The sequence below is a fragment of the Pseudomonas syringae KCTC 12500 genome (genome assembly GCF_000507185.2).
GTDB lineage: Bacteria > Pseudomonadota > Gammaproteobacteria > Pseudomonadales > Pseudomonadaceae > Aquipseudomonas > Aquipseudomonas syringae.
In genome coordinates this window covers 3,738,187-3,852,511 of sequence record NZ_AYTM02000002.1, presented here as the reverse complement: position 1 = coordinate 3,852,511, position 114,325 = coordinate 3,738,187, and the positions used below count along the sequence as shown (strand labels likewise).

Below are 114,325 nucleotides of genomic sequence, written 5' to 3'. Positions count from 1 at the left end.
GGCCGGGCGTTAGCCTGATGGTCTGTTCGACGCTGGCCTCATTGGCCATCCGCCTGTGGACACTGCACGCTTCTACCAAAGCCAGCGGCGGAACACCCTGGTCAATGCCCAAGCCCGGGCCGGCCGCCGGTTTTGCGCTGGCGATCCTGCTGGTCGTCAGCCTGCAGGCGCTGTTGTTCGGTATCAACCTGTGGATGGCCCTACTGACCATTCCTCTGGCGATCTGCCTGGCAGCCGTGGCGGCGCGCGTGGTCGGTGCCACGGGTATTCCGCCCATCGGCGCAATCGGGCAGTTATCGCAACTGAGCTTCGGCATCGTCGCGCCGGGTCAGGTGCCGATCAACCTGATGAGCGCCAACACGGCCGGCGGTTCAGCCGGGCAATGCACCGATTTGATGAACGACTTCAAGGTAGGCCGGGCGATTGGCGCCACGCCGCGCAAACAGTTGATTGCCCAGACCCTGGGGATTTTCGTCGGCAGTATCGTCGGGGTCCTGGCCTATATGGCGCTGATCCCGGACCCGCAATCGATGCTGCTCACCGAAGAGTGGCCAGCCCCGGCAGTGGCGACCTGGAAAGCGGTGGCGCAGACGCTGACGCACGGTCTGGACTCGCTGTCGGCGAGCATCCGCTGGGCAATTTTCATCGGTGGTCTGGCCGGTTTGCTGCTGGGCATCCTCGACAGCACACTGCCCGCGCACCGCGCCCGGTACCTGCCCAGCGCCGCAGCACTGGGCCTGGCCTTCGTACTACCCGCCTCGGTGTCGTTGATGATGGCGCTCGGTGCAGTGCTCACCTGGCTGGTGAACTGTCGCTGGCCATCGCTTACCGAACGCTTCGCCATCACCGCAGCGGCTGGCCTGATTGCCGGCGAGAGCATTACCGGCGTCGGTGCGTCGTTGTGGCAGATGGTTCAGAACGGCGGGTAGTTGCATGCATGGCGCGACAGGCAAACTGCTATGATTCGCACCTGTGCAAGCGAGTTGAAGAACATGAATCGTCGCAAGAAAATCCAGCAGTTGCTCAAGGCCCATGCCAAAAAGGCCAGCGCCAAACTGGCCCCGCAGAGCAAGGAAAAATACATCAGCAAGGCCGACCGCGTGAAGCTGGCGGCCGAAGCGGATCAGGACTCCAACAGCCCGTCTGAAGGCTGACCCACCACGTAAGCGCCATCGTGCGACGCAGAGCGTCGGGAACTGCATTCCCACGGGAGCGTAGGGAACGATCAGCCCGAATATCAGGCACGGCGGTTACTTGGCGAAAGAATATTCCCCGCCCTGCTCCAAAGCCTTGCGGTACGCAGGTCTGCCCTGCAGTCTTTCAACCCACGCGGTCACGTTCGGGTACGGCTGCAGCATTGCCTGGGCCTTGGCGAACTCGCCGATGAAGCTCATCTGAATGTCCGCACCACTTAGCTCGTCGCCAAGCAGATACGGAGTCAGCCCCAAGGCCTCGTTCAGATAGCCCAGGTAGTTGGCCAGTTCCGACTGGATACGCGGATGCAGTGGCGCACCTGCGTCACCCAGACGCCCAACGTACAGGTTGAGCATCAGCGGCAGAATCGCCGAGCCTTCCGCGAAGTGCAGCCATTGCACGTATTCGTCGTAGGTTGCGCTGGCAGGGTCCGGCTGCAGACGACCGTCGCCATGGCGGCGAATCAGGTAGTCGACAATGGCACCGGACTCGATGACCACATGCGGGCCATCTTCGATGACAGGTGATTTGCCCAGCGGATGCACCGCCTTGAGCTCGGGTGGCGCAAGGTTGGTTTTCGGGTCGCGTTGATAACGTTTGATTTCGTAGGGCAGGTCGAGCTCTTCGAGCAGCCACAGAATACGCTGCGAACGTGAGTTGTTCAGGTGATGGACAGTGATCATGTCGGGCTCCGCCGGGTGAGAGTGTCTAAAAAAGACTGCGCTACCACCCCGGAGTGCCCTGAAATGATTTTACTTCGATGAACGTACTGGAATCGTTCAGGTAGCTCTATCACTCGAAACGCTCGCCGCTTCGCCACGAAGCTCGCGCTCCACTGCCGCTTTATCAATGATCGACCAGACGCCGACGATCTTGCCGTCGCCAAAGGTGTAGAACACGTTTTCGCTGAAGGCAATGCGCTCGCCAAGCGCCTCCAGCCCGAGAAAACGGCCTTGCGGAGAGCAGTTGAAGAGCAGACGGGCGGCAACCTGTGGTGCTTCGACCACCAGCAGGTCGATATTGAAACGCAGGTCGGGGATGATCCTGACGTCATTTTCCAGCATCGCCCGGTAACCGGCCAGACTGATCCGCTCGCCGTTGTAGTGCACGCCGTCGTCGACGAAATTGCCCAAGTCCTGCCAGCGACGATCATTGAGGCAGGCGATGTAGGCACGGTACTGCTCAGCCAGGTTCATATGGCGCCCTCCTTTTCAAACGATACCGACGCAGCCTCGTTGAAAAGGCTGCACACAATTGCGGCCTTACTGTAGCGCTTATGAGCGGCGCAGAGAGTGAGTAATGACAGCAGCGTATGTGCCAGATAAAAACGGCTTGTAAATCAATGAAAAGCATCTTTTACCAGTCAAAAAAACTGAATTTCATTGACAGCAAAAGGGGAAAACAGGGGCGTTATGACAAGCAAAAGTTAATCGTTTCAGCAGTCTCACGCTCAAGGCTTTCGCCAGGAAAACAATCCTGAGCGGGTTTGTAGGGAACTAGCACGGCCGACACCGCCCTAAGCGTGACATCCACGTACTGGCGCAACGCTGGTTTCAAGCCAAGGACTTCAGATTCATGTCTTCTAGTAGCACCTCAGCAGCGGCGGGTCAGCAAGGCCGGCAACGCGCTGCATCGAATCGACTCATCTTTATCTCTGTGCTTGTGGCGACCATGGGCGCGCTGGCGTTCGGGTATGACACTGGCATCATCGCCGGTGCCCTGCCGTTCATGACCCTGCCCGCCGATCAGGGAGGCCTGGGTCTGGATGCGTACAGCGAAGGGATGGTCACCGCGTCACTGATTGTCGGCGCCGCGTTCGGCTCGCTTGCCAGCGGCTATATCTCCGACCGCTTCGGACGCCGCCTCACATTACGCCTGCTGTCAGTGCTGTTTATCGCCGGCGCACTGGGCACCGCCATTGCGCCGTCGATTCCGTTCATGATTGCAGCGCGCTTCGTGCTGGGTATCGCAGTGGGCGGCGGCTCTGCCACAGTGCCGGTGTTCATCGCCGAGATCGCAGGCCCGTCACGGCGTGCGCGGCTGGTCAGCCGTAACGAATTGATGATCGTCAGCGGCCAGTTACTCGCCTATGTGCTGAGTGCGGTCATGGCGGCCTTGCTGCATACACCGGGGATCTGGCGTTACATGCTGGCCGTCGCCATGGTGCCAGGCGTGTTGCTGCTGGTTGGTACGTTCTTCGTACCTGCGTCGCCGCGCTGGCTGGCCTCCAAAGGGCGTTTCGACGAAGCGCAGGATGTGCTGGAGCAACTGCGCCCCAGCACACAGGACGCGCAGCGTGAAATCGACGAGATGAAAGCGCAGGACGAAGAAGCTCGCCATCGTCCCAAAGCAAGAGAATTGCTGCGTCAGCGCTGGGTCATCAAGTTGTTGCTGATCGGTGTAGGTCTGGGCTTTACCGCGCAGTTCACCGGGGTGAACGCGTTCATGTACTATACGCCGATCATTCTCAAGAACACCGGGATGGGCACCAACGCTGCGCTGACCGCGACGATCGGCAACGGCGTGGTGTCAGTCATCGCAACCTTGCTGGGCATCTGGGCCATCGGCCGCTACGGGCGTCGGCATTTGCTGATGACCGGCCTGGTCATCGTCATTCTGATGCAGGCAGCGCTCGGTTGCGTGTTGCAGTTCATGCCGCAGAACATGACCCAGAGCTACACCGCCCTCGCCTGCATTCTGGTGTTTCTGCTGTTCATGCAGATGTGCATCTCGCCGGTCTACTGGCTGCTGATGTCAGAACTGTTCCCCATGCAGGTGCGCGGCTTGCTGACCGGCACAGCGGTATCGATGCAGTGGTTGTTCAACGCATCGGTAGCGTTCACATTCCCGATTGCAGTCGATACCATCGGCAACCCGACGTTCTTCATCTTCGCCGCCATCAACATTGGCTCGTTGATTTTCGTGTTCCTGTGCCTGCCGGAAACCAAGGGCAAGTCGCTGGAGCAGATCGAAAAGCATTTGAAGAAGGAGCTGTAGCGGCGACCGGATGAGGTCGTCAACGGCCTCATCCACCCTCCAGGCAGATCAGCGCACCAGCATCGAAGCTGCCGCCGCTACCATGATTGCCGCCGCACCGCGAAACAGTTTTCTTTGCGCACTCTCACTCGACAGCAAATGTCGAATGCGCAAGGCGGCAAATATGAACACGGCCCCGACCGCCAGCAGTACCAGCACCGTCAGTGGCACCAGAACCAGCCCCCACGTCTGCAAAGAGACCGTTTCAAGATTGATGACCAACGGCAAAAGCGCCAGATAAAAGGCAATGGTCTTGGGGTTGCCCAAGGTGATGGTCAGTCCGGACGCGGCCGCGGACAGCAACTCTTTTTTCTTCGCTGATTTTCCGATTTCGATGGCTTGATGATCTGCGAACCAGAACTGCCAGGCCAGATAGCACAGATAAATCGCCGCCCCCCATCGCACTACCTGAAACAACGCATTGAAGTGTTCGGCAATCATGGCAAGACCAAATACTGCAAATGAAAGATAGGTCAGGTCACCGAGGATCAGCCCGGACAGCAGGCAGAAGCCTGACACCGCCCCGCCGCTGACGCTTCGCGCTACCAGCGCGGCCATACCGGGGCCAGGGATGGCGGCGGCGATGCCCAGCGCTGCCGAATAGGTAAGAACCTGAGTCAGATCAAGCATGTTGCACTCCTTGAGACTTGACGCTGATTGGAGAGCTTGCCTGAGATCCAGCAGGCAAACCCCTGTGTCGAAAAATATTACGTGTTTCAACGCGGAAAGAATTATCTGTTCTTACTGGCTGGACGGCTAAAACCGGTATAAATTTCCTGCAACATGAGGAGTAACGGTATTTATGACCCATCCGACATTAAGCCCGATAGATGTAAGGATCCTCACGGCTCTGCAGCAGGACGGCCGTATCACCAATCAGACCCTGGCCGATCAGATCGGCATGTCTGCCTCGCCCTGCTGGCGACGGGTCAAGCAGCTTGAAGAACATCGCTATATACAGGGTTACCGAGCCGTTCTGGACCGCCGCAAGATAGGGCTTGGCGTCATGGTGTTCATTCGTATCAGCATCGACAGTCATAGTGAGGCCGAGGCCAGAAAATTCGAGAAGGAAGTCATGCAGCTGGAAGATGTCGTGGCGTGCTACAGCATCGGTGGCGATGCGGACTTTCTGCTTCAGGTCGTAGCGCCCGACCTGGATTCCTTTGCTGACTTCGCCATGACCGTGGTCAGACGATTACCCGGCATCAAGGAAATGCAGAGCATGTTCGTCCTCAAGGAAATAAAACCGTTCGTCTCGTTCCCGGTAAAGCAGCCCGCATAGCATAAATGCGTGCATTGGCATCAATGACTGCACGCCCATCATTTCAAATAAAGGAATAGCAATGTCTGCACAGGAGCCAGCCACCGTGATCTTCACCAGCGCCATCCCGATCCTGCGGATCTTCGATGAACGCAAAGCGCGTGAGTTTTACATCGACTTTCTCGGTTTCAGCATCGAGTTCGAGCACCGCTTCGAAGCGGATCTGCCGTTGTATCTGGGCATCAGCCGTAACGGGTTGAACCTGCACCTCTCCGAGCATCACGGTGACGCCTGTCCAGGTGCGGCGGTGTTCATCCCGACGCAGAACATCGAGCAATTGCGCGATGAGCTGATCGGCAAGCAGTACGGCTATGCTCGCCCGGACATCGTCCAGCAAGGTTGGGGGAAAACCCTGGAAGTCTGCGACCCGTTCGGTAACCGGCTCAGGTTCTGCGAGAGCTGAGAAACCTGCATTGATGTCAGCCGTGCGGCGGTACATTCGCCCTGCGGCTGACACGACCCATCTTTGTGCACACAGACACGTTCAAGCGCAAACATGACGCATGACTGCTGAATAACACCCTGCCAATTGCCGGTAACCTCCCTGTAAATCGCCCTCGGACCAAGCTTGGCCCGTAACGTGCAAACCCGTCAGTTCATCTTGTATACATGAATGAACACCACCATGACTGCACTCGATATCCCTGAACTTCAGTCGGCGCTCCGCTCGGGCGACACCACGCTGACGACACTGGTGCACACCCTGACCGCACACATCGATGCGGATGACCGGGCAGAGGTCTGGATTCATCGCGTCCCGCTGGCACAGCTTGTCGAGCGGGCAAAGGCGCTGGAGAGTATCGCCGAACAACTGGGCGATGCGCTGTATGACCGGTTGCCGCTGTTCGGCGTGCCCTTTGCGGTCAAGGACAATTTCGACGTGGCGCACATGCCGACCACGGCTGCTTGCCCGGCGTTCGCCTACGTGCCCGAGGACAGTGCTCACGTTGTGCAACTGCTGCTCGACAGCGGCGCGATCCTGATGGGCAAGACCAATCTCGATCAATTCGCTACTGGCCTGGTGGGCGTCCGTTCGCCCTACGGCGCGGTGCGCAATGCGCATGATCCGGCCTACGTCAGCGGCGGTTCGAGTTCTGGCTCGGCAGTGGCGGTAGCGCGTGGCTACGTCAGTTTTGCACTGGGCACGGACACCGCAGGTTCAGGCCGCGTGCCGGCCGGCTTCAACGGCATCGTCGGGCTCAAGCCCAGCCTTGGCCTGTTCAGCAGCCGCGGAGTCGTGCCTGCCTGCCGCACGCTGGACTGCCCATCCATCTTTGCCAAGGATGTCATGCAAGCCTGGCAGGTCGCGCAGGTCATTGCAGCTTACGACCCGCTGGATGCGTCCAGTGTGGCCGTGCAGGCATTGCCGGTGCAGCGCAGGGTTCGGCGTGTCGCCGTCGCGCGGCACTGCGAGTTCTTCGGCGATGAGCAGGCAAAGGCGGCTTACCTCAAAACCCTTAAAGCCCTGCAGAACGACCCGTTGGTGACGGTCAGCACCATCGAGTTCGACGTGTTCGCCGAGGCAGCTGCCCTGCTGTATCAAGGCCCGTGGGTGGCGGAACGCCGCGCTGCGATCGGCGAATTCTTCGCCAGCAACGCGGCCGATATTCATCCTGTGGTACGCGGCATTGTGCAGAGCGCGGATTCATTCGACGCCGTGGACACGTTCAACGCCCGCTATCGCCTGGCAGAGCTGACCCGCGCTGCGCAGCAGTTGCTGACCGACATCGATGTGCTGGTGGTGCCGACCGCGCCGTGCATGCCGACCATCGAAGCGGTGCTCGGCAACCCGGTCGCGCTTAACTCACAGCTCGGCTATTACACCAACTTCGTCAACCTGATGAACATGTGCGCCATCGCCATCCCGACAGATCGTCGCGCGGACGGATTGCCTGCGGGCATCACGCTGATTGGCCCGGCCGGTGCCGATCAGCGCCTGGCAGAGATCGCCGCCGCCTGGCAGCCGCTGTTCGGCCAGGCTGACCAGCGTGACGCCGTGGCGATGGCCCCCCTGCCCTATAACAGCCCGACCGTGCAGGTTGCGGTGGTCGGTGCCCACCTCGTTGGCCAGCCACTCAACTGGCAATTGCTCGAAGGCGGCGCGCGTCTGCTGCGCAGCACAACCACCAGCGCGGATTACCGCCTGTATGCGCTGGCAGAAACGACGCCGCCGAAGCCGGGACTGGTGCGCGTCGCTGAACAGGGCGCGAGCATCGAGATAGAAGTCTGGGAAATGCCGCTGAGCCAGTTCGGCGCTTTCGTCGCGGCCATTCCCGCGCCACTGGGCATCGGCTCCCTGCAATTGGCCGACGGCCAGTGGGTCAAGGGTTTCATCTGTGAACCTGGCGGCCTTGAAGGCGCGCTGGACATCACCGGCTACAAAGGCTGGCGCGCCTACCGCGCCGCGCACACATCTTCCATCGCTCAATGACCCGAGGTAGCACACATGTCGAATGTTGATCGTCGCAGTTTCATCAAGTTGGCGGGCATTATCGGCCTGAGCGCAGCGCTGCCTTTCGGTCGCGCCTATTCAGCCGATGCGCCGCTGGTAGTGGGTTTCATCTACGTCGGCGCTCGCGACGACTTTGGTTACAACCAGGCCCACGCTCAGGCAGCGGCCATCATCAAGACGCTGCCCAACGTCAAAGTGATCGAGGAAGAAAACGTTCCGGAAACCGTGGCCGTACAGAAGACCATGGAAGCCATGATCCGTCAGGACGGCGCCACGTTGATTTTCCCGACCTCGTTCGGCTATTTCGAACCGCACGTGGTCAAGGTCGCCAAAAAGTACCCCGACGTCCGTTTCGCGCACTGCGGCGGTCTCTGGCAGAAAGGTCGCGACCCGATGAACGCGGGGAGCTTTTTCGGTTACATCGACGAAGCGCAATACCTCAACGGCGTGATCGCCGGGCACATGAGCAAGAGCAAAAAGCTCGGTTTCGTCGCCGCAAAACCTGTGCCGCAAGTGCTGCGCAACCTGAACGCGTTCGCCATGGGTGCCCGCTCGGTCGACCCGAGCATCGTCACCACAGTAATCTTCACCGGTGACTGGTCGCTGCCGGTCAAGGAAGCAGAAGCTGCCAACGGCCTGATCGACCAGGGTTGTGACGTGCTGACCTGCCATGTCGACGGGCCCAAGGTGATCGTCGAGACGGCTGAAAAACGCGGCGTGATGACCTGTGGCTACCACGCCAGCCAGGCTGCGCTGGCGCCCAAGGGCTACCTGACCGGTGCCGAATGGAACTGGGAGACGCCTTATCGTGCTCACGTCGCAGCAGCCCAGAGCGGCGCGCCGATGATCAACTTCCTGCGCGGCGGGCTCAAGGAAGGCTTCGTGAAAACGTCTGCCTACGGGCCTGCGGTCACGGCCGACGCCAGGCAGAAAGCCGATGCCATCAAGGCGCAGATGATGGCCGGTCAGTTCGTGATTTTCAAAGGCCCGCTCAAGGACAACAAGGGCAACGTGGTGATTGCCGATGGTGTTGCCCAAGGCCAGACCGACATTGCTCTGGAGAGCATGAATTACCTGGTCGAAGGCGTGCTTGGCCAGCTCTGAGGAACGTTCATGAGTTCATCGATAAGTCTGCGCCGCCTGGCCAGCGCTTTGTTGCCGGGGCTGCCTACGGTGCTGGCGGTGTTTTCCTCGTGCGTGCTGTTCGGGCTGTTTCTGGCGGTTCAGGGCAAGCCTGCCTGGCAGGCGCTGCAGCTGGTCGGCGAAGGCGCGTTCGGCTCGTGGTTCGCGCTGGAAAACACCTTGCAACGCGCCGCGCCGCTGATGCTGACCGCGCTGTGCGTCGCCCTGCCCGCACGGGCCGGGCTGATCATCATCGGCGGTGAAGGCGCGCTGGTACTGGGCGGGCTGGCTGCCGCAGTGACACCCTTGTGGCTCAGCCATCTGCCAGCCGCTTTGATGCTCGCCTGCATGGCCGTCGCGGCAATGACCGTGGGCGCCCTGTGGATCGGCCTGAGTGGCTGGATGCGCCAGCGGCGCGGGGTCAATGAAACGATCAGCAGCCTGCTGCTTTCGTACATCGCCCTGGCACTGTTCCGGCAGTTGGTGGAAGGCCCCCTGCGCGACCCGGCAAGCCTGAACAAGCCTTCGACGCCGCCGCTGGACGATGCCTATATGATCGGCACGATCAGCGACAGTTTCGAGGTGCACTGGGGCCTGGTGGCGGGCGTCGTCGCCTGTCTGCTGGCGTATGTACTGGTGCGCCACAGCGTCAAGGGTTTTGCCCTCGCCGTGGTCGGCGGCAACATGCGTACTGCGCTGATGATCGGCTTGCCCGTGGACCGGCTGATCATGCTCAGTTGCCTGCTGGGCGGTGCGGCGGCGGGTCTGGCCGGCATGTTCGAGGTCACCGCAGTGCAAGGCAGCGCCAACGCCGCGCTGATCGCAGGCTATGGCACCAGCGGCATCCTCGTGGCCTTCGCCGCTCGCCATCATCCGCTGGCAATTATCGTCTGCGCCATCCTGCTCGGCGGGCTGGAAGCCAGTGGCGGACTGCTGCAGCGACGGCTCGGTCTGCCGGACGCCACCACGCTGATTCTTGAAGGTCTGCTGTTCACCAATCTGCTGCTCTGGGAAGCCCTGGGTGGGCGTATCGCCGCCTGGAAGATCAGGCTGACGGCGGCGCCTGCGCCGCTCGACAAGGGAGCACTGCAACATGGCTGATATCGACCTGACTACCTTTCTGCTCGCCCTGCTGGCCGGTGCCATCCGCGTCGGCACACCTTTTCTGTTCGTCAGCCTGGGCGAATGCCTGACCGAAAAGAGTGGCCGGATCAACTTGGGGCTGGAGGGCATTCTGGTGGCTGGCGCCATGTCCGGATATGCCGTCGCATGCCTCAGCGGCTCGGCGTGGCTGGGCGTCGGTGCGGCTGCCGGGGTCGGCGTTCTGCTGGGCCTGCTGCATGGGTTGGCGTGCTCGTTGCCACGGGTTAACGACATCGCGTTCGGCATCGCACTGATCCTGCTCGGCACCGGCCTGGCGTTCTTTCTCGGCAAAGCCTTTATCCAGCCACAGGCGCCCATGCTGCCTTCACTGGCGCTGGGCGCCTGGAGCAGCGAAGAACGCGTGCGCTCGGCATTGAACATCAATGTGCTGTTCTTCGTCGGTGCAGCACTGGCGTTCGTTCTGCACTGGGGGCTGCGCACCACGCGCTGGGGGCTGATGCTGCGTCTGGTCGGCGACCATGCCGAAACCGCTCAGGCGCTGGGCTATCGACCGCTCAAGGTACGCATTGTGGCCACTGCGGTCGGCGGCGGGCTGGCCGGTATCGGCGGCGCCTACCTGTCGCTCTACTACCCCGGCAGCTGGAACGAAGGACTGTCCAGCGGTCAGGGGCTGATGGCCGTGGCGCTGGTGATCTTTGCCCGTTGGCGCCCGTTGGCGTGTCTGTGGGCGTCGTTGCTGTTCGGCGCCGCCGGAGCCATCGGCCCGGCCCTGCAAGCGGTCGGTATCAGCAGCGGCTATTACCTGTTTGCCGCAGCACCTTATGCGCTGACGCTGGTGGTGATGTACGCCACCTGTCGCCGTGGTCGCACGTTGAACGGCGCGCCTGGCGAACTCAGCCTGACGCGATGAACTGATCTTTTCGAGGAGGCATTGCATGGCCAGTGGTCTTGGTGGTTTGAACAAGTCGCCCAATGGCGTGGTGATCGGCCTGGCGCAACTGGCGCTGCCCGATCCGCATACGCGCGAGGCGTTGTGGGCGCAGACACAGAAAGTGGTCGGCATGGTTGCCAAGGCGCGACGCAGCAACCCGGGCATGGACCTGATCGTATTTCCCGAATACTCGTTGCACGGCCTGTCGATGAGCACGGCACCAGAGATCATGTGCAGCCTCGACGGCCCGGAAGTGATCGCGCTGCGCGAGGCGTGCAAGGCGCACCGGATATGGGGCTGCTTCTCGATCATGGAAGCCAACCCGCACGGCAACCCCTTCAACAGTGGCCTGATCGTCGATGACCTTGGAGAGATCCGCCTGTACTACCGCAAACTGCACCCGTGGGTGCCGGCCGAACCGTGGGAGCCGGGCGATCTGGGTATTCCGGTCTGCGACGGACCGCGCGGCAGCAAGCTGGCGCTGATCATCTGCCACGACGGCATGTTCCCGGAAATGGCCCGCGAGTGCGCCTACAAGGGCGCCGACATCATGCTGCGCACTGCGGGTTACACCGCACCGATCCGCCACTCGTGGAAGATCACCAATCAGAGCAACGCCTTCACCAACCTGATGCAGACCGCAAGCGTCTGCATGTGCGGCTCCGACGGCACGTTCGACTCCATGGGCGAAGCGATGTTTGTCGACTTCGACGGCACGATCATGGCTGAAGGGGGTGGCCGGGCCGACGAAATCGTCTGCTGCGAACTGCGCCCCGATCTGGTCCGCGAAGCCCGTGTGCACTGGGGCGTGGAGAACAACATCTATCAATTCGGGCATCGCGGCTATGTGGCGGTCAAGGGCGGCGCACGCGACTGTCCTTACACCTACATGCACGATCTGAGCGCAGGCCAGTACCGTCTACCGTGGGAAGACGACGTCGTGCATACCGATGGCAGCTCGTGTGGTTTTGCAGCCCCGGAGCGCGACTTCAACCCCACCCCCAGCAGTTGGAAGGAGTAACGCCATGAGCGAACGTCATATTGCATCGGCGCCCTACCCTTGGCCCTGGAACGGGCAATTACATGCGCACAACACGGCCTTGATCGTGATCGACATGCAGACCGATTTCTGCGGCGTCGGCGGCTACGTGGACAGCATGGGTTACGACCTGGCACTAACCCGAGCGCCCATCGAGCCGATCAAGGCGCTGCTCGCCGCGATGCGCCCGCTGGGCTTCACCATCATCCACACCCGCGAAGGCCATCGCCCGGACCTCAGTGACTTGCCCGCCAACAAACGCTGGCGCTCGCAGCGCATCGGCGCGGGAATCGGCGACCCAGGTCCGTGCGGCAAGATTCTGGTACGGGGCGAGCCGGGCTGGGAAATCATCGACGAGCTGGCACCGCTGCCCGGCGAAATCGTGCTCGACAAGCCCGGCAAAGGCTCCTTCTGCGCCACCGATCTGGAACTGATCCTGCGCACCCGCGGCATCGACAATCTGATCCTGACCGGCATCACCACCGATGTCTGCGTGCACACCACCCTGCGCGAAGCCAATGACCGTGGCTTCGAGTGCCTGCTGCTGGAAGACTGCTGCGGGGCGACCGACCCTGGCAACCATGCGGCGGCCCTGAGCATGGTCAAAATGCAGGGTGGCGTGTTCGGCGCCGTCGGCCATTCCTCGATGCTTCGCGACCTGTTGGGAGCATGAACATGCGCGCCCCGAGCCTTGAGACGATTGGTGCCAGCAAGCATTTCGGTGCGTTTCGCGCACTCGACGAGGTGTCCTTCAAGGTCCGCGCCGGCACCGTTCACGCCCTGCTCGGCGAGAACGGCGCCGGCAAGAGCACACTGGTCAAAGGCATCATCGGCTACAGCCCGCTGCAGTCGGGCAGCATTCTGATCAACAACCGCGAACACGAGATTCGCACCCCGCGCGACTCTCATCAGTTGCAGATCGGCATGGTGTATCAGCACTTCACCGTCGCGCCAGGCCTGAGCGTGGCGGAAAACCTGGTGCTGTCGCGCGGCGATCTGCCTTGGCGTATCGACTGGGCCAGCGAGCACCAGCGCCTGGAAGCGTTCATGGCAAAAATGCCTTTTCGGCTGGACATCCATCGGCCGGTCAGCAGCCTGGCGGCCGGCGAAAAGCAGAAACTGGAAATCCTCAAACAGCTGTATCTGGAGCGTCGACTGGTCATTCTCGACGAACCCACTTCGGTGCTCACGCCGCAGGAAGCCGACGAAGTACTGGGGCTGATGCAGGCGATGGCACACCGTGGCGAACTGACCGTCCTGATGATCACCCACAAGTTTCGCGAAGTCAGCACCTACGCCGATGACGTCACTGTGTTGCGCAAGGGTCGCTGGGTGGGCAGCGCGGCAGTGGCTGACACCACCACGCAACAGATGGCGGCGTGGATGATGGGCGAGGCACAGGTACGCGGGGTGAGCACCGAGCGCCCGGCGATGGCGCCCCGCCCGCCGCAGTTGCAGGTGGCAGGCTTGGATGTGCCTGGCGACAAAGGCACGCTGGCGGTGAAAAACCTGTCTCTGGCCGTTTACCCGGGTGAGATCGTCGGGGTTGCAGGTATCTCCGGCAACGGTCAGCGCGAACTGACCGAAGCGCTGCTCGGCCAGCGCGCCTTCAGCGCCGGGCAGATAGCGGTCGACGGCCAGCCTTACCACGCGCGGCGTGAACAGATGCAGCGCCTGCGCGTGTTCAGCCTGCCCGAAGAACCCCTGCGCAACGCCTGCATCGGTACATTCAGCGTGGCTGACAACCTGGCCCTGCGCAATTTCGACCAGCCGCCGCTCTGCCGCCAAGGCTGGCGCCTGGATCGTCGCGCAGCAGGTGTCCAGGCACGCAGCCTGATTGAGCAATTTCAGGTATCGCCCAACGACCCGAACCGGCCGATCGGCACCTTGTCCGGAGGCAACGTACAGCGCGCTGTATTGGCCCGTGAACTGACCCACGACGTCGCGGTGCTGATCGTCGCCAACCCGGTATTCGGTCTGGACTTCGCCAGTGTCGCGCTCATTCACCAGCGCCTGATCGACGCTCGCAACAGCGGCACAGCGGTCCTGCTGCTCAGTGAAGACCTTGACGAACTGCTGAGCCTGGCAGACCGTATCGTGGTCATTCACGACGGCGAGCTGGTGTTTGAAACCAGCGCAGCGGACGCCGACCGTACCGAGCTGGGCCGACACATGGCCGGGGCCGAGCATCTCGCGGGGGAACCGGCATGATCAAGGTCAATGCGCGGCCTGACCGCTTCGCCTTCGATACATCCCGTACCGCTGTAGTGATCATTGACATGCAGCGCGATTTCCTCGAACCCGGCGGCTTTGGTGCCGCGCTGGGCAACGATGTCGCACCGTTGCAAGCCATCGTACCGTCCGTGCAACGCCTGCTGACGCTGGCCCGCAATGAGGGGATGGCAGTGATCCATACCCGCGAATCACATCGTCCGGACCTTGCCGATTGCCCGCAAGCCAAACGTGACCATGGCTCGCCGGGCCTGCGCATCGGCGATCCCGGTCCGATGGGACGCATCCTGATTCGAGGCGAACCTGGCAATCAGATTATCGACACCCTGGCGCCGCGCGCTGGCGAGTGGGTCATCGACAAACCCGGCAAAGGCATGTTCTTCGCCACCGACCTGCAACAACGGCTGAGCGAAGCGGGAATCACGCATTTGATCTTTGCCGGCGTCACCACCGAAGTCTGCGTGCAGACCAGCATGCGCGAAGCCAACGACCGGGGTTATCGCTGCCTGCTGATCGAGGACGCAACCGAAAGCTACTTTCCCGCGTTCAAACAGGCCACGCTGGAGATGATCACCGCACAGGGCGGGATTGTCGGCCGAGTTACCTCATTGACGGACCTGGAGCAGGCGCTGCTGACAAGGAGCACACTTTGATGGACATCAACCTCCCCCACGTGGTCGCTGAAGTGACCCACGCCTTTCACGACTACGAACGCGCCCTGCTGGCCAATGAGCTGAGCACGCTGGATGCGTATTTCTGGAATTCCGAACAGACCGTCCGCTACGGCGTCGCGGAGAACCTGCTGGGCGCGGACACGATCGCTCGCTATCGACGCCAGTGTCAGCCGGTCGGACCGGGACGCACGCTGCTGCGTACCGTGGTGAGCACCTTCGGTGAAGACTTCGCCACGGTCAGTACCGAGTTTCATGATGGCGTCACTCAGCGCCTTGGTCGGCAGATGCAGACCTGGGCGCGACTGGCGGGCGGCTGGAAAGTCGTTGCCGCACATGTCAGCATTGACCTGAGCAGCCTGGAGCCACGCCCTTGAATTCCCCGAACACCACCAACGCGCTGGCTGAAGACGTCTATCGGCGGCTCAAGCAGGAGATTTTCGACTTCTACCTGCTGCCCTACGATCGCTTCACCGAAACCCAACTGGCCGACCGTTATCAGGTCTCGCGAACACCAGTGCGTGACGCGCTCTACCGCCTGCAGCGCGAAGGCTATCTGGATGTCGAGTTCCGGCGTGGCTGGTCAGTCAAGCCTCTGGACTTCAACCAGATCGACCAGCTCTACGATCTGCGCATCGTGCTGGAGTGCGCAGCGGTCGAGCGCATCTGTGCATCGGCCGAAGTGCATCCGGAACTCACTGTTCTGCGCCAACACTGGTTGATCGATCGCGATAGCTGGCAGATAGACATGCAAGTAGTCGCCGACCTCGATGAACAGTTCCATACCCAACTGGTGGCCGCTTCAGGCAACCTGGAAATGGCCCGCATCCACCAGGAAGTGACCGAGCGCATCCGCATCGTGCGCCGCCTGGACTTCTTCAAAAGCGCGCGTATCGAACATACCTACCTCGAACACGCCGCGATCCTCAATGCCCTTCAGGCGCGTAAACGTGACGAAGCATTATTGCTGCTTCGCTCCCATGTAGAGATCAGCAAACTGGAAGTACGCAAACTGACGATTTCCATGCTCAGTGATGCGCGGCGGCGGTATGAGGCGTGAGCATATGTGCGCTTTGCGATCGGTAGCCAAGCGCTCGTACTCAGATAAAAACACTTCTAAGGTTGCGGATCGATAAGCCGTTCAAGCTCTTCAATAGAGACTTTGCACCACTCCGGGACTTCGTCAACTTTGTATTCGACAATCGAAGCATCTGTGATTTCTGCTTCGAGCTCTGCCGTATCTCCGGAGTTATCAAACAAGTAGGCTCGGCTCGTCGCCTGGATGGCCTCCGGCAGCAACGCCAGGCATCTGTGATAACGAGTATGCACCTTCTCCGGAGTGACATTATGCCCGCCCTCGCCAACACGAATCGCGATCCGGTTGATATTGATACTCGGGTTTTCGGTAGCGACAAAATATAAATAGGTCCGGTATCCCATTGCCTTGGCTTTTTTGATGAACTCCACTTTGGAACGATCTGACATGACCGTCTCAAACGTGAAGCTGGCGGACTGATCAAGCAATTGATGCCTGATGAAGTCAGCAACCACCGAGGCGTGGTAGGACGTGAAGGTGATGCCTTCAATCAATAGCGATTGGGCGGTGATGACGAAATGCTCAGCCTGGCAAGCCAACTGCTCTCTTTCGATGAGGGGGTGGGACGAAAAAAACGTCCGGAAAGCCTGCTGGTCAGCGTCAATCGAAAAGGGAGAAAGATCCAGAAACCCGTTGTCACCCACTTCACGCTCAAGGTCGTCAGCATTGACGTAAATATAAATCAGGTCAGGATCAAGTATGCGTTTGATGGTGCTTTTGCCTGAACCGTTTGGGCCGGCAAAGACACGTAGCCTAGGTACGGGCACTGGTAGCGGACCCTGGGCCGATCCTGAAAGAGCCGGTGGTTACTTTGCGTCTCGGCTTCGAGGCACAAACGACTTTCTCCGTGCCGTCCGCACATTCGGCGACGATAAATCCTCCTTTGGACAGCAACACTGTCTGCCCGGACGATTTTGCCTTCTCATAAGCCATTCTGGTTGCTATGGACGCTTTAGCCGGGATCTGGGCTTCCAGCTCCTGAATAGCTTCTTCAGACAGTATGTTTTCTGGAGATCTGGGCATGAATCCTCCTTATCGGCATATTCAATATGAACCTCAACGACCAGATCATAGCCCTAAAAAGGTTTCCTCGACACCTGCCGATGCTCGTCTGTGTTACCAGTCGTGAGGACCATGAATCTGACAGACCATCGCATGGGTGGACTTGCACGTACGTATAAAAACCGTAAACCAGAACACACTGAAACAAGGCGTATCGATCAGTCTACCCAGGCATCTACCGTCCCATGCAACCTTTTCAAACCAGCCCTGTCCTAGCCATTAGTACGTAATGGCACTTAACCATCATCTCGTATTCGATGTATTGACACATGACTCCCTACTGCATTCGCCGGTGAATGACCGTCTGGCTCGTTATGCAATGGGTCAGTCGTCGCCTCGACCAAACATCGTGAGCAACTTCAAGTCTGTACGTAGTCGCAGCTGAAAACTGCTAAGTCAACCAGGCCATGTCTGCGCGCAGCTGGAAGAGGTCCACAGGACGGATCCGCCGCTTATGCGCTGCCAAACATGATCCGGGCCACACATGCGCACCACTCAGGAATAGTGATCGATGAACCCACAGGGCTATGAGCACGACCACGTCATACCGACGAATATTGAAGATGTTGCCAAGGTATTGCAGGCCGCTGCTCACTCCGCCTCGTGCACCGCCGGTTTGCTGATGGTATCCAGCGCAACAGGCTGGGAGCAATTGGTCAGCTCCGGTCAAAGCCTGCCCAAAGCGGATGAGGCATGGTTGAGGATGATCTCGTCGTATGGCGACGTGGTGCTGGTCGGTCAGGACAGCCCGGCGAATACGATGGAAACCAACAGCTCGGGGTCTACGCTGATCTACGTTGCTGTCCGTGGCTTCAGGCATGAATTGCTCGGCGCAATGCTGTTGCGCAACAGCGATGACGCAATGGTGCTGAGCGCTGCGCAACGCTATGCGCTGCAGGCCCAGGCGGCTCATATTCGTACTTACCTGCAACCGGGACGTGATCCCGAAGCCAATAACCCGCTGGTCACCTCGTTCGAACGCCTGCGCTTGCTTGAGTCGGTGGTCATCAACGCCAATGACGCGATTCTTATCACCGAAGCGGAACCCATCGATCTGCCAGGCCCGCGTATCGTCTATTGCAACCCTGCGTTTCTGGCGATCACCGGCTTCACTGAAGAGGAAGTCATAGGTCGCACGCCCCGCATCCTGCAGTGCGAGGAAACCAGTCGGGCAACACTGGACGTCATTCGTGAGGCACTCAGTCACTGGCGGGCGGTTGAGGTCGAACTGCTCAACACCCGCAAGGATGGCAGCAAGTTCTGGGTCGAGTTGAGCATTGTGCCGGTGGCCAACGAAAAAGGCTGGTTCACCCACTGGGTGTCCGTGCAGCGCGATATCACCGAGCGCAAGGAGTCTCAGCAACTGGCTCAGCGAGCCCGTCTGGAGTGGGAGGAAAAGCTTGCGCTACAGAGCCGGCTGGAGGAGCGCGAACGCATTTCCGAAGAGCTGACCTATATCGCTTTTCACGATGAGCTGACCTCACTGTTCAACCGCGCTTACCTGATGAACGAGTTGACCACGGCCTTTGAAATCCGCGACCCCCGCTACGAACGGGCAACGGTACTCTTTCTGGACCTGGACGGCTTCAAGGTAGTCAACGACAGCATGGGGCACCTGGCCGGTGACAAGTTGCTCAAGGCGGTCGCGAATCGATTGCAGACCTGCGTTCGCTCTAATGACGTTTTAGCGCGAATCGGCGGCGACGAATTTGCGATCCTGCTGATGGGCAAGGATCAGCCGGAGACTGCCGTAAAGATGGCTGAACGTATCGTCAGTCAATTGCACACGGCAATACAGATCGAAAACCAGGACATTTTCATCTCGTGCAGCATCGGTATCGTCACCGCAGGTGACAGCCATACCAAACCCGAAGAGTTGCTGCGTGACGCCGACGTTGCCATGTACTCCGCAAAAAAACAGGGCAGAGGGCGCTGGAGCATCTTCAACACCTCGATGCGCGAAGCGGCGATCGACACGCTGGTGATTCAGAACGCGCTGCGCCAGGCACTTGAAGACAAGGATTTCCTGGTCTTTTATCAGCCGATCTACAGCGGCACCTGTGAGCATCTGGTCGGGGTCGAGGCGCTGGTCAGGTGGAACCATGCCACCATGGGCATCATTTCCCCCGATGCCTTTATCCCGATTGCCGAAGACCTCGGGATCATTCATGAGCTGGGGGCCTGGGTCATGCATCAGGCCTGTAGCGAAGTGCAGGCCTGGCGCAAGGAGTTCTCTCACCTGGACCTGAGGCTCAACGTCAATGTGTCCGGGAAAGAGCTGAGCCACCCTGGATTCGTCGATCAGGTGACACGGATCATCGCCACCACCGGCCTGCCCGCGGGCCAGCTTCAGATCGAGGTCACCGAATCAGTGTTTCTCTATCAGCCTGACGCGATCGCCGAGGTTCTCCGGCAGATCAGGCAGCTTGGCGTGAGAGTGGCGCTGGATGATTTCGGCACGGGTTACAGCTCGCTCGGCTACATTGACCGTTACCCGATCGATGCCGTGAAGATCGATCGGTCCTTCGTGTCCCGAATGATGACGTATGAGCGCAGCAAAGCCATTGTCAGCAGCATCCTGTCGCTGGGCCGAGCGCTGAATCTGGATATCACGGCGGAAGGCGTGGAGACAGCGGAACAATACAACCTGCTGCGCAAAATGGGCTGCCCTTACTTTCAGGGCTATCTGCTAAACAGGCCGATGCGCTCAGAGGCACTGCTGCACATCATCAAGTCCGCTGCCGAGTGCACGGCCTGATCTACCCCGAGGTTGATGGGCCGGAATGACTCCCGTCCATTCCGCAGCCTGAGCGTGAGCATGCTGTCTTGTAATGTGTCTCTACCTGTAAAATCTTGCCAATGACCTGGTAACTGATCCAGGAAGCTCTGCGCAGCGTACTGAATACCGTCGTGATGGGCGTCATGCACCCGTATATTCATGGCGGTATAGTGCCTGTGCAACCAGTGCTCGGTGCCTGCGGTCCAACTTACTGCATCCATTGTCCAACCGGCATTGCGTCACACATTATCTGATCAGAGCCGCGATCAATTAACGGATCACTCGACAGGAAATCAGATGACCTCATCCAGCCAGCGTCTTGCCTTGCTTGAAGCCGTTGTTGAACAGTCATTCAATGCCGTATTGATCACCGACGCCAATCTGGCCAATGGCGGCCCCTTCATCGTGTACGTCAATCCGGCCTTCTGCTCCATGACCGGCTACACGGCAGAGGCATTGATCGGTGCCTCACCACGGATCCTGCAAGGCCCGGACACCGATCCTCAAGTGATCGAGCGGATGCGCGAATGCCTGAGCGAAAGTCTTTTTTTCGAAGGGTCGACGGTCAATTACCGCGCGGACGGAAGTCCTTACATCGTCGAGTGGAAAATTTCTCCCGTGCGCGACGATGCAGGTACGGTGTGCAACTTTGTCTCTGTGCAGCAGAACATCAGCCCGCGCATCCGCGCCGAGCGTGAGCAACACCTGCTGGCGCAGGCACTGAACGCTGCGCTTGATCCGATTATCATCACCGACTGCAATTCCACCATCGTGTTTGCCAATGAAGCCTTTCAGCAGATCACTGGCTACAGCAGCAGCGAAATCCTCGGCGAAAACCCGCGGATGCTGAGCTCTGGAAAACACGATGAGGCGTTCTATGCGCAATTCAAGGAAGCGCTGAAGAGTGGCGCCCCGCTTCGCACGACCTTCATCAACAAGCGCAAGGACGGCTCGCTGTTCTATGCGGAACACAGCATTTCGCCGCTCTGTAACCTTGAAGGCGTAGTCACCCACTATGTCAGCATCAGCCAGGATGTGACCACACGCCTGGGCCGCGAACAAAAGTTGCTGGAGATTGCTCACAGCGATCCGCTGACCGGGCTGGATAACCGTCGCTCAGCCGAGCATACGCTTGAGCGACAGATACCTGCGGTAAGTATGTCGGGCAAGCCGTTCAGCCTGATCATCTGCGATATCGATCATTTCAAGGCGGTCAATGACCGGTACGGCCATCCTGCCGGGGACAGCGTAATCACTAGCGTTGCGGCCATCCTCAAACAACGTATCCGCCTGTTGGACGTCGCCGCCCGATGGGGAGGAGAAGAGTTTCTGATCCTGGTGCCCGACAGCTCGTTGAAACAGGCGGCCGAACTCGCGGAGCGCATTCGCAAAAGCGTTGAAAGCCTGGTGATTCCGGAAACCGGATCGGTGACCATTTCTCTGGGCGTTGCAGAACTCAGCGCCGGGGAAACGGCCGCCAGCCTCATTCAGCGTGCAGACAAGGCGCTTTATCAGGCCAAGCGCCTGGGCCGCAACCGGGTGGAATGCGCTTAGACCAAGACTCGGTTTTACTCATTGCCCGCCTCGTTTGCCTGCGCATTGAACCCGGGCCTGTCATTTCGACAGGCCCGGACGTCGTGTCAGAGCTTCGGCAGTTGTCCGATACGCCCCATCATCTCAGTGACGATCTGCAGATCCAGCAAGAACTGGCCGGTGGTCTTGAACTCGTTGTCCGTATGACCGGTGTATTTGACTTCGGGTCTCGCCAGGCCGAACTGCACCCCGTTGGGCAATGAATGGACCGACGTAGCGCCAGCCGACGTGCCAAAGGTGTGTTCCATACCGAGATTTTCACTGGCCACAGCGAGCAGCGCCTTGACCCACTCACCCTCGGGGTTGCGGTACATCGGCTCGGCGATGGAATAGTCGAACACTGGCCTGATAGCGGTTTTCGTACTCCAGGCGGCGAGCTTTTCGGCGATTTCGGATTTGAGCTCCTGCGGGGACTTGCCTTTCGGCACACGCAGATTGACCGCTAGTTTGAATGCCTTTTCATCCATTGCGACGTACGTCAAGGATGCTGTGAGAGGCCCCATGAAGTCGTCGGAGAACCCCACGCCCAACTTGCTTCCCAGGTAATCGAGTCCCCAGTTGTCGGAGGCATAGCGAGCAGCATCGGTGATCTGGTTGTGTTTAAGCGCAACCTTGCCCTGCAGACTGTTAATGAAGTCCAGCATCCTCGCGACCGGGTTGACGCCGGACTGGGGTGCCGATGAGTGCGCGGACACGCCGGTCACAGTCAGCTTGACGTCCTTGCCGTCGACCCTGGCATCGACCTCGAAGTCACCGCCATTGCTTTTCACGTACTCGGCACTGACCTGTTGCAAGCTTGCAGCCAGCTCGGCAGGTTTGTCAGTCAGCAGAGTGGCGACCGACTTCGACGGAATCTGATTGGTGGCCATGCCCCCGGTCATTGAAACAATCTCGGCCCCCTCGCCTTCAGCCTCGCGTCGGGCAAAGCTGGCCATGACCGTGCCGTAACCTTTTTCGGCAATCACGACCGGGTAACCGCCATCCAGCGCCAGGTTGTAGGCGGGCGTCGGGTTACGCTCAAAATAGTAAGGGATTGCGTCGCCGGCCGTTTCTTCCGTGGTATCGATCAGCAACTTGAAGTTTCTGGCCAGCGGCAGCTTTTCTTCCTTGATGACTTTCATGGCATAGAGCGCAACCACAATACCGTTCTTGTCGTCCTCGGTGCCGCGTCCATACATGCGATCACCGATCAGCGTCACCTTGAACGGGTCCAGACGAGTGCCGTCAGGCAAGACCCAGTTGTCCAGCGTGACCGGTACAACATCGGCATGCACATGAATGCCAACTACTTCATCACCCGCGCCATCGAGCGAGACTTCATACACACGGTTATCGACGTTGCGAAACTTCAGATTGAAGCGCTCGGCCAGGCGCTTGATCGTGTCGGCGATCTTTATGAACGCCGGGTTTTCATGCTGGGCAACGCCGTCGACACGAACCGTGGGAATAGCCACTAGCTCACGCAGGGTTTCAGTGGCCGCGCTGCCGTACTTCATGCGGGTATACAAACCGAGCAAGCGATGAATGTCGTTTTGTTGCGCTGCGGAAAGTTGCTTGTTGTCGAGAAAGGCACTGATGGCCGAGCCAAAATCGGCAGTTTTAACCACATCAGCACTGGCAAGATTGTTCAGAAACTGCTTGAAATCCTTTACCGATGCATCATTGAATGTCTTGAGGATAACGGCGCTCTGTTGTGCAGTGACAGTGGCGTTTGCCAGACTGGTGAACGACGAGAGACTGGCGAGTATCAAGGTGGAAGCAGCCAGTTTTTTGAGTGACAGGTTCATGGTTGAAGGCATTCCTTGGCAGGCAAAGCGCGAATTTTTCTGATCGTTTGATCAGGAAGCATTTCAACTTACACCAAGAGCAATGATGCGAGAATCCCCTTTTAAAACGAAGCGATGCAGTGGAGTGCTCATATGATCAAGCTGCTGATGCGCCTGAAAGCGCGCTTCGACCGAAAGTCCAAGGGGCAGTAGCCTGGCGGTGCTGCAAGATGCCTTCAACCACAACCCGAGTTTGATCATCAGTAATCTGGGCACCTGTAAGCCACTTCATCATGTCAGCACTTCCTTCTTAACGAACTGCAGATACATGAGCAAGATAAAGGCCAACCACCCGATCAAACACAGTGAATTCTTCCCCCGCCGAACACTCCGAACAGTAACGAGCGAACGCCGCAGATCAGTCGCTCTCCACTCGAGGACATCTGAATGACCACCGCATTCAAAGTTGGCGACGCCGTACACTGGAACTCCGAGGCAGGCCAGGTGCATGGCAAAGTCACCAAAGTACATGTGCAGGACGTGGAGTTCATGGGCAAACATCGGCCCGCTTCAAAGGACAATCCGCAGTACGAAGTGAAAAGCGACAAGACCGGTCATTCGGCGATGCATCATGGGGATGCGCTCAAGCACGCGTGATTGCTCTGCGCCGCGTCGTGGAGAGAACGGTGTAGCGCCCTTCTTACTCACGCGAGAAAGCTGTAACCATTGGCGTGCCTGGTGCCTGCATCCGAAACGGATGCAGGCACGCGGCATCAGATCACGCCGCAGGCAGCACGATCACCGCCACCGCCCAGAGGTGCGGGGTGGTCGGAATGGTTGTCGCCGCCGGCGTGAACCATCAGCGCGTGGCCTTTGACTTCCGAGAGTTTCTTCAGGCGTGGGGCAAGCACCGGATAACTCGCGGTGCCGTCAGCAGCCACGTACAGCGCAGGCAGATCGCCTAGATGGCCATCGGCGTAAGGCCCCAGATGCTTGCCGGTCTTGGCCGGGTCGAAGTGACCGCCAGCCGCGAGGGCTGCAACCTTCTTGCCGTCCTTGGTACCCGCTTCGCAACTGCCGTTTTCATGCACATGAAAACCGTGGATGCCTGCAGGCAGCTCTTTCAGATTCGGAGTGAACAGCAAACCGTATTGCGTTTCGCTCACCGTAACGCTGCCGATAGGTTTGGGCGCGCCATCAGCGCTGACCAGATTGATCGGAACGTCCAGCGATGCAGCCTGAACACCGAAAGAGAAAACGCCAAGCAGACCTAGCAAAAGATGAGGTTTCATAATTTCAATGCGTCCCTGATCTGATAATCGAATTGAACGTGGCACCAGGCAGCGCGGAGGCTGCACAGCACGAACGTCTTTCATGCCACAGAGGATGTGACCACAGACCTGCGAACTTGATGCAAGGAAATGAACGGGGGTCGCCGGGGAAAGTAATGCAAAACATCACGACTGGCCCGCCGACACCAAGGTCGGCAGGCCAGCGCTGTTCAACGGTGCTCAGTTAACAGCACAGTGGTGCGGATCAGATATCCAGGCAGATCTTGCCGAAATGCTGATTGGTTTCCTGATAACGGAACGCTTCGACGATGTCGGTCATCGGGAAGGAACGGTCCATGACCGGACGCATGCCGTTGGCATCAATGGCGCGGATCATGTCCTGTTGCTGGGTGCGACTGCCGACCAGCACGCCCTGCATGCGCAGTTGTTTGACCAGCGCCGGGACGAACTCCAGTTGACCGGCAACACCGCTCAGGATGCCGATGACCGAGATGTGGCCAGCGACCCGTGCCGCATTCATGGAGTGCTGCAGGGTCGATGGACCGCCCACATCGATGATGTGATCCACACCACGGCCGCCGGTCAGCTTGCGGGCAGTCTCGCCCCAGTTGCTGTCCTTGCGGTAGTTGATCAGGTGGTCGGCGCCCATGGCTTGCAGACGCTCCAGTTTTTCATCACTCGACGACGTGGCGATAACGGTCGCACCGACCATCTTGGCGAACTGCAACGCAAAAATCGATACACCGCCAGTGCCCTGCACCAGGACGGTATCGCCGGCTTTCAACGCGTCATCAACCATCAGCGCACGCCACGCGGTCAGGCCAGCGGTGGTCAGCGTGGACGCTTCGGCATGGCTGTAGCCCTTTGGCGCAAGGGTGAACGAGGTGGCACGGGCAGTGACCTGCTCGCGGGCATAACCGTCGACGCCATCACCCGGCACCGTGACAAAACCTTCAACCAGTGGCTCGCCGCTGATCCATTCCGGGAAGAACGTGCTGACCACGGAGTCGCCAACCGCGAACTCGCTGACGCCCTCGCCTACTGCGGTGACGACGCCTGCACCATCGGCCATGGGAATGCGTTTTTCCGTCGGTGCCCACATGCCGGTGACGACCGCGAAGTCGTGATAGTTGAGCGAGTTGGCGTGCAGACGCACAGTGATCTCACCGGCTTTAGGTGCAAGCACTTCGCTTTCGCCAACGCTGACCTGATCGTAGCCGCCGCCAGCCTGCACGTAGATGGTTTTATTGCTCATGGTCAATCTCCTATCAATTCAACATTACGCAAAATGACGAAATGTGTAAATAACGCTCAAAGCCTAGAGTTCTTTCTTGAGCCTGTCGGCAAACCGGTCGATGGCCTGCTCATCACGGCGAAAATAGGTCCACTTGCCAATCCTCGTTGCCTGAACCAGCCCGGCACGTTGCAGGATGGCCAGATGAGCAGACGCGGTAGAAGCCGACAGGTTGGCCTTGGCCTGAATGTGCGACACACACACGCCTATCGCCGGATCACCGTGGTCCTGGGGAGGGAAATGGGCTTGCGGGTTTTTCAGCCACTCCATGATCAACATGCGAGTGTCATTGCCGACCGCTTTGATTTGCTCAAGAATCATGGGGCACAACATTACGCTTTTTTACGAAATGTTCAACCCCTGATTTAACCTCCTCCGGCCAACGGCATGTTTTGATTACAGCTTCACATCGACCTGACAAATGAAGCAATCTGTCGACTCCAATAAAATCGACCGCACCGCTGAGAGCATTCAGACTCATGATGAATCTTAAATACAGCGCCCTGACCGCTCTGCTGCTGGGTATCACAGGCATGGCTCAGGCTCAGGACTACACCTCGCATCTGGACAAGGTGCTGCAAACTGGCCAGTTGGCTGTCTGCACCACTGGCGACTACAAGCCCTATACCCTGCTGCGCGAAGACAGTGAGTACGAAGGCATTGATATCACCATGGCCCGTTCACTGGCCAAGAGCCTGGGGGTGAATGTGCAGTGGGTGCCCACGACGTGGAAAAACCTGATGCCTGACATGGTCGCCGGTAAATGCGACATCGGTATGGGCGGCATCTCGGTGAGTCTGGAACGCCAGAAAAAAGCGTTTTTCAGCAACACGCTGGACGTCGATGGCAAAATCCCGCTGGTGCGCTGCGCCGATCAGGCCCTGTATCAGACTGTCGAGCAGATCAACCAGCCCTCTGTGCGTTTGATCGAACCCGCCGGTGGCACCAATGAAGCCTTCGCTCGCGCTCATCTGCCAAAGGCGTCCCTGGCATTTCACGACAACAAGACCATCTTCCAGGAGCTGCTGGACAAGAAAGCTGACGTGATGATCACCGATGCTTCCGAAGCGCTCTACCAGCAGAAACGCATGCCCGGCCTGTGTGCGGTCAATCCGACCCGGTACATGCAATACGGCGAAAAGGCCTACCTGTTGCCACGCGATGATGTGACCTGGAAAGGCTACGTGGACCAATGGCTGCACCTGAGCAAGGCCACCGGCGAGTATCAGCAGGCGCTGGGAGAATGGCTGGCAGTGCCCGCCGAGTGAGTGTGAAGCGGTCTTGCCGGGCACTGCCTTCGACGTCCTGCTGTGCAATGGTTGCAAGGCGTGTCCGGGTGAAATAGCGTGTTACGGCAACTCTCACTGGAAGGCAGCCAAACGAGCATGAAGCCCAGCAAACCCATCACCCGTGCGTACTGTGTCGAACTGCAGCAGGAGCTGTCGATCGCCGCTGCCCGACGCGAATACTTCTCTCAGGAGCCGCCACGCGCACGCTTCGAGTTTCTCTGCTCGACCGAGGCGTGCAGGACAATGGGGGCGAAGGTTACCGGGGTTCGCTATGACGTGAAGCCACAGGACAACCCGACCTTCGTCGCCGCGCACTTTCGCGCCAACCCGCATTACGACCATCACTCGGGCTGCGAATGGGTGGATGAGCGCGCAGAAGCAGAGGAAGAACCGAACGTTCCGGTCGAAGAAACCGATGTACAGACACGCCTGCGCAAGGCCAAACGCAAGCTGGACGACTACATCGATATCTTCGACCCGGTCATCAAGGCGCCGACCAAAGACGCGTCCGGCCCGGAAAAACCCGATGCTGGCGCCCAGCGCCCTGCTGCAACGCTTCCAGTCACAGAACCAGCCAAGCCACCAACTGCTCGCTACAGCGAAACGCGCACCAATAACCTCGAGCGGCTGGTAGACAGCTATCGGCAGGCCAAGGCCGAGCTGTCACTGGAAGACTTCAAGCTGCTGAAGCTGAAAATTCCGGGCCAGGGCGAGGTTTCGTTGCGCTCGTATTTTCGCCATATCAAATACGCGCAATCAGGCGATAACGGCCGGGTGCTGTTCGGAGGCGGTCTGGTCGAGCAGCGGTACGGGTTGGGTTTCAAGTTCAGGTTCTTCGACCGTCTGGACGGCAAACTGGTGACGCTCTACGTATCGCCCGCGCAGATGCAGGCCTATCGCTCCAGCCGCTACATCAGTGAGCTGCTGAGCCATGCGGATGACGTGAAGTTTTTCACGGTGTATGCGCTGGGAACGGTCACACAGAGCCCGTCAGGCAAAAGCTATGGCCTGGAGGTCGACGACTTGCGGCATCTGGCGATCGTGCTGGGGCCGGCGAAGGAGCCGCTTGAGGAAGGGAAAACACCTGAAGCCTGAGCATTGGGTCGAGGATCGTTCCAGCGTTCGACGCTGGAACGATCCGGGTCAGCTCATCAGACCTTGACGATCCAGCCGGCTGGCGCCTCGATGTCACCGGACTGAACGCCGGTCAGTTCCTTGTACAGGCGCTGAGTGACAGGACCGACTTCGGTCTGGCTGTAGAACACGTGCAGGTTGTCCTTGTAGGAAATCCCGCCGATCGGAGTAATGACCGCAGCCGTACCGCATGCGCCCGCTTCCTTGAACTCGCCGAGCTGGTCGATGAACACATCACCCTCTTCGACCGTCAGGCCCAGACGGGATTTCGCCAGTTCGATCAACGACAGGCGGGTGATCCCCGGCAGCACCGATGGCGACTTGGGCGTCAGGAACACATCGTCCTTGGTGATGGCAAAGAAGTTGGCCGAACCCACTTCCTCGATCTTGGAGTGGGTCTGCGGATCGAGATAGATGCAATCTGCAAAGCTGTGCTTCTTGGCTTCAGAACCGGGCATCAGGCTGGCAGCATAGTTACCGCCGACCTTGGCCGCGCCTGTCCCGTTGGGCGCAGCGCGGTCGTAGCCGGAGATGACGAAATTGTTCGGCTTCAGGCCACCTTTGAAATAGGCGCCCACCGGAATGCAGAAAATCGAGAAGATGAACTCAGGCGCCGTGCGCACGCCGATGTTGTCACCCACACCGATGACGAACGGGCGCAGGTACAACGCGCCGCCGGAACCGTAAGGCGGAATGAAACGTTCGTTGGCCTTGACCACCTGTTTGCAGGCTTCAATGAATACATCGGTCGGGACGTGGGGCATCAACAGGCGGGAGCAGCTGCGCTGCATGCGCTGGGCGTTCTGATCGGGACGGAACAGATTGATCGAGCCATCCTTGCAGCGGTAAGCCTTGAGGCCCTCGAAGCACTGCTGGCCATAATGCAGCGCGGTCGACCCTTCGCTGATATGCAGCGTGTTGTCCTCGGTCAGCGAGCCCTGATCCCAGGCACCGTCGCGCCAATGAGAAAGGTAGCGCTTGTCGGTCTTGATGTAATCAAAACCCAGAGTGTCCCAGTTGATGCTTTCTTGACTCATAACGCCCTCTATCATTTTAGCGACTGCCTGGTCGAGTCAGGCCAATGCCTTATTCTGCCAGATCATTCGGGCCATGAGGCTCGAAATAAATGCAAACCGACATGGCATTTCTGAAGCAGGCTTGCGGGCAGGAGCCTCATGCGTCCAGAGCTCACCCGACCGGGAGCGGAGGCGCTACCTGGCGCTCGCGGATATAGTCGATAAACGTGTCCATATCCGAGCTGCACAACGTTCGTGCAACGGACTTGACCTCTTCGACAGGCCAGTCCCACCAGGCCGCCTGGAGCAGCAGCTGGCGAATGTCTTCGTCGAATCGCCAACGGATGAATTTGCAGGGGTTGCCTCCCACCACCGAATAGGGAGCCACGTCCCGAACGACCATCGCACCTGCCGCGACAATGGCGCCATGGCCGATGGTGACACCCGACACAATGGTTGCATTGGCGCAAATCCAGCAGTCGCTGCCGATCACCACATCGCCCTTGCTCGGCGCGTAATCCTGAATATCCGCGACTTGCGCGACCATCGCCGGGAACGGGTACGTTGTAATCCAGTCCGTGCGATGCTCGCCGCCCAGTAGAATTTTCACACCCTCGGCAATGGAGGTATAAGCACCGACCCTGAACACCGAATCGTCACCAAAGTCGACAATATCCGGAATGCCATAAGTCCCCACGCCAACGACCGCACGCGGGTATTTCAATCTGATTTTTTCGGCGTGCCTGTCCAGCTTGTCCATCTTGCGCAACTGCTTGCGTATTTTTCTATTTTTCAACAGCTCGATAAATTTCATATCTTCAATCACATTTTTTTGGACAGTCAGGCAGCACTTACCGATAGCTCAGGAGTAAACGCTTGCAGCGCCGCAAGGTCGTTCTGTTGATCTGCCTCCATGGGATGGAAAACAAAAGCCCCCAGGCATATCGCTTGTCCGCGACCGCGGCATATTTCAAGGCTTTGTTGATGGCCTGAGTACGACCGCTCTGGTATTCGCGATGATCCCGATAGGGCTCGATGCTTTTCAGGTCAGCCTCAAGCAACACCTTGTACTTGCGCGAAAGGTTGTTCGGGTGACGTCGATAGCGCGTGACGATCTCGGGGAGCACATGAATTTCATAGCCCAGATGAGCGATTTTCAGTGTTGCCTGAAAATCTTGCACCCTTATCTGCGGGTCATAGCCGTTCGCATCCTTAATGGCCTTCATGCGGTACAGAGCGACCGGCGCGCCAACGACCACCGCTCCGCGCAATATGTCATCGAACGTCAGCCGCTCGATGTGATCGCGGGACTGACGTTTGATTTCCTTGCCGTCGCCATCCATGTAGCTGACCAGTGCGCCGACACAGCCTACCGCGGGATGATTGTCCAGATACTCGGCACGAATCCGCACCGATGAGGGAAGCATGATGTCATCCAGATCCGGCGTAGAGAGGTACACGCCTTTGGCGTAACGCAGACCATGGTTGAGGGCAGCACTGACGCCCTGATTGGCCTGGCGATAGAGCTGGAAAGGATAGCGTTGCTGCAGGGACTCCAGCATCGCAATGCTGTTGTCGGTCGAGCCATCGTCAACGACGATGACCTCGAAATTCTCGTAGTCCTGAGCAAAAATACTCTGAATCGCGACCTCGAGAAATCGCTCGGCGTTGTAGCAAGGGGCAACGATGGAAACCAAAGGGCTGGGCGTGGGGTTCTGACTTTCTGAAGACATCATGGGTAGCAGCCATAATCATGATCAGCCCTGACGGGCTCGGAAACCGAATATCTGTAACAGGTCGCTTGAAAACGGCACATCATGCGGCAAGCGCTCCTGATTTTCCATGAAAGGTCAAAAACGTCCTGTGAACAGGCATTTATAGCCGCGGAAAAACTGCCGACATGCCCTGTCTTTCATTCAGTGTAGATCGGCACTCAAAAAAAACCCCGTTCTTCGCAGAACGGGGTTTTCATGTTGCGCATCAAGTGGAATCAGAAAGCGTAAGTCACCAGCAATTCTTTTGTCACCTGAAAGTCGACCGACATCATCACGCTCAAGGCAGTGATGGTGAAAATCGAAAACACGAACAGCTTGCGAGCCCAGACAGTATCGTCAACGGCCTTGTAGCCCTTCCAGGCCATGTACAGCCAGTACATACCCATACCCGCTGCAACAGCCAGGTAGTTGAGGCCCGCATAGCCACCCACGGTCAACATCAGGGTCGCTACGAGGAACGCCAGGATGTAGAGCATGATGTGGCGCTTGGTAACCAGAATGCCGCGCTTGACCGGCAGAACCGGAATCTTCGCAGCACGGTAATCATTGAAGCGGAAGATGGCGATCGCATACGAATGCGGCATCTGCCACAGGCTGAACATCACCAGTAGCGTGAGTGCCGCAAAGTCGAAGCTGTTGCTCACTGCGCAGTAGCCAATCACCGGCGGCATGGCCCCCGAGAGACTGCCCACCAGCGTGCCGTGAACGGATCTGCGTTTCAGGTACAGGCTGTAAAGGCCGACGTAGATCACGAACCCGATCACTGCAAACAGTGCGGCCAACGGATTGGCCTCGGTGTACAGCAGGCCAACGCCTGCAATACCGAGCAGGGTTGCGTAGAGCAGCGCCAGTTTCAGAGAAACCAGGCCCTGCACCAGAACCCGGTTACGGGTTCTTTCCATTCGCTGATCGATATCGCGATCGATGCAGTTATTGAACACACAACCGGACGCAACGACCAGGGAAGTACCGATGACCGCCGCAAGGAACACGCCGAAATCGATATTTCCCTTGGAAGCCAGAAAAAAGCCACCTGCCACCGAAAGCACGTTACCGAAAATGATCCCCGGCTTGGTGATTTGGATAAAGTGCTTCAGTGACATCTGGTATTCCTCAATGCGCCATCATTTCGCGGTGGACGCTGAAGATGATCCACAGCGACAAGCCGACCAGCAGGACAATAACCATCGTGGTAAAGGCGAAGGCCATCACGTTGTTACGCTGCACGCTTGTGAAGTCCAGATGCAGGAAGTAATGCAGGTGCACCAGAATCTGGATGATCGCGAAGACCAGAACGATTGCGATCGTCATGTCCTTCGGCAGCGAAGGTGACATCACCAGGGCAAACGGAATGGCGGTCAGGATGATCGACAGTACGAAACCGATGATGTACGACTTCACTGAGCCGTGACTATTGTCTTCAGCGGAGTGATGCGAATTTGACATTACAAAGCTCCCATCAGATAGACAACGGTGAACACGCCGATCCAGACAACGTCCAGGAAGTGCCAGAACAGGCTCAGGCAGCTCAGGCGCGTCTTGTTGGTGTTGGTCAGGCCCTTTTTCTGGACCTGGAACATCATGATCGCCATCCAGATCAGGCCGCTGGTCACGTGCACGCCGTGCAGACCTACCAGCGCGAAGAACGCTGACAGGAAGCCGCTGCGGCTAGGACCGAAGCCCTCTTCGATCAGGTGATGGAACTCATAGACTTCCATACCGATAAACGCAGCACCACACAGGAAGGTCAGTGCCAGCCAGCCCAGTACCTGGCTTTTATTGCCCTTGTACAGTGCCAGCATGGCGAAGCCGTAAGTGATACTACTGACCAACAGGAACGCGGTTTCCACAGCCACGAATGGCAGCAGGAAGATGTCCTGGCCCGACGGGCCGCCCGCGACGCTGTTGACCATCACGGCGTACACCGCGAAGAACGAGGCGAACAACACGCAGTCGGTCATCAGGTACAGCCAGAAGCCGTAGACCGTCATGCCACCGCTGTCGTGGTGATCGTCATGCCCATGATCATAGTCGTGACCGTGATCGTGGGCTCCGGAGTTGATTGCAATATTTGACATTGTTTAAACCTGTTCCAGCGAGGACTTGACAGGAGTGTATGCACCGTTGGCCGCCAGGACCTTGTGATGCTCACCTTCAATACGCGCTACATCTTCAGCAGGCACCATGTAGCCCTGGTCGTCACGCATGGCGTGAGCAACGAAGACGGCAATGGTCGCAACCAGGCTTGCGCCTACCAGCCACCAGATGTGCCAGATGAATGCAAAGCCGAAGACCGTCAGCAACATACCCATGTACAGGCCGGTCGCCGTGTTGTTAGGCATGTGGATCGCCGAGTAGCGGGCAGGAACCTTGTAAGCGGTACCGGCACGTTTCGCATCGGTGAACGGGTCGACGTCGTCAGCTTTTGGCAGCTCGGCAAAGTTGTAGAACGGTGGAGGCGATGAAGTGGACCATTCCAGGGTGTGGCCATTCCATGGGTCACCGGTCAGATCGCGGTTGTTGTCGCGGTCACGGATACTCACGAACAGCTGGATCAGCTGCGAAGCGATACCCATGGCGATCAGCACGGCGCCGAACAGCGCGACGTCCAGGTAGATGTTCCACTCTGGCATGTCAGTAGCGTTCAGACGACGGGTCATGCCCAGGAAGCCCAGCGCGTAAAGCGGCATGAAGGCGACGAAGAAGCCGACGATCCAGAACCAGAACGCTGCCTTGCCCCACTTCTCGTTCAGGGTGAAACCGAACGCTTTAGGGAACCAGAACGCGAAGCCGGCGATGTAACCGAATACCGCACCGCCAATGATGACGTTGTGGAAGTGAGCGATTACGAACAGGCTGTTGTGCAGCACGAAGTCAGCACCTGGGATCGCCAACAGAACGCCGGTCATGCCGCCGATCGAGAAGGTGACCATGAAGCCCAGGGTCCAGAGCACCGGCGCAGTGAAGCGCAGACGGCCCTGATACATGGTGAACAGCCAGTTGAATAGCTTCACACCCGTCGGGATCGCGATCAGCATCGTCGCCAGGCCGAAGAAGGCGTTGACGTTGGCACCCGCACCCATGGTGAAGAAGTGGTGCAGCCAGACCATGAAGCCCAGGATACAGATCGCACCGGAGGCGAAGATCATCGACTTGTGGCCGAACAGACGCTTGCCGGAGAACGTTGAGATGACTTCCGAGAACACGCCGAATGCCGGCAGGATCAGGATGTACACCTCAGGGTGGCCCCACGCCCAGAACAGGTTCACGTACATCATGGGGTTACCGCCCATTTCGTTCGTGAAAATGTGGAAGTCCAGGTAGCGGTCAAGGGTCAGGAACGCCAGGGTAGCGGTCAGGATCGGGAACGAAGCCACGATCAGGATGTTTGCCCAGGTGCAGGTCCAGGTGAAGATCGGCATGTCCATCAGTTTCATGCCAGGCGTACGCATTTTCAGAACGGTCACGAGGAAGTTGACCCCCGTCAGCGTCGTACCTAACCCGGATAACTGTAGCGCCCAGATGTAGTAGTCAACCCCGACACCAGGACTGTATTGCAGTCCGGAGAGAGGCGGATACGCAACCCAGCCGGTCTTGGCGAATTCACCGACACCCAGAGACAGGTTGATGAGCAGCATGCCTGCTACCAGCAACCAGAAGCTCAGGGAGTTCAGGAACGGGAACGCCACGTCGCGAGCGCCGATCTGCAGAGGCAGAACGATGTTCATCAGGCCCGTGAAGAACGGCATCGCCATGAAGATGATCATGATCACACCGTGAGCGGTGAAGATCTGGTCATAGTGCTCAGGCGGAAGGAACCCTTCAGCACCGTTCTGGGCCATCGCCAGTTGGGTACGCATCATGATCGCGTCGGCAAAACCGCGCAGCAGCATGACCATGGCAACGACGATGTACATCACGCCGATTTTCTTGTGGTCGACAGAGGTCAGCCACTCAGACCACAAGTACGTCCACTTGCGGAAATAGGTGATCAACCCGACAACCGCAATGCCGCCGAGCGCGATCATGGCAAGTGTCACCATGACTATGGGCTCGTGGAACGGCACCGCTTCCAGACTTAATTTGCCAAACATCGTTTACTCCTCTGCCCCAGCAGCTGAATTTTTGCCTTTTTCCGCACCAGCCTCACCGGCTACTTCCTTCTCACCAGCAACAACCTTCTTGCCTGGATTCATACCTTCATACTTGTCGATGACGATCTGGAACAGGTTCGGGGTGACCGAGGAAAAGAGTTCGACAGGGTTGCGTTCGCTCGGCTTGATCAACTCGGCGTATTCGGCCGTGCCAAGCTTTTTGGGCGAGCTCTTGACTTCGCTGACCCAGCTGTCGAAATCAGCCTGGCTGGTAGCGATGGCCTTGAACTTCATGCCGGTAAAGCCTGCGCCACTGTAGTTGGCCGAAATACCGTTGAATTCGTGATTCTCGTTGGCGATCAAATGCAGCTTGGTGTGCATGCCCGCCATCGCGTAGATCTGACCACCCAGACCCGGGATGAAGAACGAGTTCATCACGCTGTCCGAAGTGACCTGGAAATTGATCGGCGTCTTGGCCGGGAACACGATCTTGTTGACCGTAGCGATGCCATAGTCCGGATAAACGAATACCCATTTCCAGTCAACCGAGATCGCCTGGATGGTGACCGGCTTGACGTCCGAATCAAGCGGACGGTAAGGGTCCAGCGAGTGCGTCGAGACGTAAGTGATGTACCCCAGAAAGACCAGCAGCAACATGGGTACGCCCCAGACTGCGATTTCGATCTTGGTGGAGTGAGACCAGTCCGGCGTGTACTTGGCGGCCTTGTTCGATGCGCGATACTTCCAGGCGAAGATCAGGGTCATCAGGATGACCGGGATCACGACAATCAGCATCAGCAGCGTTGCGATTATGATCAGGTTCCGCTGCTCGATACCCACCTGCCCTTTTGGATCGAGCAGAGGTACGCCATCGCATCCACTGAGCAAAAGCATACAGAAAAGGGCCAAGAAGCCAAAAAACCTGGGGTACCTTTTTTTACTCATTTCACGACCTCTAAAAGCAGCTTGCGCGGTGCAGTTGGGTTTCGACCGCCAACACTTCGCCCTGCCAGTGCCGGCTAATTTTTTTGAATTGAACAAGGGCCGCCAGTACGCACAGCGGCGTATCGACAAGTCCGGGTTTAGCTATGGATTCTTGTTTTTTGAGTTGCTGGAACTGCCCAAAACTTCGGGCAGACGCTTTCGACGCGGCCATTATACGCCCTCAGAGGCAAGCGTTGCGCTGCCTGTTCAGAGTGCACAGGGGACGCTCCAAGCCTCAAAATGCTGATCGTTCGGCCAAGCTGAACGACAACTGACGGGGATTGTAGATACGTAAATTTTTAATGACTATGCCTAATTTTGTAACAGTTATTCTCTATATGCGTAACAATCGCTCTTCAAACGCATCATTACACGCGAAAAAAGCCCCGCATTCACGGGGCATTTTTGCGAAAGCCCCTGTAGTTAGTAAGGGTTGCGGCGGTTACGGATGATGCACGCCGGTACCAGAACTGCAGTCAGGACAAACGCTGTCAGCGCCCATTGCGCGAGTGACAATCCGAGAACCGGCGGATATGGCGTCGTGCAGAAACCGCTGACCTGAAACCCGGTAGGGAACAGTGTAGCCAATGGCAGGCCGTCGACAATCGGCTGCAGCACATCGATGCCGCAGCTGTCGGACGGATGGGCGAGGATCCAGACGTGCCGGCCGGCAGCAGCAATGCCGCCAAGGGCGCTGAGGGTGACCAGGGTTTCAAACACCGTAACGCTGCGGCGTCCGGGCATGGCGGCGCCGATGAACGCAAAAATGGCGATGAACAACAGTGCGTAACGCTGCAGGATGCACAGCGGGCACGGCGCTTCGCCCAGGGCGATCTGCATGTACAGGGCGCCGCCGATCAGGGCCAGGCAGATAATGCCCAGCAAAACCAGAAAGCGCTTTTCGCGTCTCAGGTACAACGTGTTGTCGCTCATTCACATACCTTACTGAACTGATGAAAGGGTTGGCCTGCGCCGTGCAGGGTGCGCAGCCTCAACGGTGGGGACGGCCTGACTGGGCCGAGGCGTGCGCGATGATCATCTGTCTGATTCGGCAACTCAAGCATTGGCCAGCCATACGGACGCATTTGCCGGCCAGGTGGTCTGCATGGCAGCAGATCCACGACCGCCAGGACGTTTTTTGCAGGGGCCGGATGCAAAGCCCTTCTATATATAGAAGGGTGCGTCAGTTTGTCGCAGCTCTTCTTCTATATATAGCTGCGGTATTTTGTCGCAGGGCGCCTTTCTGGCAAAGCACTATGGCGTGGGAACCCGCTACGCAGGTTGTCGGAATACAGAGCGCGACAATCTGCAGCCCTCCCCAGGTTTGACGCAACCGAAGCCAGACTGCCACCATCGGCACGTGGGCAGTCCGCTTGTCGGGCGCGCCACGGTGCAGTGCAACGACTTCCAATGGCAAGCGAACGGTACGCTCGGCTGTCGGTTAAAAATCCTCAAGCCAGCGCGCCTCAGGTCGATAACCTGTCATAGAAAGTTGTTTGCCGCTACCAGGCGACGAAACACCTACAGCCAGAAGGTTCATATGTCCAAGAACGTCCGAGCAGATTCACTTTCGCTGCTCCTCTTCACGTTGCGCAGCGGCAAGCTGATGGCGATCAACCTGCTCAAGGTCAGCGAGATCATTCCCTGCCCGCCTCTGACCCATCTTCCCGAATCGCACCCACACGTCAAAGGCATCGCGACGTTACGTGGTTCGTCGCTGTCGGTTATCGATCTGAGTCGTGCGATCGGCGAGCGGCCGCTGGCCGATCCCGACGGTGGCTGCCTGATCGTCACGGATGTCAGCCGCTCGAAACAGGGCCTGCACGTTCAGGCCGTGAGCAAGATTGTGCATTGCCTGACCACCGATATCCGTCCGCCACCCTACGGGTCGAGCAGCAAGTCGTTCATCACCGGGGTCACCCAGGTCGATGGCGTGCTGGTGCAGGTACTGGACATCGAGAAAGTTATCCACGGTATCGCCCCTGCGCAGATCGTCGTGCAGTCCACAGAGCTGGCCAAAGAGGATGCGGAACTGCTGAGCAAGGCGCGGATTCTGGTCGTCGATGACAGTCAGGTTGCGCTGCAGCAATCGATCATCACCTTGCGCAATCTCGGTCTCGAATGCCACACGGCGCGCAGTGCCAAAGAGGCCATCGATGTTCTGCTCGATCTGCAGGGTACTGCGCGGCAGATCAACGTGGTGGTGTCCGATATCGAGATGTCAGAGATGGACGGCTACGCCCTGACCCGCACACTTCGGGATACCCCGGACTTCAGTGACCTGTACATCCTGCTGCACACCTCGCTCGACAGCGCGATGAACAGCGAGAAGTCGCAGATCGCCGGGGCCAATGCCGTGCTGACCAAGTTCTCGTCACCCGAGTTGACCAAATGCCTGATCGAGGCCGCACGTACGGTGGTCGCCCAAGGGCTCTGATCCCTGAGCGCACAGCGACACAACGTCCGAACATGACCGATGCATCCGCCGCGCATTACTGGCTGATGCGTCGGGATCTTGCAGTGCCAGTGCACATCCCGGCCTGGCCGCCTGGCATCCAGCCACATCCCCTTACGCTTGAGCGAGCCGCAGAGGTTCACCGCCTGCTGACCCTGGGGTATGGCAGCGCGGCAGGCTGCGTAGCGGATTATCCAGACTGGCTGGCTGCATTCGAACACGATCCCGAATGCGATCCGTCGTTGTGCTTTCTGGCCATGCGTAACGAAACGGTAGTCGGTGTGATCGTGTGCTGGACCAGCGCATTCATCAGGGACCTGGTGGTGCACCCTGATGTGCGACACAGCGGGATCGGCCACGCCCTGCTCAATCATTTGTTCACCCATCTGCGTACGCGTAATGAAGCATCGGTCGACCTTCACGTCATGGAAAACAACCTGGCGGCACGGCGGCTTTATGAAAAATCCGCAATGGTCTATCTCAAGCGTTTCGACATCCCTGCAGCCTGAACCCGCGACCGACCCCGCCAACGTCTGGCGCGCAACTTGCTTCCCGAGAGACACCAAGCGAGTGAGTGACCAATTGTTGTCGCTTGCCGCCTACCTGTTGGACGGGTCATCGAGATAATGGACACCAAGTTTTCCTGCGTAGGGTGTGGCGGCTGCTGCACCGACCATCACGTACCGCTGACGCTCGACGAAGCCGCGCAGTGGGCGGCCGATGGCGGCAACGTCATCGTGCTGACCGAGGCATTTCTGAGCAATGGCTACGGGGTTTCCGAGACGCAGCTGACCCATGCCAGCCGTCGCTCAGCCGAGGTCAGCACTGGCAGCACCACAGCCTTTGTGGCGATCACCTTCGCGGCCTACAACGTGGGGCGCTGCCGGAATCTTGACGAGAAGAACCTGTGTCGCATCTACGAGCGCCGGCCACTGGTGTGCCGAATCTATCCGATGGAGATCAACCCGCACATCCCGTTACGCCCGGAGAACAAAGGCTGCCCGCCGGAGTCCTGGGAGCAGGGTCCTGACCTTATCGTCAACGACAGGCTGGTTGATACGCAACTGATAGACCTGATCGAACAGTCGCGTCAGGCCGACCGGGATGAGATAGAGACCAAACAGCTGATTTGCCAGAAGCTCGGCATTCGTACCACCGCCCTCAAGGGCAATGGTTTCGTCGCTTACCTGCCTGACATGGGCGCGTTTGCCGCTGCCATCGAAGAGGTCGCAAATCCTGCGCAGGATGAGCGGACCCAAGGTTCGAAGTGGGCGTTTCACGTCGCCGGCCAGCACGTTCTGGACACCCTGCAACAGGAAGGTGCCGAGGTGACTGACCGGCAGCCGGTTTCCTACCTGTTCATCCCCTTGCAGGCGGCCTGAGCAGGATCATTCAGGCGATCAGCGCTTGCCCATCGACCTGCGGGTGCCAGCCGGCGCGACGCCCGGGGTCTTGTGGTGGCCGTGCTTGTTGTTTTTCTGATGCCACGCCGGCTCCTTTTTGGCCTGGGCAAACTCCGAAGGCTTGAACGGAAAGCTGAAAGGCGCAATGACAGCCTTGTTTTCAGTGTCTGCGACGGAGTCGGCTGCGGCGTCTTGAACAGGAGGTTGTTCAGGCGTGGTCATGGTGTCACCAGAAAGTCGAATTGGCCGGGCAGATGCCCGCGGCCGCGCAGCATACATCAATCGCCGCACAACCGCCCGAGCCTCCTGTCGCCGTCATTTGTAGAACAGATCGACCATCACCTCGGCATTAAACGGTCCGGGCCGTGGCGTGCTGGTATTCCACAGCAGTTCGGCATTGAAGTCCGCCCTGGCCGTGTTGGTTTCGCCGAGCAATTCCGCCAGATGGAATGGCTCGTTGTAACGTAGCGGCTGACCGTTGACTGCACTGGTAATGCGTATCCCCAATGAATCATTACCGACGGGGATCAGCAGCTCGCCAGACAGATTGCCTGTCACCGGCCTGAAACGTGCATCGATGCTGAACGGCGAATCACAGCTGCGGCTGGTCAGCAGGGAGAATGTCTGGGTGGCAGTCACTTTGCCAATGGCCACCTGGTGTATCGCAACGTCGCCAAATTCCACGGTTTCCGGGAGCACTTGCAGATCGGCATCGCAGGCCACGAACCTCAGTCCCCGCAGGTTATTGATTACATAACTGAGGCTGCGCCCTGACAGCAGACTCGGGTCTGTCGCGCCGCCCAGCTGAAAAAACCGGTAATCGAGCAAATCACTGGCCACGCCGGAGGACGGTGTAGCGCCGAACTTCTGGATAAATACCGAAAACGCCAGGCTAAAGCGCACTTTCGGGCAGTTTTCGAGCGTGCTCTCACCCTCGCGACACACCGGCACGTAGCTACCGGTACCGACCCGACCACTGCCTTGCAGGTGATCGATGCCCTGCAACGTCATTCCGGCACGAATCCCCTGACCGATCGAACGATTGTCCGGATTCAGGTAGATAAAAACTTCCTCCGCTTCGGACTGCCAGCCCTCTCTGGCGCACTCGACCTGAACAGTCAGAGGTTCGGAACGCCATACCACTTCCCCGTCAGGCATCGACTCCGGGATTGCCACCGTACTGCTCAGATCATCGTGAATTTCGGTTTCGCCCGTCCGTTGAGTGGTACAAACCACTGCGAAGGTGGAAGCCGGCTGCATTAACAGCAACACGGCAAGGGATCGCAGCCAGCCTCTGGCAGAGAGATGTTTCATATCAGCATTCGTCCTGAATGGAATTGTTTTTCGGCAGTCTGGCGGTAGTGGCCGTCTGCCCGGTGAGCTGTGCGCAATGAGTCCGTCGGCCGCCGTAGTCGGTCAGCGCCTGGTATGAAAAACGATGCGTGGCAGAGGGCTCGACACTCGCCGGTACAACCATCGAAATCTGGGCGCCCGGCGCCAACAGCAGATGATCGCCGAGCTGCACCCCGTCGATATGCAGCGCTTGCAGAGCGGCGTGGTAGGGCGTCGGGTTACTGACCGTCAGCACCAAGGCGTGCGACGGGTCATGAGTCAGTGTCCACAGCAGCCGCGCGGGGGTGTCGGCCGGATCACCGTCAAGGCCGGGGGGCCGGTAGAACACGTTGATGCGTTGGCGCACGGCGATGTTCAACTGCCCCGCACCGTCCTGGCGTCGGGGTATCTCAAGCACGTAAAGATGCAGCAGCGACTCGTATTTCTGCGGCATGCCTATGCCCTGATACAGCACGCGCAAGGCCTGCCTGCCGCCTGCCGCCTACCGGCAGGCGTGAAAGCGGTGGCGTGACCACGAATGGCAGCGCCTTGCGAAGCTCACCCGGGGTGTCGGCATCGTCCGCGGCGTCGCTGAGCCAGGCCTGTACAAGTGCCTCGGACTTGCCGCGATTGCGCACCTCGAGCGTGACTTCGCGATACTGCCCGTCGAAAATCAGCCGCGTTCCACTCAGCGAAACAGCACCCTGCGCCGCCAGGCCGCTCGTCAACAGCACAGCCGTCAACAGCGCCTTGCATGCGCCAGCGAAGATGCTCATCGGCATACCACCCTGATCCGCTCGTAGGCTCGCGACGGGTCTCTGGGCGGTAGCGAGAATGTTGCCTGACAGCGCTGATCGGACCAGCGCACCCACAGGCTGCCGGCATCCTGCTCGCTGAGCACCAGCGCCTGGCTGCCTGGATCGACCACTGCCAGCGCCCTGCCCTGCTCATCTTCGACACTGGCGCCCAGCGGCACCTTGCTGCCATCGGTGCGGACCAGTTCGAACTGGACCCGGCGGCCCACATTGGCCTTGAAGCGCACCACCGGTATCGCGCCCCTGCGCGGCACGATCTGGGTGATGGCATTCTCCAGATCGACATCAGCGCCCAGCTGCCGGGTATCCAGGCTGACCCAGTTGGTGCGGTAGGCCTGCGCATAAGGCAGAACCGCATAGCCGTTGCCGGCGGTCTCGACGTTACTGAACGATTTCAAGCGGGCGCCACCGACATCCGGCACCTGAACCAGCGCAAAGGTTTCTCCCAAGGCCTGCCCAAGGTTCACGCCTCCGGCATGCGCCACCAGCGAACCCGCGGCGGACAGGCTGAATGCATCGTAGTCCTCGCCCTGGCTATAACCGGCCTCGAAACGGCCGAATGCCGTGCTGGTGCTGACCTTGCCGGCACCGAAACTGCCGGAGGTGCTGTCACGTCCAGCCTGTACCGAATAGAACGTGTCGCGGTCGCCCAGCACCTGGCCATTGAGGCCGGCCTGCGCGTTGTACTCGCCACGGCTGTCGCGTACCGCGTTGAAAGACAATCGCGACGAGCCGGGGCTGGGTCCGAGCGGCAGGGTCACGCTCAGAGCAATACGATTGTCGGTGCTCGGGTCACCGCTTCGACCGAAATCCTCGTTGCGTTCCATGGACAGGCTGTAATTGAGCGAATGCCAGGCGGCGTTATAGGACAGGTAAAGTTGCCGGGTCTTGCCGGGCAGGTTCCAGTAGCGCTGCTCGGACGCCGTCAGGCTCAGCGACGCCGACTGGCCGGGCACTATCTGAGTGATACTGAGTTCCAGCCGATCCCGCGCCAGCCCGGAGGACAACACTCGCCGCTGCGCGCCGCTGTCGCTGACGTGCTGGTTCAGGGTCCGGTATTGCTCGGTCGAATAACGATAACCGGCCACTGCCAGCGTGGTGTCGGTGACGTCCAGCGTATTGGCATAACGCACCCGCAGGCTCTGCCCACTGCGCGCCTGCCGATCCACCTTGCTGACCGAGCGGGTGAGGTCCATCGACACCGCGCCCAGCCCGGTGTTGACCCCGGTGCCTATATTCGCGGCCTGATAATCCTCGGCCAGTTGTGCCCCGGCGAACCCGGTAATCCGTTCGGAAAGACCATAGATCAGAGCTGCGCTGGCAAACGCCGGAGAAGCCTGCTGATCGTCGTTGTTGTCGACCTGCCCGCCGGCCAGGCTGTAGCGCAACGAGCCTGCGGGAACCATGATCGGCAGCGACGCATAGGCCTGGGTGAAGGTTCGTACGCGCCCGTCGGCTTCGATGACAGACACCGACAAGTCGCCATTGGAGCCACTGGGATAGATATCGGCAATCTCGAAAGGCCCGGGCGACACACTGCCGCTGTAGAGCAGAAAACCGTTCTGGCGAACTTCCACGGTGGCATTGGTTTCGGCAATCCCGCGGATGACCGGGGCATAGGCGCGCTCACTGTCAGATAGCATGCCATCGTCAGAGGCCAGGGCCGCGCCCCTGAAGCGGACACTGTCGAAGACCTGCGAATCGGTAAACGTCTCGCCCAGCGTGAACTGGCTTTTCAGGGTAGTGATGTCGCGCTGCGCGAACGTACGATTACTGCGATAACGCCATGGCCTGTCACTGCCGCCCACCAGAGAGGACTCGTTGCGCAAACGCCAGGCGCCGACGTTCAGGCCGTTTCGCAGCCCTACGTAGTACTGATCCGTTTCCAGGCCCTTGTTACGCCGCCGACTGCCATTGAAGTTGTAATTGATAAAGCCTGCGGTCTCGCCCTGATCCCAAAGCTCCGGAGCCACATAACCACGGGTACCGCGCGACATCACCGCTTGCGGCACACTGATCGTCAGTCGCAACGCGCCGGGCTGATAGTCGACGCGAGCAAATTCGACACGCGCAGGCAGGTCGAAACAGGCCTGGGCAGATACCTCACCTGACGGCAGACGACTCAAGTCCAGACCAAAGCTCTGTAGCATCTCGAGCGACAGGCAGGGCTCGATCAGGCCCGACAGAGGATTTTTCAAAAAGCGGATGTCCCGCCTGCCGCTCAGCTTGCGATTGACGTAGATATCAACCCGGTAAGTACCGGGCAGCACGCTATTGGAGCGCAGAAACTCCTGAAGGTCAGCCGGCTGATCGCTTCCCTGGATAAAAGCCGTATTGAATCTGGCTGGCCCGTCGCTACCCGACGAGGCGGCTGACGCGTTGAGTACAGACATCAACGTCAATCCGAAACCGATACCCAGCGCACAGCGTCGGGGGTGAGGGAGCGCGCACTGGGCAATGGCTCCCTTGTTAACTTCTTTGCGCCATTCCATAGCGGTCTTCACTCTACTTCGGCTGTCGCGCGCGCCGCGCAATCCTTTTACACAGACGCAGGTCTGCCGGGCTGCTTGTCACTGAGGCCCGACGGTTTGAATAGTGAACGCTGACAGTGGATAAGCCAGCTTATCGGGGCGACGCCTTGTCGGCGTTAACCGGTTGTTTATGGATAAGGGTTGCCTGATAAGGCACTTGTCCGCCGTAGTCATTGAGACTGACGAAACTCAACAGCAACGGTGCACTTGCCGGGGTGTGCTGTAACGGGATATTCAGACGCTGATGCGGCGCCAGCATCTGACTGTCCAGATGGGCAAGTTCAGTGTCGTGTTGGCGTATGGAAATCCGGAGCATGGAGACATGGTAGGGGCCGGGATTTTCGACCTGTACACCGGTGTCATCGATCCACTGCCAGTTCAGTCTTTCCGGAGCCTGCTGTGGATCACCCTGCAAACCATCAGGCCGGAAGAAGACTTTTATGCGCTGACGTACCGCGATCTGCAGCGTGTTTTCTGCTGCGGTCTGGGGTATTTCCTGAACATTGAGCCACAACACCGACTCACGATCGGTGGGCATGTCGGTACCGGAATGAATGATCCGCAATAGTTGCCTGCCACCCCCGGCCATACGCGTAAGTGCGGGTGTGACAATGAACGGCAAGTTCGGCAGATTTTCGTGAGTGCTGGCCGCCGACACAGGAGATTCAAGCCAGGACTGCAGGAGAATCTCTCCCCCGCCACTGTTGTGAACACCCAGACTGACCTCTTTATCAGTGCCCTGGTAAATGACTCGCGTCGTATTCAATACGATGCCCGCCTGAGCAGTGGATGCGCAGAACAACAACGCGGCGAGCATCGTGTAGCGGAAAAAATCGGGAAACATGCTGACGTTCACCTTGAATTCGGTAAAGGACAGAGCGAGCGCTGCCCGCCCTGTCCGACACGATTACTCGTAATCCATCACGAACGGCAGGAAGCCGTCGGCATTACCAGGATTGGTGGGCGTGCCGTTAAGCACATACACCGCGCCAAAATTGATTTCAGCGGTGGCACCGTTGGCGCCATCCTTGATCAGCGTGGTGTCGACGGTTTCGTCACCACTCAGATCCATCAGCACACTGGACGCATTGAGCAGGCCGATACCGACGCCATCTGCCGCACCGGTGGTGCGCAGGAGTTTCGCGTCGTTGTTGTCCAGGCCACTGCCGTTACGGGCAATAAGGCGCATCTTCACCATGTTGTATTGGTCTGCACCTGCACTGCAGTTGACCAGCAACTGGATGGGGGCAGCCGTCTCGAATCGGCTTTCGCTCGATACACCGATATCGGAGAAGGACACGTTGCCCAGGTCGATATTGATTTCGCCAGGGTTGGTCCCCGCACTGACACCCGTGCCCGGCCCCACATCGCAGGAGATATTGGTCAGTGTTCCGTTGAAGACCATTGTGCCGTTGTTCGCCGCACTGGCGGTACCTGCCATGCCAACGCCCATTACGCCCAGAACTGCCAATGTAAGAGAAAGCTTTTTCATGCTAACGACCTTCCTTGTGTTATTTCGTGTGTGCCCGCTATCGGACGGTGAGCACTATAGAGCCAGGTCTATTTCAGTGCTGTCAGCTCGGTAACTTTCACCCCGCAGACAACACAACACGACACGCAGGACAGGTCTGTAGGAATAATTATAAGGTGTGCCGGGCACGCTGATAAAAACCCTTTTCCACACAGAAGCGCGTCGTAACTCAGGTACAGACTACCGACGACTTCACTGTGGCCGAGGTTATTTATCGTTCACACTTTGCGGGCACTGGACTGCCACTTTAGAACGTGACAGTCCGGACGAAAAAACACGACAGACAGCTAGTTACTGATAGCTCAACGTGACCACAGCAGCGCGCGCCTGCAGGGCTTCTCCGTCGATTACCACGGCGGCAGGCAACACCTGATACTGCGTCACGAAGGGCATTGCCTGTTCACCACAGACATTACGTTCGGTGCTCACATGAATAGTGACCCCGGGTGCAACTTCCAGCGTTCTCGACTGAACACCGGGCGCCGTCATCTCTGTACTGGAAACCTTGCAACTGCTGTTGACGATACTGCCACGCAACGTTATTGCACCGTCCTTAGCCCATGACACAGCGGGAGCAGTCAGCCACAGCGCCGACAGGATTACGACCCACAAGCGTTTATCAAGGGTCCGTAACTTCCACATCACTTTTCCGTTCATTTTCTGACTGCTCATGGCGTACTCCATTCACTGACTCATACGATAATTTAAGTTGATGAGAGAATGACCTGCCAGAAACCCACTTAGGAAAATGTAGGAAAACTCCTAGGACTTTATAAACATCTGGACAACTATCTCTTCAACATAGGTATCGTCCAATACCGACTTTTCTTGACTGCACGCCACACCCGCTGGAGGCTTTCTGACAAACCTGACAGCTGAAAGTCATTTTGTTGACCGGGTTTGCAGGCTATAAGGAAGCTGTAAAAAACATTACTTCCGTACCGACACTTGGCGTTTTCTTCATATGCGCAGAAAGACCCTGACCGTCACCGCCGTCGTCCTGGTGATCGCCTGTGCGGCAATTGCCGGCTGGAAACTGACCCGCCCGGCCACACTCCCCAAACATGCCGCTGCCGCTGTGCCCGTCAAAGTGATCACGGTCAGTCTTGAGGACGTGCCGCGTTTCGTCACAGGGATCGGTTCGGTGCTGTCGCTGCAAAGCGTCGTGATCCGCCCTCAGGTGGATGGGGTGCTGACGCGCGTGCTGGTCAAGGAGGGTCAGCAGGTCAAGGCCGGGGACCTGCTGGCAACGCTGGATGACCGCTCTATCCGGGCTGCACTGGAACAGGCGCGTGCCCAGTTGGCGCAGAGCAAGGCTCAGTTGGACGTGGCGCAACTGGACCTCAAGCGCTATCGCCAGCTCACCCAGGAAAATGGCATCTCGCGACAGACATTCGATCAGCAACAGGCATTGGTCAGGCAGCTCGAAGCCACGGCGAAAGGCAACGAAGCGAGCATCAACGCCTCACAGGTGCAGTTGTCCTACACCCAGATTCGCTCGCCGGTGACGGGACGGGTCGGTATTCGCAATGTCGATGAAGGCAACTTCCTGCGCGTCAGCGATGCTGCCGGGCTGTTTTCAGTGACCCAGATAGACCCGATTGCCGTGGAGTTTTCCCTGCCACAGCAGATGTTGCCGACCCTGCAGGGGCTGATTGCCGAGCGCAACGCTGCGACCGTCAGGGCGTATCAGGGCGACGGCGCGACCAACGGACTGCTTTTGGGTGAAGGTACGCTTTCATTGATCGACAATCAGGTGTCGGCAGGCACCGGTACGATCCGCGCCAAGGCTCAGTTCAAAAACCCCGGCGAGCAACTCTGGCCAGGGCAACTGGTGACCGTGAAGATCCAGACCGGTATCGAACTCAACTCGCTGAAAGTGCCGCCACAAGTAGTGCAGCGCGGTGTTGACCTGCACTTCGTCTATCGGCTCACTGCCGACAACAAGGTGGAAGTCGTACCCGTCAAAGTGCTCTATCAGGACAGCGAACAGACACTGATCAGCGGACCACGTGCTGGCGATGTACTGGTCAGCGACGGCCAGTCGCGGCTACGCCCGGGAGCAACGGTCGAGGTGATCACTGCGCCTGCTGCGGATGTCGCCAGCGCGCAAGCGGAGCCTGCACGATGAACGGCCGGGGCTCGGTGTCGGCGTGGTGCATCGACCACCCGGTGGCCACCTTGTTGTTGACCTTTGCATTGGTCCTACTGGGGGTCATTGCCTTTCCGCGGCTGCCGATCGCGCCGTTGCCGGAAGCGGAATTCCCGACCATCCAGGTCACAGCGCAGCTGCCCGGCGCCAGCCCCGAGACCATGGCGTCTTCGGTTGCCACGCCACTGGAAGTGCAGTTCAGCGCGATACCGGGCATGACCCAGATGACCTCCAGCAGCGCACTGGGCTCCACCAACCTGACACTGCAATTCACGCTCAACAAAAGCATCGACACTGCGGCGCAGGAAGTCCAGGCCGCCATCAATACCGCAGCCGGACGCTTGCCGGCCGATCTGCCCAACCTGCCGACGTGGCGCAAGGTCAACCCGGCCGACAGCCCGGTGCTGATTCTCAGCGTGAGCTCCAGCCTGATCCCCGGCACCGAGCTGAGCGACGTCACCGAAACCATTCTGGCGCGCCAGCTCAGCCAGATCGAAGGGGTGGGCCAGGTCTTCATCACCGGTCAGCAGCGTCCGGCGATTCGTGTCCAGGCCGCTCCCGAGAAACTGGCTGCGCTGGGGCTGACTCTGGCGGACATTCGCCAGGCGGTGCAACAGACCAGCCTGAACCTGGCCAAGGGTGCCCTGTACGGCAAGGACAGTATTTCAACCCTGTCTTCCAACGACCAGTTGTTCAAGCCGCAGGACTACGCGCAACTGATCGTTTCCTACAAGAACGGCGCGCCCGTCCAGCTCAAGGATGTGGCTCGGGTGGTCGCGGGCTCGGAAAACGCCTACGTCAAAGCGTGGTCCGGCGATCAGCAAGGCGTCAACATCGCCATCTTCCGCCAGCCGGGCGCCAACATTGTCGACACCGTGGACCGTATCCAGGGTGAACTGCCACGCCTGCAGGAAATGCTCCCGGCCAGCGTCGATGTCTCGGTACTCAACGACCGTACGCGTACCATCCGTGCCTCGCTGCATGAGGTGGAACTGACCCTGATGATCGCGGTGCTGCTGGTGGTGGCGGTCATGGCGCTGTTCCTGCGCCAACTGTCAGCCACCCTGATCGTCAGTGCGGTACTCGGGGTCTCGCTGATTGCCAGCTTTGCGATGATGTACCTGTTCGGCTTCAGCCTGAACAACCTGACACTGGTGGCCATCGTGGTCGCGGTCGGTTTCGTGGTGGATGACGCCATCGTGGTAGTCGAGAACATCCACCGTCATCTCGAAGCCGGCCAGGGCATGCGCGAAGCCGCGATAAAGGGCTCCGGGGAAATCGGCTTTACCGTGGTGTCGATCAGCTTCTCGTTAGTGGCGGCGTTCATTCCACTGTTGTTCATGGGCGGCGTGGTCGGGCGACTGTTCAAGGAATTCGCACTGACCGCAACCGCGACCATTCTTATTTCGGTGGTCGTCTCCCTGACCCTCGCGCCCACCCTGGCCGCCTTGTTCATGCGCGCGCCCACCCATCACCCGCATCAGAAACCGGGATTCGGTGAACGCCTGCTCGCCTCCTACGAGCGTGGCTTGCGCAAGGCCCTGGCCCATCAGCGGCTGATGCTTGGCGTGTTCGGCCTGACCCTGGCGCTGGCAGTGGTCGGTTACATCCTCATACCCAAAGGCTTCTTCCCGGTCCAGGACACCGCTTTTGCACTCGGGACCACCGAGGCCGCTGCCGACATCTCCTACCCGGACATGGTGGAAAAACACCTGGAGCTGGCAAAGATCGTCGGCGCGGACCCTGCCGTGCTGGCGTTCTCGCATTCGGTCGGTGTTTCGGGCAGCAACCAGACCATCGCCAACGGCCGCTTCTGGATCTCGCTCAAACCACGCGCCGAACGCGATGTGTCGGTCAGCGAGTTCATCGACCGCCTGCGCCCCAAACTGGCCAAAGTCCCGGGCATCGTTCTGTATCTGCGCGCCGGGCAGGATATCAACCTCAGTTCCGGGCCGAGCCGCAGTCAGTACCAGTACGTGCTCAAGAGCAACGACGGCGAACTACTCAACACCTGGACACAACGGCTGACTGAAAAGCTGCGCAGCAACCCGGCGTTTCGTGACATGTCCAACGACTTGCAACTGGGCGGCAGCGTCACGCACATCGACATCGACCGCAGTGCTGCCGCGCGCTTCGGCCTGACCACGGCCGATGTCGACCAGGCGCTGTACGACGCGTTCGGCCAGCGGCAGATCAGCGAGTATCAGACGGAGGTCAACCAGTACAAGGTAATCCTTGAACTGGACGCCCAGCAGCGCGGCAAGGCCGAAAGCCTGGCGTACTTCTACCTGCGCTCACCGCTGACCAGCGAAATGGTGCCGCTGTCGGCGCTGGCCAAAGTCAGTGCGCCGCGCATGGGACCGTTATCGATCAGCCATGACGGGATGTTCCCGGCAGCGAACCTGTCATTCAACCTGGCTCCCGGGGTCGCGTTGGGTGATGCTGTGCGCATGCTCGATCAGGCCAAGAACGAAATCGGCATGCCCGCCTCGATCATCGGCAGCTTCCAGGGCGCAGCACAGGCGTTCCAGAGTTCGCTGGCCAACCAGCCCTGGCTGATCCTTGCGGCGCTGGTGGCGGTGTACATCATTCTGGGTGTGCTCTATGAAAGCTTCGTGCACCCGCTGACCATCATCTCCACCCTGCCCTCGGCAGGTATCGGCGCACTTTTGCTGCTGTGGATGATGGGGCAGGACTTCTCGATCATGGCTTTGATCGGCGTGGTATTGCTGATCGGTATCGTCAAAAAGAACGGTATTCTGCTGGTGGACTTTGCCCTGCAGGCCCAGCGCGAGCAGGGCCTCACGCCCCACGAAGCCATTTATGAGGCCTGCATCACCCGCTTCCGACCGATTATCATGACCACCCTCGCCGCGCTGCTCGGCGCGCTGCCGCTGATGCTCGGTTTCGGCGTCGGTTCCGAGTTGCGTCAGCCGCTGGGCATTGCCGTGGTCGGCGGCCTGCTGGTGAGCCAGATGCTCACGTTGTTCACGACGCCGGTCATTTATCTGCAACTGGAGCGGTTGTTTCATCGACGTCACCCGGCGCCCGACGCACCGGCGCTGGCCCTGCACAAGTGAGAGTCGCCCGATGCGCGTGCTGATTATCGAAGACGAAGAGAAAACCGCCGATTACCTGCGTCGGGGCCTGACCGAACAGGGCTATGCCGTGGACGTGGCGCGAGACGGGATCGAAGGCCTGCACCTGGCGCTGGAGAATGACCATGCGATTGTCATTCTCGACGTGATGCTCCCAGGCCTGGATGGTTTTGGTGTGTTGCGTGCGTTGCGTGCGCGCAAACAGACACCCGTGATCATGCTGACCGCGCGCGAGCAGGTCGACGACCGCATTCGCGGCCTGCGCGAAGGCGCGGATGATTACCTGGGCAAACCGTTTTCCTTTCTGGAACTGGTCGCCCGCCTGCAGGCCCTGACCCGGCGCAGCGGTGGCCACGAACCGGTGCAGATCACCATCGCCGACCTGTGGATAGACCTGATCAGCCGCAAGGCGACCCGCGCCGGCCTGCGCCTGGACCTGACCGCCAAGGAGTTTTCGCTGCTCAGCGTGCTGGCCCGGCGTCAGGGCGACATTCTCTCCAAGACATCCATCGCCGAGATGGTCTGGGACATCAACTTCGACAGCGATACCAATGTGGTCGAAGTCGCGATCAAGCGCTTGCGGGCCAAGCTCGACGGTCCTTACGAACACAAGCTGCTGCACACCATTCGCGGCATGGGCTATGTGCTGGAGAACCGCAGTGCGGGTTGATTCAATTGCCCTGCGCCTGAGCGGGCTGTTCGCGCTGGTGGCGCTGGTGGTCTTTCTGCTGATCGGCTGGGCCTTGTACCTTCAGGTCGACAAGAGCCTCGACCTGCTGCCCCGCGCGGAAGTGGATGCGCGCTACAGCGTGCTGGAATCGGCGGTCAATCGTTTCGGCAACCCGGAGCACTGGGGCAAGATCAAGACCAAGCTCACCTTGCTCAGTGAAGAGGATAAACGCCTGCGCTTCTGGGTGGTGAGTGACAATCCGCTCTACGAGTTCGGCAACCCTGGCGCTGACATTCGTCGTTTTGCGCAGGGGCCGCTGGGCATGCACGACCTGAAACTGGCGGATCACCCGTTTTCGTTTAAAGTGCTGGTCAGCGAGTTTCCCGCCAAGGAACAGCGTCCGGCACTGCGCTTTCTGACCGCCATCGACACCGAGACGTTCTGGCACACGCAGCACTCGCTGCTGGTCGCCTTGATCAGCCTCGCCACGCTGGGCATTCTGCTCGCGTCGGCGCTGGGCTACTGGGTCGCGCGAATTGGCCTGCGACCGCTGACCAGCCTCTCGCAGGAAGTCCAGAAGCTCGCCCCGCCGCGGCTGTCTGGACGCTTGCAACTATCGCCGCTGCCACCGGAGCTCGAACAATTCGTCGCCTCGTTCAACTCCACGCTGGAACGCGTCGAGCAAGCCTACTCAAGGCTGGAATCGTTCAATGCCGACGTGGCGCACGAGCTCCGCTCGCCGCTGACCAACCTGATCGGTCAGACCCAGGTAGCGCTAACCCGTGGCCGCTCTGCCGAGCATTATTTCGAGGTGCTGCAGTCGAACCTCGAAGAGCTGGAGCGCCTGCGCTCGATCATCAACGACATGCTGTTTCTGGCGAGCGCCGATCAGGGCACCAAGGTCAAGGCACAGACCTGCACCTCACTGGCTGAAGAAGTCGCTACGACGCTGGATTACCTGGACTTCATTCTGGAAGACGCGCACGTGCAAGTCCGCGTCAACGGTGACGCCAGCGCGCCGATTGAAAAGCCCCACTTGCGCCGCGCGCTGATCAATCTGTTGCATAACGCCGTTCAGCACACTCGCGCTGGCGAAGTCATTGAAGTCAACATCGAATCCCGCGATGCCCATGTCACTGTCAGCGTGACCAATCCGGGCGTACAAATCGCCCAGGAACATTTACCCAGACTGTTCGAGCGCTTTTATCGGGTGGATGCCTCACGCAGTAACAGCGGCGCCAATCACGGCCTGGGGCTGGCCATCGTCAAGGCGATTGCCTTGATGCACGGCGGCACCGTGTTCGTGAACAGCGCCAAGGGCGCCAATACCTTCGGCATCCAGTTGCCCCGCTGACACCGAAAATACTGACTACACTGACCATTTTCACGGCCCTCAGTGTGCGTCTGTTCGCAGCGTTTTAAATACACTTGCTTTATTCACATTCCATTCATATGAGGCTATAAGGAGCGTGTTATACACGCGCCAATAAGTTCCCCAAATAAATGATAATTTTATTAACCGATTATCAAGAATCATTCGTCTGCAGGTAGAACAACCGATGATGGTGTTTGCGTTTTCTCGGCGAGCCCGGCTCAGATGGACCCGTCCGGAGCTGATATTGATTTTTGGCAGCTCGGTTTCAATGCTCGCCATTCTGGCGATCGTGGCGTCTCTACTGGCCCAGGAGCGCGACGACGCAGCACAGACAGCAGCACGCGCAGCGTCCAATATCGTGCGTTTGATCGATGCCGACGTCATGCGTAACGCAGAACTTTACGACTCTTCACTGCAAGGCATGATCAGCGCGTGGCAGCGTCCGGACCTTCAGCAACTGTCACCTGAACTGCGCCAACTTGTTCTGTTCGATCGCGCCACTGCCGCCTCTTACAAGGGCGATCTGGTATTGCTCGATAACCGCGGCGAACTATTGGCTGATTCTTTGTCTGTCACCCCTCGACACGACAACTTTTCTGACCGTGCCTATTTCAAGGACCATGCCGTAGATCGCTCTTTGACGCTACACGTCAGTGCACCGTACAAGACTCGCTGGGGCTACAAGGACTGGTGTATCAGTTTCAGCCGCCGCCTATCAGGGCCCAACGGCGAGTTCATGGGGATCGTGAGCGCAGAGATGCGTCTGGTGTATTTCAAGCACCTGTTCATGAGCCAGAATCTGGGCATTGACAGCAGCATCAACCTGATCAATACCTCAGGCATTTTGGTCGTTCGCTACCCGGAAATGGAAGGCCAGGAACTGATCGGCAAAGATTACAGCCACAGCCCCAACTTTCAGCGGATTCTTCAGGAAGGCGATGGCAGCTTTGCCGCGATGTCGACGCAGTTGAACGCTCGCCGGCTGTATACCTTCTCCAGAGTCGGCAACCTGCCGCTGATCGTCGTCATCGGGCAGTCAGAGGATGAGGTGTATGCCGTCTGGCGGCGCAACGCCTGGCTGGTCGGCTCGGCCACCAGCGTCTTGTGTCTGGGCATTCTGTGGCTGACCTGGCTGCTGTGTCGCGAACTGAGAAGACGCCACCGTGCCGAAGATGCACTGGCCAGCCTGGCCGCGACAGATGGTCTGACCGGGCTCGATAACCGCCGTCAGCTTGACGAAGCCATGGAAATTGAGTGGGCGCGAGCGCAACGCTCTGGCAAACAGCTGTCATTGCTGATGATCGACGTAGACCATTTCAAGGCATTCAATGAGCGTCATGGCCATCAGGGCGGGGACGAGGCGCTGCGTCTGATTGCGCAGACCATCTCATATTGCATCCGCCGTCCAGGCGACCGGATTGCACGCTATGGCGGCGAAGAGTTCGTGGTGGTACTGCCGGAAACAGACTTGCCGGGCGCCATGTTGATCGCGGAAAAAATCCGCAAGGCCGCAGAGTCACTGCCTCTGTTCAGGAATGCCGAGCATCCCATCACTGTGAGCATCGGGGTCGCTTCGGAGGTCGTTCGCCAAGGCGACAAACTGGAGGCATTTTTCGGGGTGGCCGACAAGGCGCTGTATCAGGCCAAGGACAATGGGCGTAACCGGGTCGAGTACCGCAGTTCGGTTGCCCGAAAGGTGATGGATCAAGTTTGAGGGGCTGCCTTCAGGCATAAAAAAACGCCAGACTGGCTGGCGTTTTTTCAGTTACCGCTGAGGCATCGAATTACGATGCGGCGCGGGCTGCATCACGCAGTGCTTTAACTTTGTCGTGGTTGGCCAGAACGCCAGCCTGCTGCTTTTCAATCAAAGCAATCACGTTAGGGGAAACGTTCTTGGCACGAGCTTTTTCCAGCGCTTCGCGATAAGCCTTCTTGGCAACGTCTTCACCTTTCTCGACTTCTTCCAGTACAGCCTTGTCGTCGTCGGAAGTAACCATCGACTTCAGGTTGACCCATGCGCGGTGCAGTGCGCCAGATACGCTGGAAGAATCTTCAGGCTTGCCACCCAGTGCGGTTACTTCAGCTTGCAGTTCACGGACGGCTGCAGCCACTTCAGTAGAGCGGTTTGCAAGGAACGATTTTACCTGAGCGCTTTTTGCGTGTTCTGCGCTGGTACGGAAACCTTCTTCACCGTCTTTGCTGGTTTCGATCAGGTCATTCAGGATAGAGATCGTTTCTTCGTTGATATCATTCATTTGATAATTTCCTAATGGCAGGTTGATACGAAAGTGTTCGATGTATAGGTAATTGCAGACACCGTGCCAGTTTTTGATATGAAAATAATTGTTTAAAATCAACACCTTACGAAATTTTCACAATTTACCGTTCGTGACTTCTGCATGATCGGCCGTTTGGCCTGCATGCAGAATGCACGTATCGTACGGGCTGAGAGAGAAACGCAGGCTTATCGCGAATGAATCCGGAAAAACTCAAGTTGCTCGTGACACAGGAAATGCCGTTCGGCAAATACAAGGGCCGGCTGATCGCTGATTTACCGGGGCATTATCTGAACTGGTTTGCCCGGGAAGGCTTTCCCAAAGGAGAGCTGGGCGGTCTGTTGGCGCTGATGCAGGAAATCGATCACAACGGCCTTGGCGCGCTATTGGACCCGTTGCGCACACGTCCGCGTCAGTCGTTCAAGGACAAGGGGTAAACGAAGAGACGGTCCGGAGAGAAAAAAAAGGTGCTCCGGACCAGGGAGCACCGAAAAGCCATACAACCAACAACAACTTCCTTGTCGGAATCAGCCGCAATGGGCTGACGCCGAAATCCTGAAAATCAGTCAAACAGCGCCATTGCCTGCGCAGTCGCTTCCTGAATACGGCCCCAGTCACCATTCTTGACCCAGGCGTTATCGATCATCCAGGTGCCGCCTACGCACATAACGTTGGGCAGGGCCATGTAGCTCTTGAGGTTCTGCTCGTTGACGCCACCCGTTGGGCAGAAACGCACCTCATTGAACGGCCCGCCCAGGGCTTTGATCGCCGCCACACCACCACTGATCTCAGCCGGAAACAGCTTGAAGCGGCGATAGCCCATGGCGTAACCGATCATGATTTCCGAAGCGCTGCTGACGCCCGGCAACAGCGGCAAAGGGCTGTCGACCGCAGCTTGCAGCAGGTCTTGCGTGCTGCCAGGGGTGACGATGAACTGCGAACCGGCCGCCTCAGCGTCAGCCAGCATCTTGCGGTCCAGGATGGTTCCCGCGCCTACACACAACTCGGGGCGCTGTTCACGCAGGATACGAATGGCGCTCAGGCCGAACGCCGAGCGCAGGGTCACTTCCAGCGCAGTCATACCGCCAGCGGCCAGTGCATCGGCCAGCGGCAGTACGTCCTGGTCACGGGCGATGGTGATCACCGGCAGAATCTTCGCCTTGGCGCAGAGTTCGTCGATCTGGGCAATCTTGTTCGCCATGCTGGTCAGCGGCTGATTATTTTCATTCTGTGTCATGGCGACGGTTCCTTTGTTTGTGGGGCTTATCGGGGCTTATGGGCACCAGTAAATCTCGAGAGACGGGTTGAGAAAGGCACGTACCGGCATTTCGGCGAGGTCATCGCCTGCCAGCGCGGTGCGCAACGTGTCGAGTTTGGCCTGACCGGACACCGACAAAATCGGCGAACGTGCCGACGCCAGCAGGCGACGGGTCAGGGTCAGGCGCTGGTGCGGCACGCTCGGTGCGAGCATGGGCAGGCAGCGGCGCTCACCTTGCAGGTCAAGGGCTTCGTTCAGATTCGGGCTGTTGGGGAACAGCGACGCGGTATGCCCGTCGTCGCCCATGCCCAGAATCAGTACATCGATGGGTGGCAGCTCGGCCAGTGCCTGATCGGCAGCCTGCGCGGCTTCCTCGACACTGCTCGCCACGCTGTACAGGCCGAGAAACTTCGCCTTCGCCACAGGCCCCTGCAACAAGTGGCGGTGCAACAGGCCGGCATTGCTGTCGGCGTGTTCAGTCGGCACGAAGCGCTCGTCCGCCAGACTGATGACGACTTTCGACCACTCCAGCGGCTGTGCCGCCAGACGCTGGAAGAAGGCCACCGGGCTGCGTCCACCGGACACCACCAGCGTCGCCAGACCGTTCTTGCTGATTGCCTGCTTGAGGCGTTCGGCGACAGTTTCAGCCAGTGCATCGGCCAGTTGCTGCGCTGTGTCGAAATCGTGTGCTACCAGCCCTGCTGGCAGCTTGAGGTCACATGTCGCCATACCAGGATCTCCCGTCGCGAGTAATCAGGGCAATGGAGCTCATCGGCCCCCAGGTTCCGGCCGGGTAAGGCTTGGGCGCATCGCCCGCCTTCTTCCAGCCAGCGATCAACTGATCACACCATTGCCAGGCGTACTCGATCTCATCTTTGCGGACAAACAGGTTCTGATTGCCACGCATGACTTCCAGCAACAACCGCTCATAAGCGTCGGGGACACGAGCACTGCGGTAGGTGTCGGAAAAATTCAGTTGCAAGGGACCGCTGCGCAGCTGCATGCCCTTGTCCAGGCCCTGATCCTTGGTCATCACCTGCAAGGAAATGCCTTCGTCAGGCTGCAGGCGGATGATCAGGCGGTTGCTGATCTGCAAACGCTGTTCAGGCGCGAAGATGTAGTGCGGCGGCTCTTTGAAATGGATCACGATCTGCGACAGCTTCTGCGGCATGCGTTTGCCGGTGCGCAGATAGAACGGCGTACCCGACCAGCGCCAGTTGCGGATGTCGGCGCGCAACGCGACGAAGGTTTCGGTATCGCTCTGGGTATTGGAGTTTTCTTCCTCCAGATAGCCAGGCACCGCCTTGCCTTCACTGTAGCCGGAGGTGTACTGGCCGCGCACCACCTGGGTCGCCAGACGCTCCGGGGTAAACGGGGCCAGTGCCTTGAGCACCTTGACCTTCTCGTCACGGATACTGTCGGCAGACAGGTCGCTTGGCGGGTCCATGGCAATCAGGCAGAGCAGCTGCAGCAGGTGGTTCTGAATCATGTCACGCAGCTGGCCGGCCTGATCGAAGTAGCCCCAACGGCCCTCGATGCCGACCTTCTCGGCCACCGTGATCTCTACGTGCGAAATATGGTTCTGGTTCCACTGGGTTTCGAACAGGCTGTTGGCAAAGCGCAGAGCGATGAGGTTCTGTACCGTGTCCTTGCCCAGATAGTGGTCGATGCGATAAACGCGGTTTTCCGGGAAAAACTGCGCGACGGCGTCATTGACCCGGCGCGAAGAGGCCAGGTCGTGGCCGATGGGTTTTTCCAGTACGGCACGCGTGCGCTCGGCGAGGTTGACCGACGCGAGGTTCTCGCAGATGGCACCGTAGACCGAGGCCGGTGTGGCGAAATAGGCGATCAGGGTTTCGGCAGTGCCGACCCGCTCGGCAAGTGCGACGTAATCCTCGGCCTTGAGGAAGTCGACATGCAGGTAGCTGAGGCGCGCCAGAAAGCGGCCCAGGTTGTCCGGCTCCAGTTCCGTTTCGGGAATGAAGCGGCGCATGGATTTTTCGATGTACGCCAGATGCGACTCTTCGTCGCCCGGTTCACGCGCCAGGGCAAGAATTTTTGTGTCTTCATGCAGCAGTCCAGCGCGATCAAGCTGATAAAGAGCCGGGAACAGCTTGCGTACCGCCAGGTCCCCCAGGGCACCAAACAGGGCAAATGTGCACGGTTCAACCGTAATCAAGGGCATAATGTTGGTTCTTTTATCAAGTTAGGCTACAAATACCTTTTTTAAAGGCGTTACTCAAGGCCATATGTAGTAATAACCACAACATTCTGCCTAAAAGCATATTCCAGTGGTGATCAACACAGGCCCTCAGTACGATAGGCCACCTTTGCTACAGGCTAAAGGGCTAATAAAAGCTCAAGGCAAAACCGTTGGTAAATCAGCCCCGACAAGGACTTTGAATGGACCGCGTAAGAAACCTCCTGGAGCAAATCCAGGGCCGACTCGACGAGCTGAACAAGGCCGAACGTAAAGTGGCCGAGGTCATCCTGCTCAACCCGCAGATGGCAACGCGGCTGAGCATTGCAGCGCTTGCCCAGGCCGCCAAGGTCAGCGAGCCGACGGTCAATCGCTTCTGCCGTTCGTTCAGTGTCAGCGGCTATCCGGAATTGAAGCTGCAACTGGCCCAGAGCCTGGCCAGCGGCGCAGCCTATGTCAGCCGTGCGGTGGAAGCGGATGATAATCCTGAGGCCTATACCCAGAAGATTTTCGGCAGTGCCATCGCGTCACTGGACAGCGCGTGCCAGCAATTGGACCCGGCCTTGATCAGCAAGTCTGTGGACATGCTCATTCAGGCGCGGCAGATCCATTTTTTCGGGCTGGGCGCCTCTGCGCCGGTGGCTCTGGATGCGCAGCATAAATTCTTCCGCTTCAATCTGGCGGTGACGGCGCATGCCGATGTGCTGATGCAGCGGATGATTGCGTCGGTGGCGCATACCGGCGAGTTGTTTGTGATCATTTCGTATACGGGGCGTACCCGTGAGTTGGTGGAGGTGGCGCGTATCGCGCGGGCCAACGGCGCGTCGGTGCTGGGGCTGACGGCAGCCGGTTCGCCGCTGGCTCAGGCCAGTACGGTGAGTCTGAACATTCCTCTGCCGGAAGATACGGATATTTATATGCCGATGACGTCGCGGATCATTCAGTTGACGGTGCTCGATGTGTTGGCCACGGGTATGACGTTGCGCCGCGGCGTCGATTTTCAGCCGCATTTGCGCAAGATCAAGGAAAGTCTGAATGACAGCCGTTATCCGATCGAGGATCAGGGCTGACTGGGTGTGATCGGGAGAATGCGTTTGTACTTAAGATGACTATCGTGCCGACGCTCCGCGTCGGCATGCAGTTCGTGACGCTCTGCGTCACACAGAGGTTCTGTGGAGTCAGTGATTTCTCTATCTGACTCAGGTCACCTTTGCGCCCTTACGGCGCCTTACTTTGAGGGACCAAAGTAAGCAAAGTCCTCGCTCCGTTTCCGGCCCGACTTCGTCGGGTACCTTCGCCCTGCCACTGATCCGGGGGTCGCCGCAACGGGCCCTCCATGGCCCGGTGCGGCTAGCCTGGCGTCCTGCCAGGCTACCCCCGGATCAGCGTCAGGACTCAGCCGTCACTTACGTCGCACTCTGCGTTGTCTGTGCCATCGTAGTTTGACTATCGTGCCGACGCTCTGCGTCATCTGCAACTCACCCTGCCAGGCTGGCTTGCAGTTTGAGCTGCACCTGTTCTCCGGGCCGCAGGCTGAAGGTGTCGCCGGAGCCTGAGGCGGCTTCGACGCGGACGAAGCCTGTGGTTTCGCTGCCGCATACGCCGAGCAGCGGTCTGCTGCCGGGGTGCCAGACGACGGTGTTGGGGCTGTCGCCGGTGTCGATGTTGAGCCTGCGCTGCCAGATCGGGTCCTGGAGCTGTACGGCACCGGCGTGTTCGAATACGCGCTGGCAGGCGCCTGCCACGCGCAGTTCGCCTTGTTGCTGACACGCCTGTCGGCTGAGTTCGTCGTAACCCTGTGCGCCGTCGAGCCCCTCCAGTGCGACTTCAGCCACATCGCCGATCCGCCAATACGCGTGCAGCGCATGGCTGAAGTGACACGGCTCGCTGTCCTCGTGACACGTGCTCAGACGCAGTTCCATGCCCTGCCCCAGTTCGGCATGCAGATCGACCTGCCAGTCCCACAGTTGCAAGCGCCAGTGCAGGCTCACGCCTTCTTCGCACTCACTGCTGTCGATCAGCTTCCAGTCCAGCAAACGTCCCCAGCCGTGCGCCGGCCAGCCGCTCTCGCCGGGATGTCGGCCATACCATGGCCAGCAGACCGGCACGCCTCCACGAATGGCGCCCACCTGTGGCCACTGCGCGGCACACCATAGCCAGGGTTTCTGGCCTTGAGGCTGGAAATGCAGCAATTGCGCGCCTTGGCGACTGAATACGGCCTGACATTGCGGATGGTCGATAACCAATACATCGCGCAGCTGATGGCGCTCCCACTCAAAAGTAGGTCTGGCACGTCGGGATCGGAAGAAGCGTTGCAATGGATGTTCAGGCAGTTGCGCGTCGTGAGTGGTCATCGCCAATCGCGTCCCTGAAAAATAAAAGGATCAAGCCATAAAAAAACGGGCAGCCAGGCTGCCCGCAAAGCACACACGACCCTTGATCGCGTTACGCGTCAGTCAATACTCAGAACTTAGACTGGATCTTGATGCCCGCTACCAGCGCGTCATCAACCTGATCTACGCCACCAGGATGCTTGATGTACTGCAGGTTGGGGCGCACGGTCAGCCAGTTGGTGACGTGGAAGCCATAGTAGATTTCAGAGTTGTACTCAGTGCTCTGGACCGGCAGGAAGCCAGGGTTGTCGTAATCGTTGATACCGCTGATCTGGTTGGCCAGACGCACGCGATCCTGCACATCGTCATTGACGTGGATACGGGCGAAACCGATACCGATGTCATCTTTCGGACGCGAGTTGAACGGACCTTTGTACGTGAAACCGATCTGCTGGTAGTTGTCGACGAAGTTGGTCGCTTTGTCATGCACGGTGGCGTTGGCAAAGATGTTAAGACCGCGTGACGCGTCTCCATCGTGAGTGGTCAGCTGTTGCTGAGCAACGACCCACCAGCCATGCTTGCTGTCATGCGACTTGAACGCAGCACCCGTGGCTGCTTGCGGCTGACCGTTGACGTCTTTATAGACATCATCGGCATTAGGCGTGCTCTTGTAGTAACCAATACGATACTCGCCGGGCAACGAGTTGATGGTGGGCGTCCAGACCAGTTCGACCGGCAGGATCATGCCTTTGGTGCCGCTACCGCTGAGTTTGAAGCCGTTACCGGTTTCCAGGTTGGACGGGTTCTGCTCGTAGACACCGACCTGCGCGTACACTTCCGGAGTGATGTTGTACTTGACGCGAAGAGCGGTCTGGCTGACTGGCCAGTTATACCAGGTGTTCACATAGTTACCGACCTGCGAGCCACAGAACGACAGGTTCTGGAAGTCACAAGGAAAACTGTTGAAATCCTCACCCGGCCCGAAGCGACCAAACTTGACGTCCAGCGCGCCATCGAAATACTTTTGCTTGACCCACAATTGGGTCAGACGCCAGGTCTGGCCACGCCCCCAGACTTCTTGCGAGGAACTGAGCGTACCAGCACGAGGATCGCCGATCCGGTCATTGGAGATGTTGCGCCCACTACGTTCGGTGATCGCCAACTTGAACTCCGCGTCCTGCCAGCCAAACGCCTTCTGCAAATCGACTTTCATGCCCAGCGCGAACTGGTCGCTGTAACGACCGGTGGTGTCGTCGTTGTAGCCGCCCTTGAGGTTGCTGGCCATCTCGGAAACGTATTCCAGCGAGAAGTCGTAACCCTTGTCCAGCAACTCGGTGCGCTTGCCACCCCAGTCACCCGTCATCCAGGGTGAATCTGCGGCAAATGGCTCGGCGGCGTGAACGCTGCCTGCCAGACCCATCGCACCCAACGCCGACAGCTTGCATACCAACTGGAGCCGGGAAAGCGATTTACCTTTGTTGATCTTCTTCATCCCATCAATCCTCGTTTTATTGTTATTAGCTTTGGTAGACGTGTTGCTTCATTCACTGCCCTGTGTTCGCTGGTCGACCGTGCGTTTTGGCAGCCAACGGCCAGCCAGCGATGCTCGTTGCTGAATCAATTTATCACTTGCGGTTCGACCGGTGACACATTGTTTTCCCGTTCGGCCGCCTGCCGCGCTCCCAGCACCCCGAGACGCTCACCGCTCTGGGCATCGAAAATCAGCACCCTGGCAGGGTCGAACTGCAAGGTAAGGCTCTCGCCCACCTGCGGTGCGACATCCGGGGCAAGGCGACAGCAGACCTTGCTCTGGTTGAGCGTGACGAACACCAGCGTATCCGGACCGGTCGGCTCGGTCACCTGGACCTCCGCGCGAATGGTCGGCAGCCCGGTCGATTCAGCGCCGGCCAGCATAATCTGTTCAGGGCGAATACCGAGAATGATTTCTCGATCTTCAAGGCCTGCATCGGACACGCCCACCGGCAGTTCGCAACGTGCCAGACCGCTGTCAAGCGCAGCGATCAACTGGCCATCCTTGCGTTGCAGGCGCAGCGGGATGAAATTCATCGGCGGTGAACCGATGAAACTGGCGACGAACAGGTTGGCCGGATCGGTGTAGATCTGCTTGGGCGTACCGAACTGCTGGACGATACCGTCCTTCATCACCGCCACCTTGTCACCCAGCGTCATGGCCTCGATCTGATCGTGGGTCACATAAACGGTGGTGGTTTTGAGGCGCTGATGCATCAGCTTCATTTCGGTACGCATCTCGACGCGCAGCTTGGCGTCGAGGTTGGACAGCGGCTCATCGAACAGATAGATCTTCGGCCGACGTGCCAGGGCACGGCCCATCGCGACACGCTGTTGCTGACCACCGGACATCTGCCCCGGCTTGCGATTGAGCAGGTGCTCGATCTGCAACAGCTTGGCAACGCGAGCCACTTCAGCGTCGATGTCGGCTTGCGGCATCTTGCGGATCTTCAACCCGAAGGCGATGTTTTCACGCACGCTCATGGTCGGATACAGGGCGTAGGACTGAAAGACCATCGCAATGTCACGGTCCTTGGGGCTGGTGCCGCTTACGTCCTGGCCGTCGATCAGAATCTCCCCGCCACTGATGCTTTCCAGACCGGCAATGCAGTTCATCAGGGTGGACTTACCGCAGCCCGATGGACCGACCAGGATCAGGAACTCGCCATCCTTGATCGACAGATCGATGTTCTTGAGTGTGTCCGGCAGGTTGCTGCCGTAGGTCTTGTTGACGTTGCGTAATTCGAGAGTCGCCATGATTACCCCTTGACCGCGCCGGCCGTGAGCCCACGCAGGAAATACTTGCCAGCCAGTACGTAGACCAGCAGTGTCGGCAGGCCGGCAATCATCGCCGCCGCCATGTCAACGTTGTATTCCTTGGCACCTGTGCTGGTGTTGACCAGATTGTTCAGAGCCACAGTGATCGGCTGAGAATCGCCGCTGGAGAACACAACGCCGAACAGGAAATCGTTCCAGATCTGGGTGAACTGCCAGATCAGGCAGACCATCACGATGGGCGTGGACATCGGCAGAATGATGCGCCCGAAGATGGTGAAGAAACCGGCACCGTCCAGTCGTGCAGCCTTGACCAGCGCGTCGGGAATGCTCACGTAGTAGTTACGGAAGAATAGCGTGGTAAATGCCAGCCCGTAGACCACATGAACAAACACCAGCCCGGTGGTCGTGTTGGCGAGGCCCATCTTGCCCAGAGTGAAGGATGCCGGCAGCAGAACGGTCTGAAACGGCAGAAAGCAACCGAACAGCAACAGACCGAAGAACAGCTGCGAGCCCTTGAAGCGCCACATCGACAGCACGTAGCCATTGAGCGCGCCGATTGCGGTGGAGATGAGCACCGCAGGCACAGTGATTTTTATCGAGTTCCAGAAATAACCATCGACCAGGTCCCAGGCTTTTATCCAGCCGATTGCGGTCACTACGCTCGGCCAGCTCAACAGGTTGCCGGTGCCGATGTCGTCGGGGGTCTTGAAGCTGGTAAACAGCATCACCACCAGCGGCACCAGATAAATCAGACAGGCCAGCATCAGCACGGCGTAAATCAGAACACGACTGAAGCTGATGCCCGGTTTGCCAACATGACTAGTCATGGCGTTTGGTCCTCAGCTCGGAATACAGATACGGCACCAGAATCGCCAGGATCGCGCCGAGCATCAGAATCGCACTGGCAGAACCCATGCCCATCTGGCCGCGGCTAAAGGTGAACGAATACATGAACATTGCGGGCAGGTCGGATGAGTAACCGGGGCCACCGGCGGTCATCGCGGCTACCAGGTCGAAACTCTTGATCGCAATGTGCGCGAGAATCATCACGGCACTGAAGAACACCGGACGCAGGCTTGGCAGCACGACGCGCCAGTAGATCATCGGCAGACTCGCGCCATCCATCTGGGCCGCGCGAATGATCGACTGATCGACGCCACGCAGACCTGCCAGAAACAACGCCATGACGAAGCCGGAGGACTGCCAGACCGCCGCGATAACCAGGCAGTACACAACGCGGTCCTGGTCAATCAGCCAGTCGAAACGGAAACCTTCCCAGCCCCAGTCACGCAACATCTTGTCCAGGCCCAGGCCTGGGTTGAGCAACCACTTCCAGGCAGTACCGGTGACGATCATCGACAGCGCCATCGGGTACAGGTAGATAGTACGAATCATGCCCTCGCGACGAATCCGCTGGTCCAGCAGGACGGCCAGCAGGACCCCGATCACCAGACTGATTGCAATGAACATCCCGCCAAAGACCGCAAGATTCTTGCTTGCCACCCACCAGCGATCGTTGTCCATGAGACGCGCGTATTGCGCCAGACCGACCCATTTATAGGAAGGCAGGAACGTCGAGTTGGTGAACGACAGTGCGAATGTCCAGAGGATATAGCCATAGAAACCCACCAGCACGATGAACATGCTGGGGGCCAGCACCAGTTTTGGTAGCCAGCGTTGCAGCGCATCCATTGGCGAGGCTTTGCTGTTCGCAGCGACAGAGCTCATCGGGAGTATCCCATGCGGTGTATCGAATCCAGGCCGCAGCCGCAGGTGAAATCAACCAGGGATTTCAACACTGCGGACGACGGTTAAAGGCGGTTCAGAACGAATTACTTGGCAGACTTGATCGCAGCGCCCAGCTTTTTGGCTGTTTCGGCCGGATCAGCTTTCGGGTCATTGATGTAGTTGGTCACCACATCGAAGAACGCGCCCTGCACTGCCAGCGTCGTTGCCATGTTGTGCGCCATGCTTGGCTGCAGACCACCGGTCTTCGAATCAGCCAGGAAGTCCTTCGCAGCGGTTTGTGCACACGAGTCAAAACCGTATTTGCTCATGTCGGACAGCATGTCTTCACGAACCGGGATCGAACCCTTGTTGATGCTGAAGACCTTCTGGAAGTCCTCGCCCATGGCGACCTTGGCCAGATCCTGCTGTGCGGCAGTCGTGCCCTTGTCTTTCTGCTTGAAGACGGCCAGCGAGTCGATGTTGTAGGTAAACGCCTTTTCGGTGCCCGGGAAGGCTACGCACTGGTAATCCTTGCCAGCGACCTTTTTGGCTGCGGTCCATTCACTCTTGGCCCAGTCACCCATGATCTGCATGCCGGCCTTGCCATTGATGACCTTGCCAGCTTCCAGGTTCCAGTCCTGGCCCTTGCCGTCGGCATCCATGTAGGTCGCGACTTTCTTGAGTTCGGTGAGCGACTTGATCATTTCTGGGCCGGTCAACGCGCCGTTGTCCAGATCGACCAGAGCTTTCTTGTAGCCGTCAGCCCCCATCACCGAGAGCACGACAGCTTCAAAGACCGTACTGTCCTGCCAAGGCTGACCACCGTGGGCGAGCGGGATGAAGCCGGCTTTTTTCAGCTTGTCGCCTGCCGCGTAAAACTCTTCGAGCGTTGTAGGCGCCTTGTCGATACCGGCTTTCTTGAAGACTTCAGGGTTGATCCACAGCCAGTTGACGCGGTGAATGTTCACCGGTACTGCTACGTAATCACCGTCGTACTTCACGGTGTCGGAGACTTTCTTGTCCAGCAGGGAGTCCCACTTCTCGGACTTGGCGACCTCTTTCAGCGCATCGGTATCGAGCAGGCCGGTAGAGGCCCATTCCTGAATATCCGGGCCTTTGATCTGGGCCACACCGGGAGGATTTCCGGCAACCGCACGGCTCTTGAGCACGGTCATGGCCGTGGAGCCGCCGCCGCCTGCAACGGCGCCGTCCTTCCAGGTAAAGCCGTCCTTTTCAACCTGAGCTTTCAGAACATCGACTGCAGCCTTTTCGCCACCCGACGTCCACCAGTGCACGACTTCTACGGTGCCTTTGGAGTCAGCGGCGTTAGCGCTCAGAGGGAACAACGAAGCGAGAGAGATGACAACAGCGAGACGTGACATGGAATTCATCGAATTGACCTTTCTTGTTGTTATGCATGAGCAAGTCTGGTGCTTGCGCTTCGTGGGAGTCTAACCAAGCCTGACGCGGCAACAGTAACGAAGGGACGCGCGATTGTCACAGGATGGTGACAATTGAAATCCCTGCGCAATCTCTAGCCAAAAGCCACTGCCCAGCGCGTCATTCCGCCGTTCTCGGCAAGTACAAGGTTACCCGCAGCCCCCCGTCACGCAGGTTCTGCAGGCTGACTTCGCCGCCATGACTGTGGGCAATGTTGCGAGCTATCCCAAGGCCGAGGCCATAGCCCTGCTGTTGATTGCCTGCCAAGCGGAAATGCGGTTCGAACACGTGCTCGAGACGCTGCTCGGGAACGCCAGGGCCTTCGTCATCGACATGCAGCACGAACGCATGAGCATCGTCCTCGACCTTCAGGTGCGCGCGGTGACCGTATTTGAGTGCGTTATCGATCAGGTTGCCGATGCAGCGCTTGAGCGCCAGCGGTTTGCCTGAATAGGCAGCGTGCGCCTCCCCCTGCTGCGTAACCCGCCCATTGCCATCAGCAAGCAGCCAAGGTTCAACCAGACATTCCAGCAGCGCGTTGAGGTCCACGGGCTCGATATTTTCATGAATATCAGTGTCCTTGACGCACTGCAGCGCGCCTTTGACCAACAACTCCAGCTCGTCCAGATCACGACTGAATTTGCGTTGCAGTTGCTCATCCTCGAGCAGTTCGACCCGCAAGCGCAAACGGGTGATGGGCGTACGTAAATCATGGGAAATGGCACTGAACAACTGCCCCCGCTCGGTCAGGTAGCGACTGATCCGCGTGCGCATGGCATTGAACGCCCGGCTGACCTCGATGACTTCGCTGCCGCCGCCCTCGACCACAGGCTCGACATCCGCCCCCAGCGACATGTCTCGCGCGGCCCGCGCCAGACGCTTGAGCGGGCGGCTCTGCCAGTGCACCAGCAACCCGATGAACAACAGCAGAAATGCGCTAGTCAGGACAATGAACGACACCTGCTGCAGAGGCAGTTCCTGCTCCTCCAGCGAGGTGTAGGGTTCGGGCAGCAGCGAGGCGATGTAGAACCACTCGCCAGGCGCCATTTCGATTTGCGTGACCAGCACCGGCGGGTTCACCGGCTCGAGTGTCAGCGCGTAATGCGCCCACGAACGCGGCAGCTCATCGAGTTTGAGGCCGCTGTTGAAAATCCTCAGTTCCTCGGGCCGCGCGAACCATACGGTGATGTCCGGCCCACTACCCAGACGCTGGCGCAGCACCTCGCCCACCACGTCCAGCACCGCCTGCTTGCGAGGGGTGGGCTGCATGATCTGCATATCCAGCGGGTGATCGTTGAGTGACACCACGAACCGTGTGCCGCCCATACTGCGCAACTGGTCGAGCACCATGGGCCGGTAGGCCAGCGGCAATGAGCGAAAGTAGCTGACACTGGCCGCCATCGAGTACGCCAGGCTGCGCGCACTGGTCACCAGGCCTTCCATCTGCGTGGCACGCAGCTGTGACAGCCAGATCACGCTGGACAGCGCCTGAGCCAGCGAAACCGCCAGCAAGGTCAGCAGCAACATGCGCCCCAGCAACGAGCGCGGCAGCGGCAGGCCGGTTCTCTTCGCGCCTGCCCCTGTCGGTTTAATAGCCGTTGCCCGCTTGCGAGTTGACGTTTGCGGCCAGCAGGTAACCACTGCCGCGAATGGTACGGATCAGCCGCGGTGACTTGCCGGTGTCGCGCAGACGCTGGCGCAGGCGGCTGACCGCCATGTCGACGATTCGCTCCAGCGGCATCAGCTCACGCCCACGCGTGGCGTTGCCAATGGTGTCACGGTCGAGGATCTGCTGCGGGTTGTCGAGAAACAGTTTGAGCAGTGCGAAGTCGGCGCCGGACAGAATCACCTCTTCGCCGTCACTGTGAAACAACCGGTGACTGACCATGTCCAGTCGCCACTCATCAAACAGGATCACGTCGCCACCCGGACGCTCCTGACCGAACTGGGCACGCCGCAACAGCGCCTTGATGCGGGCCTGAAGCTCACGCGGGCTGAATGGCTTGCCGAGGTAATCATCGGCCCCCAGCTCCAGACCGATGACCCGGTCGGCCTCGTCCGAACTGGCGGTCAACATGATGATCGGCACATGCGGCTGACGCGGATGCTGGCGGATCCAGCGACACAGGCTGAAACCGTCTTCATCGGGCAGCATGACGTCAAGGATCAGCAGATCGCTCGGTTCGTCATTGAACGCCCGACGAAAATCCGCACCGTCGCCCACCGTACGCACCTGAAAACCGGCGCGGCTCAGGTAGGTGTCCAGCAACTCGCGAATTTCCTGATCGTCGTCCACCAACAGGATCGATTTACTGACTGGGCTCAAGTTGAAGCGTCCTTGTCTGGCTGTAAATTTTTGTTGTTATGCCATATCACTCAGATCTGCGCACCAAACGCCTGTTGCAGGGCCACGCCTGAACCCATGAGGCCCGGGTATTCGGCCGTGACCAGCCACACCGGCAGGCCGTTGAAATAGTCGCTCATGACGCCCTTCTCGGCCATGGCGCGCTTGAACCCGCTGTTGATGAAGAACTCAGTGAAGCGCGGCACCACGCCACCAACGATATAAACCCCGCCCAGGCTGCCCAGAGCCAGCACATGGTTGCCGACCACTCTGCCGAGAAACACGCAGAACTGTTCAAGCACCGCCGCAGCTACCGGGTCACCCGAGAGCGCAGCCGTGGTGATCGCCGCAGGTGATTTGAGCACCGGTTCGATGTCGTCCAGCGCGCAGCTGACCTGATACAGCAACAGCAAGCCCGCACCGCTGAGCACGACTTCAGCGCTGACATGCTCGTGCTCGGCCATCAGCCGCGTCCACAGCAGCGCCTCACGTGCGGTGCCGATGGGCAGATCGGCATGACCGCCCTCGCCCGGCAACGCCATCCAGCGATTGCCTTCGAGTTTGATCAGCGTACCGACGCCCAGCCCGGTCCCCGGCCCCACCACTACGCGCGGCCGATCAGGCTTGCCGACGCCGTGGCAGACCGTCAGGTATTCATCGTCCTTGAGCCGGGTCATGCCCAGCGCCATGGCGGTGAAGTCGTTGATCAGCAGAAGCTCGTCGACCTGCAGGTCGGCGCAGAACGCCTTGCGGCTCAACTGCCAGTGGCTATTGGTGAACTGGAAAAAATCGCCATCGACCGGCCCGGCCACCGCCAGGCACACATGGCCGATATCACCGCGCTGCAGCTCCAGGTCCTGCAGATAGACTTCAATGGCCTTCTCCGGGCCCGCATAGTCAATGGTCGGGAACACCCGGACAGAATGCAGCGTGTCGTCTTCCCAAATGGCAAAACGTGCATTGGTACCGCCTATATCACCGACCAGGGCCAACTTCACTTAAGCGTCTCCAGACTAGAGGTAAAGGCGCTGGCGCCTTGCTCTGCGGAGCTGAAGGCCATGCGCATGAATCCAAAAAGCTCGCGACCGCAGCCGACACTGTTGTCGATCTGGTTGATGGCCGGTTCTCTGGCGGCCAATTCTGACGCTTCGACCAGAACTTGTAACGTGCCTTTTACACCATCCACGCGAATCACATCGCCATCGCGCACAAGAGCCAATGGGCCACCGTCAAACGCCTCCGGACAGACATGAATCGCCGCCGGGATCTTGCCCGACGCGCCCGACATGCGTCCATCGGTGACCAGCGCGACCTTGAACCCGCGGTCCTGAAGGACACCCAGAAACGGCGTCATCTTATGCAACTCGGGCATGCCGTTGCAGCGCGGTCCCTGGAAACGCATCACGGCGACGAAATCGCACTCCAGCTCGCCCGCCTTGAAGGCATCGGCCAGCTCTTTCTGATCCTGGAACACCTTGGCCGGCGCTTCGACGATCTGATGCTCCGGAGCCACGGCGGAGACTTTCATCACGCCACGGCCCAGGTTGCCTTCCATGACCCGCAGACCACCTTCCGGCGAGAACGGACGGGCAACCGGGCGCAGGATATTTTCATCGAGGCTTTCGAGCGGTCCTTCACGCCAGACCAGTTTGCCGTCTTCCAGGAACGGCTCCTTGGTATAACGGCTGAGGCCGTAACCGGCCACGGTGTTGACGTTTTCGTGCAGCAGACCCGCAGCCAACAGCTCGCGAATCAGGAACGACATGCCGCCTGCCGCCTGGAAGTGGTTGATATCGGCCTTGCCGTTGGGGTAGACGTGACTCAGGGTCGGCACCACTTCCGACAGGTCGGCCATGTCCTGCCAGGTCAGTTGAATGCCCGCAGCCTGGGCGATGGCCGGCATGTGCAGCGTGTGGTTGGTCGAACCGCCTGTCGCATGCAGCGCAACGATGGAATTGACCAGCGAGCGCTCGTCGACGATCTCGCCGATCGGCATGAAGCTGCCACTCTGCATGGTCAGACGCGTCACCTGGCGAGCCGCTTCGACGGTCAGTGCGTCACGCAAGGGTGTGTAGGGATTGACGAATGATGCACCCGGAAGGTGCATACCCATCACCTCCATCACCAACTGGTTGGTGTTGGCGGTGCCGTAGAACGTGCAGGTTCCCGGACCGTGATACGACTTCATTTCCGAGTCGAGCAACTCTTCACGGGTGGCCTTGCCTTCCGCATACCGCTGCCGTACGTCGGCTTTTTCCTTGTTGGAGATGCCTGAAACCATCGGTCCGCCTGGCACGAAAATGGTCGGCAGATGACCGAACCGCAACGCGCCCATCATCAGGCCGGGCACGATCTTGTCGCAGATGCCCAGCATCATCGCGGCGTCGAACATGTTGTGCGACAGGGCAACCGCGGTAGACATGGCAATCACTTCACGGCTGGCAATGGCCAGCTCCATGCCCGGCTCGCCCTGGGTCACGCCATCGCACATGGCCGGCACACCGCCGGCAAACTGACCGACCGAACCAATGTCACGTAAAGCCTGTTTGATCTGGTTTGGGAAGTGTTCGTAGGGCTGATGCGCCGAGAGCATCTCGTTGTAGGAAGAGACGATGGCCACGTTGGCGGCGTTCATCAGACGCAGGCTTTGCTTGTCTTCCGGGCCGCAGGCAGCGACGCCGTGGGCAAAGTTGGCGCATTGGAGCTTGCCGCGCATCGGGCCATCGCTCGCTGCGCCGCGAATCAATTGAAGGTAGCGCTGACGGGTATCGCGACTGCGGGCGATGAGACGCTCGGTTACTTCAAGGACGCGGGGATGCATGTGATGAACTCCAGGCTAACGTCTAAGGTCACCCGTAAAGACGGCTCCGGTTTTCGAGCAGTGACTGCCAGGGAGCAAAACCCTGATCTCGATCAACTGGGAGTGCCTTTCAGGCTTGTAGTTGTAGATAAAACAAAATATTGCCACTAAAAAGGCTTGTTTTCTATTTCTATGAGAATAATCTTGTAATTCCAACAACAAATTCAGAAGGACGGCTGTATGACTCTTCGTATCGCAATCAACGGTTTTGGCCGAATCGGCCGCAACGTCCTACGCGCACTGTATACCCAAGGCTACCGTCAGGACCTGCAGGTCGTCGCCATCAACGATCTTGGCGACAGCGAAATGAACGCACACCTGCTGCGCTTCGACACCGTACACGGCCCTTTCAGCGGCACGGTCGAGTGTGACAAGGACAGCCTGACCGTCAATGGTGACCGTATTTCGGTCAGTGCCATCCGCAATCCGGCCGAGCTGCCGTGGAAAGCGCAGGACATCGACGTGGTGTTCGAGTGCACCGGTCTGTTCACCAGCCGCGACAAGGCTGCTGCGCACCTCACCGCCGGCGCCCGCAAGGTGATTATCTCCGCGCCAGCCAGCGGTGCCGATGCCACCATCGTCTATGGTGTCAACCACGACACGCTGCGCCAATCGCACCAGATCATCTCCAGCGCCTCGTGCACCACCAACTGCCTGGCCCCGGTCGCTCAAGTGCTGCATCGCGAGCTGGGCATTGAAAACGGTCTGATGACCACCATTCATGCCTACACCAACGACCAGAACCTGATCGATGTCTATCACACCGATCCGTACCGCGCCCGCTCGGCCACGCAGTCGATGATCCCGAGCAAGACCGGCGCTGCAGAAGCGGTAGGTCTGGTGCTGCCGGAGCTGGCAGGCAAACTGACCGGCATGGCTGTGCGTGTACCGGTCATCAACGTTTCGCTGGTCGACCTGACCGTGACCCTGAAGCGCGAAACCACCGTCGATGAAGTCAACGCGCTGATGAAAGAAGCCAGTCAGCACTCCAAAGTGCTCGGTTACAACACGCTGCCGCTGGTCTCCCACGACTTCAACCACAACCCGCTGTCGTCGATCTTCGACGCCAACCACACCAAGGTCAGCGGCAAGCTGCTCAAGGTACTGTCGTGGTACGACAACGAATGGGCGTTCTCCAATCGCATGCTCGACAACTGCCTGGCACTGCATAACGCGCAGTAACGGCGCAACTGCGCTGGAGCATGTGGCGCGAGAGATGACGCTCGCGACCATGCTCAGCGCATGGCAGATCGATGCACTGCGGTGGGTAAAACTGTGCAGGCATGAAAAAGCGCCCGGTGCTGTTAAGCTGGCCGGGCTCCCCGAACCTGCCTGTAGAGACCATGACGTACAAACCACCCGGTTCAAGACTTTCACGCCTTTTATACGGCATCCTCGCCTATACCGCGTTGGGCATAGGCATCGTTGCGATCTTCGTTCCCGGCCTGCCAACCACCGAGTTCATTCTGCTGGCTGCCTGGGCGGCAACACGCAGTTCGCCGCGGCTGAATGCCTGGCTGGAAAACCACCGGGTGTTCGGGCCGATACTGCACAACTGGCGTAACGGCCGACTGGTCGCGCGCAAGGCCAAGATCAGCGCAACCATCAGCATGCTTGTCTGCGCCGTGGTGATGCTGAGCCTGATCGGTCATGCCTGGTGGCTGTACCTGGCACTCACGGGGATGGCGCTGGGCAATCTATGGATCTGGTCGAGGCCGGAACCGGACAAGATCGACCGTTGAGCACAGGCATGCGGTGCTCAGCACCTTGCGCAAGGCTGAACCGTACGGTCGCGGTCAGTGTCTGATTGAGCACACTCACCCCTTGATGGAGTCACTTCATGTACGAGCCAGGCCATCTGCACCTCACCCACGTGGCGCTTCAACCGTCGGATATCAGCTATGACATCCACTTGCGCTACAACGTGGAGGAAGATCCCAAACAAGGCACGTCCATGCACTTCACCATGCAGGGCGAAATCAATGGCAAGTCGTTCGAAGAGCAATTCCAGCTTCCCCGTGACCTTGCCTTCAACTTCGCCCACGACGCGAGTCGCATCGCGATAAGGCACGGCTTGCCCAACTCGGCCGCACTGCCCATCGCCCAGCACAAGGACTACGACCGAATGTTCGCGGACATTCGCGACAAACTCCACGCCAAGTCAGGCGACCCGGTGAAGCCGGAGCATCTGGAGTAAGCCAGCGCTGTCGAGGCCGGAGAAGATCATCGTGCCCACGCGTGGGTATGCCGTTCTGGACGCTCTGCGTCCTCTCCTGAGTGTGCGGGGCGTCGTGAATCCATGACGCGGAGCGTCCAGAACGGCATTCCCACGCTGGAGCGTGAAGAACGATAGCCGTGCGCAAGTACACCAGCGGATTTCACCAAACCTGTCACCACAAGGCATACTTGCCGCCTTCTCATTCGCGAACCGTCAACGCCTCATGCGCATCCATGTCAGCTTCATCGACCGCGTCGGTATCACCCAGGAAGTGCTGGCGATTCTGGGTGGACGCAATCTGAATCTGGATGCGGTGGAGATGGTGCCGCCCAACGTGTACATCGATGCGCCAACGCTCAGCCATCAGATGCTCGAAGAGCTCAAGGACGCGCTGTTTCGGGTCCGAGGCGTGGAAGCGATCACTGTGGTCGATATCCTTCCGGGGCAGCGTCGCCACCTGCAGCTGGACGCGTTGCTCGCCGCCATGACCGACCCGGTACTGGCACTCGACAGCGCCGGGCATGTGCTGCTGGCCAACCCGGCACTCATCGCGCTGATTGGCCGGGAGCCGGCGGGCGAGTCCATCGGTGAGCTGTTCAGCGACCCCAGCCTGCACGTCGCGTTGCTGGAAAACGGCTTTCGCCTGCCGCTTCGCGAGATCACCCTGAACGGTGAAGCGCTGCTGCTGGATGCCACGCCCATCACCGAAGCCGGCGCGCTGATTACCCTGTACCTGCCCAGCCGAATCGGCGAACGCCTGTCGGCATTGCACCATGATCACGCCGAAGGTTTCGACGCCCTGCTCGGCGAATCAGCCGCTATCCGCACCCTAAAGGCGCGAGCGCAACGGGTGGCGGCGCTGGACGCCCCGCTGCTGATTCAGGGCGAGACCGGCACTGGCAAAGAGTTGGTCGCCCGGGCCTGTCATGCCAGCAGCGCTCGCCACGGCGAACCCTTCCTGGCTCTGAACTGCGCAGCGCTGCCGGAAAACCTCGCCGAAAGCGAACTGTTCGGCTATGCCCCGGGGGCCTTTACCGGAGCGCAACGCGGCGGCAAACCGGGGCTGATGGAACTGGCCAACCAGGGCAGCGTATTTCTCGATGAAATCGGCGAAATGTCACCCTATCTGCAGGCCAAACTGCTGCGTTTCCTAAACGATGGCAGCTTCCGGCGCGTCGGGGGCGATCGCGAAGTGCGGGTCAATGTGCGTATTCTCAGCGCCACCCACCGCGATCTGGAAAAAATGGTCAGCGAAGGCACCTTCCGTGAGGACCTGTTCTACCGCCTTAACGTCCTCAATCTAGAGGTTCCGCCGTTGCGCGAGCGCGGTCAGGACATTCTGTTGCTGGCCAGATACTTCATGGAGCAGGCCTGCGCACAGATTCAGCGCCCGGTTTGCAGGCTGGCACCCGGCACCTACCCTGCGCTGCTCGGCAACCGCTGGCCAGGCAATGTGCGGCAATTGCAAAACGTGATTTTTCGCGCGGCCGCCATCTGCGAACACACTCAAGTGGATATAGGTGACCTGGATATCGCCGGTACTGCCGTGGCTCGTCAGAACGACAGCTCGATAGACAGCCTCGAAAATGCCGTAGAAGCCTTTGAGCGGAATCTGCTGGAAAAGCTTTACGCGGACTACCCTTCCACTCGCCAACTGGCCAATCGCCTGCACACTTCGCATACCGCCATCGCTCATCGCCTTCGAAAATATGGAATTCCCGACAAGCGCTAGTCGCTTAATGTCGTGTCTCGAAAATATATTCCGAAAAGTTTCATTTAATAACTAATCTGCCGATAACGATCTGGTATCGTCCATAAACCTCTTATCATCCATTTGAATGGATGTCCGTAGTGTTATTACGGCCGTAATGGCAAAAAGGTCAGGTAGTACCGGGAAGTCATATGCCAACCTCGCCAGTGGACCGCCCGCTCGTCGACGCTCAGTCTCGCGCTGAAAAAATCGTCGAAACTCGCCGTCAGAAAATTCTTCTCAAGACCGGCGCACTGCAGGATGCAATTTTCAACAGCGCTTACTTCTCAAGCATCGCAACCGACGAACACGGCGTTATCCAGATATTCAATGTCGGCGCCGAACGTATGCTCGGTTATCACTCCGAGGACGTGGTCGACAAAATCACACCTGCGGACATCTCCGACCCCGCCGAGCTCATCATCCGCGCGGCAGCCCTCAGCCATGAACTCAACACGCCCATCACGCCGGGCTTCGAGGCGCTGGTGTTCAAGGCTTCGCGCGGCATTGAAGACATCTACGAACTGACCTACATCCGCAAGGATGGCAGCCGACTGTCGGCCATGGTCTCGGTCACGTCACTGCGCGACAGCGCCGAAACCATCATCGGTTATCTGCTGATCGGCACAGACAACACTGCACGCAAGCAGGAGGAAGAGGCTCAGGCCTTGCTCGATCAGCGCTTGCGGGACCAACAGTTCTATACCCGCTCGCTGATCGAGTCGAACATCGATGCGCTGATGATGACTGATCCGCAAGGCATCATTTCCGACGTCAACAAGCAGATGATGGCGCTGACCGGACGCACCCGCGACGAGTTGATCGGTGCGCCCTGCAAGAACTTCTTCACCGACCCGGCGAGCGCCGATGCCGCGATCAAGCGCGTGCTCAGCGAGCACAAGGTCAGTGATTACGAACTCACCGTGCGCGCCTATGACGGCACCGAAACCGTGGTGTCCTACAACGCTGCGACCTTTCATGACCGGGACCGCAAGCTCAAGGGTGTCTTCGCCGCAGCCCGCGACGTGACCGAGCGCAAGCGTTTCGAGCGGACGCTGGAAGAAAAGAATATCGAGCTGGAACACGCCAGCCACATGAAGTCCGAGTTTCTTGCCACCATGTCGCACGAGCTGCGCACGCCGCTCAACGCCGTGATCGGCTTCTCCGAGGCACTCAGGGACGGCATGGTCGGCGACATGACCGATGCCCAGCGACGCTACATCGGCGATATCTTCAACAGCGGCCAGCACCTGCTGTCGCTGATCAATGACATTCTTGACCTGTCCAAGGTCGAGGCCGGCATGATGACGCTGGAGCTCGAGTCGGTCGATCTGGACGAACTGCTGAGCAACAGCCTGCTGATCGTGCGCGAGCAAGCCGCCTTGCAACATATTCAGCTGAAGCTGGAAACAGAGGCCGAATTTGGTGAGCTTGAGCTTGATCGGCGCAAGACCAAGCAAATCGTCTACAACCTGCTGGCCAACGCCGTGAAATTCAGCGAGCCCGGTGGCTGGGTGACGCTGGCGGTGCGTCTGGTACCGGCTTCACAGGCAGGTCTTATCGACGGTGACTGGCCGACCTACGGGTTTACGCTTCCATCCGGTGACTGTGAGCAGTTTCTGGAACTGAGTGTCAGCGATACCGGAATCGGCATCGCCCAGAGCGACATGAACAAGCTGTTCAAGGCGTTCAGCCAGATCGACAGTGGCCTGGCACGCAAATTCGAGGGCACCGGACTGGGTCTGGCGATGGTCAAGCAGCTTACCGAACTGCACGGCGGCTGCGTCGCAGTCGCCAGCGTGAAGGACCTCGGCGCACGCTTCGTGGTCTGGTTGCCCATCCGCTCACCTGAATCAGCGGAGGCACGATGGCCCAGATCCTGATCATTGAAGACAATGCGGCGAACATGCGTCTGGCAGAGCTGTTGCTGACCAGCGCCGGACACGCTGTGCTGTCGGCCGTCGATGCCGAAAGCGGCCTGAAACTGGCTCGCGAGCGCCAGCCCGACCTGATCCTGATGGATATCCATCTGCCGGAAATGGACGGCCTGACCGCCACATCGCTGTTGAAGAAAGACGCCGGCACAGCTGCGATCCCGGTGATCGCACTGACCGCGATGGCCATGAAGGAAGATAAAGAGAAGATCCGCCTGGCGGGCTGCAACGCTTATGTCATCAAGCCGTTGCGCTACAAGGAGTTGTACAGGGTCATCGACACACTGCTGGAAAAAAATCTGCCTCAACAGCCCATTACCTGAGCATTCGATATGACCCAGAGCGCCGCGACCATCCTGATTATCGATGACGATGTCCATGTCCGGGACCTGCTGGAGGTGCTCTTGCAGAACCAGGGTTATCGGACACTGACCGCGGAATCAGGCGAGCTGGCGCTGGCCATGATCAAACGACAGGCACCCGACCTGATCCTGCTGGACATCATGATGCCGGGGATGGACGGCTATGAAGTCGCCAGCCAGCTCAAGACCGAAAAGAACACCGCCAATATACCGATCATCATGCTCTCGGCACTCGACGACCAAAGCTCGCGTCTTTCAGGACTGGAAGCGGGCGCCGAGGAATACCTCAACAAGCCTGTGGACAGCGCCGAACTGTGGCTGCGCGTGCGTAATATGCTGCGCCTCAAGGCGTTCGGCGATTACCTGAAGAACCACAGCCTGATCCTCGAAGATCAATTGCAGCAGCGCACCATCGATCTCGAGCGTTTCCGCACGGTGATGGACGCTTCCGAAGACGCGATCTTCCTGATCAACCGCAATACCATGAGCCTCATCGAATTCAACCGCCGGGCCTGCCAGTTGCTGGGCTACACCGCCGAAGAGCTGTCACACAAGACGCCTGCCGAACTGGGCGAAACGTCCATGGAAAAGCTTGAGGTCGTGTACGACCGGATCATTGCCGGCAAAGGCCCCAGCGAGCCCCTGGAAACCCAGATTCGCGACAAGAGCGGCCGCGATGTCGAGGTGGAAATCCATCGTCAGGCTTACCGGACCGGCGAGGACTGGGTCATCGTCGGTATCGTGCGCGACATCACCCGGCGCAAGGAAAGCGACCAACGCCTGCTGACCATGGCCCACTACGACACGCTGACCGGCCTGCCCAATCGGGACCTGTTTTTTACCAGCCTGCAAATGGGCATGACCCAGGCGGCCATCAGTCGCTGGAAGCTGGCGGCATTGACGATCAATCTCGACGATTTCAAGAATATCAACGAAACCTGGGGGCATGTGCTGGGCGATGAGGTGCTGCTGGAAGTCAGCCGCCGACTGTCCAACTGCCTGAATGCCAGCGATACCCTTGGCCGCGTGGACGGCGATCAGTTCGCCATGATTCTGATGCTGCGTGACGGACAGGCGGGTACCCGGCAGACGCTAGAGCGCATCCGCAACGCATTGCGAGTGCCTTTCCACATAGAAGGCCAGAGCCTGGTCATGACCGCCAGCATCGGCATTGCCCTGTACCCGGAGGACGGCGAAGACTCGCGCGAACTGATCAGGCACGCCTACACCGCCATGAACAGCGCGCGAAAGATCGGGCCGGACAACTACCGGTTCTATACGCCGCAGATGAACGCCGACGTTTCCGCCCGCCTGGACCTTGAGGCCGCGCTGCGCGAAGCGGTGCGCAACCAGGCCTTCGAAATCGTCTACCAACCCAAGCTGGACCTGAACAATGACCGCATATGCGGGCTTGAGGCGCTATTGCGCTGGCCACGCCCTGGCCATCCAGGCGTTTCGCCTGCGGTATTTGTCCCGGTGCTGGAAAGCCTCGGCCTGATCGGTGAAGTCGGCAACTGGGTCGTCGACAGTGTCTGCGCCCAGATCGCGCGCTGGCAACGCTCCGGGCTGGGCTCGTTTCAGGTCGCGGTCAACATCTCAGGGCAACAGATTTCCAATAGCAGCCTGGTCGCCGACATCCGCCAGGCACTCGAAAAACACAATGTTGCGCCGCACTGGCTTGAGGTCGAGCTGACAGAAAGTTCGTTGATGGAAAACACCGCGCACACCATCGCCACTCTTGGGGCGCTGCGGGCCAGTCGCGTGAGTATTTCCATCGACGATTTCGGCACCGGTTATTCAAGCCTGGCGTACCTGCGCCGCTTCCCTATCGACAAGCTTAAAATCGACATCGCATTCATCCGCGAAGTGACCAGCAACCCACAGGACGCGGCCATCGCCAGAGCCATCATCGAACTGGCTCACAGCCTCGACCTGCTGGTGATCGCCGAGGGCGTGGAAACCCCCGAGCAACTGGCGTTCCTGCGCGAAAACCATTGCGATCAAATCCAGGGCTATCTGATCAGCAAGCCATTACCGCTTGAAGAGCTCGAGACGTTTTTACGCTCACCGGAAAGCCGCGTCGGTTAACTGCCGACGCGCTACCGCTGTGTTTAGCGGTGATAGCCAGTACTGGTCAGATGCAATCACTCAGACCTGAACGTAACGAAAACGCTCCACCGTAACGATTTCACTCCAAAACACCTCACTCCGTACGTATCAAGGCCTTGATCAGTCAGGTATTTTCGAATACCCGAAGACTGTAGCGATTTCGCTACAGCCAGAATCGGCAGGCACATCTAGAAAACACACAACCCATTGATTTAATTATAAAAATAAAACATGGCCGCTAAATTGCTAAGTCATAACTCATATTGCTCGCGTGCTGCGCGAGCCCTGTTCTCCGAGGAGTTTGTATGAGCGATTTGCGATTCACCGTTGACCACGAATGGCTGCGTGCCGAAACCGACGGCAGCGTTACGGTCGGCATTACGCCCTACGCGCAGGAATCGCTGGGCGATGTGGTCTTCGTGCAGCTCCCGGAATTACAGGCCTACACTCAACACGCTGAAGTGTCGGTGGTGGAATCGGTGAAAGCTGCCAGCAGCATCAACATGCCGCTGGACGGTGAAGTCGTCGAGGTCAATTCCGCCCTCGACGCCACGCCCGAGCTGGTCAATGAAGATGCCCTCGGTGCGGGCTGGTTCTTTCGCTTCATTCCACAAGACGCCAACGCCATTCACGGCCTGCTGGATCAGGACGCCTACGACCGCCTGATCAAAGCCAACGCCGAAGCCTGAGGAGCACGCCATGACTGACCGTATTGAACTGACCACTGCCAACGAATTCATTGCCCGGCACATTGGCCCGCGTGCGGCCGACGAGCAGGCCATGCTGCAAACGCTGGGTTTCGATTCCATTGATGCGCTGAGCGAAAGTGTCATTCCGGAAAGCATCAAGGGCACCAGCGTTCTGAACCTGCCTGCCGGGCAAAGCGAAGCCGATGCGCTGGCGTCCATCAAGGCGATCGCCAGCAAGAACCAGTTGTTCAAGACCTACATCGGCCAGGGTTACTACAACACCCATACGCCAGCACCGATTCTGCGCAACCTGCTGGAAAACCCGGCCTGGTACACCGCTTACACACCCTATCAGCCAGAGATTTCCCAGGGCCGCCTGGAATCACTGCTCAATTTCCAGACACTGATCAGCGACCTCACCGGCCTGCCGATTGCCAACGCCTCTCTGCTCGACGAAGCCACCGCAGCCGCGGAGGCAATGACCTTTTGCAAACGCTTGAGCAAAAACAAGGCTAGCCAGCAGTTTTTCGCGTCCAGCCATTGCCACCCGCAGACCCTGGATGTGTTGCGTACTCGCGCCGAGCCGTTGGGCATCACCGTGGTCGTGGCCGATGAGCACGAGCTGGGCGATGTCAGCGATTACTTCGGCGCGCTGCTGCAATACCCGGCCAGCAATGGTGATGTGTTCGATTACCGCGAACTGGTCGAACGCTTCCACGCGGCCAACGCCCTGGTCGCCGTGGCTGCCGACCTCCTGGCCCTTACCCTGCTGACCCCGCCAGGCGAATTCGGCGCTGACGTGGCAATCGGTAGCGCCCAGCGCTTCGGTGTGCCGCTGGGCTTCGGTGGCCCGCATGCGGCCTACTTCTCGACCCGCGATGCGTTCAAGCGTGACATGCCGGGCCGTCTGGTCGGCGTGTCGGTGGACCGTCACGGCAAGCAGGCCCTGCGCCTGGCCATGCAGACCCGCGAACAGCATATTCGTCGCGAGAAGGCCACCAGCAACATCTGTACTGCACAGGTGCTGCTGGCCAACATCGCCAGCATGTACGCCGTCTACCATGGTCCGCGCGGCCTGACACAGATCGCCACTCGCGTTCACCAACTGACCGCGATTCTTGCCGAAGGCCTGAGCACGCTGGGCCTGAAGGCCGAGCAGGCATTTTTCTTCGACAGCCTGACCCTGCACACCGGCGGCAGAACCGCTGCATTGCATGCCGCCGCACGCGCCAGGCACATCAATCTGCGCGAAATCGATGAGCAGCGTCTGGGTCTGTCCCTGGACGAGACCACCTCGCAGTCGGCAGTCGAAACCCTGTGGGCGATCTTCGCTGGCGAAGGCCAGAGCCTGCCGGACTTCGCCGCACTGGCAGACAGCGTACAGTCGCGCCTGCCGACCGGGCTGCTGCGTCAGACGGCGATCCTCAGTCACCCGGTGTTCAACCGCTACCACTCGGAAACCGAGCTGATGCGCTACCTGCGCAAGCTGGCCGACAAGGACCTGGCGCTGGATCGCACCATGATTCCGCTTGGCTCGTGCACCATGAAGCTCAACGCGGCCAGCGAAATGATCCCGGTGACCTGGGCCGAATTCGGCAACCTGCACCCGTTTGCTCCGGCCGATCAAAGCGCCGGTTATCAGCAACTGACCGATGAGCTGGAGGCCATGCTCTGTGCCGCCACAGGTTACGACGCGATCTCGCTGCAGCCGAACGCCGGCTCGCAGGGTGAATACGCCGGTCTGCTGGCTATCCGCGCCTATCACCAGAGCCGTGGCGACGAACATCGCGACATCTGCCTGATCCCTTCCTCGGCGCACGGCACCAACCCGGCGACTGCCAACATGGCCGGTATGCGCGTCGTGGTGACCGCGTGTGATGCACGCGGCAACGTCGACATCGAAGACCTGCGCGCCAAGGCCGTTCAGCATCGGGACCAGTTGGCGGCGATCATGATCACCTACCCGTCGACCCACGGCGTGTTCGAAGAAGGCATTCGCGAAATCTGCGGCATCGTTCATGACAACGGTGGCCAGGTCTACATCGATGGCGCAAACATGAACGCCATGGTTGGTCTCTGCGCACCGGGCAAGTTCGGCGGCGACGTGTCGCACCTCAACCTGCACAAGACCTTCTGTATCCCCCATGGCGGTGGCGGCCCGGGCGTTGGCCCGATCGGCGTGAAATCACATCTCGCCCCGTTCATGCCCGGCCATGCCCGCATGGAGCGCAAGGAAGGCGCAGTCTGCGCAGCACCGTTCGGCAGCGCCAGTATTCTGCCCATTACCTGGATGTACATCCGCATGATGGGCGGTGACGGCCTCAAACGCGCTTCGCAACTGGCGATTCTCAACGCCAACTACATCTCGCGCCGTCTGGAGGAGCATTACCCTGTGCTCTACACCGGCAGCAACGGCCTGGTCGCCCACGAGTGCATCCTCGACCTGCGCCCGATCAAGGACAGCAGCGGCATCAGCGTCGACGACGTGGCCAAGCGCCTGATCGACTTCGGCTTCCATGCCCCGACCATGTCGTTCCCGGTCGCCGGGACGCTGATGATCGAGCCGACCGAGAGTGAGTCCAGAGAAGAACTGGACCGCTTCTGCGATGCCATGATCAAGATCCGCGAAGAAATCCGCGCGGTTGAAAACGGCACCCTGGACAAGGATGACAACCCGCTGAAAAACGCGCCGCACACCGCTGCCGAAATCGTCGGCCAGTGGAGCCATCCTTACAGCCGCGAACAGGCGGTGTACCCGGTCGATTCGTTGATCGAGAACAAGTACTGGCCTCCGGTCGGTCGTGTCGACAACGTCTTCGGCGACCGCAACCTGGTCTGCGCCTGCCCGTCCATCGAGAACTATCAGGAAGCGTGACAGCCACCGCCTGGCATTGCCTGATCGCGCTGCGCGCACAGGTAATGCCATTGGCACGGCCCGCTCAAACAAGGAATCGAACATGTCCACAGAATCACTGCTGACCACTCCCCTGCATGCCCTGCACCGCGAACTCGGCGCGAAGATGGTGCCCTTCGCCGGTTACGACATGCCTGTTCAATACCCGGCTGGCGTAATGAAAGAGCACCTGCACACCCGCGCTCAGGCCGGTCTGTTCGATGTTTCGCACATGGGCCAGATTCGCCTTACCGGTGCAGACGCCGCCAAGGCCCTGGAAGCCCTGGTGCCGGTGGACATCATTGACCTGCCGGTCGGCATGCAGCGTTACGCGATGTTCACCGATGAGAACGGCGGCATTCTCGATGACCTGATGGTTGCCAACCTCGGCAACGACCAGTTGATGCTGGTGGTCAACGCAGCCTGCAAGGATCAGGACCTGGCGCACCTGTGCAAGCACCTGGCCGGACATTGCAAGATCGAACCGCTGTTTGAAGAACGCGCCCTGCTCGCGCTGCAAGGGCCGGCCGCTGTGACCGTGCTGGCACGCCTCGCCCCGGAAGTCGCCAAAATGACCTTCATGCAGTTCGCCAGCGTCACGCTGCTCGGCGTCAAATGCTACGTCAGTCGCTCGGGCTATACCGGCGAAGACGGCTATGAAATTTCAGTACCTGCCGAACAGGCTGAGGCCTTGGCGCGCCGCCTGCTGGAAGAACCGGAAGTGGCCCCGATCGGCCTGGGCGCACGTGACTCGCTGCGGCTGGAAGCCGGTCTGTGCCTGTACGGCCATGATATGGACACGCAGACCTCGCCGATCGAGGCCAGCCTGTTATGGGCCATTTCCAAAGTGCGTCGTGCCGACGGTGCGCGTGCAGGCGGCTTTCCTGGAGCCGAGCGAATCTTTGCCCAGCAACAGAACGGCGTTAGCAAGAAGCGAGTCGGCCTGCTCCCCCAAGAGCGCACGCCCGTGCGTGAAGGTACACAGATCGTCGATGAACAAGGCACTGTTATCGGTACGGTATGCAGCGGCGGTTTTGGCCCTTCGCTGGCTGGCCCGCTGGCCATGGGTTATCTGCCTAACGATTACACGGCGCTGAACACACCTGTGTGGGCGTTGGTGCGCGGCAAGAGAGTGCCCATGCTCGTCGCAAAAATGCCTTTCGTTGCGCAACGTTACTTCCGCGGTTAAATAGCGGCGTCAAAAAAACAGCAACACTTCGGTGTTGCTGTAGCACTGTTCCCCGCAGTGTTTCGTCAATGTTTCACCCGCATGAACAGCCTGTCATATATGCCAAAAACGCACCTATAAAGTGCAAAGTGTTATGACAGATCGAACACCGTGCACGCTGTGCAAACACTGCGTTTATCAGGCCAAAGCCCCGGAAACAGGGTACCAGACAAGGGGGTTGTATTTGTAACGGGACTTGGCGTAGAGTTTCCGAACTGTGTTTGCATGGGTCGCTGAATCTGGACCTGGGCAGTAGCTCAAGGTTTGCTACAACCCGTTCTACGTTTCTTACTTCCTGCAACCAGCCCCAGTGCTCTTTCATGTGAAAGAGGCTGTAACCAATTCAAGTCAAGCGTCAAGGAAATAAGAAAATGGCTGAACGTCAGAGCGGTACCGTCAAGTGGTTCAACGACGAAAAAGGTTTTGGTTTTATCACTCCTGAGAGCGGGCCGGATCTGTTCGTACACTTCCGCGCCATTCAGGGTAACGGCTTCAAGAGCCTGAAAGAAGGTCAGAAAGTTACCTTCATTGCGGTGCAAGGCCAGAAAGGCATGCAGGCTGACGAAGTTCAAGCCGAAGGCTGATAACGACGCAACCACGCAAATACAAGAAAGCCTCTGGCAGCGATGCCAGGGGCTTTTTTGCATGCGGGATTTTCAGGGCTAAGAAAGCGCCCATGAAAAAGCCGACCCGGGGGTCGGCTTTTTCAGTCCTGCCGGTGCATTACCCGGCACGGCGTAACAGAAGTATCCCGGCCAGCGCACAGGCTGCGGCAGGCAGCAGCACTGCCAGCAAGGGCGGGAAGCCGAACAGCAGGCTCGATGGGCCGAGCAGGTCCTGAATGATGCGGAAAGTAAAGCCCACCACTACACCGGTGAACACGCGCTGCCCCAGCGTAACCGAGCGCAGCGGGCCGAAGATGAACGAGATTGCCATCAGCACCAACGCGACGGTCACCGCCGGTTGCAGGACCTTGGTCCAGAACGCCAGCCAGTAGCGGCCATTGCTCAAGCCCTGATCAGCCAGGTAATGCGCGTAGCTCCAGAGGCCGCTGATGGAAAGCGACTCCGGCGGCATGATCACCGTGCTCAGCAGCTGCGGGCTCAATGCCACGTCCCAGCGCTCTACCGGCGTATTGACGACCTCGGTGCTGCCGTCATTGAAGTGCGTGGTGGCGACGTCCTTCAATTCCCAGTAATCGGTCTTGAAGTGGGCCTCTTTGGCAAAGCTGGACGTCAGCATGTGGCGCTGGTCGTCGAAACGATAACGCGTCACACCGAGCATCAGGCCATTGGGCTGCACCGTGTTGATGTGGATGAATTCATCGCCCTGGCGGTGCCATAGACCATGGCGGGCGCTCTGCGCATCACCTGAGCCCTGAGCCAGCGATCGCGCAGCCTGAGCCTGGTTCTCGGCATAGGGAGCAACGTACTCGCCGACCAGCACGCCTGCGATCATCAGCACCAGCATGGGCTTCATGACCGCCCAGACGATGCGCCCGATGGACACGCCCGCCGCTCGCATGATGGTCAGCTCGCTGCTGCTGGCCAGCGTGCCCAGACCGATCAGGCAACCGATCAGGGCGGCCATCGGCAAAGTGTCGTAGACGCGACGTGGCGCCGTCAGCATGACGTAGCTGAGGGCATCCGCCAGCGTGTAGGTGTCGCTGATATCGCCCATCTCGTCGATGAATGCGAACAGCGAGACCAGCCCCAGAATGATGCCCAGAACGGCGAGAATCGCCAGCAGGACGCTTTTGCCAATGTATCGATCAAGCTTGACCACGAGTCACCTCCGTGACGCTGCGACGACTCGCCATCTTCAGACGCAGAGGCTCCCAATAGAACAACAGCAGGCCGATGGACAGGTAGATGGCATGCACCCACCACATCCCCAGGCTGAGAGGCAACTTGCCTTTCTCCAGCGAACTGCGCACCGAAATCAGAATGGCCAGGTACGACATATACAGCAGGATCGCCGGCAGCAGTTTCAGATAACGACCCTGGCGCGGATTGACCCGTGACAGCGGAATGGCCATCAAGGTCACGATGAACACCGACAGCGGCAGCGAAATACGCCACTGCAGCTCGGCCACTGAACGCGGGGCCGGGTTGCCGATCAGTTCGCTGGTCGGAATGGCTTCACGGTCGGTGATTTCCTCACTGATTTCCGGCTTGGGCAGCATCGCCCCATAGGTGTCGTACTTGATCACGCGATAGTCGGCCGCCCCCGGATTGCCGTCATAGCGATAGCCGTTCTCGAGGATCAGGAAGCGACTGCCATTGGGGCGTACCTCCTGATGGCCCTTCTCCGCGACCAGCACGGTGATGCCGTTGTCCTTGCTCTTGTCGCTGGACATGCGCTTTTCCGAGATAAACACACCGGCCAGTTGCGAGCGGTCTTCCGACAGCTCCTTGGTATAGGTGATACGCGTACCGTCACGCAACGCCTGAAAACGGCCCGGCACCAGCGTGTCGAACTCGGTCATGGCGTCCTGCTGATTGATCAGCAGCGAAAACTGCGTAGCGCCCTGCGGAGCCAGGCTGAAGCTCAACCAGGCAACCAGCAGCCCGACAAGAGTGGCCGGCCCCATGGTGATGGCCAGCAGACGCTGCTGACTCATGCCGGTTGCGGCCAGCACGGTCATCTCGCTTTCCAGGTACAGCCGCCCGTACGCCATGAGGATGCCGAGGAACAGGCCCAGCGGCAGAATCACCTGCAGAAAGCCTGGCAGACGGAAGCCCATGATCAGAAACAGCACGCCAGGATCGAGCGCACCGGACGCAGCCTGCGCCAGGTACTTGATAAAGCGCCCGCTCATGATGAAGACCAGCAGTACGGCGCTGACCGCACTCAAGGTAAGCAGCACTTCTCGGGACAGATAACGGAAGACAATCAAACCAGACACTCCAGAGTTGTCAGGCTCAGGCAGCCAAACAGGGAAAATTTGTGAGCCACGGCAACCAGAGCTTCACGCCGAAAAAAGGCGTGGGCCTCAAAAAATATGCGGCATTATCCTGTGAATGTGTGTTTCTGTCACTGCGCACCGGGGATAGTTCGCACATAGACGCCAGACAGGCAGCTCTGCGGGGTTGTCAGCAGTCGTGCAGCGGGGTCAAACTGCAAGGCTTAGCGCAGGCATCGCCCCTGAAAACACTCAGGCCATGCCGCGTACGACATTCATATTGCGACTCTCATCGTCTATTCGGGGACCCCACATGGAATTGGTTGTTAAAAGCGTAAGCCCAGAAACCTTGAAAACCGCAACGCTGGTGGTCACCGTCGGTGAAAGCCGTGTATTGGCCGGTGCTGCCAGGACTGTGGATATCCTCAGCGGCGGAGCCGTTTCGCTGATCCTCAAGCGCGGCGATCTGGCCGGCAAGGTCGGCCAGAGCCTGCTGTTGCACAACCTGCCCAACATCAAGGCCGAGCGCGTCCTGCTGGTCGGCACTGGCAAGGAAGACGAGCTGTCGGACCGTCAGTTGAAAAAAATCGTCGGCGCAGCGCTCACCTGCCTCAAGGGCCTGGGCGGCACCGATGCAGCGATTGCGCTCGATGACCTGTCGGTGAAAAACCGCGACACCTATGGCATGGCTCGTCTGCTGGTCGAAGCCTTGGCCGACGGCGAATACGTCTTCGACCGCTTCAAGACCCAGAAAGCCGACGTTCGCGCCCTGAAGAAAATCACCCTGCTGACCGACAAGATCAAGGCGGCCGACGTCGAACGCGCTTCGACTCATGCTCAAGCAATCGCCACCGGCATGGCGCTGACCCGCGACCTCGGCAATCTGCCGCCGAACATCTGCCACCCGACCTACCTGGGCGAAGAAGCCAAGGCGCTGGGCAAGGCCCACAAGAACCTGAAAGTGGAAGTCCACGACGAGAAGAAACTGGCCGATCTGGGCATGGGTTCTTTCCTCGCGGTAGCACAGGGCAGCGCCCAGCCGCCGCGCCTCATCGTCATGAACTACCAGGGTGGCAAAAAAGGCGACCAGCCTTTCGTGCTGGTCGGTAAAGGCATCACCTTCGACACCGGCGGCATCAGCATCAAGCCTGCCTCTGGCATGGACGAGATGAAGTTCGACATGTGCGGCGCAGCCAGTGTGTTCGGCACCCTGCGTGCGGTGCTCGAATTGAAGCTGCCGATCAATCTGGTGTGCATTCTGGCCTGTGCCGAAAACATGCCGAGCGGCACCGCGACACGTCCAGGCGACATCGTCACGACCATGAGCGGCCAGACCGTCGAAATCCTCAACACCGACGCCGAAGGCCGTCTGGTACTGTGCGATGCACTGACCTACGCCGAGCGTTTCAAGCCGCAGGCGGTCATCGATATTGCAACCCTGACCGGCGCCTGCGTCGTTGCACTGGGCGGTCATACCTCCGGCCTGCTGGGCAACAACGACGCGCTGATCAATCAGTTGCTCGACGCGGGCAAACAGGCCGATGACCGTGCCTGGCAGCTGCCGTTGTTCGATGAGTACCAGGAGCAGCTCGACAGCCCGTTCGCCGACATCGCCAACATCGGTGGCCCGAAAGGCGGCACCATCACCGCAGCCTGCTTCCTGTCGCGCTTCACCAAGGCCTACCACTGGGCTCACCTGGACATCGCCGGCACTGCATGGCTGAGCGGCGGCAAGGAAAAAGGCGCCACCGGGCGTCCGGTTCCTTTGCTGACCCAATACCTGCTCGACCGCGCCGGCGTATAAAAAGAGACCCTGGCGTATCGGCTGCACAGTCGATACGCCTCCGGTTCTGGAACCCACATGACTCAAGTCGACTTCTACATCCTGCCCAGCGCCGATCCTGCGGCCCGCCTGGACTTTGCCTGCAAGCTGACGGAAAAGGCCTGGCGCCTGGGTCACAAGGTCTATCTGCATTGCAGCGATGCTGCGCAGCGTGAGGACCTCGATGCCCGGCTCTGGCGTTTCAGAGGCGAAGTATTTCTACCCCATGGCGACGCCGAGAGCGATCACGATGCTGCCGTGGTACTGGGCCTGGGCGACGACTCGGGCGAACACAGCGACCTGCTGGTCAACCTCGACCTGAGCATTCCGGCCTTCTTCAAACGCTTCGCCCGCGTGGCCGAAGTCGTTGTCGAAGACCCGGCGATACGTCTTGCCGCACGCGAGAGTTTCCGCTCCTACCGCGAACAGGGCTATCCTCCGCAAGATCACCGACTGCAGCGCCTTTGAGGACACGATGGATACTTCAAAAAAAGCTGAATCCGCGCATTTGCTGAACGACCTCGAGTCGATCCGCCAATTGCTCGGCGATGACCCCGCACATTCTCCCCAGTCGAACGACGCCGCTCGTCCCGAAGGGCAGATTCCCCTGTTGTTCGATGTCGTCGGCGCTCGCCCCGACGCGGCGTATCAACAGGACTTCGACGAAGACGACATTCCGACACTGACACCTGATGTCCATACAGCGTCCGCCCCGCAGGTGCAACAGACAGCCCAGCCGCAAGCGCTGCCCAACCCTGATGCGCTGCTGCATCTGGACAGCGAATTGCGCGCAGCCGCGCAATTGATCATGCAAGACGTGATCGACGACTTCGCCCCGCATATCGAAAACGAAATCAAGCGTCGGCTGGAGGCCAGGCTGGAGCGGTTGTTGGCGCAGCAGCAAAAGTGAGGGGTGGTCAGGAATCCGGAACACACGCGCGTAGAAATTCTGTCAGGGAGAGTTCAATGCGGTGCGGATCTCGGCTACCAATCGCATCATATCTGCCTTACGACCAATGCTGGTGAACTTGGCCCCCGTCAACCTCGTGCGTTTACCCACATCCCTATTAATTTCTCGCAGCATGTCGGGAGAACGTGCGTGCTCCTGACGTTTAATAGCTAATTGCTCTCCAAATTCGTAATGGCTCGCATTTGATATACCCGTGAATTCTTCAAAGAATGATTGCTCCGCACGCTTGGCCGCCTGGATTTGATTACTCATTATTTGGTCGACGTTGTTCACTGCTTCTTCGAACCCTGTTTTGAAGTGGTCATTCCTGAACGCGCTGAACGAAGGGCTTGGATCGTTTTTCACAACATCGTTAAGGCCTGACAATGCGCTTGGATTATTTCCGCCTGCCCAACGCTTTTTCAGATGCCAAGCGGCCTGCATGGCGATTGTGCTGTTCAATCTGGTGGACGCTTTGCCCAGTTCGTTTACGTCTGTGAAAGACAGGCGTTCAAGTATCTTTCCAATCATTTCGTCCGGCAGATTCTCAATGGTAACCGAGCTACGTGGCTTGAAGTGCATCCTCATGCGTGCAAGAAAGGGAGATGAAATATGCCCACCAGGATCACTTCGGTTAACCGGGTCCCCCTGACAATACGCATACGCATTCAAGCCTCCCCGCCCGAATGGGCTCAGGCTGTCCGGGCTATTGAACCGCATCAGTACCGGGTTGAAAGCACGATAGCCCTTACCCAACAGATAATGTCCGGTCACAGGGTCCGCGCGCTCACCGTTGAAACCGGAAAAGGGGCCGCCCTGCGCGCGATGACCATAGGGACTGTAAGCCAACGACTGGCGCTCTTGCCCGCTCACAGCCTCCAGCACACTGCCTTGCATGTCGGTGCCCAGCAGGTCCGCCCTGACACTGGAGCCTTCAGTTTTATATTCCGCCAGCAAACGGTCTTCACCGTGAAACACACGACGGCGCGTTGCGCCCTGTATCTCGACCGTCAAACGGTTCTTTTGATAGAACCGCGACACCGCTTCCTGTGCCTCGGGATCGACAACCGCAATCCGGTCCAGCGCGTCATAGCGATATCGGCACAGCACGCGTCTGGTTTCAGGCGTATCGTCCATGGCAGCGTCCGCCCTGCAAGTAAAGTCTGAATACCGATCATGCCGTCTGGCCGACACGCCGCCTACTGACAGAACTACCAGCTTGCAGCTCACAGCTACTCCTGTGGCTTGTCGCTGGTCGTCAGGTCTATACTTACCGGTTTCCGAATCAATGCCACAGGTTCCCGCCGCGCATGGACAAGACTTACCAGCCGCACGCCATCGAAACTTCCTGGTACCAGACCTGGGAGTCCGAGAACTACTTCGCTCCGCAAGGCGTGGGTGACTCGTACACCATCATGATCCCGCCGCCGAACGTCACCGGCAGCCTGCACATGGGCCACGGTTTCAATAACGCGATCATGGATGCACTGATCCGTTTCCGTCGCATGCAGGGCCGCAATACGCTGTGGCAACCGGGCACCGACCACGCGGGTATCGCCACGCAGATGCTGGTCGAGCGTCGTCTCGAAGCGCAAGGCGTAAGCCGTCATGAACTGGGCCGCGAGAAGTTTCTGGACAAGATCTGGGAATGGAAAGCCGAGTCCGGCGGCAACATCAGCCGTCAGATCCGCCGCCTGGGCTCGTCCGTCGACTGGAGCCGCGAGCGCTTCACCATGGACGACGGCCTGTCCGAAGCGGTCAAGGAAGCTTTCGTGCGCCTGCATGAAGACGGCCTGATCTACCGTGGCAAGCGTCTGGTCAACTGGGACACCAAGCTGCACACCGCTATTTCTGATCTCGAAGTGGAGAACCACGACGAGAAAGGCCATTTGTGGAACCTGCGTTATCCACTGGCTGACGGCGCAAAGACCGCTGAAGGTCTGGATTACCTGATCGTAGCCACCACCCGCCCGGAAACCATGCTCGGTGATGCCGCGGTTGCAGTGAACCCGCAGGACGAGCGCTACAAGGCGCTGATCGGCAAGTTCGTCGAATTGCCTCTGGTAGGCCGCCTTATCCCGATCATCGCGGATGATTACTGCGATCCCGAGTTCGGCACCGGCTGCGTGAAAATCACCCCGGCCCACGATTTTAACGACTATGAAGTCGGCAAACGCCACAACCTGCCACTACTGAACATCTTCGACAAAAATGCCAACGTGCTGCCTGCCGCTCAGGTGTTCAACCTCGACGGCACGCTGAACGAAAGCGTCGACGGCAGCCTGCCCGCCGCCTACGCCGGGCTAGACCGCTTCGAGGCGCGCAAGCAGATCGTTGCCGCGTTCGACGCCGCCGGGTTGCTGGTCAGCGTTGATGATCACCCGCTGAAGGTGCCGAAAGGCGACCGTTCCGGCACCATCATCGAACCGTGGCTGACCGATCAGTGGTACGTCTCCACCAAGCCGCTGGCCGAGCCTGCAATTGCCGCTGTCGAAGACGGCCGCATCGCGTTCGTGCCCAAGCAATACGAAAACATGTACTTCTCATGGATGCGCGACATCCAGGACTGGTGCATCAGCCGTCAGCTCTGGTGGGGCCACCGCATTCCGGCGTGGTACGACGAGTCCGGCAAGGTCTACGTCGGCCGCGACGAAGCCGAAGTCCGTGCCAAGAACAACCTTGGGCCGGAAGTCGCGCTGCAGCAGGACAACGACGTGCTGGACACCTGGTTCAGCTCGGGCCTGTGGACCTTCTCCACGCTCGGCTGGCCGGAAAAGACCAAGGCACTGGAAACCTTCCACTCCACCGACGTGCTGGTCACCGGCTTCGATATCATTTTCTTCTGGGTCGCCCGGATGATCATGCTCACCATGCACTTGGTGAAGAATGAGGACGGCACGCCGCAAGTCCCGTTCAAGACTGTCTATGTGCATGGTCTGGTGCGCGATGGCCAGGGCCAGAAGATGTCCAAGTCCAAGGGCAACGTGCTTGACCCGCTGGACATCGTCGACGGTATCGACCTCGAAACGCTGGTAGAGAAACGCACCAGTGGCCTGATGCAGCCACAACTGGCGAAAAAGATCGAGAAGCAGACCCGCCAGGAGTTCGCCGACGGCATCGCCAGCTACGGCACCGATGCCCTGCGCTTTACCTTCTGCTCGCTGGCATCCACCGGTCGCGACATCAAGTTCGACATGGGCCGCGTCGAAGGCTACCGCAACTTCTGCAACAAGATCTGGAACGCAGCGCGCTACGTGCTGGACAAGGGCGAAGACTGCGGTCAGAACGGCGAAGCGGTCGAACTGTCGCTGGCTGATCGCTGGATCATCTCGCAGTTGCAACGCACCGAAGCCGAAGTGACCCGCCAGCTGGACCAGTTCCGCTTCGACCTCGCCGCCCAGGCGTTGTACGAGTTCATCTGGAACCAGTATTGCGACTGGTATCTGGAGCTGTCCAAACCCGTACTCTGGGACGAAACAGCGCCGGTCGAGCGTCAGCGCGGCACACGCCGCACGCTGGTTCGCGTTCTGGAAGTCGCGTTGCGTCTTGCGCACCCGTTCATGCCGTTCATCACCGAAGAAATCTGGCAGCGCCTCGCGCCGCTGGCCGGTGCGCAAGGCAAGACCATCATGCTGCAACCCTGGCCGGTGGCCAATGAAGCACGCATCGATCAGGCCGCCGAAGACGACATCGAATGGCTCAAGGGCCTGATGCTCGCCGTGCGTAACATCCGTGGCGAGATGAACATCGGTCCGGGCAAGCCGCTGCAACTGTTCCTCAAAAACGTCAGCGCCGAAGATCAGCGTCGTTTGAGCGAAAACGATTACCTGCTCAAGAAGCTCGCCAAGCTCGAATCCATGACCGTACTGACCGAAGGCGCAGAAGCACCGCTGTCCGCCACCGCGCTGGTCGGTGACATGGAAGTGCTGGTGCCAATGGCCGGGTTGATCGACAAAGGGGCCGAGCTGGCGCGCCTGGACAAGGAAATCCAGCGCCTGCAAGGCGAAGTGCAACGCGTCGGCGGCAAGCTGTCCAACGCCGCCTTCGTCGACAAGGCACCGCCTGAAGTCATCGCCAAGGAACGCGCCAAGCTGACCGAAGCCGAACAGGCGCTGGGCAAGCTGGCCGAGCAACACGCACGCATCGCCAGCCTGTAAGGTGGCCAGAAAAGCCAGCCCGATCATGGGCTGGCTTTTTGTTATCTGAACTTCTGTACTGACTTATTCGCGAGCAACGCGTACTACGCCAAAGGCGACGCTGCGCTTGCTCGCGAATAAGCCAGGCAACTCAACCTCACGGCTGACAATCGAATCCATGACCGATACCCGCAAACCACCGCGCAAGAAGCCTCAGCGGCCAGCCAAACCTGCTGCGCCGCGTGAAAAGGCCACCTTGCACCCGCGCAATCGGCATCAGGGCCAGTACGACTTTGCGAAGCTGATCAAATCCAGCCCCGAGCTGGCAGCGTTCGTGATCCTCAATCCTTACGGCAAGGAAAGCATCGACTTCGCCAATCCGCAGGCGGTACGGGTGTTCAACCGCGCGCTGCTCAAAGCGTTCTATGGCATCGCCCATTGGGACATTCCGGCCGATTACCTGTGCCCGCCGATTCCGGGGCGTGCGGACTATCTGCACTTCCTTGCCGACCTGCTGGCCGACGATAACGAAGGCGTGATACCACGCGGCGCCTCCATCAAGGCGCTGGACATCGGCACTGGCGCCAATTGCATCTACCCGTTGCTGGGGCATAGCGACTATGGCTGGCAGTTCGTGGGTTCGGACATCGACAGCACCGCCATCGCCGCAGCCACTACGATTGTGAAGGCTAACGGCCTCAGCAAGGCCATCAGCGTGCGCCAGCAGGGCAATCGCAAGCAGATCCTGCTCGGGCTGCTCGACAGCAGCGAACGCTTCCACGTCAGCCTCTGCAACCCGCCCTTCCATGCCTCGCTGGAAGAAGCGCAGCGTGGCAGCCAGCGCAAGTGGCGCGCGCTGGGCAAGGCTGATCCCAAGCGCAAGCTGCCGGTGCTCAATTTCGGCGGCCAGTCACAAGAGTTGTGGTGCGACGGCGGCGAGATCGGCTTCGTGACCCAACTGATCCAGGAAAGCGCCTTGCTGCCGAGCCAGGTGGCATGGTTCAGCACACTGGTGTCCAAGGCCTCCAACCTGCCGCCGATCCAGAGCGCCCTGAAAAAAGCCGGCGTACTTGAAGTGAAGGTAGTGGAAATGGGCCAAGGCCAGAAGCAAAGCCGTTTTGTGGCCTGGACGTTTCTCGACAAGGCTCAACGCGCACAGTTTTGACTGGCATGCTGCGGACGCTCGGCGTCCGGTCCAGAGTATGCAGTGCGGCTCAGCCATGTGCCGCACAGCGTCACGAACGGCGGTCCCACGCGGAGCGTGAGAAACGATAGACGTCCGCAGAACCAAGCGCCCACAAAAAAGCCGTGCCCGGTTAACCGGTGCACGGCTTTTTCACAGCAAGCGGTTGCTTACTTGTTGATCGAGTCGGTCAGCACTTTGGCTGGAACGAACTTGATAACTTTCTTGGCAGCGATTTCGATGGCAGCGCCAGTCGAAGGGTTGCGGCCAGTGCGAGCCGGACGCTCTGCAACTTTCAGTTTGCCGATACCTGGCAAAGTGATTTCCACGCCGTTTTCCAATTGGTCGGCAACAATTTGGCCCAATTGCTCAAGAGCATTACGCGCGGTGGTTTTTGGCGCGTCGATAGCTTCAGCGATATCGGCGATCAATTGGTCTTTAGTAAGAGCCATGGTGGTGTTCCTTCCCTATCAAATTCATTTGGATTGCAGAGCGCAACGTCGGCCCGTGGCCAGGCAATGAACCTGGCCACCCGCTAGCAGCCACGATTAATCGCGAAAGTGTAGATACTGAAACCGGGTAATGGTTCGACCTACGTGTGCGCTAACTGCACGCTTGACGCGCTAAGTGCGCAAGACCGGGCAAAACTAGCACAGAGCCGGGCAAATATCCGCCTCTACCTATCCTTTTGGTCAGGTTTTAATGCTAATTGCACAAAAAACACCCAGCAAACACTCGCTGCTGGCGAAAACCAGCCCGTCCGGGGCCATCAGGCGCATGCGTGCGTTACACTGGGCATCTTGCAACGAGCTGCACGCTCTTCACCTTTTTCAGCCGAGAAGCCCATGCCGATCCGTCACTGCATCGTCCACCTGATCGAGAAGAAACCCGACGGTACGCCCGCTGTTCTCCATGCACGCGACTCCGAACTCGCTGAGTCCCAGGCCATCGAGAACATGCTGGCCGACCTCAACGAAAGCTACAACGCCAAACAGGGCAAGGCATGGGGCCTGTTCCATCCCGAGTCCGGCGCGCACCCTTTCAGCGGCTGGCTCAAAGAATATATCGACGGTGGCAGCGACTTCACTGCGTTCTCAAGGGTGGCTGTCGAGCATCTGCAAAAGCTCATGGAAGAATCCAATCTTTCAGTGGGTGGCCACGTGCTGTTCGCCCATTATCAGCAAGGCATGACCGACTACCTGGCCATCGCCCTGCTGCACCACAGCGAAGGCGTGGCAGTGAATGCCGAGCTGGACGTGACCCCGTCCCGACACCTGGACCTTGGCCAGTTGCACCTCGCTGCCCGGATCAATATTTCCGAATGGCAGAACAACAAGCAGTCCAAGCAATACATCTCGTTCATCAAGGGCAAGAACGGCAAGAAGGTTTCCGAGTACTTCCGCGACTTCATCGGTTGCCAGGAAGGCGTGGATGGGCCCGGCGAAACCCGTACCCTGCTCAAGGCGTTCAGTGATTTCGTGGAAAGCGAAGACCTGCCTGAAGAGTCGGCCCGCGAGAAGACCAAGACCCTGGTCGACTACGCCAGCAGTCAAAGCAAGATGGGCGAACCGATGGGCCTGGAGGAGCTGTCCGAACTCATCGACGAAGATCGTCCGCGCGCCTTCTATGATCACATTCGCAACAAGGACTACGGCCTGTCGCCGGAAATACCGGCGGATAAGCGCACCCTCAGCCAGTTCCGCCGCTTCACCGGCCGCGCAGAAGGCCTGTCGATCAGTTTTGAAGCGCACCTGCTGGGCGACAAGATCGAATACGACGAAACCGCCGGCACCCTGATCATCAAAGGGCTGCCGACGCAGCTAACCGACCAGTTGAAGCGACGGTAACCGACATGCTGCTGCGCACCCTGAAGAAGTTTGCCCTGATCATGCTGGTGGTGGTGATTTATCAAAACTGGGGCAGGATCGAGAACTTCATCAACCCGCCCTCGGCAGACGTCGCACAGAGCTACAGCCAGGCAAAAGTGGTGATGTACGCCACCGACTGGTGCGGCTATTGCAAGCAGACCCGGCGTTTTCTGGACAGCAAGGGGATTGCGTATCAGGAGTTCGACATCGAGAAGTCGGAAGAAGGCCGCAAGGCGTATGAAGCGCTGGGCGGCAGAGGCATCCCGCTGATCGACGTCAACGGCACACTGATCCGGGGGTTTGACCCGGATCAGATACTGGCGGCATTGAAGTAGCCCGCCAGACTATCGTGCCAATGCTCTGCGTCGTCCGTGCGACGTAGAGCATCGTTGAACCTCAGCGCTTCTCGATCCGATAACCCATTCTCGGGAAATGTACGTGCACGACGCCTGCACGCTCGTCCTCGCGGCGCAGGATCAGCTCTTCGCGGCCGCTAAATACCAGCTCGCCCTCAACTGCTTCGACGCCATAGTCGACTGCAGAAACCGCGACCTTTTCACCCACCTTGAAGCCGTTTGGATCGACGAGAGCTTCAGCGGGCAATGGCGCAGGCGTAGCGTTTCTGGCGATTTCGATGGCCTCTGCCGAGCTCAGGTCGCTGAACGTGCCATGACCAAAACCCAGAACGCGATCGAGCCAGGCCCTGACACTCGGATAATCATCGACAAAGGGTGCGGTGACCGGCGTCTGCTTGAGAAACCACAATGTGTGGGCGACCGAGAAATCGGCAATCGACGGTATGCCGAACAGGAAGTCACCGCCGTGCGAAAGTTGCAGCTCCAGGCGCGACATCAGGGTAGGCCATTGGTGTTTGACCTGCTCCACAGGCGGGCGCGACGCCGTACCGCCGTTGAACAGCGTCGAACGGTCAGCCACGAACGCCTTGGCGGCGTCTGGCGGCACCTTGGCAAAGCGCACAGCCATTGATTCTGGCTGAAACACCAGGCTCACGGCGTGCATGAACAACACCGAATCGGCCCAGGCGGCCAGGCCGACAACCGTAAATTCCTGCCCCTTTGGGTAAAACGCTGGCGACGCTTTTTCCTGCTCCAGACGCCGAGCCATGAGCGCCGTGTCACAGTAGATATCCGCACCGGCCTGCAATACCGGAGTCCTGCGGTAGCCGCCCGTCAATGCAGTCAGGTCAGGCTTGGGCATGATCGAAGGGATAGTCACCGAACGCCATGCAAGGCCTTTGAAACCCAGCATCAGACGGGCTTTTTCGGCGAACAGCGACGTGGGGTAGTGGTGAAGGATCAACTCGGACATGTTCGGCCTCTGTGCACGTGGGAAAAATACAGCTTAACCCGCACCACCCTGCCCGCACACAGCCTCAAACTGATGGGACGGCATCACGCTCATGGATCGATGACGTTGCGTAGCTGGCAGCCAACGCCTCCTTAGCGCTTTTTCTGAGCTTCTTGATCAGCCGCTCGTGGCGTAACGCCTCGCCCTTGCTGGGCCATTGTTCAACGTAGACCAGTGCCATCGCCGGACTCGAAGAGAAAAAGCGCGCGCCCTTGCCACTCTGGTGCGCAGCGAACCGCCGCTGCGGATCATCACTGATGCCACAGTACAGCGCGCCGTTGGCAGCGCGCACCAGATAGACAAACCAGGGTTTGCCGGCCACCTGTTCGGCAGTCGACGCACTCGAAGTGCTGGCGACCTCAGGCACGGCGGCTCTCTGAAAAGGTTTTCAGCCCCTTGAGCGCCTGAGCGCTCACGGCATTGCGCACCAGAGGCGTCCAGCCAAGCAACAGGCCCTTCAAACCCAGGGCCTGACGCGACCAGCGCCACATATCGAAATGATCACGATGCTCGCAGATCTTGCCATCACGAAACACAAAGCGAGCCTGAATATCGTTCACCACCGTGCGCCCGGTCTGACTGAACAGATACGTCGCCACCCAGTGTGCACTGCCAGTCTGGTCATCGGCCCGCACCTGATCGAAGACCACCGAGAAATTCTTTGCCCGGGAAGTCAGCATGCGCCACATATCGCCGACCTGAGCGCCGCGCAACTCACCAAAGGCAGGGTCGCTGAACAGTACGTCATCGGTGTAGCAGGCACTCATCGCCTCGGCATCCAGCTGCGCGAATGCCTCATAAAAGCGCGTGATCAGTGCGCTGTTGGCCTGACTTTGTTCTTCGTAGTTCATGCGTGCACATCCCTTGGCGAATTATCCGTGCACGATAAGCGGCGCTGCGGAAAATGGCGAGGGGTTGATGGCGCATCAGCCATCACTTTTACCTGTCCAGATAACGATTTCGCGCCGCACTGAACGCCTCCGAATTTTCAATCACCCAAGTCCACAGCGGAATCATTTGTACCAGCAGCCCCATTCCCAGGTCGGTCAACGAATATTCCACCCTGAGCGGCTTCTCATGGTAGTCGTGGCGGGTGATCAGCCCGTCCTGCTCAAGCTGGCGCAAGGTATGAGTGAGCATGCGCTGGGTGACACCGTGCAGCTTTCGGCGCAATTCGGCATGGCGCAAAGGGCTGCTGACGCCAAGAGCATGTACCACGCCCAGTGACCATCGGTTACCGGCGTGGCCGAGAATGTCGCGCTTGAGACCATCCTCATCATCGCTGAGCGCAGCACAGGCCGCTTCGGAGCGTCTGACCACTTCCTGCGCGTCCAGCCCGCCCGGTATCACCGATGTGCCTACTTTTTGTATGTCGACAGGCATGCCAGCATCTCTCCCGCCTGAATTGAAAGGCTGTCCAAAGGGGTCACCATGCAAGCCGATAACGCAAACGTCAAACAACGCATTCTGGTAATAGGTGCAGGAGAGCTTGGGCTCGCTGTGTTGCGAGGGCTGGTCGAGAAAGCCGGGGCACATGGCTTGAGCATTGCCGTGCTGCTACGCCAGAGCAGATTGAGTACTCAGGCGCCTGCCAAGCGTGTGGAAATCGAAGAAGTCCGCGCGCTGGGCATTGCCATCGAAACAGCCGATCTGGCCGATGCCACCGTGGACGAACTTGCCGCTGTCATGGCGCGCTACGACACGGTAATCAGTTGTGTGGGGTTTGCCGCTGGCCAGGGCACTCAACGCAAACTGACGGATGCGGCGCTCAAGGCCGGCATAAAACGCTACCTGCCTTGGCAGTTCGGCGTTGACTACGACCTTATCGGCCGGGGCAGCCCTCAGGATCTGTTCGATGAGCAACTCGATGTGCGGGAAAAGCTGCGCGCCCAGCAGCGCACCGAATGGGTGATCGTTTCGACCGGCATGTTTACAAGCTTCCTGTTCGAGCCAGCGTTCGGTGTCGTCGATCTGCAAGGCGGGCGGATCAATGCGCTGGGCAGCCTCGATACTGCCGTCACGGTCACCACCACACAGGACATTGGCAGGCTGACTGCTGCCATCGTGATGCACGAGCCGCGCATCGTGAATCAGGTGGTGTACACCGCTGGCGACACATTGACCTACGCCGGGCTGGCCGATGTTGTGGAGCGTGTCACGGGGCGCGACATCGAGCGGCACGTATGGAGTGTTGCACAGTTGCAGGCCGAGCTGACGGAAATGCCGGATGACAATCTGCGCAAATACCGGGCAGTCTTTGCCATGGGCCGAGGCGTGGCATGGGACGTCGCCAGTACCTACAACGCGAAATCAGGGCTGAGCGTCACCCGTGCCGAACAATGGGCACTGGCCAATCTGACTCAGACCTGAAGCAGCTCAAGCCTGGTCCGAATGACCAACAATCATCGAAAATCAAACCTTCTCGCTACTGACCTGCACCTGCAGCGCCCGACCGGCGCCCATGCCCGCGATGATGGCGCCCAGCCCGAGCACCGCGAAGATCCAGCCGATCGCGCTCCAGCTGCCGGTCATGTCATGCACCACGCCCACGGCAAACGGGCCGGTCGAGGCGATGGTGTAGCCAACGCCTTGCGCCATGCTCGACAGGTTGGCGGCGACATGTGAGTCGCGCGAGCGCAGTACGATCAAGGCCAGCGCCAGACTGAACGTGCCGCCCTGCCCGACCCCCAGCAGGATCGCCCAGCCCCACAGCCCGCCAAGCGGCGCGTACAGGCAGCCGAACAGACCGGTCAGGGTCAGCGACATGACCAGCATGATCGCCAGGCGCTGATCCTTGCCGCGTGTGGCCAGATAAGGTACCGCCAGCGCGCTGATGACCTGCGCGATGATCGAGCCGGATAACAGCAGACCGGCCTGGGTCGGCGTCAGGCCGCGACCGATGAGGATCGACGGCAACCAGCCGAAGACGATGTACGACAGCGACGACTGCAGGCCCATGTACAGCGTGACCTGCCAGGCCAGCGGGTCACGCAATAGACCGCGGACCCGGTAGACATCGCGATGCGTGCCATGCACTTCACGCGCCTGCGGAAACCAGAACGCGGCGGCAATCAGTGCCGGAACCAGCCAGAAACCCAGGCCAATCTGCCAACTGCCGCCAACGTACTGACTCAGCGGCACCGTCGAACCGGCTGCAATGGCCGCGCCCAGGCACAAGGCCATGGTGTAGACACCGGTCATGGCTCCGGCCTTGTGCGGGAAATCACGTTTGACGATACCCGGCAGCAACACGCCGATGATCCCGATGCTTGCACCCGCCAGCAGGCTGCCGGCAAACAGCCCGACCTGACCGAACAGGCTGCGCATTGCCAGGCCTGCGGCCAGTGTCAGAAGCACCACCATAACCACCCGTTCACTGCCAAACCGGCGGGCAAGGATCGGTGCCAGCGGCGCAAACAGGCCCAGACACAGGACCGGCAAGGTGGTCAGCAGTCCGGCTTCGGCAGCGGACATGCCCAGGCTGTCGGACACCGTGTCAAGCAGTGGCGCGATGCTGGACAGCGCCGGGCGCAGGTTGAGGGCGACCAGCACCAGGCCCAGCAGCAACAGCCAGGGGCGCTTCAAAGCGGAATGAGGTTGATCGGTAGTCGGTTGGGGGCCGGGTTGAGCCTTGGCAGTCATCAGTTTCTCGGTCATCAGGTATGTCGACCCTTTTCAGGGGGGCGGTATCCTGTTGGAGAATCATCGCGAATACAAGGTTCCGCTCAATTGCATACAACCCGCACCGCGACGGCCGGCACAAAAAAACCGGGCACATGGCCCGGTTTCCTTGTTCAGCAGAAGCCCACTCAGTGAATGATCTGACTGAGGAACAGCTTGGTACGGTCGCTCTGCGGATTATCGAAGAAGTCGTTCGGCGCAGCCTGTTCGACGATTTCGCCCTTGTCCATGAAGATCACCCGGTTTGCCACGGTACGGGCAAAGCCCATTTCGTGGGTCACGCACAACATGGTCATGCCTTCTTCAGCCAGGCCCACCATGGTGTCGAGCACTTCCTTGACCATTTCCGGATCAAGGGCCGACGTCGGTTCATCGAACAGCATGATTTTCGGCTTCATGCACAAGGCACGGGCGATCGCCACACGCTGCTGCTGACCACCGGAAAGCTGACCCGGAAACTTGTGGGCCTGCTCCGGAAATCCGCACACGCTCCAGATAGTGCATGGCGATTTCTTCGGCTTTCTTCTTCGGCATCTTGCGCACCCACATCGGTGCCAAGGTGCAGTTCTGCAGGATGGTCAGGTGCGGGAAAAGGTTGAAGTGCTGAAACACCATGCCCACTTCGCGGCGGATGGTCTCGATTTGCTTGAGGTCCGAGGTCAGTTCGGTGCCATCGACAATGATGCGACCCTGCTGGTGCTCTTCCAGACGGTTGAGACAGCGAATGGTAGTCGACTTGCCCGAGCCCGACGGGCCGCACAGCACGATACGTTCACCCTGGCGCACATTCAGGTTGATGTCCTTGAGTACATGGAACTGGCCGTACCACTTGTGTACGCCCTCCATGCGGATCATGCCTTCAGCGCCCAGAGGCTTATTGATAACTTCACTCATCACAAAACTCCTAACGCTTGTGGCCTGTGTCCAGCTTACGTTCCAAATGCATGGAATAGCGGGACATACCGAAACAGAAGATCCAGAACACCAGGGCCGCGAAGACGTAGCCTTCAGTGGCCATACCCAGCCATGCCGGGTCGGCGGTAGCCTGCTTGACGCTGTTGAGCAGGTCGAACAGGCCGATAATGATCACCAGGCTGGTGTCTTTGAACAAGGCAATGAACGTGTTGACGATGCCGGGAATGACCATCTTCAACGCCTGCGGCAGGATCACCAGACCCATGCTGCGCCAGTAACCCAGGCCCATCGCCGAGGCTGCTTCGTACTGGCCCTTGGGAATAGCCTGCATGCCGCCACGGACTACTTCAGCAATGTAAGCGGACTGGAACAGGATAACGCCGATCAGCGCACGCAGCAGCTTGTCGAAGTTCATGCCCTCTGGCATGAACAGCGGCAGCATCACCGACGACATGAACAGTACGGTGATCAGCGGCACGCCGCGCCAGAACTCGATGAACGTCACGCATACCACACGCACGGCCGGCATGTTGGAACGACGACCGAGCGCCAGCAGGATACCCAGCGGCAACGCACCGACGATACCCACGGTGGCGATCACCAGAGTCAGCATCAGACCGCCCCACTGGCTGGTCGGTACGTTGGTCAGACCGAACGCACCGCCATGCAGCAGGTAGAACGCGACAACCGGGTAAATCACCAGGAAGGCAATACCGTAGACAGCCTTGCGCGGAAACTTCGAAATGAACAGCGGCGCAGCACCGACGATCGCCAGAATGGCGGTCAGGTCGACCCTCCAGCGCAGTTCATTAGGGAAGTAGCCGTACATGAACTGACCGAAGCGCTGCTCGATGAACACCCAGCAGGCGCCCGCCTTGGTGCAGTCTGCCTTGGTCGTGCCGATCCAGTTGGCGTCCAGCAGGGACCAACTGATGATCGGCGGCACGACCAGATAGATCAGGTACAGCGAGAACAGGGTCAGCAGGGTATTGATCCAGCTGGAGAACAGGTTCTGCCGCATCCACGCTACCGGACCGAACACTTTGCCCGGTGGTGGCATATCAGGTTTGAAAGTATGGGTTGTCATGCGCTTTTCCTCACCGCTCGATCAGCGCAATGCGCTTGTTGTACCAGTTCATCAGCAGGGAAATGCTGATACTGATCGCCAGGTACACGCTCATGGTGATGGCAATGACTTCAATGGCCTGCCCGGTCTGGTTGAGCACCGTACCGGCAAACAGGGAAACCATTTCCGGGTAGCCGATGGCGGCTGCCAGCGAAGAGTTCTTCGCCAGGTTCAGGAACTGACTGGTCAGCGGCGGAATGATCACGCGCAGCGCCTGCGGGATGATCACCTTGCGCAGCGTCGGCCCAGGGCGCAGGCCCAATGATCGAGCAGCTTCGGTCTGGCCATGGCTGACCGACTTGATGCCGGAGCGCACGATTTCGGCGATGAACGCCGCCGTATAGATAGTCAGTGCCAGGGTCAGGGAGATCAGTTCAGGGATCAGCACCCAGCCGCCCGAGAAGTTGAAGCCCTTCAGTTGTGGCAGTTCCCAATGCACTGGGCTGCCGAAGATCAGCACGCTCAGGCCAGGGATGACCAGCAGCAACGCCAGGCCGACCCAAAACTTGTGAAACGGCTGGCCGGTGGCTTCGAAGCGCTTGTTGGCCCAGCGCACCATCATGACGATGGCGATCACGGCAATAACCAGACTGACCAGGAATGCCCAGGCGCCTTCGGCAGGCAATGCTCTGGGCATGTTGAGCCCGCGGCTGCTGACGAAGAACATGTCCAGGTAGCCATGCGCCTGACGCGGACCAGGCAGCGTGAGGAATACGGCGGTGTACCAGAAAAGGATCTGCAGCAGTGGCGGAATGTTGCGGAAGACTTCGACATACACGGTGGCCAGCTTGCTGATCATCCAGTTCGGAGACAGGCGAGCGACACCAATGACAAAGCCCAGCAAGGTCGCCAGGACAATACCGATAACCGACACCAGCAAGGTATTCAGTAGACCGATAACGAACACACGGGCATAGCTGTCCGCTTCGCTGTAGTCGATCAGGTGCTGAGCGATACCGAAACCGGCACTGTTCTCAAGAAAACCGAAACCCGAGGTGATACCACGGTGTTGCAGGTTGGTCTGGGTGTTATCGAAGATAAACCAGCCCAACGCGATCACCGCCACGACAGTGATGATCTGAAATAACCACGCGCGCACTTTCGGATCGCTCAGAGAGAGCTTTTGCTTGGGTGCGACGATTTGCTTTTCCATGAAATGCCCCAGGAAAAATCCAACAGAACAACGCCCGACAGGCTGGGAAGCCTGCCGGGCGCCGGGTCAATCAGCGAATAGGTGGAGCGTATTGAATGCCGCCGGCATTCCACAGAGCGTTCTGGCCACGCTTGATTTTCAGCGGGGTGCCTTCGCCCAGGTTGCGTTCGAACACTTCGCCGTAGTTGCCGACCTGCTTGACGATCTGCACGACCCAGTCTTTCTCGAGTTTCAGGTCTTTGCCGTAAGTGCCGTCTGCGCCGAGCATACGGGCTACGTCAGGGTTCTTGGTCGACTTGGCTTCAGCTTCAACGTTCTTGGAAGTGATTTTGGCTTCTTCGGCGTTGAGCATGGCGAACAGGGTCCAGCGAACGATCGAGAACCACTCTTCGTCGCCTTTACGCACGACAGGGCCCAGAGGCTCCTTGGAGATCACTTCAGGCAGAACGATGTAATCGTCCGGTTTGGCCAGCTTGCTGCGCTGTGCGTAGAGCTGCGACTGGTCGGAAGTCAGTACGTCGCAACGGCCGCCTTCCAGCGACTTGGCGCTTTCGTCGGAGGTGTCGAAGGTGATCGGGGTGTATTTCAGGCCGTTCGAGCGGAAGTAGTCGGAGACGTTCAGCTCGGTAGTGGTACCGGCCTGGATGCAGATGGTTGCACCGTCCAGTTCCTTGGCGCTGTTGACGCCCAGCTTGTTGTTTACCAGGAAGCCGATACCGTCGTAGTAAGTCACGCCGGTGAACACCAGGCCCATGCCCGCATCACGGGAGCTGGTCCAGGTGGTGTTACGCGAAAGGATGTCGATCTCGCCCGATTGCAGTGCAGTGAAGCGCTCCTTGGCGTTCAACTGGCTGAACTTGACCTTGGTGGCGTCGCCAAATACTGCGGCGGCTACTGCGCGGCAGACGTCAGCATCGATACCGGTGATCTTGCCAGTGGAGTCGGGAACGGAAAACCCTGGCAGGCCATCGCTGACGCCGCACTGGATAAAACCTTTCTTTTTGATAGCGTCAAGGGTGGTACCGGCATTTGCAGCCCCGATCACACCAAATGCGGCCAAGGCAGTGACGACAGCCAGGGTGGATTTCAACATCTTCATTCAAAAACCTCCAGTTTGCTCTTTGTTGTGTAGGTGTATCAGTCGCGTCGCACCTTTGTGAGGCGCTAATGACCCGTGCTGGCTTATTTTTGGGTCATGCGACGCTGGGCCTGAATCATGAATTGCCTGCAGGATCATCCCGTCATGCGTGTTCATCATTCAGAATCGGCCCCGTGGACTGAAGCTCCATGATTTTCCCGGACCTGAGCGGTCCAGGTTGAATCGTGCCGCGAATCCTGACGCATGGACTCCCGAGCTGCTTTTCGATCGCTATAAGTAATAGCCTTATAGTGTTACCGAACGAGGTGAGCGACTCGGCTCCAGTCCTGCTGTAGCAAAGCCCGTACCAGCATGCTGGCTAAGTCGAATTAGCGACAGGTCAAGACAAAAACTTGTAACCTTGCGACATCTTCTTTCATTTTTAATCTAACCGCGCATCTTATTAATGCGCTCAAAAAGAGCCCGCGCACACAAATGGAGCAGACATGAGCGATTCTCTGATCATCGAACCTTCCAGTCCCGCCGACGCCTGCGTTATCTGGCTGCATGGGCTGGGCGCTGACCGCTATGATTTTCTGCCGGTCGCCGAAGCACTGCAGGAGTCGTTGCGCAGCACCCGCTTCGTACTGCCTCAGGCGCCGACACGCGCTGTGACCGTCAATGGCGGCTATGCAATGCCCAGCTGGTATGACATCAAGTCCATGAGTTCAGAGGCCCGGGCCATTGACCATGATCAGATGGAGGCCTCGGCGCAGAAGGTGTTGGACCTGATCGAGCAGCAGCGCGACAGCGGCATCGACCCGGCGCGAATCTTCCTCGCCGGCTTCTCCCAAGGTGGCGCGGTGGTCTTGCACGCCGGCTACCGACGCTGGCAAGGCCCGTTGGGCGGCGTACTCGCGCTGTCCACTTATGCCCCCACATTCAGCAGCGAAATGACCCTATCGGCGAGTCAGCAACGCATCCCGGCCTACTGCCTGCATGGCAAGCATGACGCGGTCGTGCCTTATCCGATGGGCCGCGCCGTCTACGACCATCTCACCGCCCAGGGTGTAACCGTTGAATGGCAGGAATACCCAATGGAGCATCAAGTGTTACCGGAGGAAATTCGCGATATCGGCGTCTGGCTGGCTGAAAGGCTTCGCTGAAGCGCTCTTGACCCCTTGCGACGGACCGCTTTTGTAGCTCGCCATGGATGGCACTACGCCGAGCACGGTTCTTGCTTTACACTGCTCGGCGTACATTCCTTAACCAATTGATGAGATGACCGTGCTCAAAGCACTTAAAAAGATGTTCGGTAAGAGCGAGGCTGAGCAGCCTGCGCCTACTCCGATAACCTCTATTCCCGCCTCTCCCGCTGCCACAGGCGACACACCGGATCATGCTGTCCAGACTCAGGCTCTGGACGCGACCAGCGAGCCCTCCAAAGCCAGAGCGCCGCGCACCGATAAGCCGAGGGCCGAGCGCCCGCGTCGCGAGCGTGTGACAAAACCGTCAGCGCCGGCCTGGAAACTCGAAGATTTCGTCGTCGAACCCCAGGAAGGCAAGACCCGCTTCCACGATTTCAACCTCGCGCCTGAACTGATGCACGCGATTCAGGACCTGGGTTTCCCATACTGCACACCGATCCAGGCGGGCGTACTGGGCTTCACCCTCAAGGGCAAGGATGCGATCGGACGCGCCCAGACCGGCACCGGCAAGACCGCTGCGTTTCTGATCTCGATCATCGAGCAGCTGACCCAGACGCCGCCGCCTGCTGAACGCTACATGGGTGAGCCGCGCGCGCTGATCATCGCTCCGACCCGCGAGCTGGTGGTACAGATCGCCAAGGACGCCGCCGACCTGACCAAGTACACCGACTTGAACGTCATGACGTTCGTCGGTGGCATGGACTTCGACAAGCAGCTCAAACAACTCGAAGCACGGCACTGCGACATCCTGGTCGCCACGCCAGGCCGCCTGCTGGACTTCAACCAGCGCGGCGAAGTGCATCTGGATATGGTCGAAGTGATGGTCCTCGACGAAGCCGACCGCATGCTGGATATGGGCTTCATCCCGCAGGTACGTCAGATCATCCGTCAGACGCCGCACAAGGGTGAGCGCCAGACCCTGCTGTTCTCTGCGACCTTCACCGAAGACGTGATGAACCTCGCCAAGCAGTGGACGACGGACCCGTCGATCGTCGAGATCGAATCGTTGAACGTTGCAAGTGACAACGTCGAACAGCATATCTATGCCGTCGCCGGTGCCGACAAGTACAAGCTGCTCTACAACCTGGTGACCGACAATGGTTGGGAACGGGTGATGGTCTTCGCCAACCGCAAGGACGAAGTCCGACGCATCGAAGAGCGTCTGGTGCGCGATGGCGTGAACGCGGCGCAGCTCTCAGGCGATGTGCCTCAGCACAAGCGCATCAAGACCCTTGAAGGCTTCCGCGAAGGCAAGATCCGCGTGCTGGTCGCCACCGATGTAGCCGGTCGCGGTATTCACATCGACGGCATCAGCCACGTGATCAACTTCACCCTGCCCGAAGTGCCGGACGATTACGTGCACCGCATCGGCCGTACCGGCCGCGCCGGCGCCGATGGCGTGTCGATCAGTTTTGCCGGTGAGGATGACTCTTACCAGTTGCCCGCCATCGAGGAAAAACTGGGCCGCAAGATCAGCTGCGAGACGCCGCCGACTCATCTGCTCAGGGCTGTGGTGCGCAGCAACGCCTGATGCTTACTTCCAGCGATCAGCCGCTTGGTGATCGCTGTGACGACCTTCGACCCAGTGCGTACCTTCTGACGTGTTTTCACGCTTCCAGAACGGCGCGCGGGTCTTGAGGTAATCCATGACGAAGTCACAGGCTTCGAACGCTGCCTGACGGTGCGCGCTGGCAACGCCGACGAACACGATCGGCTCGCCAGGCTCCAGCGCCCCTACCCGATGCAGCACATCAACGCGCAGCAACGGCCAGCGCTGTTCGGCCTCGGCAATGATTTTTGCCAGTGCCTTCTCGGTCATCCCCGGATAATGCTCCAGAAACATGCCGGACACGTCACGCCCCTCATTGAAATCCCGAACATAGCCGACAAAACTGACCACCGCGCCGATGCCCAGGTTGGCAGCATGCAGCGCGTTGACTTCAGTGCCTGGGTCGAAGGCTGCCGCCTGGACGCGAACGCTCATTATCAACCTCCGGTCACGGGCGGAAAAAACGCGACTTCATCGCCATCGGACAAAGGCTCGCTCGGCTTGCACAGCTCCTGGTTGCGAGCGCACATCAGGTTCTGCTCGGCAAGCACCTGCCAGGCCTCGCCACGCTGCAGCAGCGTCTGGCGCAACGCGTCCAGCGTGGCGAACTCGCCTTCGACAGACTCGTTGTCGAGGCCCAGGAGTTCACGGTAACGAGCGAAATACTGAACCTGAACCTTCATGAGGAAACCTGTGCCTGATCGGCAATGAAGTGGCCGCTCTTGCCGCCCAATTTTTCCAGCAGCCGAACCGACTCGATGACCATGCCGCGGTCCACCGCCTTGCACATGTCGTAAATGGTCAGCGCGGCAACACTGGCAGCCGTCAGGGCTTCCATTTCCACACCGGTCTGCCCGGCCAGCTTGCAGCTCGCAGTGATGCGCACGGCATCATCACCCTCGGCGGCGAGTTGGACCTTGATGCTGGTGAGCATCAACGGATGGCAAAGCGGGATCAGATCGCTGGTTTTCTTCGCCGCCTGAATGCCGGCGATACGCGCGACGGCAAACACGTCACCCTTGGGATGACCACCGCTGACGATCATTTGCAGCGTCGTCGGCAGCATGCGCACGAAGGCTTCGGCCACCGCTTCACGGGACGTCACGGCTTTATCCGTGACATCAACCATATTGGCGCGACCCTGGGAATCGAGATGAGTGAGCACAACGTTACTCCTTGGCAGAAGCAAGAAGTGTGGCAGTTGCAAGCTGCAAGCTGCAAGCTACAAGCTACAAGCTACAAGCGAGGGACCCACTTACACCGTAGTTCCCCACTTGCAGCTTGCAGCTTGCCACTTAAAGCTGCTTTTTAACTAAAGATGACTCTCCGCGTATTCGGCCAGTATCGAGCGCGGCACGCCTTGCAGGGTGATGTGCACGCCGTTCGGGAAGTCCTTGAAGCGCTCCGTCAGGTAGGTCAGCCCGGAACTGGTGGCTGACAGGTAAGGGGTGTCGATCTGCGCCAGGTTGCCCAGGCAGACCACTTTGGAACCGGCGCCGGCACGGGTGATGATGGTTTTCATCTGGTGCGGGGTCAGGTTCTGACATTCATCGATCAGGATCAGGCTTTGCTGGAAGCTGCGACCTCGAATGTAGTTGAGGGATTTGAACTGCAACGGCACCTTGCTGAGGATGTAATCGACACTGCCATGGGTGTTTTCGTCATCCATGTGCAACGCTTCGAGGTTATCGGTGATCGCGCCGAGCCATGGCTCCATCTTCTCCGCCTCGGTGCCGGGCAGGAAGCCGATTTCCTGATCCAGACCCTGAACGCTGCGGGTAGCGATGATGCGCCTATAGCGCTTGGTGACCATGGTCTGCTCGATGGCAGCGGCCAAGGCCAGAATGGTTTTACCCGAGCCTGCGGCACCCGACAGGTTGACCAGATGAATATCCGGGTCGAGCAACGCAAACAGCGCCAGCCCCTGATAGATATCGCGCGGCTTCAGCCCCCAGGCCTCCTGATGCAGCAAAGGCTCCTGATGCATGTCCAGAATCAGCAGTTCGTCGTTCTTGACGCCCTTGATCCAGCCGACGAAACCCTGCTCATCGACAATGAACTCGTTGATATGAACCGCCGGCAGCATTTCAGTGAGCTGCACGCGGTGCCAGGTACGGCCGCGCTCTTGACGGGTGTCGACCTTGCTGACGCGGTCCCAGAACGAACCGGTCATGTCATGGTAGCCACGCGACAACAGTGAAACGTCGTCGACCAGCTGGTCGGTGCTGTAATCCTCGGCAGCAATACCGCAGGCGCGCGCCTTGAGGCGCATGTTGATGTCTTTGGTCACCAGCACGACGCTCAAGTCCTTGTTGCGCGCATGCAGGTCAATCAATTGGTTGATGATGATGTTGTCGTTCAGGTGCTCGGGCAGCAGGCTGTTGGGTTCCTCGCGCTTGCTCATCAAAATCGACAGGTAGCCCTTGAAGACGCCTGTTCCACGATCGATGGGCACGCCCTTCTCGACTTCCTCCGGCGAAGCTTCGCCCAGGGTCTTGTCGATCAGGCGAATGGCCTGGCGGCATTCGGCAGCAACCGAATGTTTACCGGCCTTGAGTTTGTCCAGTTCCTCCAGAACCGTCATGGGGATGGCGACGTGGTGTTCTTCGAAGTTCAGCAGTGCGTTTGGATCATGAATCAATACGTTGGTATCGAGCACGTAAAGGATTGGCTGGTTGGTGGAAGGGGTGCGTCCGTGGTCATCCATACTCGCTCACCTTTGTAGAAGCCGGGCGACGCAGAACCACGACAGTACTGCGCCACGAAAAGGCCGCCGGATTCTCCCCTTCAGGCAGGGCAGAAATGTCGCTCAAGGTGGGTCTTGGAAGACGCCACCTGTGTTGCAGGTTTCGGCGGTCTGTATTCGTAATACAGCAAAAGGGATGACAGAAAAAAGCTCTTTGACAGTTTTTTGAAGTTTATTTCACAGCCTGACGAATAGGGCTTGGCGGACGTACCCGTCACGTTTAAAGTCGGAAGTCCGCCCACGCCGAATCTGCCTTCATTCCCCTTCCGGCGCAGCCTCGTCACTGCTCTGCAGCCCTTGTTCCTCGGGCGCTTCAGAGATATTTCGGCAATCGTCCCAGATCAACTCGCTTTGCGCGGTATTGGCCAGCAGCAATGGCAGCGCCGACTGCGCCTTGTTGGCCACGTCGTGAAATACCACCGTTCCTTTGCGCCAGAGCAGCATGAGGGTCAGTACACGGTCGCCCACCTGCTCCGCAGAAAGCCGTCCGGTGTCGTCTTCAGCGTCGATATTCCACAACGACACGCGCAAATGCTCGGCGCGGAAGAAGTCGCCGCTGTCGGCACGTCG

Annotated in this window: 107 protein-coding genes and 2 pseudogenes (2 of these 109 running past the window's edge); 51 read left to right on the top strand and 58 right to left on the bottom strand. The window is 59.1% G+C overall.

What is annotated here, in order from left to right; translation table 11 throughout:
• On the top strand, positions 1–929 hold the 3' portion of the coding sequence (locus tag V476_RS17545) for an OPT family oligopeptide transporter (RefSeq protein ID WP_010424392.1). 817 nt of this gene lie to the left of the window's left edge; the window shows 929 of its 1,746 coding nt (coding positions 818–1,746); its start codon lies beyond the left edge, outside the window; its stop codon occupies positions 927–929.
• Between the two features lie 63 nt (positions 930–992).
• Positions 993–1,154 carry a DUF2986 domain-containing protein gene (locus V476_RS17540; RefSeq protein ID WP_065087521.1) on the top strand — a complete coding sequence of 54 codons (162 nt, stop codon included), beginning with the start codon at positions 993–995 and terminating at the stop codon, positions 1,152–1,154.
• A gap of 96 nt (positions 1,155–1,250) precedes the next feature.
• On the opposite strand, the gene V476_RS17535 is transcribed toward V476_RS17540, so the two are convergent.
• Together V476_RS17535 and V476_RS17530 are read right to left on the bottom strand one after the other, a co-directional pair.
• Positions 1,251–1,877 (bottom strand): glutathione S-transferase family protein, encoded by a 627-nt coding sequence (locus V476_RS17535; RefSeq protein WP_003314111.1) that lies wholly within the window; start codon positions 1,875–1,877, stop codon positions 1,251–1,253.
• Positions 1,878–1,973: 96 nt separating this feature from the next.
• Positions 1,974–2,390: an ester cyclase gene (locus V476_RS17530; protein ID WP_024959561.1), complete on the bottom strand. Its 417-nt coding sequence runs from the start codon at positions 2,388–2,390 to the stop codon at positions 1,974–1,976.
• A 379-nt stretch (positions 2,391–2,769) separates the two neighbouring features.
• Here V476_RS17530 and V476_RS17525 point away from each other — a divergent pair, with 379 nt between their 5' ends.
• On the top strand, positions 2,770–4,191 hold the full coding sequence (locus V476_RS17525) for a sugar porter family MFS transporter (protein WP_024664442.1): 1,422 nt from the start codon (positions 2,770–2,772) through the stop codon (positions 4,189–4,191).
• 48 nt (positions 4,192–4,239) lie between these two features.
• Here V476_RS17525 and V476_RS17520 read toward each other — a convergent pair whose 3' ends face one another.
• Positions 4,240–4,860: a LysE family translocator gene (locus V476_RS17520; protein WP_003339882.1), complete on the bottom strand. Its 621-nt coding sequence runs from the start codon at positions 4,858–4,860 to the stop codon at positions 4,240–4,242.
• A gap of 172 nt (positions 4,861–5,032) precedes the next feature.
• Between V476_RS17520 and V476_RS17515 the strand changes: the two genes are divergently transcribed.
• The 12 genes from V476_RS17515 to V476_RS17460 all read left to right on the top strand — a co-directional run bounded on the left by V476_RS17515 (position 5,033) and on the right by V476_RS17460 (position 16,162).
• Positions 5,033–5,512 carry an Lrp/AsnC family transcriptional regulator gene (locus V476_RS17515; protein WP_024959560.1) on the top strand — a complete coding sequence of 160 codons (480 nt, stop codon included), beginning with the start codon at positions 5,033–5,035 and terminating at the stop codon, positions 5,510–5,512.
• A gap of 61 nt (positions 5,513–5,573) precedes the next feature.
• A complete protein-coding gene (locus V476_RS17510; RefSeq protein ID WP_024959559.1) occupies positions 5,574–5,954 on the top strand; it encodes a glyoxalase superfamily protein in 381 nt (126 codons plus the stop codon).
• A gap of 222 nt (positions 5,955–6,176) precedes the next feature.
• Positions 6,177–7,982, top strand: coding sequence for an allophanate hydrolase (atzF, locus tag V476_RS17505; RefSeq protein WP_024959558.1), 1,806 nt, complete (start codon positions 6,177–6,179; stop codon positions 7,980–7,982).
• A gap of 15 nt (positions 7,983–7,997) precedes the next feature.
• Positions 7,998–9,107, top strand: coding sequence for a BMP family ABC transporter substrate-binding protein (locus V476_RS17500; protein ID WP_004403015.1), 1,110 nt, complete (start codon positions 7,998–8,000; stop codon positions 9,105–9,107).
• Between the two features lie 9 nt (positions 9,108–9,116).
• The gene (locus V476_RS17495; protein WP_024959557.1) at positions 9,117–10,226 is read left to right on the top strand and encodes an ABC transporter permease; all 1,110 of its coding nucleotides are present in this window, start codon (positions 9,117–9,119) and stop codon (positions 10,224–10,226) included.
• The gene (locus V476_RS17490; protein ID WP_003421850.1) at positions 10,219–11,139 is read left to right on the top strand and encodes an ABC transporter permease; all 921 of its coding nucleotides are present in this window, start codon (positions 10,219–10,221) and stop codon (positions 11,137–11,139) included. The genes V476_RS17495 and V476_RS17490 overlap by 8 nt, the downstream gene beginning before the upstream one ends.
• A 25-nt stretch (positions 11,140–11,164) precedes the next feature.
• The gene (locus V476_RS17485) at positions 11,165–12,181 is read left to right on the top strand and encodes a formamidase (protein ID WP_024959556.1); all 1,017 of its coding nucleotides are present in this window, start codon (positions 11,165–11,167) and stop codon (positions 12,179–12,181) included.
• A 4-nt stretch (positions 12,182–12,185) separates the two neighbouring features.
• Positions 12,186–12,872, top strand: coding sequence for a biuret amidohydrolase (gene biuH / locus V476_RS17480; RefSeq protein ID WP_003421848.1), 687 nt, complete (start codon positions 12,186–12,188; stop codon positions 12,870–12,872).
• Positions 12,869–14,410 carry an ABC transporter ATP-binding protein gene (locus tag V476_RS17475; protein ID WP_161780148.1) on the top strand — a complete coding sequence of 514 codons (1,542 nt, stop codon included), beginning with the start codon at positions 12,869–12,871 and terminating at the stop codon, positions 14,408–14,410. Before biuH ends, V476_RS17475 begins: the two co-directional genes overlap by 4 nt.
• Entirely contained in the window at positions 14,407–15,084 is a 678-nt protein-coding gene (locus V476_RS17470) for a cysteine hydrolase family protein (RefSeq protein WP_024959554.1), read from the top strand. Before V476_RS17475 ends, V476_RS17470 begins: the two co-directional genes overlap by 4 nt.
• Complete coding sequence (hpxZ, locus tag V476_RS17465) at positions 15,084–15,479, top strand: oxalurate catabolism protein HpxZ (RefSeq protein WP_024959553.1); 396 nt, start codon at positions 15,084–15,086, stop codon at positions 15,477–15,479. Before V476_RS17470 ends, hpxZ begins: the two co-directional genes overlap by 1 nt.
• Complete coding sequence (locus V476_RS17460) at positions 15,476–16,162, top strand: GntR family transcriptional regulator (protein WP_003341908.1); 687 nt, start codon at positions 15,476–15,478, stop codon at positions 16,160–16,162. The genes hpxZ and V476_RS17460 overlap by 4 nt, the downstream gene beginning before the upstream one ends.
• Before the next feature lie 56 nt (positions 16,163–16,218).
• Here V476_RS17460 and V476_RS17455 read toward each other — a convergent pair whose 3' ends face one another.
• Together V476_RS17455 and V476_RS28960 are read right to left on the bottom strand one after the other, a co-directional pair.
• Positions 16,219–16,965, bottom strand: a complete 747-nt coding sequence (locus tag V476_RS17455) for an ATPase (protein ID WP_017277779.1) — start codon at positions 16,963–16,965, stop codon at positions 16,219–16,221.
• Entirely contained in the window at positions 16,952–17,221 is a 270-nt protein-coding gene (locus tag V476_RS28960; protein WP_024959552.1) for a hypothetical protein, read from the bottom strand. The genes V476_RS17455 and V476_RS28960 overlap by 14 nt, the downstream gene beginning before the upstream one ends.
• Positions 17,222–17,771: 550 nt before the next feature.
• On the opposite strand from V476_RS28960, the gene V476_RS17445 reads away from it, so the two are divergent.
• Positions 17,772–20,018 carry a putative bifunctional diguanylate cyclase/phosphodiesterase gene (locus tag V476_RS17445; RefSeq protein ID WP_024959551.1) on the top strand — a complete coding sequence of 749 codons (2,247 nt, stop codon included), beginning with the start codon at positions 17,772–17,774 and terminating at the stop codon, positions 20,016–20,018.
• Positions 20,019–20,336: 318 nt separating this feature from the next.
• Positions 20,337–21,593, top strand: a complete 1,257-nt coding sequence (locus V476_RS17440; RefSeq protein ID WP_024959550.1) for a sensor domain-containing diguanylate cyclase — start codon at positions 20,337–20,339, stop codon at positions 21,591–21,593.
• 86 nt (positions 21,594–21,679) lie between these two features.
• Here V476_RS17440 and V476_RS17435 read toward each other — a convergent pair whose 3' ends face one another.
• Entirely contained in the window at positions 21,680–23,419 is a 1,740-nt protein-coding gene (locus V476_RS17435; RefSeq protein ID WP_024959549.1) for a dipeptidase, read from the bottom strand.
• 426 nt (positions 23,420–23,845) lie between these two features.
• Here V476_RS17435 and V476_RS17430 point away from each other — a divergent pair, with 426 nt between their 5' ends.
• Positions 23,846–24,055: a hypervirulence associated TUDOR domain-containing protein gene (locus tag V476_RS17430; RefSeq protein ID WP_024959548.1), complete on the top strand. Its 210-nt coding sequence runs from the start codon at positions 23,846–23,848 to the stop codon at positions 24,053–24,055.
• Between the two features lie 116 nt (positions 24,056–24,171).
• Here V476_RS17430 and sodC read toward each other — a convergent pair whose 3' ends face one another.
• The 3 genes from sodC to V476_RS17415 all read right to left on the bottom strand — a co-directional run bounded on the left by sodC (position 24,172) and on the right by V476_RS17415 (position 26,317).
• Positions 24,172–24,690: a superoxide dismutase family protein gene (gene sodC / locus V476_RS17425; RefSeq protein ID WP_003421834.1), complete on the bottom strand. Its 519-nt coding sequence runs from the start codon at positions 24,688–24,690 to the stop codon at positions 24,172–24,174.
• Between the two features lie 244 nt (positions 24,691–24,934).
• Positions 24,935–25,945 (bottom strand): zinc-dependent alcohol dehydrogenase family protein, encoded by a 1,011-nt coding sequence (locus V476_RS17420; RefSeq protein ID WP_003314089.1) that lies wholly within the window; start codon positions 25,943–25,945, stop codon positions 24,935–24,937.
• 63 nt (positions 25,946–26,008) lie between these two features.
• Positions 26,009–26,317: an ArsR/SmtB family transcription factor gene (locus tag V476_RS17415; RefSeq protein ID WP_017277782.1), complete on the bottom strand. Its 309-nt coding sequence runs from the start codon at positions 26,315–26,317 to the stop codon at positions 26,009–26,011.
• 146 nt (positions 26,318–26,463) lie between these two features.
• On the opposite strand from V476_RS17415, the gene V476_RS17410 reads away from it, so the two are divergent.
• Positions 26,464–27,252: a transporter substrate-binding domain-containing protein gene (locus V476_RS17410; RefSeq protein ID WP_003314087.1), complete on the top strand. Its 789-nt coding sequence runs from the start codon at positions 26,464–26,466 to the stop codon at positions 27,250–27,252.
• Positions 27,253–27,369: 117 nt separating this feature from the next.
• Positions 27,370–28,368 carry a hypothetical protein gene (locus V476_RS17405; protein WP_024959547.1) on the top strand — a complete coding sequence of 333 codons (999 nt, stop codon included), beginning with the start codon at positions 27,370–27,372 and terminating at the stop codon, positions 28,366–28,368.
• 56 nt (positions 28,369–28,424) lie between these two features.
• Here V476_RS17405 and V476_RS17400 read toward each other — a convergent pair whose 3' ends face one another.
• The 10 genes from V476_RS17400 to V476_RS17355 form a co-directional block, all read right to left on the bottom strand.
• Entirely contained in the window at positions 28,425–29,444 is a 1,020-nt protein-coding gene (locus V476_RS17400) for a branched-chain amino acid aminotransferase (protein ID WP_003314085.1), read from the bottom strand.
• 151 nt (positions 29,445–29,595) lie between these two features.
• A complete protein-coding gene (locus tag V476_RS17395) occupies positions 29,596–30,237 on the bottom strand; it encodes a CatB-related O-acetyltransferase (RefSeq protein WP_003314084.1) in 642 nt (213 codons plus the stop codon).
• A 37-nt stretch (positions 30,238–30,274) separates the two neighbouring features.
• Positions 30,275–31,159 (bottom strand): glycosyltransferase family 2 protein, encoded by an 885-nt coding sequence (locus V476_RS17390; protein ID WP_003341880.1) that lies wholly within the window; start codon positions 31,157–31,159, stop codon positions 30,275–30,277.
• A gap of 254 nt (positions 31,160–31,413) precedes the next feature.
• Positions 31,414–32,301, bottom strand: coding sequence for a heme o synthase (cyoE, locus tag V476_RS17385; protein ID WP_003314082.1), 888 nt, complete (start codon positions 32,299–32,301; stop codon positions 31,414–31,416).
• Positions 32,302–32,311: 10 nt separating this feature from the next.
• Positions 32,312–32,644, bottom strand: coding sequence for a cytochrome o ubiquinol oxidase subunit IV (cyoD, locus tag V476_RS17380; RefSeq protein ID WP_002552345.1), 333 nt, complete (start codon positions 32,642–32,644; stop codon positions 32,312–32,314).
• Positions 32,644–33,276, bottom strand: a complete 633-nt coding sequence (gene cyoC / locus V476_RS17375; RefSeq protein ID WP_024959546.1) for a cytochrome o ubiquinol oxidase subunit III — start codon at positions 33,274–33,276, stop codon at positions 32,644–32,646. The genes cyoD and cyoC overlap by 1 nt, the downstream gene beginning before the upstream one ends.
• Positions 33,277–33,279: 3 nt before the next feature.
• A complete protein-coding gene (gene cyoB / locus V476_RS17370) occupies positions 33,280–35,292 on the bottom strand; it encodes a cytochrome o ubiquinol oxidase subunit I (protein ID WP_003341876.1) in 2,013 nt (670 codons plus the stop codon).
• Between the two features lie 3 nt (positions 35,293–35,295).
• On the bottom strand, positions 35,296–36,237 hold the full coding sequence (cyoA, locus tag V476_RS17365; RefSeq protein ID WP_003421829.1) for a ubiquinol oxidase subunit II: 942 nt from the start codon (positions 36,235–36,237) through the stop codon (positions 35,296–35,298).
• Positions 36,238–36,247: 10 nt separating this feature from the next.
• Entirely contained in the window at positions 36,248–36,448 is a 201-nt protein-coding gene (locus V476_RS28625; protein ID WP_003314077.1) for a hypothetical protein, read from the bottom strand.
• A 251-nt stretch (positions 36,449–36,699) separates the two neighbouring features.
• On the bottom strand, positions 36,700–37,209 hold the full coding sequence (locus V476_RS17355) for a disulfide bond formation protein B (RefSeq protein ID WP_003314076.1): 510 nt from the start codon (positions 37,207–37,209) through the stop codon (positions 36,700–36,702).
• Between the two features lie 607 nt (positions 37,210–37,816).
• On the opposite strand from V476_RS17355, the gene V476_RS17350 reads away from it, so the two are divergent.
• The 3 genes from V476_RS17350 (at position 37,817) to V476_RS17340 (ending at position 40,113) form a co-directional block, all read left to right on the top strand.
• Positions 37,817–38,713 (top strand): chemotaxis protein, encoded by an 897-nt coding sequence (locus V476_RS17350; protein WP_003408993.1) that lies wholly within the window; start codon positions 37,817–37,819, stop codon positions 38,711–38,713.
• A gap of 65 nt (positions 38,714–38,778) precedes the next feature.
• Positions 38,779–39,240 (top strand): GNAT family N-acetyltransferase, encoded by a 462-nt coding sequence (locus tag V476_RS17345; RefSeq protein ID WP_024959545.1) that lies wholly within the window; start codon positions 38,779–38,781, stop codon positions 39,238–39,240.
• 117 nt (positions 39,241–39,357) lie between these two features.
• Complete coding sequence (locus V476_RS17340) at positions 39,358–40,113, top strand: YkgJ family cysteine cluster protein (protein WP_003341865.1); 756 nt, start codon at positions 39,358–39,360, stop codon at positions 40,111–40,113.
• A gap of 18 nt (positions 40,114–40,131) precedes the next feature.
• Here V476_RS17340 and V476_RS17335 read toward each other — a convergent pair whose 3' ends face one another.
• From V476_RS17335 to V476_RS17305, 7 genes and pseudogenes are all read right to left on the bottom strand, one after another.
• Positions 40,132–40,356: a hypothetical protein gene (locus V476_RS17335; protein WP_003415292.1), complete on the bottom strand. Its 225-nt coding sequence runs from the start codon at positions 40,354–40,356 to the stop codon at positions 40,132–40,134.
• A gap of 93 nt (positions 40,357–40,449) precedes the next feature.
• Positions 40,450–41,448 (bottom strand): fimbrial protein, encoded by a 999-nt coding sequence (locus V476_RS17330; RefSeq protein ID WP_024959544.1) that lies wholly within the window; start codon positions 41,446–41,448, stop codon positions 40,450–40,452.
• A 1-nt stretch (position 41,449) separates the two neighbouring features.
• Positions 41,450–42,248 (bottom strand): annotated as a pseudogene (locus V476_RS17325) (fimbrial biogenesis chaperone).
• Complete coding sequence (locus V476_RS17320) at positions 42,239–44,773, bottom strand: fimbria/pilus outer membrane usher protein (RefSeq protein WP_080278449.1); 2,535 nt, start codon at positions 44,771–44,773, stop codon at positions 42,239–42,241. Before V476_RS17320 ends, V476_RS17325 begins: the two are co-directional and overlap by 10 nt.
• Before the next feature lie 130 nt (positions 44,774–44,903).
• The gene (locus tag V476_RS17315; protein WP_024959542.1) at positions 44,904–45,656 is read right to left on the bottom strand and encodes a fimbrial biogenesis chaperone; all 753 of its coding nucleotides are present in this window, start codon (positions 45,654–45,656) and stop codon (positions 44,904–44,906) included.
• A gap of 63 nt (positions 45,657–45,719) precedes the next feature.
• The gene (locus tag V476_RS17310; protein ID WP_003314067.1) at positions 45,720–46,304 is read right to left on the bottom strand and encodes a fimbrial protein; all 585 of its coding nucleotides are present in this window, start codon (positions 46,302–46,304) and stop codon (positions 45,720–45,722) included.
• Between the two features lie 330 nt (positions 46,305–46,634).
• Positions 46,635–47,015 (bottom strand): hypothetical protein, encoded by a 381-nt coding sequence (locus V476_RS17305; RefSeq protein ID WP_003341852.1) that lies wholly within the window; start codon positions 47,013–47,015, stop codon positions 46,635–46,637.
• A gap of 292 nt (positions 47,016–47,307) precedes the next feature.
• Between V476_RS17305 and V476_RS17300 the strand changes: the two genes are divergently transcribed.
• The 5 genes from V476_RS17300 (at position 47,308) to V476_RS17280 (ending at position 55,352) form a co-directional block, all read left to right on the top strand.
• Positions 47,308–48,474, top strand: a complete 1,167-nt coding sequence (locus tag V476_RS17300) for an efflux RND transporter periplasmic adaptor subunit (RefSeq protein ID WP_024959541.1) — start codon at positions 47,308–47,310, stop codon at positions 48,472–48,474.
• Positions 48,471–51,575 carry a multidrug efflux RND transporter permease subunit gene (locus tag V476_RS17295; protein ID WP_016567326.1) on the top strand — a complete coding sequence of 1,035 codons (3,105 nt, stop codon included), beginning with the start codon at positions 48,471–48,473 and terminating at the stop codon, positions 51,573–51,575. Before V476_RS17300 ends, V476_RS17295 begins: the two co-directional genes overlap by 4 nt.
• Positions 51,576–51,585: 10 nt before the next feature.
• A complete protein-coding gene (locus V476_RS17290) occupies positions 51,586–52,263 on the top strand; it encodes a heavy metal response regulator transcription factor (protein WP_003421813.1) in 678 nt (225 codons plus the stop codon).
• Entirely contained in the window at positions 52,253–53,617 is a 1,365-nt protein-coding gene (locus V476_RS17285) for a heavy metal sensor histidine kinase (protein ID WP_024959540.1), read from the top strand. The genes V476_RS17290 and V476_RS17285 overlap by 11 nt, the downstream gene beginning before the upstream one ends.
• A 205-nt stretch (positions 53,618–53,822) precedes the next feature.
• Positions 53,823–55,352 (top strand): sensor domain-containing diguanylate cyclase, encoded by a 1,530-nt coding sequence (locus tag V476_RS17280; RefSeq protein WP_024959539.1) that lies wholly within the window; start codon positions 53,823–53,825, stop codon positions 55,350–55,352.
• Positions 55,353–55,422: 70 nt separating this feature from the next.
• Here the strand turns inward: V476_RS17280 and V476_RS17275 are convergent, their stop codons facing one another.
• Positions 55,423–55,893 carry a PA2169 family four-helix-bundle protein gene (locus tag V476_RS17275; RefSeq protein ID WP_024959538.1) on the bottom strand — a complete coding sequence of 157 codons (471 nt, stop codon included), beginning with the start codon at positions 55,891–55,893 and terminating at the stop codon, positions 55,423–55,425.
• 218 nt (positions 55,894–56,111) lie between these two features.
• Here V476_RS17275 and V476_RS17270 point away from each other — a divergent pair, with 218 nt between their 5' ends.
• On the top strand, positions 56,112–56,351 hold the full coding sequence (locus V476_RS17270; protein ID WP_003341842.1) for a DUF3820 family protein: 240 nt from the start codon (positions 56,112–56,114) through the stop codon (positions 56,349–56,351).
• A gap of 125 nt (positions 56,352–56,476) precedes the next feature.
• Here V476_RS17270 and V476_RS17265 read toward each other — a convergent pair whose 3' ends face one another.
• The 3 genes from V476_RS17265 to zwf are packed head-to-tail and all read right to left on the bottom strand — an operon-like array spanning position 56,477 to position 59,357.
• Entirely contained in the window at positions 56,477–57,151 is a 675-nt protein-coding gene (locus V476_RS17265; RefSeq protein WP_004402926.1) for a bifunctional 4-hydroxy-2-oxoglutarate aldolase/2-dehydro-3-deoxy-phosphogluconate aldolase, read from the bottom strand.
• Between the two features lie 36 nt (positions 57,152–57,187).
• Complete coding sequence (pgl, locus tag V476_RS17260) at positions 57,188–57,901, bottom strand: 6-phosphogluconolactonase (protein ID WP_004418955.1); 714 nt, start codon at positions 57,899–57,901, stop codon at positions 57,188–57,190.
• The gene (zwf, locus tag V476_RS17255) at positions 57,888–59,357 is read right to left on the bottom strand and encodes a glucose-6-phosphate dehydrogenase (RefSeq protein ID WP_003314055.1); all 1,470 of its coding nucleotides are present in this window, start codon (positions 59,355–59,357) and stop codon (positions 57,888–57,890) included. The genes pgl and zwf overlap by 14 nt, the downstream gene beginning before the upstream one ends.
• Positions 59,358–59,575: 218 nt before the next feature.
• On the opposite strand from zwf, the gene V476_RS17250 reads away from it, so the two are divergent.
• Positions 59,576–60,442 carry a MurR/RpiR family transcriptional regulator gene (locus tag V476_RS17250; RefSeq protein ID WP_002552324.1) on the top strand — a complete coding sequence of 289 codons (867 nt, stop codon included), beginning with the start codon at positions 59,576–59,578 and terminating at the stop codon, positions 60,440–60,442.
• A 408-nt stretch (positions 60,443–60,850) separates the two neighbouring features.
• Here V476_RS17250 and V476_RS17245 read toward each other — a convergent pair whose 3' ends face one another.
• From V476_RS17245 to edd, 10 genes are all read right to left on the bottom strand, one after another.
• On the bottom strand, positions 60,851–61,726 hold the full coding sequence (locus V476_RS17245) for a D-hexose-6-phosphate mutarotase (protein ID WP_017277796.1): 876 nt from the start codon (positions 61,724–61,726) through the stop codon (positions 60,851–60,853).
• A 109-nt stretch (positions 61,727–61,835) separates the two neighbouring features.
• Complete coding sequence (locus V476_RS17240; RefSeq protein WP_024959537.1) at positions 61,836–63,197, bottom strand: carbohydrate porin; 1,362 nt, start codon at positions 63,195–63,197, stop codon at positions 61,836–61,838.
• A gap of 125 nt (positions 63,198–63,322) precedes the next feature.
• Positions 63,323–64,492, bottom strand: coding sequence for an ABC transporter ATP-binding protein (locus tag V476_RS17235; protein WP_004418970.1), 1,170 nt, complete (start codon positions 64,490–64,492; stop codon positions 63,323–63,325).
• A gap of 2 nt (positions 64,493–64,494) precedes the next feature.
• Entirely contained in the window at positions 64,495–65,340 is an 846-nt protein-coding gene (locus tag V476_RS17230; RefSeq protein ID WP_003341827.1) for a carbohydrate ABC transporter permease, read from the bottom strand.
• Positions 65,333–66,241, bottom strand: coding sequence for a carbohydrate ABC transporter permease (locus V476_RS17225; protein WP_003314048.1), 909 nt, complete (start codon positions 66,239–66,241; stop codon positions 65,333–65,335). Before V476_RS17225 ends, V476_RS17230 begins: the two co-directional genes overlap by 8 nt.
• Positions 66,242–66,345: 104 nt before the next feature.
• Positions 66,346–67,632: an ABC transporter substrate-binding protein gene (locus tag V476_RS17220; RefSeq protein WP_003314046.1), complete on the bottom strand. Its 1,287-nt coding sequence runs from the start codon at positions 67,630–67,632 to the stop codon at positions 66,346–66,348.
• A gap of 169 nt (positions 67,633–67,801) precedes the next feature.
• A complete protein-coding gene (locus V476_RS17215; RefSeq protein WP_024959536.1) occupies positions 67,802–69,208 on the bottom strand; it encodes an ATP-binding protein in 1,407 nt (468 codons plus the stop codon).
• A gap of 61 nt (positions 69,209–69,269) precedes the next feature.
• Complete coding sequence (locus V476_RS17210; RefSeq protein ID WP_003341820.1) at positions 69,270–70,007, bottom strand: response regulator; 738 nt, start codon at positions 70,005–70,007, stop codon at positions 69,270–69,272.
• 50 nt (positions 70,008–70,057) lie between these two features.
• Entirely contained in the window at positions 70,058–71,023 is a 966-nt protein-coding gene (locus V476_RS17205) for a glucokinase (RefSeq protein ID WP_003421803.1), read from the bottom strand.
• Positions 71,020–72,846, bottom strand: a complete 1,827-nt coding sequence (gene edd, locus V476_RS17200) for a phosphogluconate dehydratase (RefSeq protein ID WP_003415262.1) — start codon at positions 72,844–72,846, stop codon at positions 71,020–71,022. The genes V476_RS17205 and edd overlap by 4 nt, the downstream gene beginning before the upstream one ends.
• A 219-nt stretch (positions 72,847–73,065) precedes the next feature.
• Between edd and gap the strand changes: the two genes are divergently transcribed.
• The 11 genes from gap (at position 73,066) to V476_RS17145 (ending at position 86,652) form a co-directional block, all read left to right on the top strand.
• Positions 73,066–74,067 carry a type I glyceraldehyde-3-phosphate dehydrogenase gene (gap, locus tag V476_RS17195; protein ID WP_003408944.1) on the top strand — a complete coding sequence of 334 codons (1,002 nt, stop codon included), beginning with the start codon at positions 73,066–73,068 and terminating at the stop codon, positions 74,065–74,067.
• A 101-nt stretch (positions 74,068–74,168) separates the two neighbouring features.
• Positions 74,169–74,627: a YbaN family protein gene (locus V476_RS17190; RefSeq protein WP_003314041.1), complete on the top strand. Its 459-nt coding sequence runs from the start codon at positions 74,169–74,171 to the stop codon at positions 74,625–74,627.
• A 98-nt stretch (positions 74,628–74,725) separates the two neighbouring features.
• Positions 74,726–75,082, top strand: a complete 357-nt coding sequence (locus V476_RS17185) for a DUF5064 family protein (protein WP_003341799.1) — start codon at positions 74,726–74,728, stop codon at positions 75,080–75,082.
• 244 nt (positions 75,083–75,326) lie between these two features.
• The gene (locus V476_RS17180) at positions 75,327–76,835 is read left to right on the top strand and encodes a sigma-54-dependent transcriptional regulator (RefSeq protein WP_004402903.1); all 1,509 of its coding nucleotides are present in this window, start codon (positions 75,327–75,329) and stop codon (positions 76,833–76,835) included.
• Positions 76,836–77,005: 170 nt separating this feature from the next.
• Positions 77,006–78,736: a PAS domain-containing sensor histidine kinase gene (locus V476_RS17175; protein WP_003421797.1), complete on the top strand. Its 1,731-nt coding sequence runs from the start codon at positions 77,006–77,008 to the stop codon at positions 78,734–78,736.
• On the top strand, positions 78,721–79,110 hold the full coding sequence (locus V476_RS17170) for a response regulator (RefSeq protein WP_003314036.1): 390 nt from the start codon (positions 78,721–78,723) through the stop codon (positions 79,108–79,110). Before V476_RS17175 ends, V476_RS17170 begins: the two co-directional genes overlap by 16 nt.
• A gap of 9 nt (positions 79,111–79,119) precedes the next feature.
• Positions 79,120–81,237, top strand: coding sequence for a putative bifunctional diguanylate cyclase/phosphodiesterase (locus tag V476_RS17165; protein ID WP_024959535.1), 2,118 nt, complete (start codon positions 79,120–79,122; stop codon positions 81,235–81,237).
• A 326-nt stretch (positions 81,238–81,563) separates the two neighbouring features.
• Positions 81,564–81,947 carry a glycine cleavage system protein GcvH gene (gene gcvH / locus V476_RS17160; RefSeq protein ID WP_003316893.1) on the top strand — a complete coding sequence of 128 codons (384 nt, stop codon included), beginning with the start codon at positions 81,564–81,566 and terminating at the stop codon, positions 81,945–81,947.
• 10 nt (positions 81,948–81,957) lie between these two features.
• Positions 81,958–84,822: an aminomethyl-transferring glycine dehydrogenase gene (gcvP, locus tag V476_RS17155; RefSeq protein ID WP_024959534.1), complete on the top strand. Its 2,865-nt coding sequence runs from the start codon at positions 81,958–81,960 to the stop codon at positions 84,820–84,822.
• An 82-nt stretch (positions 84,823–84,904) separates the two neighbouring features.
• Positions 84,905–86,029: a glycine cleavage system aminomethyltransferase GcvT gene (gene gcvT, locus V476_RS17150; protein ID WP_024959533.1), complete on the top strand. Its 1,125-nt coding sequence runs from the start codon at positions 84,905–84,907 to the stop codon at positions 86,027–86,029.
• A 410-nt stretch (positions 86,030–86,439) separates the two neighbouring features.
• Positions 86,440–86,652, top strand: a complete 213-nt coding sequence (locus V476_RS17145) for a cold-shock protein (protein ID WP_003316897.1) — start codon at positions 86,440–86,442, stop codon at positions 86,650–86,652.
• Positions 86,653–86,791: 139 nt separating this feature from the next.
• Here the strand turns inward: V476_RS17145 and lptG are convergent, their stop codons facing one another.
• A complete protein-coding gene (gene lptG, locus V476_RS17140; protein ID WP_003316898.1) occupies positions 86,792–87,853 on the bottom strand; it encodes an LPS export ABC transporter permease LptG in 1,062 nt (353 codons plus the stop codon).
• Positions 87,840–88,967 carry an LPS export ABC transporter permease LptF gene (lptF, locus tag V476_RS17135; protein ID WP_003316899.1) on the bottom strand — a complete coding sequence of 376 codons (1,128 nt, stop codon included), beginning with the start codon at positions 88,965–88,967 and terminating at the stop codon, positions 87,840–87,842. The genes lptG and lptF overlap by 14 nt, the downstream gene beginning before the upstream one ends.
• Positions 88,968–89,286: 319 nt before the next feature.
• Here lptF and V476_RS17130 point away from each other — a divergent pair, with 319 nt between their 5' ends.
• The 3 genes from V476_RS17130 to V476_RS17120 are packed head-to-tail and all read left to right on the top strand — an operon-like array spanning position 89,287 to position 91,705.
• A complete protein-coding gene (locus V476_RS17130) occupies positions 89,287–90,777 on the top strand; it encodes a leucyl aminopeptidase (RefSeq protein WP_003316900.1) in 1,491 nt (496 codons plus the stop codon).
• A 57-nt stretch (positions 90,778–90,834) separates the two neighbouring features.
• Positions 90,835–91,263, top strand: a complete 429-nt coding sequence (locus tag V476_RS17125) for a DNA polymerase III subunit chi (protein ID WP_002552284.1) — start codon at positions 90,835–90,837, stop codon at positions 91,261–91,263.
• A gap of 7 nt (positions 91,264–91,270) precedes the next feature.
• Positions 91,271–91,705, top strand: coding sequence for a hypothetical protein (locus V476_RS17120; RefSeq protein WP_024959532.1), 435 nt, complete (start codon positions 91,271–91,273; stop codon positions 91,703–91,705).
• A gap of 42 nt (positions 91,706–91,747) precedes the next feature.
• On the opposite strand, the gene V476_RS17115 is transcribed toward V476_RS17120, so the two are convergent.
• Complete coding sequence (locus tag V476_RS17115) at positions 91,748–92,881, bottom strand: RHS repeat-associated core domain-containing protein (RefSeq protein WP_024959531.1); 1,134 nt, start codon at positions 92,879–92,881, stop codon at positions 91,748–91,750.
• A 173-nt stretch (positions 92,882–93,054) separates the two neighbouring features.
• Between V476_RS17115 and V476_RS17110 the strand changes: the two genes are divergently transcribed.
• Positions 93,055–95,901: a valine--tRNA ligase gene (locus V476_RS17110; RefSeq protein WP_024959530.1), complete on the top strand. Its 2,847-nt coding sequence runs from the start codon at positions 93,055–93,057 to the stop codon at positions 95,899–95,901.
• A gap of 157 nt (positions 95,902–96,058) precedes the next feature.
• Complete coding sequence (gene rlmF / locus V476_RS17105; RefSeq protein WP_024959529.1) at positions 96,059–97,045, top strand: 23S rRNA (adenine(1618)-N(6))-methyltransferase RlmF; 987 nt, start codon at positions 96,059–96,061, stop codon at positions 97,043–97,045.
• Positions 97,046–97,233: 188 nt separating this feature from the next.
• Here rlmF and V476_RS17100 read toward each other — a convergent pair whose 3' ends face one another.
• Positions 97,234–97,515 (bottom strand): HU family DNA-binding protein, encoded by a 282-nt coding sequence (locus tag V476_RS17100; RefSeq protein WP_002552279.1) that lies wholly within the window; start codon positions 97,513–97,515, stop codon positions 97,234–97,236.
• A gap of 393 nt (positions 97,516–97,908) precedes the next feature.
• Between V476_RS17100 and yejK the strand changes: the two genes are divergently transcribed.
• Together yejK and V476_RS17090 are read left to right on the top strand one after the other, a co-directional pair.
• Positions 97,909–98,910, top strand: coding sequence for a nucleoid-associated protein YejK (gene yejK, locus V476_RS17095; RefSeq protein WP_003316907.1), 1,002 nt, complete (start codon positions 97,909–97,911; stop codon positions 98,908–98,910).
• Positions 98,911–98,915: 5 nt separating this feature from the next.
• The gene (locus tag V476_RS17090) at positions 98,916–99,266 is read left to right on the top strand and encodes a glutaredoxin family protein (protein WP_024959528.1); all 351 of its coding nucleotides are present in this window, start codon (positions 98,916–98,918) and stop codon (positions 99,264–99,266) included.
• A gap of 61 nt (positions 99,267–99,327) precedes the next feature.
• On the opposite strand, the gene V476_RS17085 is transcribed toward V476_RS17090, so the two are convergent.
• From V476_RS17085 to V476_RS17070, 4 genes are all read right to left on the bottom strand, one after another.
• Entirely contained in the window at positions 99,328–100,260 is a 933-nt protein-coding gene (locus tag V476_RS17085; RefSeq protein ID WP_024959527.1) for a glutathione S-transferase family protein, read from the bottom strand.
• Between the two features lie 64 nt (positions 100,261–100,324).
• Positions 100,325–100,666 carry a GIY-YIG nuclease family protein gene (locus tag V476_RS17080; RefSeq protein WP_003421784.1) on the bottom strand — a complete coding sequence of 114 codons (342 nt, stop codon included), beginning with the start codon at positions 100,664–100,666 and terminating at the stop codon, positions 100,325–100,327.
• Positions 100,659–101,150 carry a nuclear transport factor 2 family protein gene (locus V476_RS17075; RefSeq protein WP_024959526.1) on the bottom strand — a complete coding sequence of 164 codons (492 nt, stop codon included), beginning with the start codon at positions 101,148–101,150 and terminating at the stop codon, positions 100,659–100,661. The genes V476_RS17080 and V476_RS17075 overlap by 8 nt, the downstream gene beginning before the upstream one ends.
• 88 nt (positions 101,151–101,238) lie before the next feature.
• Positions 101,239–101,682: a winged helix-turn-helix transcriptional regulator gene (locus tag V476_RS17070; protein ID WP_003421782.1), complete on the bottom strand. Its 444-nt coding sequence runs from the start codon at positions 101,680–101,682 to the stop codon at positions 101,239–101,241.
• A gap of 48 nt (positions 101,683–101,730) precedes the next feature.
• On the opposite strand from V476_RS17070, the gene V476_RS17065 reads away from it, so the two are divergent.
• A complete protein-coding gene (locus V476_RS17065; RefSeq protein WP_024959525.1) occupies positions 101,731–102,669 on the top strand; it encodes an aromatic alcohol reductase in 939 nt (312 codons plus the stop codon).
• 42 nt (positions 102,670–102,711) lie between these two features.
• Here the strand turns inward: V476_RS17065 and V476_RS17060 are convergent, their stop codons facing one another.
• The 5 genes and pseudogenes from V476_RS17060 to V476_RS17040 all read right to left on the bottom strand — a co-directional run bounded on the left by V476_RS17060 (position 102,712) and on the right by V476_RS17040 (position 108,273).
• Entirely contained in the window at positions 102,712–103,941 is a 1,230-nt protein-coding gene (locus V476_RS17060) for a CynX/NimT family MFS transporter (RefSeq protein ID WP_024959524.1), read from the bottom strand.
• A 167-nt stretch (positions 103,942–104,108) separates the two neighbouring features.
• Positions 104,109–104,874: pseudogene (locus V476_RS17055) on the bottom strand (amino acid ABC transporter ATP-binding protein).
• Positions 104,875–104,884: 10 nt separating this feature from the next.
• Complete coding sequence (locus V476_RS17050) at positions 104,885–105,982, bottom strand: amino acid ABC transporter permease (RefSeq protein ID WP_004402865.1); 1,098 nt, start codon at positions 105,980–105,982, stop codon at positions 104,885–104,887.
• Positions 105,983–105,992: 10 nt separating this feature from the next.
• Positions 105,993–107,174 carry an amino acid ABC transporter permease gene (locus V476_RS17045; protein ID WP_003316920.1) on the bottom strand — a complete coding sequence of 394 codons (1,182 nt, stop codon included), beginning with the start codon at positions 107,172–107,174 and terminating at the stop codon, positions 105,993–105,995.
• A gap of 70 nt (positions 107,175–107,244) precedes the next feature.
• A complete protein-coding gene (locus V476_RS17040) occupies positions 107,245–108,273 on the bottom strand; it encodes an amino acid ABC transporter substrate-binding protein (RefSeq protein WP_024959523.1) in 1,029 nt (342 codons plus the stop codon).
• 485 nt (positions 108,274–108,758) lie between these two features.
• Here V476_RS17040 and V476_RS17035 point away from each other — a divergent pair, with 485 nt between their 5' ends.
• Positions 108,759–109,418 carry an alpha/beta hydrolase gene (locus V476_RS17035; RefSeq protein ID WP_010424562.1) on the top strand — a complete coding sequence of 220 codons (660 nt, stop codon included), beginning with the start codon at positions 108,759–108,761 and terminating at the stop codon, positions 109,416–109,418.
• 115 nt (positions 109,419–109,533) lie between these two features.
• On the top strand, positions 109,534–110,991 hold the full coding sequence (gene rhlB, locus V476_RS17030) for an ATP-dependent RNA helicase RhlB (protein WP_161780147.1): 1,458 nt from the start codon (positions 109,534–109,536) through the stop codon (positions 110,989–110,991).
• Positions 110,992–110,994: 3 nt separating this feature from the next.
• Here the strand turns inward: rhlB and moaE are convergent, their stop codons facing one another.
• The 5 genes from moaE to V476_RS17005 all read right to left on the bottom strand — a co-directional run.
• Positions 110,995–111,444 carry a molybdopterin synthase catalytic subunit MoaE gene (gene moaE / locus V476_RS17025; RefSeq protein ID WP_003316924.1) on the bottom strand — a complete coding sequence of 150 codons (450 nt, stop codon included), beginning with the start codon at positions 111,442–111,444 and terminating at the stop codon, positions 110,995–110,997.
• A 2-nt stretch (positions 111,445–111,446) separates the two neighbouring features.
• Entirely contained in the window at positions 111,447–111,692 is a 246-nt protein-coding gene (moaD, locus tag V476_RS17020) for a molybdopterin converting factor subunit 1 (RefSeq protein ID WP_003316925.1), read from the bottom strand.
• Entirely contained in the window at positions 111,689–112,174 is a 486-nt protein-coding gene (gene moaC / locus V476_RS17015; protein WP_024959521.1) for a cyclic pyranopterin monophosphate synthase MoaC, read from the bottom strand. The genes moaD and moaC overlap by 4 nt, the downstream gene beginning before the upstream one ends.
• Positions 112,175–112,321: 147 nt before the next feature.
• Complete coding sequence (locus V476_RS17010) at positions 112,322–113,716, bottom strand: PhoH family protein (protein WP_003341739.1); 1,395 nt, start codon at positions 113,714–113,716, stop codon at positions 112,322–112,324.
• A gap of 294 nt (positions 113,717–114,010) precedes the next feature.
• Positions 114,011–114,325, bottom strand: partial view of a polysaccharide deacetylase family protein gene (locus V476_RS17005; RefSeq protein WP_027903001.1) — the final stretch only. It continues 864 nt past the right edge of the window; only the last 315 of its 1,179 coding nucleotides appear in the window; its start codon lies beyond the right edge, outside the window — the gene reads right to left on this strand; it ends in the stop codon at positions 114,011–114,013.

What these genes read in the sequence shown, in the direction of transcription:
- V476_RS17395 (WP_003314084.1), bottom strand. Translation starts at nt 30,237, where the DNA reads ATGAAATTTATCGAGCTGTTGAAAAATAGAAAAATACGCAAGCAGTTG.
- V476_RS17270 (WP_003341842.1), top strand. Translation starts at nt 56,112, where the DNA reads ATGAATCCGGAAAAACTCAAGTTGCTCGTGACACAGGAAATGCCGTTC.
- sodC (WP_003421834.1), bottom strand. Translation starts at nt 24,690, where the DNA reads ATGAAACCTCATCTTTTGCTAGGTCTGCTTGGCGTTTTCTCTTTCGGT.
- V476_RS17330 (WP_024959544.1), bottom strand. Translation starts at nt 41,448, where the DNA reads ATGAAACATCTCTCTGCCAGAGGCTGGCTGCGATCCCTTGCCGTGTTG.
- V476_RS17345 (WP_024959545.1), top strand. Translation starts at nt 38,779, where the DNA reads ATGCGTCGGGATCTTGCAGTGCCAGTGCACATCCCGGCCTGGCCGCCT.
- V476_RS17540 (WP_065087521.1), top strand. Translation starts at nt 993, where the DNA reads ATGAATCGTCGCAAGAAAATCCAGCAGTTGCTCAAGGCCCATGCCAAA.
- V476_RS17220 (WP_003314046.1), bottom strand. Translation starts at nt 67,632, where the DNA reads ATGAATTCCATGTCACGTCTCGCTGTTGTCATCTCTCTCGCTTCGTTG.
- V476_RS17010 (WP_003341739.1), bottom strand. Translation starts at nt 113,716, where the DNA reads ATGGATGACCACGGACGCACCCCTTCCACCAACCAGCCAATCCTTTAC.
- V476_RS17420 (WP_003314089.1), bottom strand. Translation starts at nt 25,945, where the DNA reads ATGAGCAATAAAACCATCTACGTGCAGGCTGGCGGCGGCTACGATCAG.
- V476_RS17065 (WP_024959525.1), top strand. Translation starts at nt 101,731, where the DNA reads ATGCAAGCCGATAACGCAAACGTCAAACAACGCATTCTGGTAATAGGT.
- V476_RS17435 (WP_024959549.1), bottom strand. Translation starts at nt 23,419, where the DNA reads ATGAACCTGTCACTCAAAAAACTGGCTGCTTCCACCTTGATACTCGCC.
- V476_RS17115 (WP_024959531.1), bottom strand. Translation starts at nt 92,881, where the DNA reads ATGGACGATACGCCTGAAACCAGACGCGTGCTGTGCCGATATCGCTAT.
- cyoB (WP_003341876.1), bottom strand. Translation starts at nt 35,292, where the DNA reads ATGTTTGGCAAATTAAGTCTGGAAGCGGTGCCGTTCCACGAGCCCATA.
- V476_RS17190 (WP_003314041.1), top strand. Translation starts at nt 74,169, where the DNA reads ATGAAAAAGCGCCCGGTGCTGTTAAGCTGGCCGGGCTCCCCGAACCTG.
- V476_RS17240 (WP_024959537.1), bottom strand. Translation starts at nt 63,197, where the DNA reads ATGAAGAAGATCAACAAAGGTAAATCGCTTTCCCGGCTCCAGTTGGTA.
- moaE (WP_003316924.1), bottom strand. Translation starts at nt 111,444, where the DNA reads ATGAGCGTTCGCGTCCAGGCGGCAGCCTTCGACCCAGGCACTGAAGTC.
- V476_RS17495 (WP_024959557.1), top strand. Translation starts at nt 9,117, where the DNA reads ATGAGTTCATCGATAAGTCTGCGCCGCCTGGCCAGCGCTTTGTTGCCG.
- V476_RS17315 (WP_024959542.1), bottom strand. Translation starts at nt 45,656, where the DNA reads ATGTTTCCCGATTTTTTCCGCTACACGATGCTCGCCGCGTTGTTGTTC.
- V476_RS17075 (WP_024959526.1), bottom strand. Translation starts at nt 101,150, where the DNA reads ATGAACTACGAAGAACAAAGTCAGGCCAACAGCGCACTGATCACGCGC.
- gcvP (WP_024959534.1), top strand. Translation starts at nt 81,958, where the DNA reads ATGACTGACCGTATTGAACTGACCACTGCCAACGAATTCATTGCCCGG.
- pgl (WP_004418955.1), bottom strand. Translation starts at nt 57,901, where the DNA reads ATGGCGACATGTGACCTCAAGCTGCCAGCAGGGCTGGTAGCACACGAT.
- edd (WP_003415262.1), bottom strand. Translation starts at nt 72,846, where the DNA reads ATGCATCCCCGCGTCCTTGAAGTAACCGAGCGTCTCATCGCCCGCAGT.
- V476_RS17125 (WP_002552284.1), top strand. Translation starts at nt 90,835, where the DNA reads ATGACTCAAGTCGACTTCTACATCCTGCCCAGCGCCGATCCTGCGGCC.
- V476_RS17445 (WP_024959551.1), top strand. Translation starts at nt 17,772, where the DNA reads ATGAACCCACAGGGCTATGAGCACGACCACGTCATACCGACGAATATT.
- cyoE (WP_003314082.1), bottom strand. Translation starts at nt 32,301, where the DNA reads ATGTCACTGAAGCACTTTATCCAAATCACCAAGCCGGGGATCATTTTC.
- V476_RS17040 (WP_024959523.1), bottom strand. Translation starts at nt 108,273, where the DNA reads ATGAAGATGTTGAAATCCACCCTGGCTGTCGTCACTGCCTTGGCCGCA.
- V476_RS17035 (WP_010424562.1), top strand. Translation starts at nt 108,759, where the DNA reads ATGAGCGATTCTCTGATCATCGAACCTTCCAGTCCCGCCGACGCCTGC.
- V476_RS17170 (WP_003314036.1), top strand. Translation starts at nt 78,721, where the DNA reads ATGGCCCAGATCCTGATCATTGAAGACAATGCGGCGAACATGCGTCTG.
- V476_RS17045 (WP_003316920.1), bottom strand. Translation starts at nt 107,174, where the DNA reads ATGGAAAAGCAAATCGTCGCACCCAAGCAAAAGCTCTCTCTGAGCGAT.
- V476_RS17275 (WP_024959538.1), bottom strand. Translation starts at nt 55,893, where the DNA reads ATGAATGATATCAACGAAGAAACGATCTCTATCCTGAATGACCTGATC.
- V476_RS17500 (WP_004403015.1), top strand. Translation starts at nt 7,998, where the DNA reads ATGTCGAATGTTGATCGTCGCAGTTTCATCAAGTTGGCGGGCATTATC.
- V476_RS17355 (WP_003314076.1), bottom strand. Translation starts at nt 37,209, where the DNA reads ATGAGCGACAACACGTTGTACCTGAGACGCGAAAAGCGCTTTCTGGTT.
- V476_RS17535 (WP_003314111.1), bottom strand. Translation starts at nt 1,877, where the DNA reads ATGATCACTGTCCATCACCTGAACAACTCACGTTCGCAGCGTATTCTG.
- V476_RS17405 (WP_024959547.1), top strand. Translation starts at nt 27,370, where the DNA reads ATGAAGCCCAGCAAACCCATCACCCGTGCGTACTGTGTCGAACTGCAG.
- gcvH (WP_003316893.1), top strand. Translation starts at nt 81,564, where the DNA reads ATGAGCGATTTGCGATTCACCGTTGACCACGAATGGCTGCGTGCCGAA.
- V476_RS17185 (WP_003341799.1), top strand. Translation starts at nt 74,726, where the DNA reads ATGTACGAGCCAGGCCATCTGCACCTCACCCACGTGGCGCTTCAACCG.
- V476_RS17470 (WP_024959554.1), top strand. Translation starts at nt 14,407, where the DNA reads ATGATCAAGGTCAATGCGCGGCCTGACCGCTTCGCCTTCGATACATCC.
- V476_RS28625 (WP_003314077.1), bottom strand. Translation starts at nt 36,448, where the DNA reads ATGGCCGCGTCGAAAGCGTCTGCCCGAAGTTTTGGGCAGTTCCAGCAA.
- V476_RS17440 (WP_024959550.1), top strand. Translation starts at nt 20,337, where the DNA reads ATGACCTCATCCAGCCAGCGTCTTGCCTTGCTTGAAGCCGTTGTTGAA.
- cyoD (WP_002552345.1), bottom strand. Translation starts at nt 32,644, where the DNA reads ATGTCAAATTCGCATCACTCCGCTGAAGACAATAGTCACGGCTCAGTG.
- V476_RS17295 (WP_016567326.1), top strand. Translation starts at nt 48,471, where the DNA reads ATGAACGGCCGGGGCTCGGTGTCGGCGTGGTGCATCGACCACCCGGTG.
- V476_RS17175 (WP_003421797.1), top strand. Translation starts at nt 77,006, where the DNA reads ATGCCAACCTCGCCAGTGGACCGCCCGCTCGTCGACGCTCAGTCTCGC.
- V476_RS17145 (WP_003316897.1), top strand. Translation starts at nt 86,440, where the DNA reads ATGGCTGAACGTCAGAGCGGTACCGTCAAGTGGTTCAACGACGAAAAA.
- V476_RS17335 (WP_003415292.1), bottom strand. Translation starts at nt 40,356, where the DNA reads ATGACCACGCCTGAACAACCTCCTGTTCAAGACGCCGCAGCCGACTCC.
- V476_RS17520 (WP_003339882.1), bottom strand. Translation starts at nt 4,860, where the DNA reads ATGCTTGATCTGACTCAGGTTCTTACCTATTCGGCAGCGCTGGGCATC.
- V476_RS17085 (WP_024959527.1), bottom strand. Translation starts at nt 100,260, where the DNA reads ATGTCCGAGTTGATCCTTCACCACTACCCCACGTCGCTGTTCGCCGAA.
- V476_RS17110 (WP_024959530.1), top strand. Translation starts at nt 93,055, where the DNA reads ATGGACAAGACTTACCAGCCGCACGCCATCGAAACTTCCTGGTACCAG.
- V476_RS17475 (WP_161780148.1), top strand. Translation starts at nt 12,869, where the DNA reads ATGAACATGCGCGCCCCGAGCCTTGAGACGATTGGTGCCAGCAAGCAT.
- V476_RS17230 (WP_003341827.1), bottom strand. Translation starts at nt 65,340, where the DNA reads ATGACTAGTCATGTTGGCAAACCGGGCATCAGCTTCAGTCGTGTTCTG.
- gcvT (WP_024959533.1), top strand. Translation starts at nt 84,905, where the DNA reads ATGTCCACAGAATCACTGCTGACCACTCCCCTGCATGCCCTGCACCGC.
- cyoC (WP_024959546.1), bottom strand. Translation starts at nt 33,276, where the DNA reads ATGTCAAATATTGCAATCAACTCCGGAGCCCACGATCACGGTCACGAC.
- V476_RS17485 (WP_024959556.1), top strand. Translation starts at nt 11,165, where the DNA reads ATGGCCAGTGGTCTTGGTGGTTTGAACAAGTCGCCCAATGGCGTGGTG.
- V476_RS17165 (WP_024959535.1), top strand. Translation starts at nt 79,120, where the DNA reads ATGACCCAGAGCGCCGCGACCATCCTGATTATCGATGACGATGTCCAT.
- V476_RS28960 (WP_024959552.1), bottom strand. Translation starts at nt 17,221, where the DNA reads ATGCCCAGATCTCCAGAAAACATACTGTCTGAAGAAGCTATTCAGGAG.
- moaD (WP_003316925.1), bottom strand. Translation starts at nt 111,692, where the DNA reads ATGAAGGTTCAGGTTCAGTATTTCGCTCGTTACCGTGAACTCCTGGGC.
- V476_RS17120 (WP_024959532.1), top strand. Translation starts at nt 91,271, where the DNA reads ATGGATACTTCAAAAAAAGCTGAATCCGCGCATTTGCTGAACGACCTC.
- V476_RS17265 (WP_004402926.1), bottom strand. Translation starts at nt 57,151, where the DNA reads ATGACACAGAATGAAAATAATCAGCCGCTGACCAGCATGGCGAACAAG.
- V476_RS17400 (WP_003314085.1), bottom strand. Translation starts at nt 29,444, where the DNA reads ATGAGTCAAGAAAGCATCAACTGGGACACTCTGGGTTTTGATTACATC.
- V476_RS17290 (WP_003421813.1), top strand. Translation starts at nt 51,586, where the DNA reads ATGCGCGTGCTGATTATCGAAGACGAAGAGAAAACCGCCGATTACCTG.
- V476_RS17235 (WP_004418970.1), bottom strand. Translation starts at nt 64,492, where the DNA reads ATGGCGACTCTCGAATTACGCAACGTCAACAAGACCTACGGCAGCAAC.
- V476_RS17510 (WP_024959559.1), top strand. Translation starts at nt 5,574, where the DNA reads ATGTCTGCACAGGAGCCAGCCACCGTGATCTTCACCAGCGCCATCCCG.
- yejK (WP_003316907.1), top strand. Translation starts at nt 97,909, where the DNA reads ATGCCGATCCGTCACTGCATCGTCCACCTGATCGAGAAGAAACCCGAC.
- V476_RS17310 (WP_003314067.1), bottom strand. Translation starts at nt 46,304, where the DNA reads ATGAAAAAGCTTTCTCTTACATTGGCAGTTCTGGGCGTAATGGGCGTT.
- rhlB (WP_161780147.1), top strand. Translation starts at nt 109,534, where the DNA reads ATGACCGTGCTCAAAGCACTTAAAAAGATGTTCGGTAAGAGCGAGGCT.
- V476_RS17070 (WP_003421782.1), bottom strand. Translation starts at nt 101,682, where the DNA reads ATGCCTGTCGACATACAAAAAGTAGGCACATCGGTGATACCGGGCGGG.
- V476_RS17410 (WP_003314087.1), top strand. Translation starts at nt 26,464, where the DNA reads ATGATGAATCTTAAATACAGCGCCCTGACCGCTCTGCTGCTGGGTATC.
- V476_RS17130 (WP_003316900.1), top strand. Translation starts at nt 89,287, where the DNA reads ATGGAATTGGTTGTTAAAAGCGTAAGCCCAGAAACCTTGAAAACCGCA.
- V476_RS17530 (WP_024959561.1), bottom strand. Translation starts at nt 2,390, where the DNA reads ATGAACCTGGCTGAGCAGTACCGTGCCTACATCGCCTGCCTCAATGAT.
- V476_RS17525 (WP_024664442.1), top strand. Translation starts at nt 2,770, where the DNA reads ATGTCTTCTAGTAGCACCTCAGCAGCGGCGGGTCAGCAAGGCCGGCAA.
- rlmF (WP_024959529.1), top strand. Translation starts at nt 96,059, where the DNA reads ATGACCGATACCCGCAAACCACCGCGCAAGAAGCCTCAGCGGCCAGCC.
- V476_RS17515 (WP_024959560.1), top strand. Translation starts at nt 5,033, where the DNA reads ATGACCCATCCGACATTAAGCCCGATAGATGTAAGGATCCTCACGGCT.
- V476_RS17250 (WP_002552324.1), top strand. Translation starts at nt 59,576, where the DNA reads ATGGACCGCGTAAGAAACCTCCTGGAGCAAATCCAGGGCCGACTCGAC.
- hpxZ (WP_024959553.1), top strand. Translation starts at nt 15,084, where the DNA reads ATGGACATCAACCTCCCCCACGTGGTCGCTGAAGTGACCCACGCCTTT.
- V476_RS17245 (WP_017277796.1), bottom strand. Translation starts at nt 61,726, where the DNA reads ATGACCACTCACGACGCGCAACTGCCTGAACATCCATTGCAACGCTTC.
- zwf (WP_003314055.1), bottom strand. Translation starts at nt 59,357, where the DNA reads ATGCCCTTGATTACGGTTGAACCGTGCACATTTGCCCTGTTTGGTGCC.
- V476_RS17305 (WP_003341852.1), bottom strand. Translation starts at nt 47,015, where the DNA reads ATGAGCAGTCAGAAAATGAACGGAAAAGTGATGTGGAAGTTACGGACC.
- V476_RS17415 (WP_017277782.1), bottom strand. Translation starts at nt 26,317, where the DNA reads ATGTTGTGCCCCATGATTCTTGAGCAAATCAAAGCGGTCGGCAATGAC.
- V476_RS17430 (WP_024959548.1), top strand. Translation starts at nt 23,846, where the DNA reads ATGACCACCGCATTCAAAGTTGGCGACGCCGTACACTGGAACTCCGAG.
- V476_RS17350 (WP_003408993.1), top strand. Translation starts at nt 37,817, where the DNA reads ATGTCCAAGAACGTCCGAGCAGATTCACTTTCGCTGCTCCTCTTCACG.
- V476_RS17280 (WP_024959539.1), top strand. Translation starts at nt 53,823, where the DNA reads ATGATGGTGTTTGCGTTTTCTCGGCGAGCCCGGCTCAGATGGACCCGT.
- V476_RS17090 (WP_024959528.1), top strand. Translation starts at nt 98,916, where the DNA reads ATGCTGCTGCGCACCCTGAAGAAGTTTGCCCTGATCATGCTGGTGGTG.
- V476_RS17390 (WP_003341880.1), bottom strand. Translation starts at nt 31,159, where the DNA reads ATGATGTCTTCAGAAAGTCAGAACCCCACGCCCAGCCCTTTGGTTTCC.
- V476_RS17320 (WP_080278449.1), bottom strand. Translation starts at nt 44,773, where the DNA reads ATGGAATGGCGCAAAGAAGTTAACAAGGGAGCCATTGCCCAGTGCGCG.
- gap (WP_003408944.1), top strand. Translation starts at nt 73,066, where the DNA reads ATGACTCTTCGTATCGCAATCAACGGTTTTGGCCGAATCGGCCGCAAC.
- cyoA (WP_003421829.1), bottom strand. Translation starts at nt 36,237, where the DNA reads ATGAGTAAAAAAAGGTACCCCAGGTTTTTTGGCTTCTTGGCCCTTTTC.
- V476_RS17050 (WP_004402865.1), bottom strand. Translation starts at nt 105,982, where the DNA reads ATGACAACCCATACTTTCAAACCTGATATGCCACCACCGGGCAAAGTG.
- V476_RS17340 (WP_003341865.1), top strand. Translation starts at nt 39,358, where the DNA reads ATGGACACCAAGTTTTCCTGCGTAGGGTGTGGCGGCTGCTGCACCGAC.
- V476_RS17060 (WP_024959524.1), bottom strand. Translation starts at nt 103,941, where the DNA reads ATGACTGCCAAGGCTCAACCCGGCCCCCAACCGACTACCGATCAACCT.
- V476_RS17225 (WP_003314048.1), bottom strand. Translation starts at nt 66,241, where the DNA reads ATGAGCTCTGTCGCTGCGAACAGCAAAGCCTCGCCAATGGATGCGCTG.
- V476_RS17100 (WP_002552279.1), bottom strand. Translation starts at nt 97,515, where the DNA reads ATGGCTCTTACTAAAGACCAATTGATCGCCGATATCGCTGAAGCTATC.
- atzF (WP_024959558.1), top strand. Translation starts at nt 6,177, where the DNA reads ATGACTGCACTCGATATCCCTGAACTTCAGTCGGCGCTCCGCTCGGGC.
- V476_RS17180 (WP_004402903.1), top strand. Translation starts at nt 75,327, where the DNA reads ATGCGCATCCATGTCAGCTTCATCGACCGCGTCGGTATCACCCAGGAA.
- V476_RS17300 (WP_024959541.1), top strand. Translation starts at nt 47,308, where the DNA reads ATGCGCAGAAAGACCCTGACCGTCACCGCCGTCGTCCTGGTGATCGCC.
- V476_RS17215 (WP_024959536.1), bottom strand. Translation starts at nt 69,208, where the DNA reads ATGTTGCTGCTGACCTTGCTGGCGGTTTCGCTGGCTCAGGCGCTGTCC.
- V476_RS17490 (WP_003421850.1), top strand. Translation starts at nt 10,219, where the DNA reads ATGGCTGATATCGACCTGACTACCTTTCTGCTCGCCCTGCTGGCCGGT.
- biuH (WP_003421848.1), top strand. Translation starts at nt 12,186, where the DNA reads ATGAGCGAACGTCATATTGCATCGGCGCCCTACCCTTGGCCCTGGAAC.